114 protein-coding genes, 1 tRNA gene and 2 pseudogenes (1 of these 117 running past the window's edge) are annotated in these 113921 nt (G+C 60.1%); 28 read left to right on the top strand and 89 right to left on the bottom strand.

The genetic code is table 11. From position 1 onward, the window contains the following. The 10 genes from AACY42_RS19000 to AACY42_RS18955 all read right to left on the bottom strand — a co-directional run. Positions 1 to 725, bottom strand: partial view of a glycoside hydrolase family 68 protein gene (locus AACY42_RS19000; RefSeq protein WP_339481579.1) — the 5' portion only. The gene continues 550 nt to the left of window position 1, outside the view; 725 of the gene's 1275 nt are visible here — the first part of the coding sequence; its start codon is at positions 723 to 725; its stop codon lies off the left edge, out of view. Between the two features lie 600 nt (positions 726 to 1325). Continuing rightward, positions 1326 to 2447, bottom strand: a complete 1122-nt coding sequence (gene fic / locus AACY42_RS18995; protein ID WP_339481578.1) for a protein adenylyltransferase Fic — start codon at positions 2445 to 2447, stop codon at positions 1326 to 1328. 223 nt (positions 2448 to 2670) lie between these two features. Beyond that, the gene (locus tag AACY42_RS18990) at positions 2671 to 4083 is read right to left on the bottom strand and encodes an aldehyde dehydrogenase family protein (protein ID WP_339481576.1); all 1413 of its coding nucleotides are present in this window, start codon (positions 4081 to 4083) and stop codon (positions 2671 to 2673) included. Then, complete coding sequence (locus tag AACY42_RS18985; RefSeq protein WP_339481574.1) at positions 4080 to 5138, bottom strand: homoserine dehydrogenase; 1059 nt, start codon at positions 5136 to 5138, stop codon at positions 4080 to 4082. The genes AACY42_RS18990 and AACY42_RS18985 overlap by 4 nt, the downstream gene beginning before the upstream one ends. A gap of 737 nt (positions 5139 to 5875) precedes the next feature. Continuing rightward, positions 5876 to 6313 (bottom strand): Lrp/AsnC family transcriptional regulator, encoded by a 438-nt coding sequence (locus tag AACY42_RS18980; RefSeq protein ID WP_212798796.1) that lies wholly within the window; start codon positions 6311 to 6313, stop codon positions 5876 to 5878. 11 nt (positions 6314 to 6324) lie between these two features. Further along, positions 6325 to 7689 (bottom strand): threonine synthase, encoded by a 1365-nt coding sequence (gene thrC, locus AACY42_RS18975; RefSeq protein WP_339481573.1) that lies wholly within the window; start codon positions 7687 to 7689, stop codon positions 6325 to 6327. Between the two features lie 31 nt (positions 7690 to 7720). After that, complete coding sequence (locus AACY42_RS18970; RefSeq protein WP_339481571.1) at positions 7721 to 8605, bottom strand: LysR substrate-binding domain-containing protein; 885 nt, start codon at positions 8603 to 8605, stop codon at positions 7721 to 7723. A gap of 56 nt (positions 8606 to 8661) precedes the next feature. Continuing rightward, positions 8662 to 10092: an amino acid permease gene (locus tag AACY42_RS18965; RefSeq protein ID WP_339481569.1), complete on the bottom strand. Its 1431-nt coding sequence runs from the start codon at positions 10090 to 10092 to the stop codon at positions 8662 to 8664. Positions 10093 to 10226: 134 nt separating this feature from the next. Then, the gene (locus AACY42_RS18960; protein ID WP_339481567.1) at positions 10227 to 11480 is read right to left on the bottom strand and encodes a cystathionine gamma-synthase family protein; all 1254 of its coding nucleotides are present in this window, start codon (positions 11478 to 11480) and stop codon (positions 10227 to 10229) included. Positions 11481 to 11760: 280 nt separating this feature from the next. After that, positions 11761 to 12219 carry a GNAT family N-acetyltransferase gene (locus AACY42_RS18955; RefSeq protein ID WP_339481565.1) on the bottom strand — a complete coding sequence of 153 codons (459 nt, stop codon included), beginning with the start codon at positions 12217 to 12219 and terminating at the stop codon, positions 11761 to 11763. 344 nt (positions 12220 to 12563) lie between these two features. Here AACY42_RS18955 and AACY42_RS18950 point away from each other — a divergent pair, with 344 nt between their 5' ends. The 6 genes from AACY42_RS18950 (at position 12564) to AACY42_RS18925 (ending at position 18464) form a co-directional block, all read left to right on the top strand. Further along, a complete protein-coding gene (locus AACY42_RS18950; protein WP_339481563.1) occupies positions 12564 to 13187 on the top strand; it encodes a CDP-alcohol phosphatidyltransferase family protein in 624 nt (207 codons plus the stop codon). Positions 13188 to 13198: 11 nt separating this feature from the next. Further along, positions 13199 to 14956, top strand: a complete 1758-nt coding sequence (locus AACY42_RS18945; RefSeq protein ID WP_339481562.1) for a bifunctional alpha/beta hydrolase/class I SAM-dependent methyltransferase — start codon at positions 13199 to 13201, stop codon at positions 14954 to 14956. Beyond that, positions 14956 to 16299: a phosphatase PAP2/dual specificity phosphatase family protein gene (locus AACY42_RS18940; protein ID WP_339481561.1), complete on the top strand. Its 1344-nt coding sequence runs from the start codon at positions 14956 to 14958 to the stop codon at positions 16297 to 16299. Before AACY42_RS18945 ends, AACY42_RS18940 begins: the two co-directional genes overlap by 1 nt. Beyond that, positions 16289 to 16744, top strand: a complete 456-nt coding sequence (locus AACY42_RS18935; protein WP_339481560.1) for a hypothetical protein — start codon at positions 16289 to 16291, stop codon at positions 16742 to 16744. Before AACY42_RS18940 ends, AACY42_RS18935 begins: the two co-directional genes overlap by 11 nt. Before the next feature lie 165 nt (positions 16745 to 16909). Beyond that, positions 16910 to 17530, top strand: coding sequence for a lysophospholipid acyltransferase family protein (locus tag AACY42_RS18930; protein ID WP_339481559.1), 621 nt, complete (start codon positions 16910 to 16912; stop codon positions 17528 to 17530). A gap of 1 nt (position 17531) precedes the next feature. Continuing rightward, complete coding sequence (locus AACY42_RS18925) at positions 17532 to 18464, top strand: phosphatidate cytidylyltransferase (protein WP_339481557.1); 933 nt, start codon at positions 17532 to 17534, stop codon at positions 18462 to 18464. 138 nt (positions 18465 to 18602) lie between these two features. Here AACY42_RS18925 and AACY42_RS18920 read toward each other — a convergent pair whose 3' ends face one another. The 13 genes from AACY42_RS18920 to AACY42_RS18860 all read right to left on the bottom strand — a co-directional run bounded on the left by AACY42_RS18920 (position 18603) and on the right by AACY42_RS18860 (position 34735). Then, positions 18603 to 19760, bottom strand: a complete 1158-nt coding sequence (locus AACY42_RS18920; RefSeq protein WP_339481555.1) for a glutathionylspermidine synthase family protein — start codon at positions 19758 to 19760, stop codon at positions 18603 to 18605. A 12-nt stretch (positions 19761 to 19772) separates the two neighbouring features. Further along, the gene (locus tag AACY42_RS18915; protein ID WP_339481554.1) at positions 19773 to 20474 is read right to left on the bottom strand and encodes a DUF1190 domain-containing protein; all 702 of its coding nucleotides are present in this window, start codon (positions 20472 to 20474) and stop codon (positions 19773 to 19775) included. A 19-nt stretch (positions 20475 to 20493) separates the two neighbouring features. Continuing rightward, on the bottom strand, positions 20494 to 20922 hold the full coding sequence (locus tag AACY42_RS18910) for a DUF350 domain-containing protein (protein WP_339481552.1): 429 nt from the start codon (positions 20920 to 20922) through the stop codon (positions 20494 to 20496). A 15-nt stretch (positions 20923 to 20937) separates the two neighbouring features. Beyond that, positions 20938 to 21597, bottom strand: coding sequence for a DUF2491 family protein (locus AACY42_RS18905; protein WP_339481550.1), 660 nt, complete (start codon positions 21595 to 21597; stop codon positions 20938 to 20940). Beyond that, the gene (locus AACY42_RS18900; protein ID WP_339481549.1) at positions 21584 to 22618 is read right to left on the bottom strand and encodes an ion channel; all 1035 of its coding nucleotides are present in this window, start codon (positions 22616 to 22618) and stop codon (positions 21584 to 21586) included. The genes AACY42_RS18905 and AACY42_RS18900 overlap by 14 nt, the downstream gene beginning before the upstream one ends. 315 nt (positions 22619 to 22933) lie before the next feature. Then, the gene (locus AACY42_RS18895) at positions 22934 to 23632 is read right to left on the bottom strand and encodes a PspA/IM30 family protein (protein ID WP_339481548.1); all 699 of its coding nucleotides are present in this window, start codon (positions 23630 to 23632) and stop codon (positions 22934 to 22936) included. 22 nt (positions 23633 to 23654) lie between these two features. After that, complete coding sequence (locus tag AACY42_RS18890; protein WP_339481547.1) at positions 23655 to 24233, bottom strand: YjfI family protein; 579 nt, start codon at positions 24231 to 24233, stop codon at positions 23655 to 23657. Between the two features lie 345 nt (positions 24234 to 24578). Further along, positions 24579 to 25403, bottom strand: a complete 825-nt coding sequence (locus AACY42_RS18885; protein WP_339481545.1) for a YfaP family protein — start codon at positions 25401 to 25403, stop codon at positions 24579 to 24581. Between the two features lie 3 nt (positions 25404 to 25406). Further along, positions 25407 to 27026 carry a DUF2300 domain-containing protein gene (locus tag AACY42_RS18880; RefSeq protein WP_339481543.1) on the bottom strand — a complete coding sequence of 540 codons (1620 nt, stop codon included), beginning with the start codon at positions 27024 to 27026 and terminating at the stop codon, positions 25407 to 25409. A gap of 1 nt (position 27027) precedes the next feature. Further along, complete coding sequence (locus AACY42_RS18875) at positions 27028 to 31596, bottom strand: alpha-2-macroglobulin family protein (protein WP_339481591.1); 4569 nt, start codon at positions 31594 to 31596, stop codon at positions 27028 to 27030. Further along, complete coding sequence (locus tag AACY42_RS18870; RefSeq protein ID WP_445261537.1) at positions 31593 to 32252, bottom strand: DUF1175 domain-containing protein; 660 nt, start codon at positions 32250 to 32252, stop codon at positions 31593 to 31595. Before AACY42_RS18870 ends, AACY42_RS18875 begins: the two co-directional genes overlap by 4 nt. Then, entirely contained in the window at positions 32237 to 33946 is a 1710-nt protein-coding gene (locus AACY42_RS18865; RefSeq protein ID WP_339481542.1) for a DUF2138 domain-containing protein, read from the bottom strand. The genes AACY42_RS18870 and AACY42_RS18865 overlap by 16 nt, the downstream gene beginning before the upstream one ends. A gap of 30 nt (positions 33947 to 33976) precedes the next feature. Then, positions 33977 to 34735, bottom strand: coding sequence for a YfaP family protein (locus AACY42_RS18860; RefSeq protein WP_339481587.1), 759 nt, complete (start codon positions 34733 to 34735; stop codon positions 33977 to 33979). Positions 34736 to 35034: 299 nt separating this feature from the next. Here AACY42_RS18860 and AACY42_RS18855 point away from each other — a divergent pair, with 299 nt between their 5' ends. The 5 genes from AACY42_RS18855 (at position 35035) to AACY42_RS18835 (ending at position 41579) form a co-directional block, all read left to right on the top strand. Next, on the top strand, positions 35035 to 36171 hold the full coding sequence (locus AACY42_RS18855) for a Fic family protein (RefSeq protein WP_339481541.1): 1137 nt from the start codon (positions 35035 to 35037) through the stop codon (positions 36169 to 36171). Between the two features lie 248 nt (positions 36172 to 36419). Further along, positions 36420 to 36662, top strand: a complete 243-nt coding sequence (locus AACY42_RS18850) for an exodeoxyribonuclease VII small subunit (RefSeq protein WP_003185917.1) — start codon at positions 36420 to 36422, stop codon at positions 36660 to 36662. Next, on the top strand, positions 36659 to 37546 hold the full coding sequence (gene ispA, locus AACY42_RS18845; RefSeq protein ID WP_339481539.1) for a (2E,6E)-farnesyl diphosphate synthase: 888 nt from the start codon (positions 36659 to 36661) through the stop codon (positions 37544 to 37546). Before AACY42_RS18850 ends, ispA begins: the two co-directional genes overlap by 4 nt. Positions 37547 to 37661: 115 nt before the next feature. Next, positions 37662 to 39560: a 1-deoxy-D-xylulose-5-phosphate synthase gene (gene dxs / locus AACY42_RS18840; protein WP_339481537.1), complete on the top strand. Its 1899-nt coding sequence runs from the start codon at positions 37662 to 37664 to the stop codon at positions 39558 to 39560. Positions 39561 to 39698: 138 nt separating this feature from the next. Next, the gene (locus tag AACY42_RS18835) at positions 39699 to 41579 is read left to right on the top strand and encodes a TonB-dependent receptor domain-containing protein (protein ID WP_339481535.1); all 1881 of its coding nucleotides are present in this window, start codon (positions 39699 to 39701) and stop codon (positions 41577 to 41579) included. A 52-nt stretch (positions 41580 to 41631) separates the two neighbouring features. Here AACY42_RS18835 and AACY42_RS18830 read toward each other — a convergent pair whose 3' ends face one another. The 12 genes from AACY42_RS18830 to nrdR all read right to left on the bottom strand — a co-directional run bounded on the left by AACY42_RS18830 (position 41632) and on the right by nrdR (position 50521). Then, positions 41632 to 42417: a cobalamin-binding protein gene (locus tag AACY42_RS18830; RefSeq protein ID WP_445261538.1), complete on the bottom strand. Its 786-nt coding sequence runs from the start codon at positions 42415 to 42417 to the stop codon at positions 41632 to 41634. After that, positions 42417 to 42836, bottom strand: a complete 420-nt coding sequence (locus tag AACY42_RS18825; RefSeq protein WP_339481534.1) for an MFS transporter — start codon at positions 42834 to 42836, stop codon at positions 42417 to 42419. The genes AACY42_RS18830 and AACY42_RS18825 overlap by 1 nt, the downstream gene beginning before the upstream one ends. After that, positions 42833 to 43450, bottom strand: a complete 618-nt coding sequence (ribA, locus tag AACY42_RS18820; RefSeq protein WP_339481532.1) for a GTP cyclohydrolase II — start codon at positions 43448 to 43450, stop codon at positions 42833 to 42835. Before ribA ends, AACY42_RS18825 begins: the two co-directional genes overlap by 4 nt. A 109-nt stretch (positions 43451 to 43559) precedes the next feature. Continuing rightward, positions 43560 to 44318: a substrate-binding periplasmic protein gene (locus AACY42_RS18815; protein WP_339481530.1), complete on the bottom strand. Its 759-nt coding sequence runs from the start codon at positions 44316 to 44318 to the stop codon at positions 43560 to 43562. Between the two features lie 11 nt (positions 44319 to 44329). Then, the gene (locus AACY42_RS18810) at positions 44330 to 44833 is read right to left on the bottom strand and encodes a phosphatidylglycerophosphatase A family protein (protein ID WP_339481529.1); all 504 of its coding nucleotides are present in this window, start codon (positions 44831 to 44833) and stop codon (positions 44330 to 44332) included. Then, a complete protein-coding gene (gene thiL, locus AACY42_RS18805) occupies positions 44830 to 45795 on the bottom strand; it encodes a thiamine-phosphate kinase (RefSeq protein WP_339481528.1) in 966 nt (321 codons plus the stop codon). Before thiL ends, AACY42_RS18810 begins: the two co-directional genes overlap by 4 nt. 20 nt (positions 45796 to 45815) lie before the next feature. After that, a complete protein-coding gene (gene nusB, locus AACY42_RS18800; protein ID WP_003185935.1) occupies positions 45816 to 46316 on the bottom strand; it encodes a transcription antitermination factor NusB in 501 nt (166 codons plus the stop codon). Then, positions 46313 to 46789: a 6,7-dimethyl-8-ribityllumazine synthase gene (ribH, locus tag AACY42_RS18795; protein WP_003206025.1), complete on the bottom strand. Its 477-nt coding sequence runs from the start codon at positions 46787 to 46789 to the stop codon at positions 46313 to 46315. Before ribH ends, nusB begins: the two co-directional genes overlap by 4 nt. Positions 46790 to 47109: 320 nt before the next feature. Further along, a complete protein-coding gene (gene ribBA / locus AACY42_RS18790; protein WP_339481525.1) occupies positions 47110 to 48201 on the bottom strand; it encodes a bifunctional 3,4-dihydroxy-2-butanone-4-phosphate synthase/GTP cyclohydrolase II in 1092 nt (363 codons plus the stop codon). 16 nt (positions 48202 to 48217) lie between these two features. Further along, complete coding sequence (locus AACY42_RS18785) at positions 48218 to 48880, bottom strand: riboflavin synthase (protein WP_339481523.1); 663 nt, start codon at positions 48878 to 48880, stop codon at positions 48218 to 48220. 46 nt (positions 48881 to 48926) lie between these two features. Then, entirely contained in the window at positions 48927 to 50060 is a 1134-nt protein-coding gene (ribD, locus tag AACY42_RS18780) for a bifunctional diaminohydroxyphosphoribosylaminopyrimidine deaminase/5-amino-6-(5-phosphoribosylamino)uracil reductase RibD (RefSeq protein WP_339481521.1), read from the bottom strand. Then, entirely contained in the window at positions 50057 to 50521 is a 465-nt protein-coding gene (gene nrdR / locus AACY42_RS18775; RefSeq protein WP_013694316.1) for a transcriptional regulator NrdR, read from the bottom strand. Before nrdR ends, ribD begins: the two co-directional genes overlap by 4 nt. A 127-nt stretch (positions 50522 to 50648) precedes the next feature. Between nrdR and AACY42_RS18770 the strand changes: the two genes are divergently transcribed. The 3 genes from AACY42_RS18770 to trxA all read left to right on the top strand — a co-directional run bounded on the left by AACY42_RS18770 (position 50649) and on the right by trxA (position 52843). Continuing rightward, positions 50649 to 51113 (top strand): hypothetical protein, encoded by a 465-nt coding sequence (locus AACY42_RS18770; RefSeq protein ID WP_339481519.1) that lies wholly within the window; start codon positions 50649 to 50651, stop codon positions 51111 to 51113. Then, entirely contained in the window at positions 51110 to 51766 is a 657-nt protein-coding gene (locus tag AACY42_RS18765; RefSeq protein WP_339481518.1) for a class I SAM-dependent methyltransferase, read from the top strand. Before AACY42_RS18770 ends, AACY42_RS18765 begins: the two co-directional genes overlap by 4 nt. Before the next feature lie 204 nt (positions 51767 to 51970). Next, entirely contained in the window at positions 51971 to 52843 is an 873-nt protein-coding gene (gene trxA / locus AACY42_RS18760) for a thioredoxin (RefSeq protein ID WP_339481516.1), read from the top strand. 124 nt (positions 52844 to 52967) lie between these two features. Here trxA and AACY42_RS18755 read toward each other — a convergent pair whose 3' ends face one another. Further along, on the bottom strand, positions 52968 to 53318 hold the full coding sequence (locus tag AACY42_RS18755; protein WP_339481514.1) for a hypothetical protein: 351 nt from the start codon (positions 53316 to 53318) through the stop codon (positions 52968 to 52970). Between the two features lie 120 nt (positions 53319 to 53438). Between AACY42_RS18755 and AACY42_RS18750 the strand changes: the two genes are divergently transcribed. From AACY42_RS18750 to AACY42_RS18730, 5 genes are all read left to right on the top strand, one after another. Then, complete coding sequence (locus tag AACY42_RS18750) at positions 53439 to 54029, top strand: DUF2796 domain-containing protein (protein ID WP_339481512.1); 591 nt, start codon at positions 53439 to 53441, stop codon at positions 54027 to 54029. Positions 54030 to 54122: 93 nt separating this feature from the next. Further along, a complete protein-coding gene (locus AACY42_RS18745) occupies positions 54123 to 54833 on the top strand; it encodes an ABC transporter ATP-binding protein (protein ID WP_339481511.1) in 711 nt (236 codons plus the stop codon). 1 nt (position 54834) lies between these two features. After that, the gene (locus tag AACY42_RS18740) at positions 54835 to 56100 is read left to right on the top strand and encodes an ABC transporter permease (RefSeq protein WP_339481510.1); all 1266 of its coding nucleotides are present in this window, start codon (positions 54835 to 54837) and stop codon (positions 56098 to 56100) included. A gap of 11 nt (positions 56101 to 56111) precedes the next feature. After that, the gene (locus AACY42_RS18735; RefSeq protein ID WP_339481509.1) at positions 56112 to 56630 is read left to right on the top strand and encodes a DUF3299 domain-containing protein; all 519 of its coding nucleotides are present in this window, start codon (positions 56112 to 56114) and stop codon (positions 56628 to 56630) included. Positions 56631 to 56854: 224 nt separating this feature from the next. Then, the gene (locus AACY42_RS18730) at positions 56855 to 57553 is read left to right on the top strand and encodes an OmpW/AlkL family protein (protein WP_339481507.1); all 699 of its coding nucleotides are present in this window, start codon (positions 56855 to 56857) and stop codon (positions 57551 to 57553) included. 138 nt (positions 57554 to 57691) lie between these two features. Here AACY42_RS18730 and AACY42_RS18725 read toward each other — a convergent pair whose 3' ends face one another. Together AACY42_RS18725 and AACY42_RS18720 are read right to left on the bottom strand one after the other, a co-directional pair. Then, on the bottom strand, positions 57692 to 58621 hold the full coding sequence (locus AACY42_RS18725; protein WP_339481505.1) for an NAD-dependent epimerase/dehydratase family protein: 930 nt from the start codon (positions 58619 to 58621) through the stop codon (positions 57692 to 57694). After that, positions 58614 to 59498, bottom strand: a complete 885-nt coding sequence (locus tag AACY42_RS18720) for a sugar nucleotide-binding protein (RefSeq protein ID WP_339481503.1) — start codon at positions 59496 to 59498, stop codon at positions 58614 to 58616. The genes AACY42_RS18725 and AACY42_RS18720 overlap by 8 nt, the downstream gene beginning before the upstream one ends. A 285-nt stretch (positions 59499 to 59783) precedes the next feature. Between AACY42_RS18720 and AACY42_RS18715 the strand changes: the two genes are divergently transcribed. From AACY42_RS18715 to AACY42_RS18695, 5 genes are all read left to right on the top strand, one after another. Further along, complete coding sequence (locus AACY42_RS18715; RefSeq protein ID WP_339481502.1) at positions 59784 to 64106, top strand: DEAD/DEAH box helicase; 4323 nt, start codon at positions 59784 to 59786, stop codon at positions 64104 to 64106. A 274-nt stretch (positions 64107 to 64380) separates the two neighbouring features. After that, a complete protein-coding gene (locus AACY42_RS18710; protein ID WP_339481500.1) occupies positions 64381 to 65307 on the top strand; it encodes a DUF72 domain-containing protein in 927 nt (308 codons plus the stop codon). Continuing rightward, the gene (locus AACY42_RS18705) at positions 65304 to 66113 is read left to right on the top strand and encodes an endonuclease/exonuclease/phosphatase family protein (protein WP_339481499.1); all 810 of its coding nucleotides are present in this window, start codon (positions 65304 to 65306) and stop codon (positions 66111 to 66113) included. The genes AACY42_RS18710 and AACY42_RS18705 overlap by 4 nt, the downstream gene beginning before the upstream one ends. Continuing rightward, a complete protein-coding gene (gene clsB / locus AACY42_RS18700) occupies positions 66110 to 67408 on the top strand; it encodes a cardiolipin synthase ClsB (RefSeq protein ID WP_339481498.1) in 1299 nt (432 codons plus the stop codon). Before AACY42_RS18705 ends, clsB begins: the two co-directional genes overlap by 4 nt. Then, complete coding sequence (locus tag AACY42_RS18695) at positions 67395 to 68396, top strand: lysylphosphatidylglycerol synthase domain-containing protein (protein ID WP_339481497.1); 1002 nt, start codon at positions 67395 to 67397, stop codon at positions 68394 to 68396. Before clsB ends, AACY42_RS18695 begins: the two co-directional genes overlap by 14 nt. Positions 68397 to 68448: 52 nt before the next feature. On the opposite strand, the gene AACY42_RS18690 is transcribed toward AACY42_RS18695, so the two are convergent. The 3 genes from AACY42_RS18690 to AACY42_RS18680 form a co-directional block, all read right to left on the bottom strand. Continuing rightward, complete coding sequence (locus AACY42_RS18690) at positions 68449 to 69207, bottom strand: alpha/beta hydrolase family protein (protein ID WP_339481495.1); 759 nt, start codon at positions 69205 to 69207, stop codon at positions 68449 to 68451. After that, the gene (locus tag AACY42_RS18685; RefSeq protein WP_339481493.1) at positions 69197 to 70306 is read right to left on the bottom strand and encodes a DUF3182 family protein; all 1110 of its coding nucleotides are present in this window, start codon (positions 70304 to 70306) and stop codon (positions 69197 to 69199) included. The genes AACY42_RS18690 and AACY42_RS18685 overlap by 11 nt, the downstream gene beginning before the upstream one ends. A gap of 369 nt (positions 70307 to 70675) precedes the next feature. Continuing rightward, positions 70676 to 71671 carry a GlxA family transcriptional regulator gene (locus AACY42_RS18680; RefSeq protein WP_339481491.1) on the bottom strand — a complete coding sequence of 332 codons (996 nt, stop codon included), beginning with the start codon at positions 71669 to 71671 and terminating at the stop codon, positions 70676 to 70678. Positions 71672 to 71769: 98 nt separating this feature from the next. Between AACY42_RS18680 and AACY42_RS18675 the strand changes: the two genes are divergently transcribed. Then, positions 71770 to 72324 (top strand): cysteine hydrolase family protein, encoded by a 555-nt coding sequence (locus tag AACY42_RS18675; RefSeq protein ID WP_339481490.1) that lies wholly within the window; start codon positions 71770 to 71772, stop codon positions 72322 to 72324. Here AACY42_RS18675 and AACY42_RS18670 read toward each other — a convergent pair whose 3' ends face one another. Beyond that, a complete protein-coding gene (locus AACY42_RS18670) occupies positions 72325 to 72510 on the bottom strand; it encodes a hypothetical protein (RefSeq protein WP_339481488.1) in 186 nt (61 codons plus the stop codon). 870 nt (positions 72511 to 73380) lie between these two features. Between AACY42_RS18670 and AACY42_RS18665 the strand changes: the two genes are divergently transcribed. Next, a complete protein-coding gene (locus AACY42_RS18665) occupies positions 73381 to 74811 on the top strand; it encodes an alanine/glycine:cation symporter family protein (protein WP_339481486.1) in 1431 nt (476 codons plus the stop codon). A gap of 128 nt (positions 74812 to 74939) precedes the next feature. Here AACY42_RS18665 and AACY42_RS18660 read toward each other — a convergent pair. Then, positions 74940 to 75062 (bottom strand): annotated as a pseudogene (locus tag AACY42_RS18660) (helix-turn-helix domain-containing protein); the annotation flags it as partial. Between the two features lie 209 nt (positions 75063 to 75271). Here AACY42_RS18660 and AACY42_RS18655 point away from each other — a divergent pair. Next, the gene (locus AACY42_RS18655) at positions 75272 to 75481 is read left to right on the top strand and encodes a hypothetical protein (protein ID WP_339481485.1); all 210 of its coding nucleotides are present in this window, start codon (positions 75272 to 75274) and stop codon (positions 75479 to 75481) included. Positions 75482 to 76045: 564 nt separating this feature from the next. Here the strand turns inward: AACY42_RS18655 and AACY42_RS18650 are convergent. Together AACY42_RS18650 and AACY42_RS18645 are read right to left on the bottom strand one after the other, a co-directional pair. Continuing rightward, positions 76046 to 76567, bottom strand: coding sequence for a single-stranded DNA-binding protein (locus AACY42_RS18650; RefSeq protein WP_003206078.1), 522 nt, complete (start codon positions 76565 to 76567; stop codon positions 76046 to 76048). A 9-nt stretch (positions 76568 to 76576) separates the two neighbouring features. Continuing rightward, positions 76577 to 77974: an MFS transporter gene (locus AACY42_RS18645; protein ID WP_339481484.1), complete on the bottom strand. Its 1398-nt coding sequence runs from the start codon at positions 77972 to 77974 to the stop codon at positions 76577 to 76579. A 179-nt stretch (positions 77975 to 78153) separates the two neighbouring features. On the opposite strand from AACY42_RS18645, the gene uvrA reads away from it, so the two are divergent. Beyond that, positions 78154 to 80988, top strand: a complete 2835-nt coding sequence (uvrA, locus tag AACY42_RS18640; RefSeq protein ID WP_339481482.1) for an excinuclease ABC subunit UvrA — start codon at positions 78154 to 78156, stop codon at positions 80986 to 80988. A gap of 95 nt (positions 80989 to 81083) precedes the next feature. Here the strand turns inward: uvrA and bfr are convergent, their stop codons facing one another. The 44 genes and pseudogenes from bfr to AACY42_RS18420 all read right to left on the bottom strand — a co-directional run. Continuing rightward, positions 81084 to 81548, bottom strand: coding sequence for a bacterioferritin (bfr, locus tag AACY42_RS18635; RefSeq protein WP_014340470.1), 465 nt, complete (start codon positions 81546 to 81548; stop codon positions 81084 to 81086). 158 nt (positions 81549 to 81706) lie between these two features. Next, positions 81707 to 83155, bottom strand: coding sequence for a catalase (locus AACY42_RS18630; RefSeq protein WP_339481480.1), 1449 nt, complete (start codon positions 83153 to 83155; stop codon positions 81707 to 81709). 224 nt (positions 83156 to 83379) lie between these two features. Beyond that, positions 83380 to 83766 carry a 50S ribosomal protein L17 gene (gene rplQ, locus AACY42_RS18625; protein ID WP_003186009.1) on the bottom strand — a complete coding sequence of 129 codons (387 nt, stop codon included), beginning with the start codon at positions 83764 to 83766 and terminating at the stop codon, positions 83380 to 83382. A gap of 42 nt (positions 83767 to 83808) precedes the next feature. Beyond that, on the bottom strand, positions 83809 to 84810 hold the full coding sequence (locus AACY42_RS18620) for a DNA-directed RNA polymerase subunit alpha (protein WP_003186012.1): 1002 nt from the start codon (positions 84808 to 84810) through the stop codon (positions 83809 to 83811). 22 nt (positions 84811 to 84832) lie between these two features. Continuing rightward, positions 84833 to 85453, bottom strand: a complete 621-nt coding sequence (rpsD, locus tag AACY42_RS18615) for a 30S ribosomal protein S4 (protein WP_003176404.1) — start codon at positions 85451 to 85453, stop codon at positions 84833 to 84835. An 18-nt stretch (positions 85454 to 85471) separates the two neighbouring features. Further along, the gene (gene rpsK / locus AACY42_RS18610) at positions 85472 to 85861 is read right to left on the bottom strand and encodes a 30S ribosomal protein S11 (RefSeq protein WP_002555466.1); all 390 of its coding nucleotides are present in this window, start codon (positions 85859 to 85861) and stop codon (positions 85472 to 85474) included. Positions 85862 to 85891: 30 nt separating this feature from the next. After that, the gene (gene rpsM / locus AACY42_RS18605) at positions 85892 to 86248 is read right to left on the bottom strand and encodes a 30S ribosomal protein S13 (RefSeq protein WP_003186020.1); all 357 of its coding nucleotides are present in this window, start codon (positions 86246 to 86248) and stop codon (positions 85892 to 85894) included. Between the two features lie 130 nt (positions 86249 to 86378). Continuing rightward, positions 86379 to 86495, bottom strand: coding sequence for a 50S ribosomal protein L36 (rpmJ, locus tag AACY42_RS18600; protein WP_002555468.1), 117 nt, complete (start codon positions 86493 to 86495; stop codon positions 86379 to 86381). Positions 86496 to 86525: 30 nt separating this feature from the next. Next, positions 86526 to 87854 carry a preprotein translocase subunit SecY gene (gene secY, locus AACY42_RS18595; RefSeq protein ID WP_018612224.1) on the bottom strand — a complete coding sequence of 443 codons (1329 nt, stop codon included), beginning with the start codon at positions 87852 to 87854 and terminating at the stop codon, positions 86526 to 86528. Further along, complete coding sequence (gene rplO, locus AACY42_RS18590) at positions 87855 to 88292, bottom strand: 50S ribosomal protein L15 (RefSeq protein ID WP_003186032.1); 438 nt, start codon at positions 88290 to 88292, stop codon at positions 87855 to 87857. A gap of 3 nt (positions 88293 to 88295) precedes the next feature. Continuing rightward, complete coding sequence (gene rpmD, locus AACY42_RS18585; RefSeq protein WP_003186033.1) at positions 88296 to 88472, bottom strand: 50S ribosomal protein L30; 177 nt, start codon at positions 88470 to 88472, stop codon at positions 88296 to 88298. Positions 88473 to 88474: 2 nt separating this feature from the next. Next, positions 88475 to 88975: a 30S ribosomal protein S5 gene (gene rpsE, locus AACY42_RS18580; RefSeq protein WP_003186035.1), complete on the bottom strand. Its 501-nt coding sequence runs from the start codon at positions 88973 to 88975 to the stop codon at positions 88475 to 88477. 3 nt (positions 88976 to 88978) lie between these two features. Then, complete coding sequence (gene rplR, locus AACY42_RS18575; protein WP_003186037.1) at positions 88979 to 89329, bottom strand: 50S ribosomal protein L18; 351 nt, start codon at positions 89327 to 89329, stop codon at positions 88979 to 88981. Between the two features lie 10 nt (positions 89330 to 89339). Continuing rightward, positions 89340 to 89873: a 50S ribosomal protein L6 gene (gene rplF / locus AACY42_RS18570; RefSeq protein ID WP_003186039.1), complete on the bottom strand. Its 534-nt coding sequence runs from the start codon at positions 89871 to 89873 to the stop codon at positions 89340 to 89342. 12 nt (positions 89874 to 89885) lie between these two features. After that, positions 89886 to 90278, bottom strand: a complete 393-nt coding sequence (gene rpsH, locus AACY42_RS18565) for a 30S ribosomal protein S8 (protein WP_017848802.1) — start codon at positions 90276 to 90278, stop codon at positions 89886 to 89888. Between the two features lie 210 nt (positions 90279 to 90488). Beyond that, positions 90489 to 90794, bottom strand: a complete 306-nt coding sequence (gene rpsN, locus AACY42_RS18560; RefSeq protein ID WP_003186042.1) for a 30S ribosomal protein S14 — start codon at positions 90792 to 90794, stop codon at positions 90489 to 90491. A gap of 13 nt (positions 90795 to 90807) precedes the next feature. Then, the gene (gene rplE, locus AACY42_RS18555) at positions 90808 to 91347 is read right to left on the bottom strand and encodes a 50S ribosomal protein L5 (protein WP_003186044.1); all 540 of its coding nucleotides are present in this window, start codon (positions 91345 to 91347) and stop codon (positions 90808 to 90810) included. Positions 91348 to 91367: 20 nt separating this feature from the next. Next, positions 91368 to 91682 (bottom strand): 50S ribosomal protein L24, encoded by a 315-nt coding sequence (gene rplX, locus AACY42_RS18550; protein WP_003186046.1) that lies wholly within the window; start codon positions 91680 to 91682, stop codon positions 91368 to 91370. Positions 91683 to 91693: 11 nt separating this feature from the next. After that, entirely contained in the window at positions 91694 to 92062 is a 369-nt protein-coding gene (gene rplN / locus AACY42_RS18545) for a 50S ribosomal protein L14 (protein ID WP_002555479.1), read from the bottom strand. Positions 92063 to 92085: 23 nt separating this feature from the next. Then, a complete protein-coding gene (gene rpsQ / locus AACY42_RS18540) occupies positions 92086 to 92352 on the bottom strand; it encodes a 30S ribosomal protein S17 (RefSeq protein ID WP_003194644.1) in 267 nt (88 codons plus the stop codon). Between the two features lie 2 nt (positions 92353 to 92354). Next, positions 92355 to 92546, bottom strand: a complete 192-nt coding sequence (gene rpmC, locus AACY42_RS18535) for a 50S ribosomal protein L29 (protein WP_002555481.1) — start codon at positions 92544 to 92546, stop codon at positions 92355 to 92357. Continuing rightward, positions 92546 to 92959 carry a 50S ribosomal protein L16 gene (rplP, locus tag AACY42_RS18530; RefSeq protein ID WP_003186052.1) on the bottom strand — a complete coding sequence of 138 codons (414 nt, stop codon included), beginning with the start codon at positions 92957 to 92959 and terminating at the stop codon, positions 92546 to 92548. The genes rpmC and rplP overlap by 1 nt, the downstream gene beginning before the upstream one ends. Positions 92960 to 92971: 12 nt before the next feature. Continuing rightward, the gene (rpsC, locus tag AACY42_RS18525) at positions 92972 to 93658 is read right to left on the bottom strand and encodes a 30S ribosomal protein S3 (RefSeq protein WP_003176422.1); all 687 of its coding nucleotides are present in this window, start codon (positions 93656 to 93658) and stop codon (positions 92972 to 92974) included. 13 nt (positions 93659 to 93671) lie between these two features. Further along, complete coding sequence (gene rplV / locus AACY42_RS18520) at positions 93672 to 94004, bottom strand: 50S ribosomal protein L22 (RefSeq protein ID WP_003103908.1); 333 nt, start codon at positions 94002 to 94004, stop codon at positions 93672 to 93674. Between the two features lie 11 nt (positions 94005 to 94015). Next, the gene (gene rpsS / locus AACY42_RS18515; RefSeq protein ID WP_002555486.1) at positions 94016 to 94291 is read right to left on the bottom strand and encodes a 30S ribosomal protein S19; all 276 of its coding nucleotides are present in this window, start codon (positions 94289 to 94291) and stop codon (positions 94016 to 94018) included. 16 nt (positions 94292 to 94307) lie between these two features. Further along, on the bottom strand, positions 94308 to 95132 hold the full coding sequence (rplB, locus tag AACY42_RS18510) for a 50S ribosomal protein L2 (RefSeq protein WP_003186055.1): 825 nt from the start codon (positions 95130 to 95132) through the stop codon (positions 94308 to 94310). A gap of 14 nt (positions 95133 to 95146) precedes the next feature. Continuing rightward, entirely contained in the window at positions 95147 to 95446 is a 300-nt protein-coding gene (rplW, locus tag AACY42_RS18505) for a 50S ribosomal protein L23 (RefSeq protein WP_002555488.1), read from the bottom strand. Then, entirely contained in the window at positions 95443 to 96045 is a 603-nt protein-coding gene (gene rplD / locus AACY42_RS18500) for a 50S ribosomal protein L4 (RefSeq protein WP_003186057.1), read from the bottom strand. The genes rplW and rplD overlap by 4 nt, the downstream gene beginning before the upstream one ends. Positions 96046 to 96057: 12 nt before the next feature. Beyond that, a complete protein-coding gene (gene rplC, locus AACY42_RS18495; RefSeq protein ID WP_003186059.1) occupies positions 96058 to 96693 on the bottom strand; it encodes a 50S ribosomal protein L3 in 636 nt (211 codons plus the stop codon). 80 nt (positions 96694 to 96773) lie between these two features. Beyond that, complete coding sequence (gene rpsJ / locus AACY42_RS18490; RefSeq protein ID WP_003186070.1) at positions 96774 to 97085, bottom strand: 30S ribosomal protein S10; 312 nt, start codon at positions 97083 to 97085, stop codon at positions 96774 to 96776. Positions 97086 to 97241: 156 nt separating this feature from the next. After that, positions 97242 to 98435, bottom strand: coding sequence for an elongation factor Tu (tuf, locus tag AACY42_RS18485; RefSeq protein WP_339481469.1), 1194 nt, complete (start codon positions 98433 to 98435; stop codon positions 97242 to 97244). A 31-nt stretch (positions 98436 to 98466) separates the two neighbouring features. Then, positions 98467 to 100572 (bottom strand): elongation factor G, encoded by a 2106-nt coding sequence (gene fusA / locus AACY42_RS18480; protein ID WP_339481468.1) that lies wholly within the window; start codon positions 100570 to 100572, stop codon positions 98467 to 98469. Positions 100573 to 100602: 30 nt separating this feature from the next. Further along, entirely contained in the window at positions 100603 to 101073 is a 471-nt protein-coding gene (gene rpsG / locus AACY42_RS18475; RefSeq protein ID WP_003186074.1) for a 30S ribosomal protein S7, read from the bottom strand. 102 nt (positions 101074 to 101175) lie between these two features. Continuing rightward, positions 101176 to 101547 (bottom strand): 30S ribosomal protein S12, encoded by a 372-nt coding sequence (gene rpsL, locus AACY42_RS18470; protein ID WP_003186084.1) that lies wholly within the window; start codon positions 101545 to 101547, stop codon positions 101176 to 101178. 216 nt (positions 101548 to 101763) lie between these two features. Continuing rightward, positions 101764 to 105963, bottom strand: a complete 4200-nt coding sequence (gene rpoC / locus AACY42_RS18465; RefSeq protein WP_339481466.1) for a DNA-directed RNA polymerase subunit beta' — start codon at positions 105961 to 105963, stop codon at positions 101764 to 101766. A 64-nt stretch (positions 105964 to 106027) separates the two neighbouring features. Next, the gene (gene rpoB, locus AACY42_RS18460) at positions 106028 to 110101 is read right to left on the bottom strand and encodes a DNA-directed RNA polymerase subunit beta (RefSeq protein WP_013694338.1); all 4074 of its coding nucleotides are present in this window, start codon (positions 110099 to 110101) and stop codon (positions 106028 to 106030) included. A gap of 220 nt (positions 110102 to 110321) precedes the next feature. Next, positions 110322 to 110687, bottom strand: a complete 366-nt coding sequence (gene rplL / locus AACY42_RS18455) for a 50S ribosomal protein L7/L12 (protein WP_007970414.1) — start codon at positions 110685 to 110687, stop codon at positions 110322 to 110324. A 78-nt stretch (positions 110688 to 110765) separates the two neighbouring features. Then, a complete protein-coding gene (gene rplJ, locus AACY42_RS18450) occupies positions 110766 to 111266 on the bottom strand; it encodes a 50S ribosomal protein L10 (protein WP_003206099.1) in 501 nt (166 codons plus the stop codon). A 198-nt stretch (positions 111267 to 111464) separates the two neighbouring features. After that, complete coding sequence (gene rplA / locus AACY42_RS18445) at positions 111465 to 112160, bottom strand: 50S ribosomal protein L1 (protein WP_003186095.1); 696 nt, start codon at positions 112158 to 112160, stop codon at positions 111465 to 111467. Continuing rightward, entirely contained in the window at positions 112160 to 112591 is a 432-nt protein-coding gene (gene rplK / locus AACY42_RS18440; RefSeq protein ID WP_003176435.1) for a 50S ribosomal protein L11, read from the bottom strand. Before rplK ends, rplA begins: the two co-directional genes overlap by 1 nt. A 117-nt stretch (positions 112592 to 112708) precedes the next feature. Beyond that, positions 112709 to 113242: a transcription termination/antitermination protein NusG gene (gene nusG, locus AACY42_RS18435; RefSeq protein ID WP_003186097.1), complete on the bottom strand. Its 534-nt coding sequence runs from the start codon at positions 113240 to 113242 to the stop codon at positions 112709 to 112711. A gap of 9 nt (positions 113243 to 113251) precedes the next feature. After that, positions 113252 to 113620 carry a preprotein translocase subunit SecE gene (gene secE, locus AACY42_RS18430; protein ID WP_339481463.1) on the bottom strand — a complete coding sequence of 123 codons (369 nt, stop codon included), beginning with the start codon at positions 113618 to 113620 and terminating at the stop codon, positions 113252 to 113254. Between the two features lie 45 nt (positions 113621 to 113665). Next, positions 113666 to 113741: transfer RNA gene (locus AACY42_RS18425), tRNA-Trp, on the bottom strand. Positions 113742 to 113794: 53 nt separating this feature from the next. Beyond that, positions 113795 to 113921: pseudogene (locus AACY42_RS18420) on the bottom strand (hypothetical protein); the annotation flags it as partial.

Raw genomic sequence — 113921 nt, 5'->3', positions numbered from 1 at the left:
GCCTCGCCTACTTTGTGCGAGCCGCGCTCACCGGCCACGTTACCCTCGAACAGCATGTACAGCTTGCCATCATTCGGGTCGCGGAAAGGCCATGGGTCGCGGAAACCCCAGAACGCGTTTTGTGCTTCGGTCTGGTACATATTGCCGTCAGCCTCGAACAGCGGCTTGACCTTCTCGAAGCCGACCATGCTGACACCATGCTCAGTGGTCACCACCCGCCCGCGCACCTTGACGATGGTCGCGCCCGGGGTGACGGCGGTGTAATACAGGTCCACTTCACCTCGGTCGTTCAACAGGATCGGCGTACCGGCCCATTCGCGAGCGGTCGGCGAAACGCCTTCGGCCATCACACGGCCACCGAATTCCCAGTTCTTGCCGGTACGAGAATACCAGTAGTACATCTTTGCCCGCCCGTGACGATCGTTCCAATCGCGGAGGATGTCGTAGTTACCGTCCTCGTCGAGGTACTGCGGGTCGTTTGGATGACGATCGGCCGTCAGGGTGAAGATCACCGACCAGCCATCGACGGACGTCACGTTACCGTCCAAGTCGCGCAGGGGCATGGTGTCCCAGATAAACACGTCGTTGTTCAGTACCGGGAAGTCCGCGCTGACCAGCGGCTGAGTGGTGGTGGGGTCATCTGCCCGGACTTTCAACGCATCAGCGCGGGTCCAAAGGCTGGGTTGATGGGGGGTTACACCGAATTTTTCAGTGGTGGTTTTCATAAGGTAAGACCTCGTCCATGAATGGATTCAAATAAATGACGCTTTAGAAATACTGTATGTGCATACAGTGAAGCCACCTTATAGGGGGTTATGCATGCGGGTCAAGCATAAAAATGCATTTGTGCATAATTTGATATTTTCTCTGAGCTGATACGTTTCAGCCAGGAACGTTTGAAGAAGTTAGTTCATGGGGAGATTGACGACGTTGACTGCACGGTCGGCGCTTTGAACGTAGCTCGGTGGAAAGCGTGCGTAACTGGGCAATGGGTGGAAGCAGTGCATAGAGGGATTGGTCAACTGAGCCTGCGCGTTCTGCGCAAAGGCCAATGCAAAGTGGGGAGTCGAACAAAAAGCTTTGATTTGTCGCCGTCGGCGACATGAGAGAAAGCGGGTTGTCGTGAGCTATTCGTGAGGTGGTGAGTCGGCGGGATGGATGTTGACTGGTGTGCCGCTATCGCAGGCAAGCCTTGCTCCCACAGGGGGGATGCGAAGTGCCTGCTATGGCGGTGGGTCAGTTGCTTTGACGAGGAACTACCGACGCGGCCAAGGACGCATCAGCCGACCCACGTATTCAAACAAACCACCTTCGGCATGAGAAGGTCAGGCATAAGGCTTGAACTCATTATTATCCCGAGCCAACAACTGCATCAGTTTTGGGTGGATAAAGAGCTTTTCCTTGCCGACCTGCGTTTCTTGGAGAACGCCGATGTCGACGAGATCTTTGAGGTAGCGAGAGGCAGCCTGGCGCCCGGCAATTTGTTTCTCGACGAGGTTATGGATGCGGCAATACGGTTGTTCGAAGATCACATCCACCAATTCACGGGAATAGATTTTCGGCAGTTGCTCACGAACGAATTGGGTGGTGTGTTCGGACAGGCTGCGGATGGCGGCGATTTTGGCGCAGGTCCAGCGGGCGCTTTCTTCCACGGCGCTAAGCATGTAGAGCAGCCAGGGCTCCCATGCCTGGTCGCGCGTGACGTCGAGCAGGAGACGGTAGTAGTCGGCTCGGTGGGCAATGATGTAACGGCTGAGATAGAGGATCGGCAGATTCAGCAGCCCCTCCTGAATCAGGAACAGCGTATTAAGCACCCGCCCGGTACGGCCATTGCCATCGGTGAACGGGTGAATAGCCTCGAACTGGTAGTGCCCGACGGCCATACGCACCAGCGGGTCCAGATCCGTCTCGTTGTGCAGGAAGCGCTCCCAGTTAGCGAGCAAATCACGCAGATGATCTTCGCCGTCCGGTGGGGTGTAGATGATCTCGCCGGTACGGTCGTTGGCCAACTGGGTGCCCGGTACGCGTCGAATGTCCATGTTCACGCCCTTTAGCGTGCGGCAGATTTCGACTGCGGTGCCCGTGGATAAGGGTCGCTCGGCAAGCGACAGGAAGCCGTGGTGTAGGGCTTTGCGATAACGCAGCGCTTCCTTGGTCGCAGGATCGGCATGGCCGTCCCCCTCTTGGGCATGCTGAAAGAGCAAGTCCGTGGTGGTGACGATGCTTTCGATTTCGGAACTGTCCTTGGCTTCCAGCAAGGGGATGGTGTTGATCAGCACCGTTTGGTTGGGGATCAGTTCGGCGGCTTGCTTCAACTCAGCCAAGGCCGTGCGCGCCTCGATACAGCGCTTGAGTACTGCACGGGTTTCCAATTCGGTTGCCGGAGGCAGAGGCGGTAATTGGTTATAGGGCTTATCGGCTTGCCAGACGTGAGGGGCTGCAGTCATGGGAGCGATCCTGGTCCTTTGGATTAAAGGGCGAGGGCGTTCAGTCTGGCACCCTCTTGCGTCGTCAGTGTAAACACGAGGGGATAACGTGTCGCTGTTTTTCGATTTCTGCGACACGTTCCCTCCTCATGTCGCTGCCGGCGACATGAGAACAAAACGTGTCGTCAAAATGAATTTTTAGCGACATGACAGGTAACGCGACTCCTTCGGACTGACTCGCCCCTCACCCCAACGTGTTCAGACAAACCACCTTCGGCTGGGTCATTTCCTCATACGCGAACCGCACCCCTTCCCTGCCCAAACTCCCATACTTGGAACCGCCAAACGGCATCGCATCAAAACGGAAATCCGACGAATCATTGATCATCACGCCCCCCGCCTCGATCCGTCGTGCAGCGCTCATCGCGGTGTTGAGGTCGTTGGTGAAAATCCCAGCGTGTAGGGCGTATTCAGGTTCGTTAGCCAACGCGATGGCTTCATCGAACGTCTCGAACGGCTGCAATACCACCACCGGCGCAAACGCTTCGTTGCACCACAGTCGGCTGGAATGATCGACGTTTTCCAGGACGGTGGCGGCGTAGCAGGTGCCTTGGCGGCGGTGGCCGCAGAGTAAGGTGGCGCCTTGTTGCAGGGCTTCGTTGACGACCTGTTCGGCGTTTTGCGCGGCTTGTTGGGTGATCATCGGGCCGATGTCGGTGTTGGCGAGCAGTGGGTTGCCGACGACCAGGGCTTGGGCCTGGTTGACGAAGCGCTCACGGAACGCTGCGTAGATCGGTGCGTGGATGAGCAGGCGCTGGGTGCCGATGCAGTTTTGCCCGGCGGCCCAGAAGGCGCCGGAGACGCAGCTGTCGACGGCGGCGTCGAGGTTGCAGTCGCCCATGACGATGACGGGGGCGTTTCCGCCGAGGTCCATGGCGAGTTTTTTCAGGCCGGCGCTGCGGGCGATTTGTTCGCCAGTGACGAAGCCGCCGGTGAAGGAGATCATCCGCACGTCGCGGGCGGCGACCAGCGCTTTGCCCAGTTCCGCGCCGCCGGTGGCGACGGTGACCACGGTTTGTGGCAGGCCGGCGGCGACCAGGTACGAGACCAGTTTGAGCGCCGACAACGGCGCCAGCTCGGACGGTTTGAGGATCACCGCGTTGCCGCCGGCGATGGCGGGGCCGAGTTTGTGGGCGACCAGGTTCAGCGGGTCGTTGTAGGGGGTGATCGCGACGATCAAGCCCAGGGGTTCGCGGGTGAACCAGCCTTGGCGCGACTCGGCGCCTTCGTAGGCGTCAAACGGTACGATTTCGCCGGCGTTGCGTTTGGCTTCTTCGGCAGAGAGCTTGAGGGTGTTGACGCAGCGTTTGACTTCTTTTTCCGCCTGCTTGAGGGTCTTGCCGGCTTCGTCGACGATCAGTCGGGCGAAGGCTTTGGTGTCGCGTTCGATGTTCAGTGCCGCTTGTTCGAGGATGCTGGCGCGGCGATGACGTGGGAGTGCGGCGCAGGCTCGTGCGCCGCTGCGTCCGGTCTCGAGCAGTTGTGGGACTTCTGAGGCGCACACGTCGACGACGGTGCCGACGGTGCTGCCGTCAAACGGGTTGAGGACTTCGATGTGCGGTTCGACAACCGCCAGGGCCAGGCGCGATACGTTCACAGGTTGTGCTCCTGTTTGCGGGTTGCCGATTGGTGGATGTGGATGATGTCTGACAGCAGCGCGAAGGCGGTTTCGATGCGGCCTGCGCCCGGGCCGGCGACGGTGACGGCGCCGAGCAGTTCGCTGGTGAAGGACACGGCGTTGGTGGCGCCGCTGATGCTCGCCAGCGGGTGGTCGTTGCTCAGCAGGCGCGGTTCGACGCTGGCGCTGATGGAGCCGTCGACCTGGCGGGTGGCGGCGCCGATAAGTTTCCAGCGTGCGCCGTCGTGGCGGGCTTTTTCGATGTCATCGAGGCTGAGGGCGGCAATGCCGTTGCAGGTAACGTCGTTGACGGTGAGTTTGGCGTCCAGCAGTTCGTTGGCGAGGATGACTACCTTGAGGCGCACGTCAAAGCCTGCGATGTCTGCCGTTGGGTCGGCTTCGGCGTAGCCCAGGGTTTGGGCCTGGCTGACGGCTTCGGCGAATCCGAGGCCGCCCTCCATGCAGGTGAGGACGAAGTTGGAGGTGCCATTGAGAATGCCTTCGAAACCTGTGATCGAGCTGCCGGCCAGGGACTGTTTGGCGAGGCGAATGACGGGGGTGCCGCTCATGACCGAGCCTTCGTACTCGAAGGCGACGTTGTTGCGCTGGGCCAGGGCTTTGAGTTCGGCGCCGTGCAGGGCGATAGGGCCTTTGTTGGTGGTGACCACGTGTTTGCCGCGCTCCAACGCCCAGCGACAGAACGAGGTGGCGGGCTCGCCGTCCACCGGATTGGTGAAGGTGGCTTCGGCGATGATGTCGGCGCCGCAGTCTTTGATCACGGCTTCGTTGAGGGCGTCGACGGTGCCGCCGGGCAGTTGAGCCATGGCGCCTTTGACGGTGGGCAGTTTGGCTAGCAATGCGGCGTCGAGGCCGTGGCGGTCCATCACCGAACCGAGGAACAGGTCGGTGACGCCGACGATTTTCAGGGTGAAGCCGAGTTCGGATTTCCAGCGGTCGTTACGCTCGGCAATCAGTTGCGCCAATGCCCGGTTCACACCACCGAAGCCGACCAGTGCCAGTTTGTATTCAGTCATTTTTGTTATGTCCTTGATCCGGGTGATGAGGTTGTTGGGATCTAGGTTAGGGGGGCGGCGTGGGCAGTGAAATATGCCAATTTGCTCTATTTTTTGGGCGTTTTGACCAAGGGGCGGGCAAAGCGGTAGCGATGGAGAAAGATCGACTGACCGAGCACAGACCACTGTGGGAGCGAGCCTGCTCGCGATAGGGCCAGGTCAGGCACATCGACGGTGGCTGGTGTACCGCTATCGCGAGCAGGCTCGCTCCCACAGGTGTTTTTCAGTGTTTGGTTCATTGGTGTCAGGGCATGCACCTGCGCCGGCTCTTGTGGCGAGGGAGCTTGCTCCCGTTGGGCTGCACAGCCCCCCCAAATCATGCAGCGCGGTGGGTCAGGTTGGTTGAGGGTGACCAGGTTGGGGCTGCTGCGCAGCCCAGCGGGAGCAAGCTCCCTCGCCACAGGGTTTGTGGCGGCTGGGGCATTTGCGAACATCAGCAACAGTAAGCGTGCTTGTTCCACTGGCCGGGCACAAATCCCTGTGGGAGCGAGCCTGCTCGCGATAGGGCCAGGTCAGGCACATCGGCGGTGGCTGGTGTACCGCTGTCGCGAGCAGGCTCGCTCCCACAGGTGTTTTTCAGTGTTTGGTTCATTGGTGTCAGGGCATGCACCTGCGCCGGCTCTTGTGGCGAGGGAGCTTACTCCCTCGCCACACAAGCGCCCTCGCCACAGGGGCCACTGTTTGGACAGATTGCGTGCCTAGACCACCGACGACAACACAAACGACGTCACGGTGTTCTCCACCCCCGGCAACGCGGAGATTTCTTTCCACACCTTATGCACCCGCTCCGGGTTCGCCGCGCCGACCCGCAGCATCAGGTCAAACTCACCGCTCATCACATCGCACTGCTGCACTTCGGGCATGGCTTGCAGGGCCTGCAGTACCTCGGCACCACGCATGCGATCGTAGCGGTAGACGAAGATCACGGCGTTGATGTTCGACGATGCTTGCCCGCCCTCCCCGGTGCGCACCGTATACCCCTGGATCGCGCCGTCGCGTTCGAGGCGCTCGATGCGTTGGCGTACGGCGTTGCGCGAGAGGTTGACCTTGGCCGCCAGCTCGGCGTGGGCGGCGCGGGCGTTGAGGCGCAGTTCGGCGATGATACGTTCGTCGAGGGGGTCGAGAATTCGCTTCATGGGGCCTCCTGTTACAGGGCGCCGAGCAGTTGATGGAGGGCACCGAGGTCGTCCGGCTGGATGCGAAGAATCTGCGCCGGGCCATGCTCGGAAACCGGGCGTTGTTGCGCCGCAATGTGGATCCCCAACTCGCCGAGCAATACCGCCGATTTGGCCGGAGATATCTCGCCCAAGGTCACCATCGGCGCCACCAGGCTGCGCCGGTACAAGCGTGCCGCGAGCACGCCGGTGGCGGTGTGTGGGTCGATGACGTAACCGGTGTCGCGATACAGCGAAGTGATTTCCTCCAGCGTCTGCTCATCGCTGACCGCGTACGAGTCGATGATCATCCGCGCCTGCAACCAGAACTCGTTGGCGATGGTCATTTCGCCGTGGGTTTCAAAGGTGTGCATCAGTGCGCTCACGGCTTGATCGTCATGCCCGTAAAGCTCCCAGAGAAACCGTTCCAGGTTGGAAAAGATCGACAAATCCATGGCCGGCGACAGGGTCTTGCTGGCGCGCAACCGCGAGTAGTGGTTCTTCAAAAAGAACTGATGCAACGCGTCATTCTGGTTGGTGGCGACGATCATCTGCGTGATCGGCAAACCCATCTTCTGCGCGATGTAGCCGGCATAGACTTCGGCAAAACTCGCCGCCGGCACGCTGAAACCGATGGGCCGCTGACCGCCGCCCAACTGCAGCACGGCATGGAAATAAAACACCAACTGCGCCATGACGCTGACCCAGTTGCTGGAGTTGAAACTGATCGCCTCATGCTGTCGGAACAGTTGGGTGACCAAGGTCTGGCATTCATCAAAACTGCCATCGACGGCCACTTGATGGACCCGCGGATGCGCCGTCGCTTGCAGGTCTTGAAGCTGGTCTCGCGGTACGCCGGCCTGGGGATAAATCACCAGCACATCGGTCTCGTCGCAGTGCTTGAAGGCCTCGATGGCCGCCAGGCCGGTGTCGCCGTTGGTGACACCCATCACCACGGCGCGACGCCCGCGCTTACGCAGGAAGTACTGCACCAACCGCGCCTGCAACTGCGCGGCAAAATCCTTCGAGGAGCGGGTTGGCCCATGAAACAATTCCAGGACCCATTCGTTGCGATCCACCTGATGCAACGGCGCCAAAGAACGATGACTGAACTGGCTGCCGGCCTCCTTGAGCACCCGTTTGAAATCGGCCTCGGGGATCGCCTCGCCCACGAACGGACGCATTACCCGATAGGCCAGTTCGTCATAGGACAATGTCGACCAATTGGCGATGTCCTGGGGTTCGAATTGCGGCAGTTCAACCGGGACGAACAGCCCGCCGTCCTCGGCGATGGCCGACAGTACGACGCGTTCGAAATCGACCTGCACGGTTGAATTGCGGGTACTCACATAGCGCATGGTCAGCTCCGGATAGTCTTCTAAAAACGGCTCACTTGAAACGATGCGCCTGCTCCACCAGCCAGGTGGAAAACCGCGCCGCGTCCGGGTGCTGTTCGGCCCCGGAACTGCGCACCAGGTAAAACGATTCGCTGGCTTCGATGCGCTGGGCAAAGGGTTCGACCAGGCGCCCGTCGCCGAGCATGTCACTCACCATCGACGACCGCGCCAGGGCGATGCCCTGCCCCAGTTCGGCCATGCGCAAAGTGCAGACCAGCGTGTCGAATTGCATGCCGGTCGAGGAATCCACCGAGTCGGCACCGACCATTTTCAGCCAGTACCCCCAGCCCTCTTCGTAGCCCAACACGTGCAGCAATGGATGCTTGGCCACGTCCGCCGGCACTTTCAGCGTCGCCATCAAGGCGGGCGAGCACACCGGAAACAAGGTGTCCCAGGTCAGGCGCTGGGACACCAGGCCCGGCCATTGACCGTGGCCCCAGCGGATTTCCATGTCGTCTTCGCCGTCCAGTTCCTTGACCCAGATATTGCTGATGTAGCGGATGTCGACGTGCGGATGCGCCTGGCGAAAGCCCACCAGTTTTGGCGCCAGCCAGTGCACGAAAAACGCCAGGCTACCGCGCACCTTGATTGGCCGGCGCTTGTGCTGGCCAAAGATCTCGTTGGTGCCTACCGCCAGTCGCGTGATTGCGTCATGCACCACCGGCAGGTAGGCCTGGCCTTCCTCTGTCAGGCCCAGGCCGCGGGGTAAGCGCTTGAACAGCGCCACCCCCAGGTGGTTTTCCAATTGGCGGATCTGCTGGCTGACCGCGCCCTGGGTCAAAAACAATTCGTCGGCGGCGTGGGTGAAATTCAGGCAGCGGGCCGACACTTCGAACGCCCGCAGCCAGTTCAAGGGGGGCAGCGTTTTTTGTTTCATGATCTGGACCTCGTTGACCCCCGGCACCGAGCACGTTTGCCCGCCGTGTCGACGAGCTAGTACGCGTCGGACGGTTGTGCCACGAGGGCAACCGCCAAGCGTCGCTCGCGGCTTTTGCGGGTAATGTAATACACGAAGTAACACCAGGCGATGAACGGCAAGCCGAAGTACAGCGCCACTCGTTGTTCAGGGTCGAAGGCGATCCCGATGCACGCCAGGCTGCAGCACACCAGCGCCCCCAGCGGCACCCACGGATAACCGCGAACGCGGAACTTGAGTTTGCGAATGTCGCCGCCGTTGGCCACATAGTGACGGCGGAAGGCGATCTGGCTCGCGGCGATGCTCATCCACACCACCACCACGGCCAGGCCGGAAATCGACACCAGCGCCAGGTAGATGGTATCGGCGGCAAACACGCTGCTGAGCAACGAGGCGGCGCCGCCGGCCATGCTGACGATGATCGCGTTGAGCGGCGTGCCCATGCGGGTCAGGGCCGAAAACTGCTTGGGCAAGTGGCCTTGGTCGCTGAGGGTCCAGAGCATGCGCGAGGCGGCGTACAAGCCGGAGTTGGCCGCCGACAACAGGGCGGTGATGATCACGAAGTTCATGATGTCGGCGGAGTACGGAATGCCGATGTAGGTGAATACCGTGACGAAGGGGCTTTCGACCAGACCGGCCTGCTCGCGGGGCAACAGGGTCGCCAGGACAAAAATGGTCCCGACGAAAAACACTGCCAGACGCAGCACTGTAGTGCGAATGGCCCGTGGCACATTGCGTTGCGGGTCCTTGGTTTCGCCGGCGGCGATGCCGATCAGTTCAGTACCGGAGAACGCGAAGGACACCGCCAGCAGCGTCATCGCAATCGGCATGAAGCCAGTAGGAAACAGCCCCTCGCGGGTGAAGTTGCTCAAGCCGATGCTGTGGGCCTGATCAATGTTCAACAGGCCGAGAATCGCGCCACCGCCGATCAGCAGGAACACCACCACGGTCAGCACTTTGATCAACGACAGCCAGAACTCGGTCTCGGCGAACAAACGCACCGACACCACGTTGGTGAGGAACACCACGCCGGCGAACAGCGCGCTCCAGATCCACACCGGCGTGTCGGGAAACCATCGGGTCATGAGGATACCGGCGGCGGTGAATTCGGAACCGATGGCCACCGTCCACGTCAGCCAATACAACCAGGCCACGGTGTAGCCGGTGCCGGGCCCGAGAAAGCGCGTGGCGTAGGTGCTGAACGAACCGGTTTCGGGCATCTGCACCGCCAGCTCACCCAGGCACATCATCACCATGTAGACCATGAGTGCGCCAATGATGTAGGCGATCACCGCCCCCAACGGGCCAGCCTGGTTAACGGTGTAGCCGGAGGTCAGGAACAGCCCGGTACCGATCACGCCGCCCAAGGCCAGCATGACGATATGGCGCGTCTGCATTTCCTGCTTGAAGCCGGCCCGCGTACTCGTTTGTTGTTCTGTTATGGACATGGTTGTTCTCATGAAATGTCAGGGCGCGCATCTATGTCTACGCGAGTCAGACAGGCGCCGCTGAGCTTTTATTATTATTCCTATTCATGAACGCCCCATTCACAGCCTTGTTATGGGGTACCAACTTTCAAACTTCAGTTTGCGGTCTCGATGTGGACTTCATTGAGGTGCGGATTGAGGGTCTTTTTGACGAAGGCGAAAGCTTGTTTCAGATCATCCAATAGATCGTCCGTGTCTTCGATGCCGACCGAAACCCGGACCAAGCCTTCAGAGATACCCAGGGCCAGACGCTCTTCCAAGGTGTTCTCGACATGGCTGGTGGTGCGGGCCGGGCCGTAGATGGTTTCCACCGCGCCCAGGTTGCCCGCGCAATGGGCAAAGCGCAGGCGTGGCAGGAGCAGCTTGACCGTGTCCATGCCGCCGACCAGGACAAAACTGACGATGGCGCCGAAGCCGGACATCTGCGCGCAGGCCACGGCGTGGTTCGGGTGGCTGGGCAAGCCCGGGTAATTGACCGCCTCCACCAGCGGTTCGGTGCAGAGGAATTCGGCCAGGGCCCGGGCGCTGTGTTGCTGCTGGCGCATGCGCAGTGCCAGGGTTTTCATGCCACGGATGATCAGGTAGGCCGAGAACGGGTCGAGGCTCGCGCCGTTGATTTCCCGATAATGCCGCACCTGAGCCATCAAGGCTTCGCTGCCACACACCAGGCCACCGAGCACGTCGCCATGACCGCTGAGGAACTTGGTCGCGCTATGAATCACCACGTCCACCCCCAAGGCCAGCGGGCTCTGGTTCAGCGGTGTGGCGAAAGTGTTGTCCGCCACGACCACGGCGCCGACACGCTTGGCCGCTGCCACCAGGCGCGGGATGTCGAGGATTTTCAGGGTGGGGTTGGTGGGGGTTTCCAGGTACAGCACCTGGCAGCCCTTGGCGATTTCACGTTCGAGGTCGTCGTGATCGAAAGTCTCGCACAAGGTCACCGCCACGCCGGTGCGCGGCAGGAACTCTTCAAAGATCTTGTTGGTGCCGCCGTAACTGTCCTTGGTCGACACCACGCGATCGCCATGGGCCAGAAAGGTGTAGAGCACACTGCTGATCGCCGCCATGCCGCTGCTGAAGGCCACGGCGGACTCGGCCATTTCCAGCTCGCGGATCTTGGCTTCGAGGGTCTCGACGGTCGGGTTGCTCATGCGGCTGTAGATAAAGCCGGGGGCCTTGCCCAAGGCGACGTCGTACCAGACGTCGATGTCGTCGTAACCGTACGCGGCACTGGCCACGATAGGGGTTTGCGTGGCGTTGTAGGGGTGCCTGACTTGCTCCCCACCCCAAACCGCCCGGGTTCCCGCGCCGGCATTATCAAGCCCTGTGCTGTCAGGTTTATTGTTCATTTGAGGCTACTCACACTGAGGGGGTGGACGTTGAGCCATCCACCGGATCTGAGGGCCAATATAGGGAAAAGCCGCGCGCCCGAGAAACGATGTTATCGGTGCCAAAGGGGTGGTTTTTTTAATGGCTGGGGGTGAAGCCGCGACGTGTAAGTCACTGATGAACCTGTGGGAGCGAGCTTGCTCGCGATGGCGGTGGGTCAGTTGCCATTGAGGGTGACTGACACTCCCATCTTCCTAATGCCCGGCCAACGCTCTGCTATCGACGAAAGAAGGCGCCACCCTATAAACACCGTGCCATCAGCCACTGCTCTTTCCCCCAAGCCTCAAAACGCTCCAACACGTCCCAACCCAGCTTGGCGTAATAATCACGTTGGCTGTGGGTGTGCAGGAACAAGGTGATGATTCCAGCCTCTCGCGCATGACGGCAGATGCCTTCGATCAACTGCGCGGCAAGCCCTCTGCGTCGAGCCTCTGGGGTGATGAACACACACGCCAGCCATGGGCCCAGCTCTGGCCGGTCAGGCAGGTCGTGGCTGGCAAGTGAAGCGCCGCCGAGCAACTGGTCGTGTTCCATGGCAATCAGGCACTTCCAGCGGCCATCGTGCTGCCCCGCAGCGAATTCCTGCTGCCAACTGGCGAGGGATTGCTGAGCGAATTCATAACTGAATTCCCGATGGAGCCACTCGGCCATCTGGTCGCATTTATCCATGTGGTTAGTGAGCCAATCCATTTGCAGCATTTGAAACACTCCTTGTTTATTTGTCTGGGTGGCAAAGCTGAAGATCTATGTGTTTGCCGCATCGCCATCGCGAGCAGGCTCGCGCCCACAGAAGTTTCGTCGCTTGATCCTTTGATTGAAACCTCACCGACTGCTCTTATGGCATCACGATGTCTATTCGTTGAAACACAAAACCTATGGGGGCGAGCTTGCTCGCTCCACATTGGCTATTTCTTGTACAGGTCATTGATTTTATGATGCCTACCCGCGCGCATTCCCGAGAAATACCCGCCTGCAAGCCCTCAACCTATCGTAATCTCGCACCTGTATAAACCCAGCCCCGCAACCGGCCGAGATATCACCCGATGCCCTCTATCTACCAACTCAAGCCCGCCTTTCAAAACCTGCTGCGCCCCATGGTTCAACGTCTCTACAATAACGGTGTCACCGCCAACCAGGTCACGGTGCTCGCTGGCATCGTTTCGGTATTGGTCGGCGCGGTCATCGCCTGGTTTGCCAACCATCCGTGGATCTTCGTCCTGGTGCCGATCTGGATGTTCCTGCGCATGGCGTTGAATGCCGTGGACGGCATGTTGGCGCGGGAATTTGGTCAGCAATCGCATCTGGGTGCCTACCTTAATGAGCTATGCGATATCATCGCCGACGCTGCCCTGATCCTGCCTTTCGCGTTGTTTGCCGATACCAGTCTGTTGCTCGTGTTGTTGGTCACGCTGTTGGCGTTGTTCAGCGAATACGCCGGCGTGCTCGGGGCAATGGTGGGGGCCTCGCGGCGGTATGACGGGCCAATGGGCAAAAGTGATCGCGCCTTTGTGTTAGGCGTGTTGGCGACCGGTATTGCCCTGGGTTGGCTCGGGGCGGTCTGGGTAGATAGTGTGATGGCGGTGGTTGCCGCCCTGCTGGTTTATACCTTGGTCAATCGGGTCCGTCATGGCCTGGGCCAAGTGAAGGAAAACGCTCCCTCAGCATAAAGGAACTTGCAATGCGTGAAGCCCAGGAACTGACGTTCACTACCTTTGACGGCGTGGAGTTGTTCTACCGGCACTGGCCGGCTATCGACGCAGCGGCGGGTGAGCCCCGCCAGGCGGTGTTGTTGTTTCATCGTGGTCATGAACACTCCGGGCGCATTGCGCACCTGGTGGATGAACTGGACCTGCCCGGGTTCGACTTCTTTGCCTGGGACGCCCGCGGCCATGGCCAGTCGCCTGGCGAGCGGGGCGACAGCCCGAGCTTTGCCACCAGTGCGCGGGATGTGCAGACCTTCTGCGACCACATCGGCGCGGCGCATCAGATCGACGAAGCGAACATCGCCGTGGTCGCACAAAGCGTCGGCGCGGTGATCGCGTCCACCTGGGTCCACGACTACGCGCCGCGCATTCGCTCGCTGGTGCTGGCGTCGCCGGCGTTCAAGGTCAAGCTCTACGTGCCGTTCGCCCGTCCGGGCCTGGCGCTGATGCGCAAGTTGCGTGGCAATTTCTTCGTCAACAGCTACGTCAAGGCAAAATTCCTCAGCCATGACCCGGAACGGGTGGCGTCCTACGACAGCGATCCGTTGATCACCAAGGCCATTTCGGTGAACGTGCTGCTGGGCCTGTACGAAGCCGCCGACCGCGTGGTGGCCGACGCCCAGGCGATCCAGGTGCCGACGCAGTTGTTGATCTCCGGCTCGGACTTTGTCGTGCACCGCAAACCCCAGGAGCAGTTCTTCGAGCGCCTGGGCAGCCTGCACAAGGAGAAGCACATCCTGCCGGGGTTCTTCCACGACACCCTCGGCGAGAAAAACCGTGCGCCGGCCATTGCCAGTGCCCGCCGCTTCATCCTGCAGAACGTTGCCCGACCGCTGGACCGCCCTTCCCTGCTGGACGCCGACCGCCTGGGCGCGACCTGCGCCGAAGCCGAAACCCTGGCCACACCGCTGCCGCACAACTCGCTGCGCGACCTCTATTGGCGCATGACCCGCGCCAGCATGCGCTTTGGCAGCAAATTGTCGGCTGGGGTGAAGCTGGGCTTCGACACCGGGTTCGACTCCGGCAGTACCCTGGATTACGTCTACCGCAACCGCCCCACCGGCACCTCGGCGCTGGGCAGGATGATTGACCAGAACTACCTGAACTCCATCGGCTGGCGCGGCATTCGCCAGCGTAAGGTGCACGTCGAGGAGCTGCTGCGCCTGGCGATGGCCGAGTTGCGCGCGCAAGACCGCGAGGTGCGCATTGTCGACATCGCCGCCGGCCATGGCCGCTACATTCTCGAAGCGCTGCAAGGCGTCAGCCCGTTGCCCGAGTCGATCCTGCTGCGCGACTACAGCGACATCAACGTGCGCGACGGCAGTGCACTGATCGTGGAAAAAGGCTTGGGCGACATCGCCCGATTCGTCAAAGGTGATGCCTTCGACCGCGCGGATCTGGCGGCGCTGGAACCGAAACCAACCCTCGCCGTGGTGTCGGGCCTGTACGAGCTGTTTGCCGACAACCAACTGGTCGGCGGCTCCCTCGCCGGCCTGGCTGAAGCCGTGGAGCCTGGCGGTTTCCTGGTCTACACCGGCCAGCCGTGGCACCCGCAACTGGAACTGATCGCCCGCGCCCTCACCAGCCACCGTGCCGGTCAGGCCTGGGTGATGCGTCGACGCACCCAGGCGGAGATGGATCAATTGGTTGAGGCGGCGGGCTTTCGCAAAATCACCCTGCGGGTCGATGAATGGGGCATTTTCAGCGTTTCGCTGGCCCTGCGAGTGCACTAATGAGCGCCATCATCGCGCCGCCCCGCGAACCCGCACTGCTGAAACCGGCGGTGCTGTGGCTGCTATTGCTGGCGCCGCTGTTCTTCACCACTTACGGCTTCGCCACCTGGGTCACGTCCCAGCGTGACGACGTTGGCACGCTGGTGTTCGCCTGGGAACGCCACATGCCGTTCATGGCCTGGACCATCGTGCCTTACTGGTCGATTGATCTGCTGTACGGCCTGTCCTTACTGTTGCCCAGCAGCCGCAAAGAGCTCAAGCGCCACGCCTTGCGCCTGCTCACCGCCCAGGCGATTGCGGTCAGTTGCTTTTTGCTCTGGCCGTTGCGCTTTACCTTTCCCCGGCCGGAAATGGATGGGGTGTTCGGTTGGTTGTTCGAGGTGTTGGCGGGGTTCGACAAGCCGTTCAACCAGGCGCCGTCGCTGCATATCGCGTTGCTGGTGGTGCTGTGGGTCTGTTATCAGCGGCACCTGCAGGGTTTCTGGCGCTGGGCGATGCACGGTTGGTTCGCATTGATCGGCCTGTCGGTGCTGACCACTTATCAACATCACTTCATTGACCTGCCCACCGGTGCATTGGCCGGTTGGTTGTGTGTCTGGTTGTGGCCGCTGGACCGACCGAGTCCGCTGCTGAGGGCGCGTCTGGCGACGGATCCTGCCCGCCGACGATTGGCGCTGCGTTATGGCTTGGGCGCGGCGATGTTGTTCATCCCGGTGTTTGCCTTGGGCGGCACGTGGCTCTGGCTGATCTGGCCGGCGGTGGCGATGCTCATGGTGGCGCTCAATTACCTGATCTTCGGTGCCGACGGTTTCCAGAAGCGTGCCGATGGCCGCTTGAGTCCGGCGGCGCGTTGGTTGCTGGCCCCTTACCTGGCGGCGGCGTGGATCAATTCACGCGGCTGGACGCGCAAGCATCCGCAGCCGGACCAGGTAGCGGATAACGTCTGGCTGGGGCGCATCCCTACGCCGTTGGAGCTCAAGGACAGCGCGTTTACCGGGGTACTCGACCTCTGCGCGGAATTGTCCATGGACAGCACGGGCGTCGCCTATCGTTCATTGCCGGTGCTTGATCTGACAGCACCGACCGCCGAGCAATGCCTGAACGCGGCAGAGGCCATCGAGAACCTGCGCCAGCACGGGCCGGTGCTGGTCTGCTGCGCCCTGGGTTATTCGCGCAGCGCCACGGCGGTGGTTGCCTGGTTGCTGCACAGCGGCCGGGCAGCGAGCGTTGATGCGGCGATCGTGCAAATCCAGCGCGCTCGACCGCGTATCGTCTTGCACGCGGCGCACCGTCGGGCGCTGGAACAGTTATCCACAGCACAGGGGAATGTCCATGATCACTGATATGGAGCTTCACACCGTGGCGAGCCTGTTGCGCCGGGGTCATTCGTTGGATCAGTTGTCCACCGGGCTGACACTGCTGGCGGCGCTGCTGGGGTTGGGGCAGTGGCTGGTGGGCGTCATTGATCCGTGGTTGCTGCTGCTGAGCGTCGCACTGATCGTCCTCGGTGCGCTGGAAAAATACTGGGCGTTACGCGTGGCATTTGATGCCGATCTGTTTCAGCGCATGGCTGACAGTAGCCAATCCCTGGCCGAGCGCACCTACTCCCTGGACCAAGCCCTCACTTCGCTGGGCCTGCAACCGGCCGAACGTGCAGGCCGTCTCTGGACCGAACGCCGGCACGGCGCGTTGTTGCTGCTGCGTCGGCAATCGCGGTTGCTGGCCGTACAAGTTGTCTTGACGCTGGGCTTCATCCTGGCCAGTCCCTGGTTAGCTTCAGGTATGTAGGAGCTGGCGAAGCCTGCGATCTTTTGATCTTGATCTTTTGCTCTCGACTCAATGGGCTGTGGAAAGATCGCAGCCTCGCTTCGCTCGACAGCTCCTACAAGAGCCCAGCGGGAGCAAGCTCCCTCGCCACCGTCATGCTTATGTTTCTCAGGACAAGGAATCCTCATGTTCGAACCCGTGGTCGCCAACCTCATCACCTCCGCCGCTCGCATGGTCACGGGCGCTCGCAGCCTGTGGCTCGGCTGCGCGCCGACGCCGGTGCAGCGGATCTACTTCGCCAACCACAGCAGCCACGGTGACTTCGTGTTGCTCTGGGCCTCGCTGCCGCCGGCGCTGCGCAAGCTCACCCGCCCGGTCGCGGGGGCCGACTATTGGCAAACCAGCCCGGTGCGTCGCTACATCATCAACCGGGTGTTCAACGGCGTGCTGGTGGACCGCGAGCGCAAGGATCCATCCTACAGCCCATTGCAGCCGATGCTCGATGCACTGGAAAACGGCGATTCGCTGATCATTTTCCCGGAAGGCACGCGCAATCCGGAGGAAGGCCTGTTGCCCTTCAAGAGCGGGATCTATCACTTGATGAAAAAACACCCTGAGGTCGAGGTGATCCCGGTGTGGATCGCCAACCTCAACCGCGTCATGCCCAAAGGTCGAATGCTGCCTCTGCCGCTGTTATGCACCACCAGTTTCGGCGCGCCGCTGTGCATCGAAGAAGGTGAAAGCAAAGAGCAATTTCTCGAACGCAGCCGCGCCGCGCTGCTAGCACTGGCCCCGGAGCACGTCTGACATGGATCGATATACCCTGATGTTGTTTAGCGGGATCGGCGCGATTCTAGTGCTGGCTTCGTTGATCGGTTTCATTCTCAGGCTGCGGACCAAAGGCGCGCCGAACTCCGTCATCGACAACCTCAATGCGCGGATCAATGCCTGGTGGATCATGGTGCTGGTGATCGGCATCGCGTTCTGGCTCGGCAACGCGGCGGTGATCCTGTTGTTCTACGCGGTGTCGTTCTACGCCCTGCGGGAATTCCTGACCCTGACACCGACCCGTCGCAGTGATTACCCAGCCCTGGTGGCGGCGTTCTACCTGGCGCTGCCGCTGCAATACCTGTTGATCTACTACGACTGGTACGGGCTGTTTTCGATCTTTATCCCGGTGTATGTGTTCCTGCTGCTACCGATCCTGGCGTCCCTGGGCGGCGACAGTACGCACTTCCTGGAGCGCGCGTCCAAGGTCCAGTGGGGGCTGATGATCGCGGTATTCTGCATCTCCTTCGTCCCGGCCCTGCTGACACTGGACATCGCCGGTTTCGAAGGGCGCAACCTGTTGCTGATCGCGTACCTGGTGATCGTGGTGCAGCTCTCGGATGTGTTGCAGTACGTTTGCGGCAAGCTGTTCGGCAAACACAAGATCGCGCCGAACCTGTCGCCCTCCAAGACCGTGGAGGGGTTTGTCGGCGGCATTTTCCTGGCCTCGCTGATCGGTGGCGCGCTGTGGTGGATCACGCCGTTCAATCCCTGGCAGTCGTTCCTCATCGCCTTGCTGATCAACTTGCTGGGGTTTGCTGGCGGCATCGTCATGTCGGCGATCAAACGCGACCGCGGCGTCAAGGACTGGGGCCACATGATCGAAGGCCACGGCGGCATGCTCGACCGGTTGGACTCGGTGTGTTTCGCGGCGCCGATCTTCTTTCATTTGGTGCGGTACTGGTGGACCTGAGAAAGCCTGTGGCGAACACCTAAACTGTGGGAGCGAGCCTGCTCGCGATAGGGACATGTCAGTCAACATCCATGTTGGCTGATCTACCGCTATCGCGAGCAGGCTCGCTCCCACAGGGGTTTGGGTGTGGAGGGAGAATCAATCGAGGATCAGGTGCGGCAGAAACCGGCTTGAATCCTTGGTAATCAGGCTGTTGTCTTCCCGCACGCCAATGCCGGCAGCCTGGTCGCCGATGACCCAGGAACCGATCAGCGTGTAGCTGTCGTCGAACTTCGGCAGCGGCGCGAACTCCTGGAGGATGAACGGTGCGTCGGTGTACGGGCCGTCTTCCTTCACGATCAGGCCATCAGCGGTCTGCAGCTCGATGTTGGCGCCTTCGCGGGAAAAGAACGGCTTGCGCACCCAGCCCTTGGGCACCGCTTTGCTCGTGTCGGTATCCAGATGGGCCGCGAGCAGGTTCGGGTGGCCTTGGTTGAACGCCCACAACAGCGGCAGGATGCCCTTGTTCGAGATGATCGACTTCCAGGCCGGCTCGAAAAACTGCGTATCACACTCGGCAATCGCGGCGCCAAATGGCTCGTGGAAGATGAACTCCCAGGCATGCAGCTTGAACAGGTGAGGAATCCAGCGCTCCTCCAGGTCGACAAAACGCCCATCACTGTTGAGGCCGATGTCTTCGAGATCGATGTGCCGCGATTCAATGCCGACTTTTTCCGCAATCAAGCGCAAGTAGTCTGTGGTGCCCTTGTCTTCCACCGAGCCTTTCATCGAGGCGAAATAAAACGGCTCTTTGAGCTGCAACTGGGCAAAGGCCTGATGCAACTTGGTGTCGATGCTGTTGAACTGGTCGGCATGGGCCGGTAGCACACCACGCTCGATGCATTGCTCCAGCCAGCCCCACTGGAACGCCGCCGCCTCGTAGAGGCTGGTCGGCGTGTCGTAGTTGAGTTCCAACAGCTTGGCGGGGCCGCTGCCGTTGTAGGAGAAATCCATGCGCCCATACAGGTGCGGGTGGCCTTCGAGCCATGAAGTGCGCACCAGGTCAAAGAACGGCGCGGGAATGCTCAGGCGTTCCAGCAACTCTTCGCTCTGGACCACGCGGGCCACGAGGTCCATGCACATCTCATGGATCTCGGTGGTCGGGTCTTCCAGATCCTCCTCGATCTGCTTGAGGGTGAACTGGTAGTACGCGCTTTCGTCCCAATAGGGTTCGCCGTCGATGGTGTGGAACAGAAAGCCGAGCTGCTCGGCGGTCTGTTTCCAGTCATGCCGTTCTGCGCAATGGATCTTCTTCATGGCCCTCGTTCCTCAGCCGCCGAAGCTGCTCGAACCGCCCCAACCGCTGCGGGCGCTGGCCTTGCTGCCGAAACCACCGCGAGAGGTGGAGGACGAGACGGACATCGGCTTGCTGCTCTTGATGGAGTCGGTGTAGCTGCCGTACCGCGCCTGCTTGGACTTGGTAAAGGTCGAGCCCCTGGCAACCCGCTGGCTGAGCGTCGAGGAGCCATAGCCACCGCGATCGTCGCGGTAACGGTAGACCGGCTCCGAGTAATAGCTGTTGCGGTTGCCGCTCAACATATTGCCGATCAGCATGCCGGTCAGCAGGTTGCCGAAGCCTGAACCACCGACGTTCGCTTCCGAAGCCGGCAGTTGCGCCCGGGCGGCGTCGACCTGGGATTGCGTGACCTCGCCATCGGCGCTCAGCTCAAAACCGCCCAGCTTGGGGATGAACTGACCGGACGAGTCCTGCTGGCACCAATCGGGGACAAAGTCGGCATCGCAATCAGCCTGGCTGACGTACGTCGGCGCAACGCGACGATGCTCGGCCATGGCGGTCATGTAGGCGTCGGCGCAAATGTCCACCGGCAGTTTTTCATCGACACATTGCTGGACGGATTGGAAGTTGTACTTCTTCTGCAACTTGTAGGTTTTTTCCGTTGGCCCGCAGCCGGATATCGCCAGGGCGACCGACGCGGCCAGCGAAAGCTGAACGTACTTGCTTCGTTTCATCGGGTTCTCCGTGGCGCAATCAGTTCGAGGAAGGCGTCATGCACGCGGCGTTCAACATGCCGACGCTGATGGCCACGGCAGCGATGTAGATACCGGCGGCGATTTCACCGTTCTTGATGCGCGCGGAAGCGCCCTTGAGCACCAGGCTGGTCACCAGGAACGCCAACAACTGGACGACAGCGGCGATCACCGCCCAGACAACGAAGTCCAGCATGCTGATCGAGTAGGCAATCACGTTGCTGGCCGGGATGGCGAAACCGATGACAGCGCCGCCCAGGGCGATGGCCGCCGCCACGTTGCCCGAGCGAATCAGTTCGAACTCTTTGTGCGGCGTGACGCGGGTGTAGATGAACTGGAACAGCGCGAACAGCACGGCGGCGCCAAGAATGTACATGACAAAGCCAAGCACGGCGGCTTTGTTCAGGGAAATGGAGAGTGCTTCAAGCATGGACTTCTTCCTTATTCAAAAAGTGTTCAGGTCAGTGATGTACAGCGAAATGCCCAGCGAAGTGCTCAGGGCGACGGCGCCTTCTGCGTCCTCTTCGACGGAGAACAGCAGGAACTCCCGGCGATCCGTCAGACCGGTGTCGCGGGCGTACAGCATCGAACGGTGCTCGACGCTGTAGGACTCATCCGGATTGCTCACGCGCTCGCTCAACGCCACCAATTCTGTCTGGCCAGCCTCGGTGCCCCATTCGCGGGTGTACTCGACGCCGTTGTGGGTGTAGGTCGGCAGGCCGATCAGGCTTTCAGGGCCAGCCAGACGCCGCAATTGCGCTTCACTGTTGATCGTGACGTAGCTGAGGTAGTTGAACAGGATCACCGACTCGACCTGCCCGGCGATATCGCCGCTGGTGTGCACTTGCAGCCAGTAGTCTTCATCGTTCATGTAGCAGCGCGACAGCCAGTTCGACTGCCCGAGGTCGACGACGCCCAGGCTCCAGATCTGTTGGGAACCCGGGATGACCACGGCGCTGTTGCCGTCGAGCAACAACTTGAGCGTGGCGTCGAACATGATCTGCTTGCCGGAGGCCAGGCCCAGGGGCCCGGTGATGGGCGCGCCATGGCTGGCGGTGTTCGCGTTCGGGGCTTCAAGCCCCATCAACCGTTTAAACCACCCCATGGGAAATTTCCTTGAGACGCGCGGAGGCGATGTAGAAGAGTTCGCCGCCCACGACGCGCGTAGCGCCGGGCGGGTTGATCGACGGTTGTTGGGCACCTTTGGCGCGGTAGCCGATCAGCGTAGCGTTGTGCTGTTCTTTCATCCGTGCGTACAGGTCGCCGAACGTTGCTTCAAATGCCTCGGGCAGCTTCATCAGGTACTGGGTGGCGCCTTGACCGACGCAGAGTAATTCATTGATGACCACTGACGAGCCCGGGTCCTGGGAGGCGCGCACCAGCATTTCGATGGCCATGCTGGAGGTGCATTCCAGGCTGGGAGCGTAAGCGCTGGCCAGGGCGGCGATTTCGCTGTCATTGAAGTGCGCGACCACATGCCCGACCGGCCCCAATTGATTGACCGCCAGCACTGTGGCCAGGGTCAGGTCGTCGGAATGGGTTCGCACCAGCACACGCTCGGCGCCAGGCACGCCAGCACGCTGCAACAGCGCGACGGCGGACAGGCTGTCGCCCTTGATGAACGATGCCTTGCCGGGCATGGGGTTTTCTTCGAGATCGCAATCGCAGATGACGATCAGGTTGTCATTGGAGGTTTCGTCCTGCAGCAGCAACTCAATGACCCGTTCGCTGGGGGCGCCCTCCCAGCCAATGAGAACCGTGTGGCCGACCTTGCCGGTGAAATCGCCTTTGCCCTTCATGCCTTTTCTCCATACATCGATGACGCTGCTGGTGGTTTTGCCGATGACCGTCGTCAACAGGGCAATGCCCCCGAGCATGATCCAGGTCGCCACGAAAATTCGCCCAGCGGATGTCTGTGGCAACAGATCGCCATAGCCGACGGTGAGCGTGGTGGTGAGATAGAAGTAGATAAACGTGGCGGCGCTGATGAGGTGTTGCTCGCCCAGCAGCACCAGGCCGATCCAGGCCGTGGCCAGGTGCACGCCCAACGCGATGCTCAGGCCCGCCCAGCCGAACCGATGGAAAAAGGACGCCGCGTACGTGCGCAACAATAGGAAAATCGACATTTCGTCCCTGACTCTGTGGGGTTTGGTTCCTGGCGGGATCATCGCTCTGGCGCCCGAGGGCTCGAGCGTAGTGGCCGGATAGCATTAAACCTGTTGCGGGGTTTGGATAAAAGTACCTGTACCACAATTAAATCCGTGGCGTGTCGGACACGGGTGCTCCCGCTGGGTCGTAAGCGCTGTGTAGGAGTTGTCGAGCGCAGCGAGGCTGCGATCTTTCCCCAGACACTTGAATTTCAAGCGAAAGATCAAAAGATCGCAGGCTTCGCCAGCGCTTACACGTTCAGCGGGAGCACGGGTTCGGTGTGCGCGTACCGATCACTCAGCCGATTTTTTCTTCAGGCGCTCCAGGATCGAATTGGCGCTGCCTTCGTTCGACGTGATGCCGGCGTCGCGCAGTTTGCGCTCCAGGTCGGAGCCGGTCGAAGCCTCGGCCAGTTCGTCCTGGGCTTGCAGCTCAGCGGCACGTTGCTGTTGCTTGGCCTGCAGGCGGTTGAGCGTACCGACGGCGGTTTCCAGCTTGCCATTGGCGCCGCCGCTGGCGATCGAAGCACTGACCTGGGCCTTCTGCACGCTTTCACGGGCCTTGGCCATGTCCACTTGCTGACGCAGGCTTTTGATCCGGCTTTCGGCCTTGGTGATGTCTTTGCGCATGTTGTCCGCGTAACCGCCGAATTCGGTCGCGTGCTTCTGCTCGGCGTCCAGTTCGTTGGTCAGGGTCGAAATAGCTTCGGCCACTTCCAGTGCCAGGTCTTCGCGGTTGGCCTGGATCGCGGCCAGGGCCTTGGCTTCCAGGTCGTTGATCTTGGCGTTGTATTCGCCGACGCGATCAGTCGCCAGCTTGTGCTTGGCCATGATGGTGACCAGCTCACGCTTGGCGTTGGCCAGCGCGCTGTCGGCATCGCGAATTTCCTGGTCAAGGATACGCAGGGCCTGTTGGTCGACGATCGATTCGCCGACTTCGTTGGCACCGCCACGCAGTGCGGTGAACAACTTGCTCCAGATGGACTGAGTCATTGGATGGCTCCTATTCGGCGAATTAAATGAAAAAGCGTTCGAAGGCTTCGCTGGCGCGCTGGACGTTGTCGACGAGGGTTTTGACCTCGGTGACGACGTTGGTCAGGCTAGAGTCGGAGGCCAACGCACCGAACATGTTGTAGACGACCTGTCCGTTGGGCATGGTCTCGATGCCGATGGAAGACAGGGGGAACATCTCCCGGCTGCGCAGCACGGCGTCATTGAATGCCGCGACGTCGTTGATCGACTCGACGTCCACCAGGACGGTATCGACGATGATCTGGTCGCCCACCACTGCGATGTAGATCGGCAAGCCACCGAAGTCATTCATTTCCAGCTTGATGCTGGACTCGGAGCCTTGAACGAGAGAGAGAGTGATGTCGTTCGCGACCACTTCCAGGGCCTGAAGGGCGCTGTAGAGGCGATCGATGTTCCAGTTGTTACCTGCGCTCATGTAATCCTCCGACATGAATGAGCCAGCCAGAATCGGTTGGCGTAGCTGTTTCTCCATTTGCTTGAGCAGGCTTCGGTTTTCGGGAAGCACCCAAGTCTCGTGTTTCACATACCCGGCGGCACTCAGGCCCGCGCGCATCTGCTTCATGTAGAAGCTCGACGGTTTTTTCGCGGAGGGTTTGGCGCGCTCTCCCGTGCGGCTCGCTGAATCGGTCACAGACCCGTCTGGCGGATCTGATGGAGAGCTGGTTGGCATGGTACTGACCCCACTGTGAAAAACTCACGCGTGAGAAACACTACAGGTAACTTCTGGACCTCACAATAGCTCACGCGTGAGATTTTTTGTCACAAATACTCCCAAGAAACACACCGTAGGCGCTGTCGAGTGCAACGAGGCTGCGATTTTTCCCCAGACACTTGAGTCTCAAGCGAAAGATCAAAAGATCGCAGCCTGCGGCAGCGCCTACACAAGCCCAGCGGGAGCAAGGGTTGCTTACGGATAGCTGAAGCTTTTAACCAACGTCAGCTCGCCCACCGCCCTCATCGGCACGACGAAGGTTTCCATCTTCTCGTTCGGCGTGCCTTCTTCGGTGATCACGGTGACTTTCGCGGTGGTCAGCGCTTGCTGTGCCTGCTCGCCACCGCCCTCGCTGCCTTCTTCACTGCGATAACCGCCACCGTAGTAGTTCACGTACACCAGGTACTGGCCTTTGATCGGCGCGGGCATGGCGAAGATTTCCGGGCCGTAGCCGGTGGTGACGTCGACGTCGAGGGCGCCGCCGTTGGCGACTGCACGGTCGCCATACCAGATGTGGGCGCCATCGGGCGTGACCAAGTGCAAGTCCAGGTCCGTGCCGTCGCTGTCCCAGGTCAGCAACACCCGCAGCTTGGCCGGTGTGGCGCCGCCGCTGGTGTTGAGAAATTGTGTGCGGTGGCGCTGCTGGCCATCGGCACTGCGTACTTCAACGCTGTTGCTGCCGTTGGGGAACGAGAATGGCCGGTCGAAGCGACCTTCCTCATCCAGCTTGAGCGGCAGGCTGACACCGTTGACGATCAGTTGGCCTGGCGCGTTGCTGCCTTTGGGCGCACCTTTGATCTGTCCAGTAATGCGCGCGGTACTGGCTTGACCCGCAGGCGTGTTGACCGACGAAGCCGGGTAGTTGACGGTCTGGCTGAAACTTTCGCCTTCACCGCCCGGCGCACCGCTGCGCCAGCCGCCGATCGGCGTGTCGAGCTTGAGGGCGTCGGCGGCCACGGCCGGTGGCAACGCGGTCAGGGCGCAGAGCAACAGCAAGACCTGTGGATAACGGAGTGTCATGGTCTATTCCAGCAAGAGGTGACGGGCAAGCCCTTCGATATAGGTTTCGTCCTGGCCGTTGGGATGAGCTTCGAAGGCCAGGTGCAAATATTCATGCGTCAGGTCGAGACGATCCTGCAGCGACCGCACGCCGCGCACATAGATGCGCTGGCGCTCGCGGTCGACATAAGGCCGGCCAAAGGCAACGCGGCAGACGGCGAAAGTGCTGATTTCGTTGTAGCCCACTTCTCTTTCCAGCCGTTCACGCCAGCCCCGGCGCTGCTTCAGCAACCAGTTCTGGGCGGCGGGCAGCGCTTCGCAGGATGCCACCGGGTTGTCCCAGCGGCTGAGGCTGGCACGTGGGTAGGCATGCAGCAGGATGGCGTCGTAGCGTTGGCCGGCGTTGGCTTGTTCCACTGCTTGCGCCCAGGACAGTTTGTCCGGGCCAGACTGGTCGGAGTGGTAGGTGACATCGGCGCCGGCCAGGACCAGGTCGCTGGTCCAGGCGGCAATGGCGCGGGTTTGCGGTGTCGCCGGGCGTGGCGCGACACGCTGACGATGACTGCTGTCGTCGATGCTCAGGCAATCACCGCTGCGTTGGGCGTTCTGCAGCAAATAGGTGCGGATCGCCACAGCCAATGCCTTGGCCGCTTCGGCAGGCTCGGCCTTGGCTTCGCGCTGCAAGACCCGGGCGACGTATTCCTCCCGATCCAGGCGCGCCACCAGCTTGCCGGACATCAGGAACAGCTCGCCATCGCTGTGGATATCCAGTTGGTTGCCATTCGTGAACTCGACGCGGTAATCACCGCGCAGTTGACCCGGCGTGGCAGGCCGGTCATCGGTCATCACCCGTTGCAACGGATAACGGGCAAACAGGCCGACTTCCACGCAACGCCCGGTTTGCGCCGGCCAGCGAGACGGCAATGCCGTCGCCAAACCTTCGCCGTAGACCTTCAGGACCTGTTGGCTGGTACCGCGACCACCCGCCCACACCGGGGTGCCATCGGCTAACCAACCGGCGAAACCGCCCTGTCGGGAGGAAGGCCCCTGGTCACCCAGCCAGCTCCAGGTCTTGACCCGCAGGCGACTGCCCAACTCGCCGACCAGCCGCCCGTCCGCCGCGCTGAGCACTACATCCAGCAGCACCCGCCGGGCCTGGTCCTGGGCCGGCAGCGTGGCCAGGGCCTTGAGCAATTGCCCGACGGGCACTGGCGTCTGGGGTTGCAAGGCCGGCAGATCCAACAACCAGGCCGGCGCCTGACGGGCCTGCCAGTAATCGCGCCAGGTCGAGGCCGACAGCCCGAGCCGCTGCGGCTCGAAGTACAGGCCGCAGGACTTCACCAGTGCCTGGTCACGACCGATGCGCTGCCCGGCGTTGCAGCAATAGACTTCTTCCTTCGATTCGCCGCGGCACTCATAGACCGGCTCGCGAGCGTCGGTGTCCACCAGCCAGGCGTAGACAAACAGCTTCCACAGACTGCCCAGTGGCGCCTGCAAGGTGTCGGGCAGCGGCTGGCGATCCAGCACCCGGGTCTGGCTCACTTGCAGCAATTGACCGTCGAAGGCCAGGCGTAACGGCTCGTCCTGCGCTGTTGCCAGCGCAGGGATCAAGCACAACAGCCACCCAACCAGCCGCCAACGCATATCAGTTGACCGTGACCTGACCGAGCGCCGGTTTCTGTTCCCGCGCCTGATGTTGCGGCGCATAGACCTGGGTGAAACGCACCGGTGGCAAGGTGAACTGGCCCTTCTGGGAGAAGCGTACCAAGTGCCGCAGGCGCAGCTCGCCACTGAGGGCATCCACCGGCACCGCATAAGCCATCTGCCCCGGCTCGAAGCGTGCTTTTTCCAGGGAAGTCGGCTCGCTGCCGGCCTTGCCCTGCAACTGGATGCCCCAGGTGGTGCGTTCCACGTCGGCGCCTGGCGGCAGCGGCACTTCAAGCATGCCGTAGCGCAGCGGCGTCGGGGCCTTGCTGTTGATGATCACTTCATCCAGGTAAAGGCTGTCGCTGGACAATGGTTTGTTGCCCACGGCTTCGAGCTTGAAGGTGAAAGCCTCGTCACCCGGCACCAGACGCGACAGACGACGGGTGATGGACACGGCCATCGGCGCTACCGGCGGTTGCTGGCTCTGGAAACTCAGTGCCGCTTGCAATGGACGCTCCTGGGCGCCAGTCAGGGTCAACATCGTTGGAAGCTGCGCGCCCTGCCACTGCCAGTAGGTTTCACCGGTCGCGCCCTGCTTGGCTGCCCAGCCTTCGCCCGGCGCCAGGGCTACGGCCGGCGCCGCCTGTTCGATGCTGCGCTGCAACCAGGTCAAAGCCAGGGCCCGCTCCAGGGTGGACTGCTGCGGCAACACGCGCTCCAGCAATGCAGTGGCGCGAGCCTGATCAAAGCTCTGCAACGACAACACCAGGGCCTCGACGAACGGCTGCGAGCTGAGTTCCAGCTGCTGTTGCGCTGCATCGGCTTGAAGGCTGAAGGCCGCCGGCAACGGCACCTTGGCCTGTTTCGCCAGGGATGCGGTCAGGACACGGGCGCTGGCCAGGCCAAGGGCAGAATCCGGCGCATACATGACCAGGCTGTCTTCGCCGCTGTCCAGCACGCTCTCGGTGCTGCCTTCACTGGCTTTCGCCAGATCATCCATCAAACCGCTGAGCAAGGTGTTCACCGGCAACTGCATCTGCTTGGCGAACGACAGGATCAGCGCCCGTTGCAGCAGTGGCGTATCACCGGCCTGCTTGGCGTAGACCTCTAGCACCCGCTGCCAGTGCTCCGGCGGCAGGCTCAGGTCCAAGGCCTTGCTGGCGTGCCAGTCGGCGTAATAGGCATAGGCGGTGAGGAAGGCATCCGGCTCACCGTCCTGGCCCCACCAGGTGAAGCTCGCCGAGGGGCCGGCCATCTGCACCAAGCGCAAGCGGCTGTTTTGCATGATCAGCCGTAAGCGGTCGCGGATCTTCGGGTTCGATGCCAGGGTCGGATAGGCAATGCTCAACGGCAACAGACGACTGGCGGTCTGCTCGACGCCACCGTATGGGTAGCTCAGCAGGTCATCCAGGGCCGAACGAAACAACGCTTGCGGGCTGTCATCCAGACGCAAGCGAATATCGCTGGCGTCGGCCGGCAGGGTCAGCGGGGTGTCGCCGCTCGTCACATCAAGGCGCTGGTTCTGGGTGACTTGCCAGCCGTTGCCGCTGGCGTTCAAGCGCAGGGCCAGGGCGTCCTGGGTTTCGCCGTTCAATTGCAACTGCACGTTCAAGTCGCCGCTGCTCAGTTCCAAGGCCGGCAACGCCACGTAGTTGATGCCGTTTTTCAGGTCCACCACCATGCGCTGCTCAGCGCCGGCGTAGCGGATCAGCAGCTCGCTCTTCAGCGGTTTTTCAGACTGGCTGAAGGCGAACAGGCCCAGTTGCGGCTTGTCGCCCGTGCGGAAACGGGTCGGGCCGCTCCACTTCAGGTACAGCGGTTTTTCCGAGGCGATGAACTGCTTCTTCTGGCCCACCTGGCCGTCGTCGGCAATCGCCTTGGCCGTGATGCGCCAGCGGGTCAGGGAGTCCGGCATCTTGAAGGTGAAGCGGGCCTTGCCGCTGGCATCGCTGACCAGCTCCGGCTGCCAGGCAGCGGTGTCGACGTCTTCACGGCGCGGCCGTTCCAGCACCTTGACCCCGCGTTCACTACGATTGGCCTTGCCCGGCGCGCCAGGGCTGCCTGGCAGCGCCACGTCGTAGCTGATGAACGACAGGCTGGCACTGGTGCGCACGTTGTTGCGACGCGGGTGATAGAAGAACTGATCGATGGTCGGGGCCACTTCCGGTTGCAGGGCGTAGATCATTTCGTCCACCACGCTGACCGTCAGGTGCGCCGGGATCGCCTTGCCGGCGAACTGGGTGCTCAGGTCCACGGTCACCGTGTCGCCCGGGCGGTAGGTGGCTTTGTCGGTGACGACAGCAACATCGATCTGCGGTGTGATCACCTTGATGCCAGCGTTCTGGAAGCTGTACTGGCCGCCCTTGGTGTACAGCACCGAGAAGGTCAGGTTGGGCGCAAAGTTATCCTTCACGACAATGCGCGCGCGGTATTGGGTGTCGCTGAGCTTTTCCAGCTTCAGCCAGTCGCCGCCCTTGGACAGCAGCGCCGTGGCCTCGACTTTGTCCCGCTCAAGCGACAGCAGCGCATCGCTGACCGGCTCCGGGAAGGTGATCAGCGCCAGCGCTTCGTCACCGGTCTTGTATTCAGGCTTGTCGAAGACAATCTCGACAGTGCCCGGCACGGCCTTGATGCCTTCACCGGTCACCGCATGGGCGGCGGCGCCAATGGCCCGGCCGTGGTCGTCCTTGAGCGTCAGGTTGTAGGTGCCGGGACGCTCGAAGGTCAGGCTGAAGCCCTTGTCCTTGGCGGCCAGCTTGCCTTCTCCGGTGCTCTGGTCTTCCAGGCGCACCCAGGCGTAGCTGCCTGGCGTCACGGCTTTGGCTTGTTCGTTGCCGCCTTCATTGGCGTAGCTGAACGACACCTTCTGGCCGGCGGCGCTGAACCGTTGGGGAGCACTCAGGCGGAAATTCGCCGCGCCACGGTCGATGAGGATTTCCTTGGTGGTCTTGACCCGATACGCCGCGCCATCGCTGGCGAACACGGTGAGCGTGTAGCGGCTCGGCTTGTCGGCGGCAGGCAGGTCGAGGGTCGCGTTGCCCTTGGCATCGGTGGTCACTTCGCTGCTGGTCAGCTCGACCGGGAATTGCCCCAGGTATTGCAGCTCGTTATCGACCATCGACAGTTGCTGGGCGCGCAGACTTAGGCTCACCGTGGCATTCACCACAGGTTTGCCGTCCGGGTACAGCAGCACAAGGTTACCCTTGACCGGCTCGCCGGTGCGGTAATCCTGCTTGGCCAGGTTCAGGGCGATCTCGAAGTGCGGCTTGATGTATTCGGCGACACGGAAGGCGCTGCTGTAGAGCTGGTCCTTGTAGCTGAAGCGCAGTTCATAGCCGCCGGCCACGGCGTTTTCCGGCAATTGGAAACGGCCTTGGGTGCCGGCGTTGGAATCGAACTTCAGGGCCAGGGTTTGCAGTTCGGTGCCGGTGGCGTCCAGCACGCTGACATTGACGTCGGCGGCAGTCGGTTGCACCGAATCACGGGCATTCTTGAACTCACGACCGACGATTTTCAGCGAGACCCAATCCCCCGGCCGGTACAGCGGCCGGTCGGTGAACGCATAGAGCTTGGTGTCGTAGATTTCGCTGTCGTAGTAGAAGTTCTCCGAGACGAATACCCCGCCCTCCTCGTCTTCACCGATGACGAACGAACGCTCCGGGCTGACGTGCTTGAGACGCAGCAGGCCGTCTTCATCGGTGGCACCGCTGCTCATTACGCCCAGGCCGTCGGTCCACAGCACGTTGACCTTGGGCACCGAACGCCCTTCATGCTTGCGTGCCGCCCAGACCAGCAATTCATCGCCGGCAATCTTGCTCACGGCCACGGTGTTGGAGACGAAGACCATGGTCGTTGCGCGGTATTTGCCGATCAGCGCTTCCACCAGGTACAGGCCTGGCTTCAACTGGCCCAACGGCACATAGACGTTGCCCGGCGCGACGTTGACAAACTGACTGGACGAACCCGCCAGGTTGACCCCGGCCGGCGGCTGGATCGGCTTGGCCTGCCACAACGGGTAGCGGAACTGGCTGACCACCGGCAAACCGGGGATCAAGGAAAATTGCGCTGGAGCGTCGTACGGTGTTGGCGCGACCAGGGCATTGCCAATCTTCAGTTCCGGCACTTCTTCGGTGACCTGCTGGCGCGACTCGTAGGAGAACGCCCGCTGCATCACGCGACGGGATTTTCGATACCAGTTGTCCCACAGGTACGCGAGGGTGTTGGACAGGCCTTCGCCCTTGAACTGGCCATCGCTGACCACGCGGTGCAGGTTCTTCTGGCGCTTGAGGAAATCCAGCGGTTTGTCGATGCGATAGACGCGGATATCGGCGCCCCCGTAGGGCTCCATGCGGAACCGACGGTAGTCGCGGCCCGGCGCTTCGAGGCGGACCATGGCCTGTTCGTCGCTGGCAAAGCTGCTGTCGGCCAGCAGGAAGAAGCTTTCACCGGACACCGGCGTGTAGCCGCTGGGCTCCACCGTATCTTCGGCATTTACGACAGGTGCCAGCAACAAGGCAAACAGCAGGGGCAATTTTGAACACAAGCGCAGCATGCGGGCACCGGTCATTGGGAGAGAAAGTTGAGTCGATAGACGCCGATGAAGTTGGGGTTGGCTGCGTCGGGTATCCATCGGGTGTCCTTCCAGTTCATGAGTTGTTGCAGGCTTGCGGAGCGCATGCCGTTGTCGGTAGGGGTTGTGGTGCCGGTGTGATAGGCGATGTAGCGGCCCATCCAGATCATCAGGTGCTGGTCGTCACCCTGATCGAAGAACATCAGGTCGCCGGGGCGGGCCTGGGTGACATCCCGGCCCACCAGACGGCTATTGAACTGGATCAGCTTGATCGCGTTGACGTAGGGCCCGACCTTGCCGCCGCCCTGCTGCCACTGCTGGGCGAGGCGCCGTTGCGCATCGCTGAGCGGCAGTTCCGGCGGCAGGTAGCGATTGGACAGACCATTGCTGCGCAGCCATTTTTCATCGTGGACCTTCAGCGCTTCGTTGGCGGCAAAGCGCACCAGCCCGGCGCAGTCCTGCTGATACCAGCGCGGGCTCGGGCCTTTGCTCAGCTGTTCCTGGGCGATGCGCACGAACCAGGCGCGAAAGACCTTGGATTGCTGCACATCCAATGCCGGTGCCTCGCCGGCAAACGCAGGCCCGCCGAGCAGTAATGCCAGCAGCAGCATCAATGCGGGGTTGCGGATCAGTGCTGTCACAGCGCTTTCCATTCCAGCGGCAGCCACTGCCAGTGGCCGTCCGGCTCGCTGCCTTCAGGCAAGGTCAGGGCGTATTTGCCGTAGCCGCCAAGGGTGCGCAGTTTCGGGATCAGGTAGGTTTGCGCGGCGTTGTAGAACACCGGTTCCATGTCCTGGGGCAAGCTGTCGAGGGTTTCGCGCTGCATCAACTGCGCCATGGACTCCGGGCCGAAGTAGACCGGCATCAGCAGGTCCTTGGGCACCACGTCGGCCATGGGGGGGAAGCGTTTGTCGAGGGTACCGAGGGCCTTGTCCACCAGTTTGTCATCGAGGGAGAACAGCAAGGTCGAACCGTGGCGCGCCAGGCTCACCCGCAGGAACGCCTTGCCGGTAATCGCCTCGGGTTGCTCAGCGTCCTTGGCCAGGTAGGGGCCGAAATTGGAGCTGACCTGACGCAGCCACTGGTGCGTCGAGCCTGCTTGTTTCTCGACAACCGGGAATGCATGGTCGGCGACGTTGTTTTCATAGGCGCCGACCATCGAACCGAACAGGTTGCCCAGGTCGGCGTCGAGCTTGCCGTCGTCGTCATTCAGGCTCGCCACCAGCAGCGGGGTGTACAGGCGCGAATCGGCGTACCAGCACAGACCCGCGGCGCCGGCCACATGGTCGACCATGGCCTGGGCGGTTTTTTCGTCGGCACCCAGTTTTACCAGCAAGGGTTTGTGCTGCTCGGCGGCCAGGGGCAAGGCCACACAGGCACTGGCGCCCATGGGCATGGCTTGCCAGATCGGCTTGACGTCGAAGTCCGGCTGGTTTTCCTGTTCGTCCATCGCCAGGAAGCTGTGCCAGCCGTTGTCGTCCATGTCGAAACGCAAGCCGGCGAAGTTCGGGATGAAACGCTGGTAGCCCATGGCGAGCACGCTGGCGTTGACCGAGATGCGCTGCTTGACCTCTGGCGCCTTGGGCGGCAGGCCGAAGGCTTCGGGGAACAGTTTTTCACCGGCCAGCAGTGCTTCGAGGGCCTGGGTCGAGACCATGCCGGGTTCATCGGTAGGGCCATTGCCTGGGTCGTAGAGTTTGGTCGGGTTGGAGAGCACGACCAGCTTGTCGCCATGGGAGGCGAAGACCAGGGATTTACTGGCGTTATAACTGAGCTGGTAGAGCCCAACTTCATCGCCGCCAACCTTCAGGTCACCGAGCTTGCTCAACTGGGTGTCGTCCAAGGCGACTTTCGCCAACGGTTCCAGGACCTTGGCCAGACCACCGCGATCCATCACCAGCAGGAAATCCTTGAGGCGACCGTCCGCACCGCGCCACAGCGCGACATCGGCCGGCTGGTCGAAAAGTTCTTCGATCAGGCTGTCCTGCAGCTTGAGCTCGTGCTCGTAGATGATCCGGCGCAGGCTGCCGATCAGCCCGAGACGGTCAGCATGGGCCTCGTAATAGAAGACGAAGTCCTCGGTGAGCGTGGCCTTGAGGAATGGGACTGCCAACAGGTCCTTGGGCAACTGGCTCAGGGAGTGGGCCTCGAGCAAGCCGTCGGGACGGCTCACGCCGAGTTTTTCCAACGCCAACTCCATGGGCGGCGCCTTGGGCTTGTTCATGAACCAGCCCAACCCGGCGGCGACACCTGCGACCAGGCACAGCCCGATCAGTATCACCGGCCAGCGGCGTACAGGTTTGGCGACAGGTGTCGGCGTGGTCGAGGAAGCAGTGTTGTCGCTCATATTCACAAGGGCCTGTTCATCCGTGGAGCGTTAGTAGTTGAAAGTCTTTACCAGCAACAGATCGCCAATGGCGCGCAGGGGCACGACAAAGGTCTCGCGTTTTTCATCGACCGTGTTTTCGTTGAGCACCAGGTTGATCTGCGAGGTGATCACCTCGTTCTGGTTGCTGGCCTCATCGAAGTTGTAGCCGCCGCTGCCGTAGTTGCCCCAATAGTTCACGTAAACCAGGTAAGTGCCGTGCATCGGCGCGGTCATGGTGAACATTTCAGGGCCGGGGCCATCGACGCCATCCGGATCGAGACCGCCGCCGTTGCTCAGCGCCGGCTGGCCGAAGAACGCATGTTGGCCGTCGGGCGTGACGATATGCAGATCGAGTTCGGCTTTCGGATCGTCCCAGCCCAGCACCACGCGGATCTGCGCCGGGGTGCGCAGGTTGTTGGCTTCATAGAATTGCACGCGCTTGAGGGACTGGCCTTCAGAACTGCGTACCTCGACGCTGTTGGAGCCGGCGCCGAACGCATACGGCCGGGCGAAACGCCCCTCGTCGTCGGTATAGAGATTCAGTGGATTGCCGTTGACCGCCAGGCTGTGGGGCTGGCGAGCCGTGCCCATGGCCTTGAGCCGGCCCTCGATCATCGTACGGTTGCGCTGCACGCCCCGGTCGATGGGCGGTGTGGGATAGGCGACTTGCGGGTTTTCGGTGCGGTCGAGCAAGCCGCTATAACGCCAGCCGCCCACTGGCTCCGACATCTCGGCAGAAGGATGCGCCCACGCCAACGGCGCGGCCATTAGCACGATCAATAAAGAAAGAAAACGCACGTATGCCTCCTGCCATGCATGACGCAACCCGGCGCCAATCCTCAGCGCTGCTTGTCATTATTCGGGTTTCGTCTGAAGGCCCCGTCGCAAGGGGGCCGTAGATGGCGCGAAGAGTATCGATTTGACGGTTTTTTCACAATCGGGGAACGCGCGATTCTGTGTGGGAAATCACGTACTGAGGGGGGCGTGAGCCGAATAGAGGGCTTATTCGGCTCACAAAATGAGCCGAATAGCGCTATTATTCGGCTCATTCATCTTTGGACAGGCGCATGACACCCCATTGGATCTGGCAACAGCCCGACTGGCCCGACTTCCGCTGGCAAGCTGAAGCATTGGCACCCCTGCTACGCGAATGCGTGCAGACACAAGGTCAATTGCTCGGCATGACGGGCGCGGTCACGGCTTCGCTCAGTGCCCAGAACGAACTGGATGCCTTGCTGCAAAACATCGTGACCTCTTCGGCTATCGAAGGAGAACAATTGAATGTCGACTCGGTGCGCTCGTCCCTCGCTCGCCGCCTGGGCCTCGAGCACGTCGACGACACGCCGGTCAGCCAACGCAGCGAAGGCTTGGCGAACCTGTTGCTGGACGCGACCCGGCACTTCAACCAGCCCCTGACGGTCGAACGTTTGCTGGAATGGCACGAGTGGTTGTTTCCTGATCAAACAAGCGATCTTGCCTATCGACAGATCCGCGTAGGCGCGCTGCGCGGTGACGAACCGATGCTAGTGGTTTCGGGCAGGCTGGACCGACCTATCGTTCACTTCGAGGCGCCGCCTCGCCAGGGCCTTGAACAGCAATTGCAAACGTTCGTCGACTGGTTCGAAGCCAGTCGCCATCAGGCCAGCCTCGATCCGCTACTGCGTGCCGGCATTGCTCATTTCTGGTTTGTTACCCTGCATCCATTCGACGATGGCAATGGTCGCCTGACCCGCACCCTGACCGATTTGGCATTGGCCCAGGGTGAGGCTCAGGCGATCCGTTTCTACGCCATGTCCGTGAGCATCCTGGACGACCGCGCCGGTTATTACCGAATCCTGGAAAACAGCCAGAAAGCCACGCTGGATATCACCGGCTGGCTGACTTGGTTCCTGCAGACACTGTTGCGCAGCCTGCATAAAGCGATGACACAGATCGAAAGCGTGCTGGGCAAGACCCGATTCTGGCAGGCCCATCGCGCTTCGGCACTCACGCCTGAACAGTCCAAAGTGCTGAACCGGTTGCTCGATGGCGGCGAAAAAGGCTTCGGGCAGGGGATCAGCGCCGCTCAATATCAAGCCGTGGCCAAGGTCTCCAAGGCGACAGCAACGCGACACCTGGCGGAACTGCTGGAGAAAGGTTGCCTGGAGCGGATGCCCGGCGGCGGGCGCAGCACCCGTTACCGAATCAACTATCCCGCTGATTGAGATCATTTGTGGCGAGGGGATTTATCCCCGCTGGGTTGCGAAGCGACCCCAAAGCTGAGGACTCAATCCAGCTGACACTCCGAGGTGTCAGCTTTTAGGGCTGCTTCGCAACCCAGCGGGGATAAATCCCCTCGCCACAGGTTCCGACATCCTTGCTGATCGGGGTGACGCCCGGCGGTCCTGATTTGCCCGAACCCCCCATGTCTGCTAGTGTCGCGCCGGTTTAACAGTCAACCGGAATAGCCGCCATGGCCCGTAAAAAAGCTGCACTGGATTTCGAACAATCTCTGGCCGACCTGCAAACGCTGGTCGAACGCCTGGAGAACGGCGAACTGTCGCTGGAAGACTCGCTGACCGCCTTCGAGCAGGGTATCGGCTTGACTCGCGATTGCCAGGCGGCGCTGGCCCAGGCCGAGCAGAAAGTGCAATTGCTGCTCGAACGTGACGGTGAGCTGACCGAAGAGCCTTTCGACGCGGAACAGCCTGAATGATCGGCGCCTATCAGGCCAGCAGCCAGGCCCGGGTCAACGCTGCATTGGATAGCTTGTTCAGCGCCCCGAGCCCGGAACTGGCGCGCCTGTACGAAGCCATGCGCTACAGCGTGATGAACGGCGGCAAGCGTGTGCGGCCGCTGTTGGCCTACGCCGCGTGCGAAGCCTTGGGCGGCCGGGCCGAGCAGGCCAACGGCGCCGCCTGTGCGGTGGAACTGATCCATGCGTATTCGCTGGTGCACGACGATTTACCGGCCATGGACGACGACGACCTGCGTCGCGGCCAGCCCACCACCCACAAGCAATTCGACGAAGCCTGCGCGATCCTGGCCGGCGACGGCTTGCAGAGCCTGGCCTTCAGCGCCCTGCTGGACCCGGCCCTGAGCGATTGCCCGGCCCAGGTTCGCCTGGACATGGTCAGCGCCCTGGCGCTGGCGGCAGGCCCTGCCGGAATGGTCGGCGGCCAGGCCATCGATTTGGGCTCAGTGGGCCTGAAGCTGGACCAGAGCGCCCTGGAATACATGCACCGGCACAAGACCGGCGCCTTGATCGAGGCCAGCGTCCGGCTCGGTGCCCTGGCCAGCGGCCGCGCCACGCCCGCCCAGTTGCAAGCCTTGCAGACCTACGCCCGGGCTATCGGCCTGGCGTTCCAGGTGCAGGACGACATCCTCGACGTCGAAAGCGATACCCAGACCCTGGGCAAACGCCAGGGCGCCGACATCGCCCGCGACAAGCCGACCTACCCGGCCCTGCTCGGCCTCGACGCCGCCAAGGCCTATGCACTGGAGTTGCGCGACCAGGCCCTGGCCGCGCTGCGACCCTTTGACGCGGCGGCCGAACCGTTGCGCGACTTGGCGCGATATATCGTCGAACGACGCAACTGATACAAGCTCACCCCTTTCATAAGTGCGTATCGGCCAAGTTCCGGCCAACGCGTGGGCAGCTTGCGATCCATAAGGTAAACTGCCGCCTCTTTCTATACCTATAACGATTCGCCTGATGCCCACGACGTTTCAAGAGATTCCCCGCAAGCGCCCGACCACGCCCCTGCTGGACCGCGCCAACACGCCGGCCGGCCTGCGTCGCCTGGGTGAAGCCGAGCTGGAAACCCTGGCCGATGAGTTGCGCCTGGAGTTGCTCTACACGGTCGGCCAGACCGGTGGGCACTTCGGCGCGGGCCTGGGCGTCATCGAACTGACGATCGCGTTGCATTACGTGTTCGACACCCCGGACGACCGGCTGGTCTGGGACGTTGGGCACCAGGCCTACCCGCACAAGATCCTCACCGGCCGTCGCGAGCGCATGGGCACGCTGCGTCAGAAGGACGGTATCGCCGCCTTCCCGCGTCGCTCCGAGAGCGAATACGACACCTTTGGCGTCGGCCACTCCAGCACCTCCATCAGCGCCGCCCTGGGCATGGCGATTGCCGCCCGCCTGCAAAACAGCGAGCGCAAGGCCATTGCCGTGATCGGCGACGGCGCACTGACGGCGGGCATGGCCTTCGAGGCGCTGAACCACGCGCCGGAAGTCGACGCCAACATGCTGGTGATCCTCAACGACAACGACATGTCGATCTCGCGCAATGTCGGCGGGTTGTCCAACTACCTGGCAAAGATCCTCTCCAGCCGCACCTACGCCAGCATGCGCGAAGGCAGCAAGAAAGTGCTGTCGCGCCTGCCCGGGGCCTGGGAAATCGCCCGCCGCACCGAAGAATACGCCAAGGGCATGCTGGTCCCTGGCACGCTGTTCGAAGAACTGGGCTGGAACTACATCGGCCCGATCGACGGCCACGACCTGCCCACGCTGATCGCCACCCTGCGCAACATGCGCGATCTCAAGGGCCCGCAGTTCCTGCACGTGGTCACCAAAAAAGGCAAAGGCTTCGCCCCGGCGGAAGTCGACCCGATCGGCTACCACGCCATCACCAAGCTCGAACCCCTGGACGCTCCGGCGGCCGCACCGAAAAAGGCCGGTGGACCGAAGTACTCCGGCGTCTTCGGCCAATGGCTGTGCGACATGGCCGCCGCCGACCCACGCCTGGTGGGCATCACCCCGGCAATGAAGGAAGGCTCGGACCTGGTGGCCTTCAGCGAACGCTACCCGCAACGCTATTTCGACGTGGCAATTGCCGAGCAGCACGCTGTGACCCTCGCCGCCGGTATGGCCTGTGAAGGCGCCAAGCCGGTGGTGGCGATCTATTCGACGTTCTTGCAACGGGCCTACGACCAACTGATTCATGACGTGGCCGTACAGAACCTCGACGTGCTGTTCGCCATCGACCGCGCCGGCCTGGTGGGCGAAGACGGCCCGACCCACGCCGGCAGCTTCGACCTGTCTTTCCTGCGCTGCATCCCCGGCATGCTGGTGATGACCCCGAGTGATGAAAACGAGCTGCGCAAGATGCTCACCACCGGCCACCTGTTCAATGGCCCGGCAGCGGTGCGCTACCCGCGTGGTAGCGGCCCGAACGCGACGATCTCGACCGACCTCGAACCCATCGAGATCGGCAAGGGCGTGATCCGCCGCCAGGGCAAACAAACCGCCCTGCTGGTGTTCGGCGTGCAACTGGCCGAGGCCTTGAAAGTCGCCGATACCCTGGACGCCACCGTGGTGGACATGCGTTTCGTCAAACCCCTGGACGAAGCCTTGGTGCGCGAAATGGCCAACAGTCATGACCTGCTGGTGACCATTGAGGAAAACGCCATCATGGGCGGTGCCGGCGCGGCGGTCAGCGAATTCCTGGCGCGAGAGAGCATACTCAAGTCCGTGCTGCACCTGGGCTTGCCGGACCTCTACGTCGAACACGCCAAGCCGGCGCAGATGCTGGCCGAATGCGGGCTGGACGAAGTGGGGATCGAAGCGGCGGTGCGCCAGCGGTTGCAGCTGTTGGGGCTGTAAGTTCAGCCAACACAAGCCCCTGTGGGAGCTTGCTCGCGATAGCGGTAGATCCGTCAATATTCCATTGGCTGACACACTGCTATCGCGAGCAAGCTCGCCCACACCGGTTATGTGTGAATCAAGCATGATTGGACCCCCATGAAACTGCGCCTCGCCCTCGCCCTCTCCCTGCTACCCGCCCCCGACCTGCTGGCCGACACCTTCGAGCGCGACCAGGCCCTGAAGTTGCCCGACATCGTGATCAGCGCCAACCGCCAGATCGAGGCCCGCAACGACAGCAGCGCCGCCAATACCGTGTTCACCCGCGACGACATCGATCGCTTGCAGGCGGCCAGTGTCACTGACTTGCTCAGCCGCGTGCCAGGCGTGCAGGTGGCACCGCTGGGTGGGCGCGGCAGCCTGCCGGGGATTTACATTCGCGGCACTAAATCGGCCCAGAGCCTAGTGCTGGTGGACGGCCAGCGCATCGCCAGTGCCAGCTCCGGCGACAGCAACCTGCAGCGCCTGAACATCAACCAGATCGAGCGCGTGGAAGTACTGCGCGGTTCGCGCTCGGTGATCTACGGTGCCGATGCGGTGGGTGGCATCATTCAGATTTTCACCCGTCGCGGCAACGAGCAAGGCCTGCAACCGCGCCTGCATGTGGGTGTCGGCAGCCATCAGACCCGGGAACGCAGCCTGAGCCTGTCCGGCGGCGACGACCAGACCCGCTTCAACCTCGGCGCCAGCCTCGACGAAAGCGCCGCAAGCAATCGGACCCACGAGTCCTACGCCAGCGACCGCGACGACGATGCCAACCGCAACCAGTCTTTCAGCCTGAGCTTGAGCCATGCGGCCAGCGATGACCTGGAAGTCGGCCTGAACCTGCTGGATAACCGCGGCAAAAGCGAATACGACAACCCGTTCGGCCGCTTTGACCCGGCCACCTTCAAATCCTTGCCCCAGCAACCCTACAGCGAGTTTGCGGTGAGTAGCTTCAGCGCCTATGTGGACGGGCGAATAAACGAAGCCTGGAAGTCACGCCTGGAACTGGGCCACAGCGAGAACCGTGAAAAAACCTTCGACAAGCTCAGCGACGTCCGCGACGTGTTTAACACCTACCGCGATTCCGTGACCTGGCAGAACGACGTGACGCTGGACGAGCGCAACAGTCTGATCGTCGGTGGCGACGGGTATCAGGACCGGATCAACAGCAGTACGCCGTTCGACGAAGACAGCCGCTGGAATCGTGCCGCGTTCATCCAGCACCGCTTCCAGGCCGAAACGTTCTCCACCGAACTGGGCCTGCGTCGCGACCAGAATCAGCAGTTTGGCGGCCAGAACAGTTGGAGCGGCACCCTCACCCTGCCGATCAATCCGGACAACGACCTGTTGCTGACCTACAGCGAAAGCTTCCGCGCGCCGACCTTCAACGACCTGTACTACCCGGACTTCAGCAACCCCGACCTGAAACCCGAGACGGCAAAAAGCTACGAACTGCAATGGCGCAGCCAACTGAGCGAGAGCGCCCGCCTGGAGACCTCGCTGTACCGAACGGACCTGGAAGACGCGATCATCTTTGGCAGCAACTCACGCCCGCAGAACGTTGCCTCGGCGCGGATCAACGGTTTTGAGACGGCCTACCAGCAGGATGTGTTCGGCTGGCAGGGCAACCTGGGCCTGGCCATCATCGACCCACGCGACCGCGACAGCGGCCACACCCTGGCGCGCCGCGCCCGGCGGACCTTGAGCCTGGACCTGGACCGGCAATTCGACCGCTTGGGCCTGGGCGTCACCTGGCAAGCGGTGAGTGGCAGCTACGACGATGAAAACAATCGCAACCCCCTGGGCGGCTATGCCCTGCTCGGGTTGCGCGGCAATTGGGCGCTGACCCGGGAGGTTAAGCTGGAGATGAAGGTGGATAACCTGTTGGACAAGGCTTACAGCCGGGCACTGTATAGCCATGAGGGTCAGCAGTATGGGTATCGGGAAGAAGGTCGGGCGTGGTTGCTTGGGGTGACTTGGACGCCCTCTCTCTGATCCAGAATCTGTAGCGCCTGGACTGGCCTGCTCGCGAATCAGGCACCGCGGTCTACCGGTCTGGCGCAATCAACTCACACAACCGGGCCGTCGCCTCGACCATCTGCCCACTGGGCCGCTCCAACCCCTTGTCATTGACCAGCAACAATCGCCCCTGTGCCACCGGCCAGGTTTTCCAGGCGTCGAGTTGCGCCTGTTCCGTGGCGAGGATGACCTGCGGATTGCGTTGCAACACCGCTTCCACGCTCACCTGCGGAGCTGGCACGCTCAGGTCGGCAAAGACGTTGTAAGCCCCGCACACCGCCAGCGCATCACTGATGATCTGCCCGCCCCCGACGGTGTACAGCGGCCGGTCCCAGACTTGGTAGAACACCGGCAACGGCGGGTCCCGTCGATAGCGCTGGCGTAACGCCTCAAGTCGCACACGCAACTGCGCCGCCTGTTGGGCACCCCGTTCCGGACGGCCGAGCTGCATGGCAATGTTTTCAATTTGTGTGATGAGGTGGTCGAAGCTACGGGGCTCAGCGGCATAAATGGGGATGCCCAAGCCCTTGAGCTGCTCGCGCTGGGCCGGGCCGACACTGCCCGGCCAGAGCAGGAGCAGGTCGGGCTTGAGGCTGAGCAAGCGCTCCATGTCCAGTTGGCCGTAACGCCCTACGGAAGGCAGGTTTTTAAGGATTGGGGGACGATCACCGCCATCCAGCACGCCCACCAAGAGGTCGGCAGAGCCCAGTTCAACGACGATTTCCGACAACGACGGCGCGAGGCTGACAACCCGCGAAGCCGCCATCGTCGAGGCGCTGACGGCCAGCAGCAAGACCGCCAGCCAGCGGCTCATCAGCCGAGTTGGCGCGGGATGCGGTACAGGTAGAACAACACGGCGGTCGACAAAGCCAGCAGCATCAACGGCACCGCTTCCAGGCCCACGAACACCGCCAGGGCACCGACCCAGGCCGGTAGCCCAGCCACCAGGAAAGCGGCGCGGCGACGGGCCGCCAGATCGATCCAGGCCTGGGGTTCTTCGGGTGTATCGAGGGCTTTCTGAGTGGCGATCAGGGCCTGTTTATACGACCCGAAGAATCGCAGGCTGACAAACATCGACGCCACGCCGGCTATGAACAACGGCATCGCCAGCACCGGGAGAATCGCTTCGCCCTCGCCGAACACCGCATTGATCACAAACAGTGGCAGCAAGGCCAGGGCCAGGTATTTCCACCAACTGACGGACAGCCGCCGCCGGACTTGACCGCGCGTCACGCCCGGTCAACCTCGCCTTGGTGCTCGTTACCCATCATGTGGTCGAGCTTGCTGGCCTTGGTCGCCAGGTAGAGTTTGTTGTGGGGGTTGTGACCGGTGTGCAGCGGCACACGCTCGGCCACCACGATGCCCATGTCGGTCAATGCCTTGACCTTGCGCGGATTATTGGTCATCAGCCGCAGGGACTTGATACCCAGGTGTTCGAGCATCGGCAAGCAAATGCTGTAGTCACGCAGGTCGGCCGCAAAGCCCAGGCGTTCGTTGGCCTCTACGGTATCGGCGCCGCCATCTTGCAGTTCATAGGCGCGGATCTTGTTCAACAAGCCGATGCCACGTCCTTCCTGGCGCAGGTACAGCAACACACCACGGCCTTCACGGGCAATGGCCTGCAACGCGGCCTCGAGTTGCGAACCGCAATCGCAGCGTTGGCTGAACAGGGCATCGCCCGTCAGGCATTCGGAATGCAGGCGGCCCAGTACCGGCGTACCGTCGGCGAAATTACCCAGGCTCAGCACGACGTGCTCACGGCCGGTGGCTTCATCGAGAAAACCATGCATGGTGAATTGCGCAAAGGGCGTTGGCAGCTTGGAAGCGGCAACAAAAACGACAGGCACCGGTGTGCTCCTGATCTAGTACTGAAGTTTCGCAGAGGCAGGCATTGTAACAGCACGACCCGACAGACGCTTAGGCTCAATTAGCGCTAATGATCATCGATAAGTTTGATCAAGGCTTCGGTGGCTTGCCGTGCTCGTCGAAAGGATAGGGTTGCTTCCAGCGCTCGAAAATCGGTTTCAACGCGCCGCTCTTCACCAGTACTTCCATGCGCCGGTCGAACAGCGCACGCAACACACGCCCATTTTCGTTGTTGGCGAAGCCCAGGTACAGCGGCAAATTGATCAGCGGCGAAAGTTTGAATTGCTTGGGATCGTCGGCCTTGGCGAGCACATCCCGGATTTCCATCGACGCATCGATATAAAAATCGGCACGATCATGGGCCAGCATCGGCAAGATACCCACGGCGCGGTGAATTTCATTGAAACGCCGGATGTTGGGCAGGTAGTTGTTGTATTCGTACCCGCGCATCCACACCAGTCGATAGCTGCCAATCGTCGCCAGCGTCGGTGACGGCTTGGAGGCCAGCCCCAGGGCATAGATGTGATCGACATCGTAGTACCAATGCGGGTAAAGCAGCCCTTCGGTTTCATCGCGATAGGCGCCGACCTGTGCGTCCACCTCCCCACGTTGCACCAACCCGATCGAGCGGGTGTAGGGCACGCTGCGGATCTCCAGCTTGACGCCTTCAGGCTCGAATACCGCGCGCAAAATGTCCCAGCCCATGCCCTGGCCATCGGCCTGGGTGTAATCGACCCACTCTTCGCTGGCCGCACGGATCTTGTCAGGCAGCGGCGTTGACTCGCCCCCCCTTGCCCCCACACAGGCTCCTAAACACAGCAACAGCAGTAGTGCGCGGCTTACGCCCATGCCTGACTCCCTCAGGTGAAACACCACACCAATCCTTGCATTGTCAGCCAGGCGAAAACCCCGGCCAACACATCATCGAGCATGATACCGACACCGCCATGTACATGCCGGTCGATCCAGCGGATCGGCCAAGGCTTGAGGATATCGAAGAAACGGAACGCCAGAAAACCCACCAGCAACCAATACCAGCCTTCCGGTACCAGCCACAGGGTGATCCACATGCCGACCATTTCGTCCCAGACGATACCTTCATGATCGTGCACCCGAAGGTCGTCCGCCACTTTGCCACACAGCCAGAAGCCAAACAGCATGGTGATGCCCAGCATCAGCCAATAGCCCCAGTCCGGCAACATCTGCCACAACGGTATGAAGGGTAGCGCAACCAGCGAGCCCCAGGTGCCCGGGGCTTTAGGCAAAGTCCCCGAACCGAAGCCAAATGCCAGGAAATGCCAGGGATTGCGCCAGACCGAAGGTGGAACGAACTCTGCCGGAACCTGGTTGGGATGATCTGTCACGGTGTCTCCCGAAAATGTTGATAGCCCCGCACTGGCGGGGTGATGTTGTGCCCGACGCTGTCGACCAGCGTGACGCCTTGCCCGGCCAGTACGCTGCCGATCACGTGGATCGGCCAGCCTGCGACCTGCAACGCCGACAGTCGGCTCGGTGGCACGGCGAACAACAGCACGTAATCGTCACCGCCGCTCAGGGCGACCTGCGCCGCATCCGTCTCGCCAAGAAACGCTACCAGAGTGTTGGACAATGGCAGTCGGTCCCGTTCAACCTGCAAAGCCACCCCAGACGCCAGGGCGATGTGCCCGCAATCGGCCAGCAGGCCATCGGAAATATCCATCGCCGCGCTGGCCTTGCCCCGCAACGCCAAGCCCAGATCGATCTGCGGACGTGGCGACCAATAATGGGCCAGCAACGGTTCGGCAATCGCAGGTTCGGCGCTGCGCTGGCCGAGCACCAGCGGCAATGCGCCGGCGGCATTGCCCAGCTCACCGCCGACACACAGCAGGTCGCCGGGGCGTGCGCCGCCACGGGTCAGGGCCTGGCCGGAGGGCACGCGGCCGAACACGGCCATGGTCAGGCTCAGGGGGCCACGCGTGGTGTCCCCCCCCACCAGCGCCACGCCACAGGCCTGGGCCATCTGGTTCAAACCGCAGGCATAGGCTTGCAGCCAATCGGTGGTCACCGCCGGCAAGGTCAGGGCAAGGGTAAAGGCCAAAGGGTTGGCGCCCATAGCGGCCAGGTCACTGACCGCCACGGCCAGCGAGCGCTGGCCGAGCAGGAACGGGTCGCAAGGGTCTGGAAAATGCACACCGGCCACAAGCGTGTCGGTGGACACCGCCAGCTGTTCCCCGGGAGGAACGGCCAGCAAGGCGCAGTCGTCGCCGATCCCCAGCGCAACGCCCTCGCGGCCCTGCGCGCAAGGCGCGGCGGCGAAGTAGTTACGGATCAACTCAAACTCACCCATTAAGTGTCCTGTCTCACCAATCAGCGCTTGAACGCCTTCACTTCCGCTTCACGCAGACGCGGGGCGAGCTTGTCGAGCACACCGTTGACGAACTTGTGGCCATCGGTGGAACCGAAGACTTTCGCCAGCTCGATCCCTTCGTTGATCACTACGCGGTACGGCACGTCGACGCGCTTGAGCAGCTCCCAGGTGGACAGGCGCAGCACCGCCAGTTCAACCGGATCCAGCTCTTCGATGGTCAGGTCCAGGCAAGGCGTGAGTGCGGTGTCGATTTCAGTCTTGAACTGCGGGACCCCGTGCAGGATCTCGCGGAAGTAAGCACCGTCCACATCACTGAAATCGTTGTCGACCCGAAACTGTGCTTCGATCTCGTTCAGCGATTGCTTGGCCATGTGCCATTGGTACAGCGCCTGGGTCGCGAGCTGACGGGCTTCGCGGCGCTTGACGCTTTTCGACGGCTTGCCGGCATCCGCAGGCTTTGGATCGCGCGGGTTGAAACGATCGCTTTCGTCGCTAATCACTTGGCCTCCAACTGCGCCAGCAGGCTTACCATTTCCAGGGCGGACAGGGCAGCTTCGGCACCTTTGTTACCGGCCTTGGTGCCGGAACGTTCGATGGCTTGCTCGATGGAGTCAACGGTCAGTACGCCGAAAGCAACTGGCACGCCGAATTCCATGGACACTTGGGCCAGGCCCTTGGTGCATTCGCCGGCCACGTATTCGAAGTGCGGAGTACCGCCACGAATGACCGCGCCCAGGGCGATGATCGCCGCATATTCGCCCTTTTGAGCGACTTTTTGCGCAACCAGCGGAATTTCGAAGGCGCCAGGGGCACGGATGATGGTGATGTCGCTTTCGCTCACGCCATGGCGAACCAGGGCATCGACCGCACCGCCAACCAGGCTCTCGACCACGAAACTGTTGAAACGGCCTACTACCAGAGCGTAGCGGCCTTTGGGGGCGATGAAGGTACCTTCGATGGTCTTCAGGGTCATTCGTCAGATCTCTTAAAGAGCCAGAGCGCGTTCTATAACGCGCTCCTCAGTGATATTAGCCACGAATACAGGGCTGTGGATCCCGCCATCTCGTTCACTTGCACATCGTTGTGGCGAGGACACTTACTCCCGCCGAACCACGTCGTAGGGGCTGTCGAGTGCAACGAGGCTGCGATCTTTACCCAGACACTTGAATCTCAAGCGAAAGATCAAAATCAAAAAATCGCAGCCTTCGGCAGCTCCTACACCCGCCGGGAGCAAACTCCCTCACCACATAAAATCAGCAAGCCTTGAACAATAATGCCGAAATCTCCGGGCCATTATTCGGAGGGCACGTATTCTACAACTTCCAGATCGAAACCGGATATCGCATTAAATTTCATCGGTGCGCTCATCAGGCGCATTTTACGCACGCCCAAGTCACGAAGGATCTGCGAACCGGCACCGACAATGCTGTAGGTAGTCGGTTTTTTTACCGCCGCCTGGTCACTGGTTTCGCGGATGTGCGCCAACAGCACGTCGCCATCGAGTGGATGCCCGAGCAGCAGCACCACGCCGCTGCCCGCCTCGGCCACCGCAGCCATGGCGGCCCGCAGGCTCCAGCGGCCAGGTTGCTTGACCATCAGCAGGTCGCGCAGTGGGTCCATGTTGTGCACACGCACCAGGGTCGGTTCTTCGGCGCACACGGTGCCCAGGGTCAGCGCCATGTGCACGTCACCTTCCACCGAGTCGCGGTAGGTCACCAGGTTGAACTGGCCCAGTTCGCTGTCCAGTGGCTGCTCGGCAATCCGCTGAACGGTACGCTCGTGGATCATCCGGTAGTGGATCAGGTCGGCGATGGTGCCAATCTTGATGTTGTGTTCGGCGGCGAAGGCTTCCAGCTCCGCACGACGGGACATGGTGCCGTCGTCGTTCATCACTTCGCAGATCACGCCGCTGGCTTCGAAACCGGCCATGCGCGCCAGGTCGCATGCTGCTTCGGTGTGACCGGCACGGGCCAGGGTGCCACCGGCCTGGGCCATCAGCGGGAAGATGTGACCGGGGCTAACGATGTCTTCGGCCTTGGCGTCTTTCGCGGCGGCAGCCTGCACGGTGCGTGCACGATCAGCCGCAGAGATCCCGGTGGTCACGCCTTCGGCGGCCTCGATGGACACGGTGAACTTGGTGCCGAAACCCGAACCATTGCGCGGCGCCATCAGCGGCAGTTTCAGCAGCTCGCAGCGTTCGCGGGTCATCGGCATGCAGATCAGCCCACGGGCGTGCTTGGCCATGAAGTTGATGTGTTCGGCCTTGCAGCATTCGGCGGCCATGATCAGGTCGCCTTCGTTCTCGCGGTCTTCGTCATCCATGAGGATGACCATCTTGCCTTGGCGGATGTCTTCAACCAGTTCTTCGATGCTATTGAGCGCCACGCGGCACCCCCTTGGGTCAGGATTTTAGGTAGCCGTTGGCGGCCAGAAAACTTTCAGTGATGTTACCCGAGGCAGGCTCTGCGGCCTTTTCGCCCAACAGCAGGCGCTCCAGGTAACGGGCCAGCAAGTCGACTTCCAGGTTGACCCGGCGACCTGGCCGATACGCGGCCATGATGGTTTCGCTCAAGGTGTGGGGAATGATCGTCAGCAGGAATTCGGCGCCATCCACCGCGTTGACCGTCAGGCTGGTGCCGTCGACGGTGATCGAGCCTTTATGGGCGATGTACTTGGCCAATGCCTTCGGCGCACGGATGCGAAACTCCACGGCCCGGGCGTTATCAGTGCGCGAGACCACTTCGCCGACGCCGTCCACGTGGCCGCTGACCAGGTGCCCACCCAAGCGAGTGGTGGGGGTCAGGGCTTTTTCCAGGTTAACCGGGCTGCCGCTCTTGAGGTCGTTCATGGCCGTGCAGTCGAGGGTTTCGCGGCTGACGTCCGCCAGGAAGCCGTTGCCTGGCAATTCGACGGCCGTCAGGCACACGCCGTTTACCGCGATGCTGTCGCCCAACTTGACGTCGCTCAGGTCGAGCTTGCCGGTTTCGACGTAGACCCGCACATCGCCGCCCTTGGGGGTGAGTGCACGGATGCTGCCGATGGATTCGATGATGCCGGTAAACATGGAGTCCTCCTCGAGAACGGGCCACCGCTTGCGCGAAAGCCGGGAATTATACGCTCGCCTGCGCAACGGGAACGGCGATGACTCGCCAGTCATCGCCCACGGCGCGGATTTCGGTGATTTTCAGCTGCGGGGCGTCTTTCATCTGCGCCAGCGGCCAGTCCAACAGCGGCCGCGCCGAAGAACCGAGGAACTTGCCGGCGATGAAAATCTGGAACTCGTCGACCAGCCCTTGCCGGGCGAAAGCCCCCGCCAGGCGCGGACCGGCTTCCACCAGCACCTCGTTGACGCCACGGCCAGCCAGCTCCACCAGCAGGTGATGCAGATCGACCTGGCCGTCATCGCCCGCCACGATCATGCATTCAGGACCGTTGGCGTATTGTTCTTCCACCGCCATGCAGGTAGCGACCAACGCCGGGCCAGCCTTGAAAAACGCGGCATCCAGCGGCACTCGCAGGCGCCCGTCCACCAGCACCCGCAGCGGCGGACGGCTCATGGCCAACGCGGTCTGCTCGGCATCGAGCCCCAGTTCGTCGGCGCGCACGGTCAGCCGGGCGTTGTCCGCCAGCACCGTGTCGGCACCGGTCAGTACCACGCTGGCCTGGGCGCGCAGGCGTTGGACCGCCGCGCGTGCGGCGGCGCCGGTGATCCACTGGCTTTCGCCGCTTTCCATGGCGGTGCGACCATCGAGGCTCATGGCGAGCTTGACCCGCACGAACGGCAGGCCCTGCTCCATGCGCTTGAGAAAACCTTCATTGAGCTGGCGTGCTTCGCCCTCCAGCACGCCGCTTTCGGTGGCGATACCGGCCTGGGCCAGCCGTTGCAGGCCGCGCCCGGCGACTTCCGGGTTGGGGTCCTGCATCGCCGCCACCACCCGCGCCACACCGGCGTTGACCAGCGCATCGGCACAAGGCGGCGTACGCCCGTGATGGCTGCACGGTTCAAGGGTCACGTAGGCTGTGGCGCCGCGCGCCTGTTCGCCAGCGGCGCGCAGGGCATGGACTTCGGCATGGGGTTCACCGGCGCGGATGTGCCAGCCTTCGCCGACAATCTGCCCGTCACACACGATCACGCAACCGACCCGGGGATTGGGGTGAGTGGTGTAGTGACCGCGCCGCGCCAACTCCAGGGCACGGGCCATGTAGTGGGCGTCGAGGATGGCCTGCTGCGCCGAGGCGGTCATTCTTTCACCGGTTCGCGGGCCAGGCGGTCGATTTCTTCGCGGAACTCGTTCAGGTCCTGGAAGCGCCGGTACACCGAGGCGAAACGGATGTAGGCGACTTCATCGAGCTTCTGCAGCTCGGCCATCACCAGCTCACCGACCACCAGGGATTTGACCTCGCGCTCGCCGGTCGCCCGCAGCTTGTGCTTGATGTGCACCAGCGCCGCTTCCAGGCGCTCGACGCTCACCGGGCGTTTTTCCAGGGCGCGCTGCATGCCGGCGCGCAGTTTTTCTTCATCGAACGGCTGGCGGCTGCCGTCGGTTTTGATCAGGCGCGGCAACACCAGTTCAGCGGTCTCGAACGTCGTGAAACGTTCGCCGCAAGCCAGGCATTCGCGGCGGCGGCGGACTTGTTCGCCCTCGGCGACCAGTCGCGAGTCGATGACCTTGGTGTCGTTGGCACCGCAGAAGGGACAGTGCATGGTGGCAGGCAACAAAAAAAGGGAGGGCCATGGTAGCGCATCCCACTGGCAAGACAAGCCATAGGGTTTACGGTATATAGACGGGCCTACCGCCAGATCCATGGAATTCACCTTGCAGGAGCCACACATGCCGCTACGATCGCTCGTTTTGCTCAGTCTTTTCAGCCTGCTGATGGCGTGCAGCAGCGACGCACCCAAGCCCGCTGCCCCCGCACCGCCCCCCGCGCCGAAACAGGCCCAGGAAAAAGCCCGACAGGCGGTCGAGCTGGGGCCGCTGCCAGCGTATCAACGCGAATTGAGCGGCATCTTGCACGGCATCCCGGCCGGGGCCGAGGTCGAACTGGCGTTGCTGGTGATCGATGACAAGGGCCGTCCGCAGAAATTGCTCGCCAGCTCCAGCCTGATCGGCACCAACCAGGCCCTGCCCTTCCACGTGCGTTTCAACCCTGATGCCTTCCCGGTCGGCGCCCGCGTGGAGCTGCGTGGCCGCGCCAGCCAGTCGGGCCAGTTGATCCTGCACCTGCCGGAACGACGCATCAGCCAACCGACCACCCAGGCACTGGGCACCCTGCAATTCGTCAAAGCGCCATGAGTGCACCGCAAGACCTGCAACGGGCGTTGAGTGAGTTGCTGGGCGACGCGCGCCTGGTGGCCTGCCCGCTACCCGGCGTTGACTTGAAATTGTGGCTGATCGACGGCGACAACATGGACCGTGCCTTCAGCCCGGATGAAACCCGCCGCATTCTCCACGAGCCGCCCTATTGGAGCTTCTGTTGGGCCAGCGGTCTGGCGATGGCGCGCTATCTGGCCGAACAGCCGCAGCGGGTCGAGGGCAAGCGCATATTGGATTTTGGCGCCGGCTCCGGCGTGGCGGGCATCGCAGCGGTCAAGGCTGGGGCGCTGGAGGTGGTGGCCTGCGACCTGGACCCACTGGCGATTGCCGCGTGCCAGGCCAATGCCGTACTCAATGGCGTGGCGCTGGGTTATTCGACGGATTTCTTCGCCGAGGCTGATCGCTTCGACCTGATCCTGGTCGCCGACGTGCTCTACGACCGGGCCAACCTGCCGCTGCTCGATCAATTTCTCAGCCGTGGCCGTGAGGCGTTGGTGGCCGATTCCCGGGTGCGGGATTTCCAGCATCCGCTGTACCGACGCATCGAAATGCTCCAGGCCATGACCTTGCCGGACCTGGCCGAACCGGAGGAGTTTCGGCATGTGAGCCTGTACCACGCGCGGCGCGGCTAGGATAAAAGCTTCGCGAGCAAGCCCGCTCCCACAGTCGATCTCCTGTGGATACAAAATTCGTGTACACCGCCAATCCAATGTGGAAGCGGGCTTGTTCGCGAAGGTGTCCTACCAGACCGAACAAGACGAAAGACCTCCCCCGCTTTCAGCCTCCCCCCACCAAGCCGTATAGTTGCCCCATTCAAGCGCTCTACGAGATTGCCCATGACTCAGGAAACGCCCTACATCTTCGACGCCACCACGGCCGATTTCGACCAGTCGGTGATTGCCAACTCTTTCCACAAACCGGTGCTGGTGGATTTCTGGGCCGAGTGGTGTGCGCCGTGCAAGGCACTGATGCCGATGCTGCAAACCATTGCCGAGAGCTATCAGGGCGAACTGCTGCTGGCCAAGGTCAACTGCGACATCGAGCAGGACATTGTCGCCCGCTTCGGCATTCGCAGCCTGCCAACGGTGGTGTTGTTCAAGGACGGCCAACCCGTCGACGGCTTTGCCGGTGCCCAGCCGGAATCGGCCGTGCGCACAATGCTCGAGCCTCATGTGCAGATGCCGCCTCCGGCCGCGGCTGACCCATTCGAACAGGCCCAGGCGTTGTTCGATGACGGGCGTTTCGCCGACGCCGAAGCCGTGCTCACGGTATTGCTGGGTGAAGACAACACCAACGCCCGGACCCTGATCCTGTATGCCCGCTGCCTGACCGAGCGCGGTGAGCTGGACGAAGCGCAGACCGTGCTCGACGCGGTAAAAAGCGACGAGCACAAGGCCGCCCTCGCCGGCGCCAAGGCGCAGATCCAATTCCTCGGCCTGGCCAAGCACCTGCCGGACGCCGCCGATCTCAAGGCGCGCCTGGCGAAAGACCCGCAGGACGATGAAGCGGTGTACCAACTGGCGATCCAGCAACTGGCGCGCCAGCAGTACGAAGCGGCCCTCGATGCGCTGCTCAAACTGTTCGTGCGTAACCGCAGCTATAGCGAAGGCCTGCCCCACAAGACCTTGCTGCAAGTATTCGAACTGCTGGGCAACGACCATCCGCTGGTGACGACTTATCGTCGCAAGCTGTTCGCAGCGTTGTATTGATCGCCCTGTAGGAGCTGCCGAAGGCTGCGATCTTTTGATCTTTTGATCTTTTGATCTTTTGATCTTTCGCTCGAGACTCAAGCGTTAGGGGTAAAGATCGCAGCCTCGCTTCGCTCGTCAGCTCCTACGCGGTTTCGTGCCAGCTGTAGAGCGGTGTGTCGGTGCCGCTGATGACTTTTACATCCGGGCTATGGCGCAAGCGCACCAACAGGCGCTTGCCCGCCGAGGCGCTGCCGGTCAGGCCTTCGAGCTGTTCCAGCAAGTCCGGGCCGCTCAGTTGCCCGGCCTTGCGCAGCAACTCCTTGGCGATCTGCCACTGGGTATCGTCCGGGTTCACCGGCTTGGCCGACGGTGCCGCCACGTCCTCGGGCTTGGCCACTTGCAACTGCGCGCCGAGCTGCGCCCAGTCGCCCTCATCCATTTCGATCGACAAGTCCACCGGACAATCGCCGATGGTTCCGCGTATCCGCAACATCACCGTGCTCCTGAATATTTCATGTGCGCATGCTCCCATGGCCCTTGCGCGACGCCAAGCAGACGGTCAAACTCTCCGCACTTTCGTTATAAGATTACATAACCTTTTCGGAGACCCGTCATGCGTCGTCTGCTTCTCGCTTTGCCGTTCGCCCTGCTGCCATTGGCTGTCGCTCACGCGGCGGTCGAGCATGACCATGACCACGATCATGAGCACGCAAGCCTCGGCGCCCATGAACACGGTGTGGGTCGATTGAACGCCGCCTTGGACGGCCAGACCCTGGATTTGGAACTGGAAAGCCCGGCGATGAACCTGGTGGGCTTCGAACACGCCGCCACCAGCGATGCCGACAAGGCCAAGGTCGCCGCCGTACGCGCGCAGTTGGACAAGCCACTGGCGTTGTTCAACCTGCCGGCCGCCGCCAAATGCAGCGTGGCCCAACAGGAACTGGCAAGCCCGTTGTTCGGCGATGAACCAGACCACGAAGACCATGACGAAGATGCCGACGGCGACGAGCACCACGGCGAACACAGTGAGATCCATGCCCACTACCAATTCACCTGCGCTGCCCCGGGTGCACTGAAGAACCTGGACCTGGCGACCCTGTTCAAAACCTTCCCGGCCACCCAGAAAATTCAGGTACAACTGATCAGCCCGAGCGGCCAGCAAGGCGTGGAAGTGACGGCCAAGGCGCCAGCCCTGAAATTCTGATTCAGCGCAAAACCCAATGTGGGAGCAAGCCTGGTGGGAGCAAGCTCAGCTCCCACTGGTGTTCCACAGGTTCCACTACTTGAAGCGGCAAACATGACCCAAGCACTCATCGAATTGTCCAACCTGGGCTTCAGCTGGCCCGGGCATCCGCCATTGCTGGATATCCCGGCGTTTCGCCTGGAGGCCGGTGAGACGCTGTTTCTCAAGGGCCCGAGCGGCAGCGGCAAAACCACCTTGCTGGGGCTGCTGGGCGGTGTGCAGACACCGGATCGCGGCAGCATCCGCCTGCTCGGCCAGGAACTCACCGAACTGGGCGCCGGCAGTCGCGATCGGTTTCGCGTCGACCACACCGGCTATATCTTCCAGCAGTTCAACCTGCTGCCGTTTCTCTCGGTACGCGAAAACGTCGAACTGCCCTGTCACTTTTCCAAGCTACGTGCGCAACGGGCCATCCAGCGCCACGGCAGCGTCGATCAAGCCGCCGCCACGCTGCTGGCCCACCTGGGGCTGACCGATCCAAACCTGCTGGAGCGGCGCGCCGACTCGTTGTCCATCGGCCAGCAACAACGGGTCGCCGCCGCCCGGGCGCTGATCGGCCAACCGGAACTGGTCATCGCTGACGAGCCGACTTCAGCCCTGGACTACGACGCCCGGGAAAACTTCCTGCGGCTGTTGTTCGCCGAATGCCGCGAGGCCGGGTCGAGCCTGTTATTCGTCAGCCACGACCAGAGCCTGGCGCCGCTGTTCGACCGCAACCTGTCGCTGGCCAATCTCAATCGCGCCGCCACGCCACTCGAGGTTTGAGATGTATTTGTTCCGTCTAGCCATGGCCAGCCTGGCGAACCGTCGCTTCACGGCGATCCTCACCGCGTTTGCCATCGCCCTTTCTGTTTGTTTGTTGCTGGCAGTGGAGCGGGTACGTACCGAGGCGCGGGCCAGTTTCGCCAGCACCATCAGTGGCACCGACCTGATCGTCGGCGCCCGCTCCGGCTCCGTGAACCTGCTGTTGTATTCAGTGTTTCGTATCGGCAACGCCACCAACAACATCCGCTGGGACAGCTTCGAACATTTCGCCAGCAACCCGAAAGTGAAGTGGGCGATCCCCATGTCCCTTGGCGATTCCCACCGTGGCTATCGGGTGATGGGCACCACCGAGGCCTACTTCGAGCATTACCAGTACGGCCGCCAGCAACACCTGGAACTGGCCGCCGGCCGGGCTTTCGCCACCGATCCGTTCGAAGTGGTGCTGGGTGCCGAGGTGGCCGAGGCGCTGCACTACAAGCTCGGCGACAAGCTGGTGCTGGCCCACGGTGTGGCGGTGGTCAGCCTGGTCAAGCACGACGACAAGCCCTTCACCGTGGTCGGGATTCTCAAGCGCACCGGCACCCCGGTGGACCGCACGCTGCACATTAGCCTCGGCGGCATGGAGGCGATCCACATCGACTGGAAAAACGGCGTGCCGGCCCAGGGCAATGGCCGCATCAGCGCCGACCAGGCCCGCAACATGGACCTCACACCCCAGGCGATCACCGCGCTCATGCTCGGTCTTAACAGCAAGATTTCCACCTTTGCCTTGCAACGCGAGATCAACGAATTCCGCGGTGAGCCGTTGCTGGCTATCCTGCCGGGCGTGGCGCTGCAGGAATTGTGGAGCCTGATGGGCACGGCGGAAAAAGCCTTGTTCGTGATTTCGTTGTTCGTGGTGCTCACCGGGTTGATCGGCATGCTCACGGCGATCCTCACCAGTCTCAATGAGCGTCGCCGGGAAATGGCGATCCTGCGTTCGGTGGGCGCGCGGCCGTGGCACATCGCGACGCTGCTGGTGCTCGAAGCCTTCGCCCTGGCGCTGGCCGGGGTGACCGCTGGACTGGCCTTGCTGTACATCGGCATCGCCGCCGCCCAGGGTTACGTGCAGTCGGCCTATGGCTTGTATCTGCCGCTGAGCTGGCCGAGCGAATATGAATGGATGCTGCTGGCTGGCATCCTGCTCGCCGCCCTGCTGATGGGCAGTGTGCCGGCCTGGCGCGCCTATCGCCAATCGTTGGCCGACGGCCTGTCGATCCGTCTATGAGGACCTTGAAGATGCCCCGCGCCCTGCTTGCCCTGTTGATGATGGTCGCCCTGCCCCTGTGTGCGGCCGAGCCGAGGGACCTGGCCTGGTCAGAAATGATCCCGCCGGACGCGCCGCCGGAAGTGCCGAATATGACCCCGCTGCACGATTTGTCGAAGATGAGCGATGCCCTGGCCGCCGAGTCCAGTCCAGCCGCCAAGCAGGATCTGCCCAATGCCCCGGTGGTCAAGGCCCTCGATGGCCAGCAGATTCGTTTGCCGGGCTACATCGTGCCGTTGGAAGTCAGCGAGGAAGGTCGCACCACGGACTTTTTGCTGGTGCCGTATTTCGGCGCCTGCATCCACGTACCGCCACCGCCGTCCAACCAGATCGTGCATGTGAAAAGTGAAATTGGGGTCAAGCTCGACGAGTTGTATCAACCGTACTGGGTCGAAGGGCCGATGCAGGTCAAGCCGTCCACCAGTGATCTGGCCGATGCCGGGTATCAGATGGAGGCCGAGAAGATTTATGTGTATGAGTTGCCGGAGTAAGTCCGGTAGTGATGTGTGGTTTTTGAGGTCGCTATGGCGAGCAGGCTCGCTCCCACAGTTGGATCGTATTTCTTCTGAAGAAACTCGATCCCATGTGGGAGCGAGTTTGTTCGCGATGGCACCCTCAAATTTCACATCAGCGATTTTATTGAGCTGAGTCAAAAGACCGGGCCAGACGGCTTCGTATCATGGGACATTAAATTTTGATGCCCTCTGGAGCCCTCATGAACAAGTCCTTGCTCAGCGCTTCCCTCGTTGCCCTCGCGCTCACAGCCCCACTCGCCCAGGCCCACACGGCCGGCGATATTATCGTTCGCGCCGGTGCTATCACCGTCAACCCGGAAGCCGACAGCTCCAGCGTCAAGGTAGACCGTGGCCCTCTGGCCGGCGCCGACCTGGGCGGCAAGGCGACCATGAGCAGCGACACGCAGCTGGGCTTGAACTTCGCCTACATGATCACCAATAACCTGGGGATCGAACTGCTGGCGGCCTCGCCGTTCGAGCATGACGTAAAAATCAAAGGCACCGCCCTGGGCGCGGCCAACAATAAGCTCGGCACCCTCAAGCACCTGCCGCCAACCCTGAGCCTGGTCTACTACCCACTCGACGCCAAGTCGACGTTCCAGCCTTATGTCGGCGCGGGCATCAACTACACCTGGATCTACGACGAACACGTTGGCAGCGAAGCCAGTGCCAATGGCTTCAGCAATTTCCGCGCGAGCAACAGTTGGGGTATGGCATGGCAAGTGGGCGCTGACTACATGTTGACCGACAACGTCATGATCAACGGCCAGATTCGCTACATCGACATCGACACCACCGCGTATGTGGACAACAACGCCGTGGCCGGCGGCACACGGGCCAAGGTGAATGTCGATGTGGACCCATGGATCTACATGGTCGGGTTGGGCTACAAGTTCTGACCCACACTTGAGGGTAAGAAAAAACGGTGGGAGCGAGCCTGCTCGCGATAACGGTGGATCAGTCAGCAATATTGTTGACTGACACTGCGCTATCGCGAGCAGGCTCGCTCCCACATTTAGTTCATGGTTGCTGAGAACTCAGCGCCCCAACAACCGCGCCAGCCCCACGCTCATCGGTGTTTGCGGTGGAAAACTGAAGCGCTGCAACAGCCGATGGTTGTCGGCCCGCGAATGACGGATGTCGCCGGAGCGCGCCGGGCCGTAGCTGATCGGCGGCAGATCGCCCACCACGGCGGCCAGGGCCTGGAGCATCTGCTTGAGGGTCGTGGCCTGGTTCCAGCCGACGTTCACCGCGCCCACTTCCACCTCAGGCTTCTCGATGGCCTGCACCAGCAAATCCACCAGATCTTCGACGTAGACAAAATCCCGGGTCTGCTCGCCGTCGCCAAACACGGTGATCGGCAGGCCTTTCTGCGCCCGTTCGCTGAAGATGCTGATGACCCCGGAATACGGCGAGGACGGATCCTGGCGCGGGCCGTAGATGTTGAAGAAGCGGAACACCACCGGCTCCAGGTCATGCTGGCGACGATAGAAGTCAAAGTAGAACTCGCTGGCCAGCTTGTCCGAGGCATACGGCGTAAGCGGAGCCTTGGGGGTTTCTTCGTCGATGGACTCGCCTTCGCCGTTGTTGCCGTAGACCGCTGCGCTGGAGGCGAACAGCACCCGTTTCACACCGTTCTGGCGCATGGCTTCGCAGACATTCAGGGTGCCAATGAAATTGCTCTGGTGGGTGCGCACAGGGTCGTCCACCGAGGCTTGCACCGAGGCCACCGCCGCCAGGTGCGCCACGGCGCTACAACCGGCCATGGCCCGCGCCACCAGCGCGGGATCGGCGACGTCGCCTTCGATCAGTTCGAGCGCGGGGTTGTCCAGCGGCAGGTTGCTGCGTTTGCCGGTGGACAGGTCATCGAGGATGCGCACCGAATGTCCCTTGGCGAGCAAGGCGTCGGTCAGGTGCGAACCAATGAAACCCGCGCCGCCGGTGATTAAAACAGGGCCTTCAGCCATGGCGATAAAACCTATCCAGTAAGCTCGGGAGTGCCGCGCGCCAGGCGCGGGGCTTGATCCCGAAAGTGTGCAGAATTTTCTTGCAGGCCAGCACCGCGTGCTGCGGTTCTTCCGCGGCGTCCGGCCGTGCGGCATGGGCCTGGGCGGTGGGCGACTCGATGGCCAGCGGATGCAGGGCGCGGGCTTCGGTGAGGATCGCCTGGCCCAGCGCCAGCGGTGTAGTCGCCTCGTGGCCGGCGTAATGATAGGTGCCCCACAGCGGCGCGGCGCAATCGAGTTGCTTGAGCACCGAGATGATCACGCGCGCGGCATCGTCCACCGGCGTCGGGTTACCGCGGCGGTCGTCAGCCAGCAACAGCTCTTCGGGTTGTTCGGCCCGGGCCAGGAAACGCCCGAGAATGCCATCGCCGCTGTCGTCCAGCAGCCAGCCAAACCGCAGCAGCACGTGTTGCGGGCAGGTGGCGCGCACGCTTTGCTCGATCCGCCACAGCGCCTGGCCGCGCACGCCCAGGGGCACGGGCTCGTCCTTCTCGCTGTAGGCCGTGGCGCGGGAACCATCGAACACGCGATAGCTCGAGGGTTGCAGCAAAACGATGTTGTGATGCTGGCACAGCTCAGCCAGGCGCTCGACAGCGCGCTCCTGGCTGGCCAGGCGCTGCTCGCTGACGGCCTCGGCCTGGAACCAGTCGAAGTAGTACGCCAGGTTGATCAAGGCGTCCGGGCGGGTGTCGTCGAGCAGTTGCGTCAGGCTCGCGGCATCCCAACCGTCTTCGGGTGGGCGGGGGGCAAGAAAACCGATGTCTTCTTCTGCACCGAGGCGAATCAGCGCCTGCCCAAGGGCATTTCCGCCGCCCAGTAACATAAGGCGCATTCGCATAAAGTCAGCAGGCCCAGTCTATTGGCACAAAAATGAGGTCGACAACGCCCACAGGCGTTGCCGGAATCGTTGCATTTTGCGGGTTTAGTGCGCAACCGTCATCCGCAATGTGCAGATCCTGGGTTTTTGGCCGACTTCAAGGACCTCTTCGCGAGCAAGCCCGCTCCCATATTTGGAATGCATTCCCCTGTGGGAGCGGGCTTGCTCGCGAAGAGGTCCGAACAGGCAGTAGAGGTCCCGGACGGTACTTGCATCTTCCCCACCCCACCCGCCTAAACTGCCCCCATGAATCTGCCCCTTGCAGCCAACCACGCCATGGCCGGCTTTCACCCCGCCGTTCGCGCCTGGTTCAGCCAGACATTCCCGGCGGTCACGGCCGCCCAGGCCCAAGCGTGGCCGTTGATCGGCCAGCGTCGCTCGACCCTGGTGGCGGCGCCTACCGGCTCGGGCAAGACCCTGACGGCTTTTCTCGCCGTGCTCGATGACCTGGTGCATCGCGGCCTGGAACAGGGCGGCCTGCCGGACCAGACGCTGGTGGTGTATGTCTCTCCGCTCAAGGCCTTGAGCAACGATATCCAGATCAACCTGCAAAATCCGCTGGCCGGCATCACCGAACAGCTGCGACGGATGGACCTGCCGCCGCTGCACATCACCACCGCCGTGCGTACCGGCGACACACCGCAGAAAGAACGCTCGGCGATGCGCAAGACCGCGCCGCACATCCTGGTGACCACCCCCGAATCGCTCTACGTGCTGCTCGGCTCCGACTCCGGCCGACAGATGCTCGCCAGCACCCGCACGGTCATCGTCGACGAAATCCACGCCATCGCCGCCAGCAAGCGCGGTAGCCACCTGGCCTTGAGCCTGGAGCGCCTGCAAGCCCTGTGCGCCGAACCGCTGATGCGCATCGGCCTGTCCGCCACGCAAAAGCCCATCGAAGCGGTGTCACGTTTTCTCGTCGGCGAAGGACGCGGCTGTGAAATCGTCGACATCGGCCACGCCCGCCCCCGGGACCTGGACATCGAGGTGCCGCCAGTGCCGCTGTCGGCGGTGATGGCCAATGACGTGTGGGAACAGGTCTACAACCGCCTCGCCGAGCTGGCCCGGAAACATCGCACCACCCTGGTGTTCGTCAATACGCGGCGCCTGGCCGAACGCCTGAGCCGTCATCTGAGCGAGCGCCTGGGCAAGGACGCCGTGGCCGCTCACCACGGCAGCCTGGCGAAAGAGTTTCGCCTCGACGCCGAACAACGCCTGAAACGCGGCGAACTGCAGGTGCTGATCGCCACCGCGTCCCTGGAGCTGGGCATCGACATTGGCGATGTCGACCTGGTGTGCCAGATCGCCTCGCCCCGCTCGATCTCGGCATTCCTGCAACGGGTCGGCCGTTCCGGCCATCAGGTCGGTGGCACGCCCAAGGGACGCCTGTTCGCCACCACCCGCGACGACTTGATCGAATGTGCCGCCCTGCTCGACTGCGTACGCCGTGGCGAACTCGACATCCTGCACATCCCCAAGGCGCCGCTGGATGTACTGGCCCAGCAGATCGTCGCCGAAGTCAGTTGCCAGGAATGGTCGGAACAAGCGCTGCTGGCAACCTTGCGCCGCGCCGCGCCCTACGCGGAACTGGACGAAGGGCATTACCAGGCGCTGTTGCAGATGCTCGCCGAAGGCCTCAATGGCCGCCTGGGCGTGCGCAGCGCCTACCTGCACCGCGATGCCGTGACCCGGACCTTGCGCGGGCGTCGGGGCAGCAAGCTCACGGCGGTGACCAGCGGCGGCACCATTCCAGACAATGCCGACTACAGCGTGCTGCTCGAACCCCAAGGGCTGAACATCGGCAGCGTCAACGAAGACTTCGCGGTAGAGAGCATTGCTGGCGACGTGTTCCAGTTGGGCAATACGTCGTATCGCATCATTCGCGTCGAGACCGGCCGCGTGCGGGTCGAGGATGCCCAGGGGCAGCCGCCGACCATCCCGTTCTGGCTCGGTGAAGCGCCTGGGCGCAGCGCCGAACTGTCCCTGGCCGTGGCGCGCCTGCAAGCCCAGCTGGATCAACTGCTCGGCGCCACGCCGGGCAACCTGCAATCGGCCCTCGCTTGGCTCACCGGTACCCTGCAACTGAACCTGGCCAGCGCTGAACAACTGGTGGATTACCTGGCCCCGGCGCGCCAGGCCTTCGGCGCCCTGCCGTCCCAGGACACGTTGCTGATGGAGCGTTTTTTCGACGAGTCCGGCGGCACGCAACTGATCATCCACACGCCCTTCGGCAGCCGTATCAACCGCGCCTGGGGGCTGGCCTTGCGCAAGCGTTTCTGCCGCACTTTCAACTTCGAATTGCAGGCCGCCGCCAGTGAAGACGCCATCGTGCTCTCACTGTCCACCAGTCACAGCTTCGAACTGGACGAGGTCTGGCGCTACCTCAACAGCCACAGCGCCGAACAGATCCTGGTCCAGGCGGTGCTGGATGCACCGCTGTTCGGCGTGCGCTGGCGCTGGAACGCTGGCGTGGCCCTGGCCTTGCCGCGCTATGTCGGCGGACGCAAAGTCGCGCCGCAGATCCAGCGGATGAAAAGCGAGGACCTGATTGCCAGCGTGTTTCCGGACCAGATCGCCTGCCTGGAAAACCTGGCCGGCGAGCGTGAGATCCCCGACCACCCTTTGGTGGAACAGACCCTCGACGATTGCCTGCACGAAGCCATGGACAGCGAAGGCTGGCTGACGCTGTTGCGGCGCATGGAAGCGGGCAAGGTTCGCCTGATCAGCCGCGACCTGCCAGCACCCTCACCGCTGGCGGCCGAAATTCTCAGCGCCCGCCCCTACACCTTTCTCGACGATGCGCCGCTGGAAGAACGGCGGACCCAGGCCGTGATCAACCGGCGCTGGAGCGATCCACAGGCCACCGACGACCTGGGCGCACTGGACGCCGACGCCATCCAGTCGGTCCGCTGTGAGGCCTGGCCGACACCGGCCAATCTCGATGAGATGCATGAAGCCTTGATGAGCCTGGCCTGCATCGCCGACAGTGAAGCCGACACCCACGCGCCGTGGCTGGATTGGCTGCAGGCATTGGCCGCGAGTGGTCGCGCCAGCCACCTGCAGATCACTGCCGAGCGTGGTCTGTGGGTGCCGCTGGAGCGCCTGACCTGCCTGCAAGCCCTTTATCCACAAGCCCGCTGGCAACCGGCGCTGACCGCCCTGGCAGGTTTCGATGAAGCCTGGGGCGGTGACGAAGCGTTGGTGGAAGTGCTCCGCGCCCGACTCAGTGCCTTTGGTCCGTTACCGTTGAAGGCCATCGCCTACCCGCTGGGGCTGTCGACCCCGCAGGTCACCCAGGCCCTGGCGCAGCTTGAACAACAAGGCTATGTGCTGCGCGGACGGTTCACGCCGGGCACCAGGCAAGAGGAATGGTGCGAGCGGCATTTGCTGGCGCGGATCCATCGCTACACGGTCAAGCGCCTGCGCCGGGAAATCGAACCCGTGACGTTGCAGGATTTCATGCGGTTTCTGTTCGACTGGCAGCACCTGTCATCGTCGACCCAAGGCCGGGGCAATGCCGTGTTGCCATCGATCCTGGGCCAGTTCGAAGGCTTCCCGGCCGCTGCCTCTGCCTGGGACAGCGACCTGCTGCCGGCGCGGGTCAAGGACTATTCGCCCCGTTGGCTCGATGAGTTGTGCCGCAATGGCAAGTGGGTATGGACGCGCCTGAGCACGCGCCAGAAGCCTTCCGCCAGCGCCCTGCGCAGCACGCCGGTGGTGTTGCTGCCGCGCAGCCAGGTGACATTGTGGAGCAGCCTGGCCGGGCAAACGGCCCTTGATGAGTTGTCGCCCAAGGCGCAAAAAGTCCATCAGGCCCTCAGCGAACACGGCGCACTGTTTTTCGATGAACTGGTCCACGAAGCCCACCTGCTGCGCAGCGAACTGGAAATCGCCTTGCAGGAACTGGTGGGCGCCGGGTGGGTGAATGCCGACAGTTTCGCCGGCTTGCGCGCGCTGATCACCCCGGCCAGCAAACGCCAGGCCCGCAGCAGTCGGCGCGGGCGTGGAGCGTTTGTCGGTGGCATGGACGACGCCGGCCGCTGGGCCTTGTTGCGCCGCAGTCAAGCGGTGCCCGTGGAGGGCAACCGCCCCGCGCCCACCGCGCCGCAAACCCTGGAACACATCGCCATGACCCTGCTGCGCCGTTACGGCGTGGTGTTCTGGCGCTTGCTGGAGCGGGAGGCGGATTGGTTGCCGAGCTGGCGCGAGCTGCTGCGCACCTTTCATCGCCTGGAGGCGCGGGGCGAGATTCGTGGCGGGCGTTTTGTCAGTGGGCTGGCGGGCGAACAATTCGCCCTGCCCGAAGCCATCCCACTGCTGCGCGAGACCCGTCGGCGCCCCTCCGACGGCAGCCTGGTGGCGGTGTGCGGCGTCGACCCGCTGAACTTGGCCGGCACCTTGCTGCCGGGGCCGAAAGTGCCGGCATTGGCGACTAATCGACTGGTGTATCGCGATGGTTTGCCGGTGGCGGCGCAGATTGCTGGCAAGCAGCATCTTTGGGTGGCGTTGGATGATCAAGCGATGACTGAAGTGCGCAATAAGGTCATCCATAAAAATTGCGGCCAGTAGCTCACCAGATGCTTCGTTCCCCTCCTTCGGTTCCTTGATCAACCGCTTGGGCAACACCACCCGGCTGGCGAGGGAATTCAGGTGGGCGTAAGGCTCGCTCGCGATAGCGGCACCGCAGTCTTTCAGGCATCGAGGCGCCTGTTCGCGGGCAAGCCTTGCTCCCACACAACGGGCACGCCCCCCCACCGCTGGGCACCCCATCGAAACTTTCCGGACCGCGCAACAGTCATCACAAGACACAGGCAGTACGAGGTCATTGGCACGGGAGGGATACATGACGGCGATCCACATTGGTATTTCCGGCTGGCGCTACACACCTTGGCGGGGGGATTTCTACCCCAAGGGGCTGACTCAGAAACGGGAATTGCAATTCGCCTCGCGAGCGGTCAACAGCATCGAAATCAATGGATCGTTCTACGCCCTGCAACGCCCCGAACGGTATGCCCAGTGGTATGCCGAGACACCGCCCGGCTTCGTGTTCAGCGTCAAGGCCCCGCGTTTCATCACCCACATCAAGCGCCTGCGGGACATCCGCAAGCCGTTGGCCAACTTCTTTGCCTCCGGCGTGCTGGAACTCAAGGAAAAACTGGGGGCAATCCTCTGGCAGTTTCCGCCCAGTTTCGAATTCGACTCGGAACTGTTCGAGGTCTTCCTCAAGCAGCTGCCCCACGACACCGAAGGCGCCGCCGCCTTGGCCCACGAGCACGAGCCGCGCCTGGACGGCCACGCCAGCATCATGACTGACAAAAAGCGCCCACTGCGCCACGCCGTAGAAATCCGCCATGACAGTTTTATCGACCCGCACTTCGTCACGTTGCTCAAGCGCTACGACGTGGCCTTGGTGATCGCCGACACGGCCGGTAAGTGGCCCTACCGCGAAGACGTCACCAGCGATTTCGTCTACCTGCGCCTGCACGGTGCCGAGCAGCTGTACGCCAGCGGCTATACCGACGAAGCGTTGAAGCGCTGGGGCAGCCGGATCGAGGCCTGGAGCCACGGCAAGCAACCCGCCGACGCCCACCTGATCGACCCCGACAAGAAACCTCGGGCCCGCAAAAGCCGGGAAGTGTTCTGCTATTTCGACAACGACATCAAAGTCCGCGCGCCCTATGACGCGCGCCACTTGCTGGAACACTTCCATCTGGACAAGGACCTCGCCACCGCACCCGGCGAGCGCCCGGCCGAAGGGGTATTGCCATGAACCGCCCGGAAACCGGCGAAGCGACCCACGAGCCGACCCAGCCACAGCCCCAGGATTTCGACCAGGTCAGCCACTTCACCGTGCTGACGGTCAACACCCATAAGGGCTTCACCGCCCTGAACCGGCGCTTCATCCTGCCGGAACTGCGCGAAGCGGTGCGCAGCGTGTCCGCCGACGTGGTGTTCTTGCAGGAAGTCCACGGCACCCACGAACACCACCCCCAGCGCTACAGCAACTGGCCGAGCATGCCGCAATACGAGTTCCTCGCCGACAGCCTCTGGCCGCAGTTCGCCTACGGGCGCAACGCGGTGTACCCGGCGGGCGACCACGGCAACGCGCTGTTGTCGAAATTCCAGATCATCCGCCACGACAATCTGGACGTGTCCATCAGCGGCCACGAAAACCGCGGCATGCTCCACAGCGTGCTGCGCCTACCGGGCGATGGACCGCAAGTGCATGCCATTTGCGTGCATTTGGGGCTGCGCGAAGGTCATCGTGTCGCGCAACTCAAGCTGCTTTGCCAGCGCTTGAGCGAACTGCCGCCCGACGCGCCAGTGATCGTCGCTGGCGACTTCAACGACTGGCGCGGCAAGGCCAGTGAACTGCTCGAACCCAGTGGCCTGCGCGAAGTGTTCGCCGAACAGTGGGGCAAACCGGCCCGCAGCTTTCCGGCGCGACTGCCGGTCCTGCGTCTGGACCGCATCTACGTGCGCAACCTCAAGGCCCGTCATGCCAAAGTATTGAATGTACGCCCTTGGTCACACCTGTCCGACCACGCACCGCTGTCGGTGGAGATCCAATTATGAGCGCGACGATGAACAAGGCGACGGTTGAGCAGGTCGAGTCGCCACCCTCCGAGCGCAACCCGGCGCTGACGGATATCGAATACGGCTGGCACGGCAACAATCGCGTCAAGCTGCTGGAAAACGGCGAGGAGTATTTCCCCAGAGTCTTCGAGGCCATTCGTCGGGCCGAAACTGAAATCCTCCTGGAGACCTTCATCCTGTTCGAGGACAAGGTTGGCTATGAACTGCGGGATCTGTTGGTCGAAGCCGCCGAGCGTGGCGTGCGCATCACCGTCAGCCTCGATGGCTTCGGCTGCGGTGAGCTGACCACCGCTTTCCTGGCCTCGTTGAGCGACGCCGGGGTGCGCTTGCAGATATTCGACCCGGCGCCTCGGCACCTGGGGATCCGCACCAACTGGTTCCGCCGCCTGCACCGCAAAATCGTGGTGGTGGACGGGGTGATTGCGTTTATCGGCGGGATCAATTTTTCCGCCGATCACCTGGGCGATTTCGGCCCCGAGGCCAAGCAGGACTATTGCGTGGAGGTCAAAGGCCCGGCGGTGGTGGATATCCATCACTTCGCGCTGTTGCAAAGCGGCCGACCGGCCCGGGCCAAATACTGGTGGCAACGCCGCCGCAGCCGTCGCAACGAGCTGGCGTTCAGCGACCACGACGGCCAGGTGCGCCTGGTTTACCGGGATAACCACGAACATCAAACCGACATCGAAGAGGTCTACCTGCAAGTACTGCGCAGGGCCCAACGGCGGGTGGTGATCGCCAACGCCTATTTCTTCCCTGGCTACCGGTTGCTGCGCGAGATCCGCAATGCCGCGCGCCGTGGCGTGGAAGTACGACTGATCCTGCAGGGCCAGCCGGACATGATGATCGCCAAGCTCGCCGCCCGCATGCTCTACAGCTACCTGCTCAAGGCCGGCGTGGTGATCTACGAATATTGCGAGCGCCCCCTGCACGGCAAGGTCGCCCTGGTGGATGAGGACTGGAGCACCGTGGGTTCGAGCAACCTCGACCCGCTGAGCTTGTCCCTGAACCTGGAAGCCAATGTGCTGATCCGCGACCGGGCGTTCAACCGCGAGCTGTTCGAGCGCCTCGACTACCTGAGCCGCTACCATTGCGCCGCCATGCCCGAGGACCGCGCCCCCCGCGGCCTGTTGTGGCGCATGACCATCGGTTTCATGGTGTTCCACTTTTTGCGCCATTTCCCGGCCTGGGCCGGCTTGCTACCGGCCCATAAACCGCGTCTGAAACCCTTTTCGCCGCCGTCGGCGGTCCGGAGCGCCCCCCATGACCCCTTCTGAAGCGCACACCGCGCCGAGAGCTGCCCATGGGCCGGAACAGTCCAAGCCCAAATCCCGCTGGAGCCGCTGGAAAAGACCGCTGAGCCTGGCGTTTTTCCTGCTGTTGATCGTGCTGTTTACCGCCTTGGCCCGACGCATCGATTGGGCCGAAGTGTTCGCCACCCTGGCCGCTTTCAAGGTGCGCACCTTGGTCATCGCCGCCGCGCTGACCGTCACCAGCTTCATCACCTATGCCTGCTTCGACTTGATCGGCCGCACCTACATCCGCCAGAAATTGGGTTGGCGGCAGATCTTGCCGGTGGGGGTGATCAGTTACGCGTTCAACCTCAACCTCAGCGCCTGGGTCGGTGGCATCGCCATGCGCTATCGGCTGTATTCACGGCTGGGGGTCAGCACCGGGAATATTGCCAAGATTCTCGGCCTGAGCCTGGCCACCAACTGGTTCGGCTACATGACCCTGGCCGGGGTGGTGTTCAGCAGCGCCCTGGTGACCATGCCGCCGGGTTGGAAACTCAGCAGCGATGCGCTGCAAGGCGTCGGCGCGCTGTTGTTGCTGGTGAGCGCCGGTTACCTGGTGGCCTGCCGGTTTTCCAAGCGCCGGGCGTGGACGATTCGCGGCATGGAAATCAACCTGCCTTCGCTGCGCATGGCGGTGCTGCAACTGGCGCTGGGCGCGCTGAACTGGTCGTTGATGGCGGCGGTGATCTTCACGTTGCTGCCCGGCAAACTGGATTATCCGATGGTGCTCGGGGTGTTGCTGATCAGCAGCATTGCCGGGGTGATCACCCACATTCCGGCAGGGCTTGGGGTGCTGGAGGCGGTGTTCGTTGCGCTGCTGCAACATGAAGTGTCGCGGGGCAGCCTGCTGGCGGGTCTGATCGCCTACCGGGCGATCTACTTCATCCTGCCGTTGCTGATTACCGTGGTGATGTACCTGGTGATCGAGGCGAAGGCCAAGGCGTTGCGGGTCAAGCCTAGGCTCAAGTGATGGGTTGCCCGTAGCGGCTTATCGCGAGCCTGCTCGCGATGAGGCCCGCCATCTACCGCTCCTGAATAATGCTCAACCGCTCTCCCACCACCATTTCCGTGATCCAGCCCACCAGGATCGAGGTGTAGGCCTGCTGTGACACGGGGTCGCTCAAGGCATGGTCGGCGCCGTCGATGATCCGGTGAGTCAGTGAGTGGGTCTGCTGGCACGCCGCCCGGTAGCTCATGATGGTGGCATGAGGGACGTAGGCATCGGTCTCGGACTCCACCAGCAACACATCGCCGGTGAACTGCGAACATGCCTGCAAGGCGCGATTGGTGCTGGCATGCACCAGGGTGCCGCGGTAATCCAGCAGGTCGGTCTTGTCCAGATCGCGCTTGGGCGTGTGCCATTGCTCGTCGCGGTACAGCGCCGGCACCCGCAGGGCCAGCCAACGTACCGGGCGCAGCGACGTCAGGATCGAAGCCAGGTAGCCGCCATAACTGGTGCCCACCACGGCAATCGCCGAGGTATCCAAGGCTGGGTGCGCGAGCAGTCGGTCGTATGCCGCCAACAGGTCCCGCAGATTGTCCTCGCGGGTGACCCGCGCCAACGGAATCCCCGCCCCGCCGGTGTGTCCACGCAAGTCGAAGGTCAGGCACACGCAACCCAGGCCGGCGATGCCTTTGGCCCGTTCCAGGTCGCGCTCCTGACTGCCACCCCAACCGTGCACGAACAACACGCCAGGGACCTTCGACTTGGGACTCAGGAACGTCCCGTTCATGCGTTCATCGTCAATCTCGATCTGAATGGTTTCACTGCTAGCCGTCATAGGATTGAACCGTTACGTATTTGAGAAGGAAGTCGCCGTTGTGCGCCGCGCCGCGATAGACCTCCCTCGCGCCGGGCGGCAGCGGTTGTTCGGTGTAGGTCTCCACCGAGGACACCCGTACCGCGCTGGTTGCGGGCGCTTCGACGAACACCTGCAACGCCGCCAGTTCAGCGCTGCTGGCGCCGCCCATGCGCCACGACTGTTCCAACACGCCGCCACGCGGCTGGCCGGCGGCATCCAGGCCCTGGGCAATGTCGTAATTGCGCCGCGACGCAAAAAAACTCGGGTAGGCCTGGTTCGCGGCATCATCGAACACTTGCGCCAGCCGCACCGCCTCACGCACATCGTCGGGCAGTTCGAGCCTGAGCAACTCAATATAGCCGCCCTGCACCACCAGCAGGTCCGACCCGCCGTACACCTCCACCCCTTCGCTGTCGTGGGTCAGGTGTTGCACGCCGCAATAGCTCAAGACCTTGCCGTTGATGAAGCTCTGGCCGACGCTCTGGGTCTTGACCTCGTTGAGGTGCTGTTCCAGCACCACCCCATCGTGAAACAGCGCCTGGGCGTCAGGCCCGGCGACAATTTCATCGAACTGCGCCAGGCTCTTGATCAGCCGCTGGCCACGCCCGGCACAGGCATGGATCGGCTTGAGGCGAATCGGCCCGGTGTACAACAAGTGCTCGGCGGCGGGGCGCGCATCCTTGAGCGAAAAGACCGTCACGCCATCGAGCACCGCGCCTCGTGTGTGCTTGGCAAACAGGGGCGACCAGCCTTTGGGCGCCACGGCGTCCTTATTCAACAGACCATGGGTAATCGCCTTGGTGCAGATAAAATCATGCTCGACATACCCACCCCACACATCCTCCGGCCCCTGGACTCCCAGGCGCATCGCGGCTTCGGCGCCGATCAGGGTTTGCGTGGGCAACAGATAGAGATCATGACCGGCATGCCGCTGGGAGTCATGACTGTCGCCGTACTCCCATCCCAGGATCTGTGCCAGCCACTGGGCCAGCGCGCGATTGGTCTCGACCTCATGGCGCGGCGCTTGTGGATTGACCGAATAGGCCACTACCCGCTTGTTGCGATTGACTGGTGTCATGCGTTGCCCTTTTTCCTGCGCTCGATGGCTTTAGACAAGGGAAGCTGCAGAGATCAGGCCAACGGTGTCATCGCAAGGATGGGGTGGCCACGCGGGTGTATTGCGCGCAGTTGATAGCACCGGGCCTGTTTCATTCTGCACGACACACAATTGACGTCCCGCAAATTGCACGATGGCCAGCAGCAGACGCAACCCCATCCTGTGGCGAGGGAGTCCCCGCTAGGTGTAGGAGCCTGCGATCTTTTGATGTTGATCTTTCGCTCTGGATTCAATTGGTTGTGGAAAGGTCGCAGCCTCGTTGCACTCGACAGCTCCTACACAGCTCCACACAGCTCCTACAAGCGCAGCCCAGCGGGGCAAGCGGGTCAGTCAACCCTTGGGAGTACTCGGCGGGCTCACCCCAAACCGCGCCCGGTAATCACTCGGCACCAACCCGGTGATTTTCTTGAACGTCGCGCGAAAGGCGCTCGGGTCCTGGTAACCGACGGTCCAGGCAATGTGGTCGATGGTGCCATTGGTGAATTCCAGCATTTCCCGGGCCTTGCCAACCCGCAGGTGCTGGCAGTATTCGGTGGGCTTGAGCCCGGTGGCGGCGCGAAACCTGCGCAGGAAAGTACGTTCTTCCAGACCGGCGCGTTCGGCCATCGCACCGAGGGAAACCTCCACCGCGCCGCTGCTTTGCAACCAATGCTGGACCTTGAGAATCGCCGGGTCGCCATGGCCGAGGATGGGCGCAAAGTTACTGCCGCACTGGCTCGCGCTGTCGCTGTGCTCGATCACCAGAAATTGCGCCGTGCGCGTGGCGATGCTGGGGCCGAGCAGGCGGTCCACCAGGCGCAGCCCCAGTTCCGACCAGGCCATCAGCCCGGCGGTGGTGATCAGGTCACCGTCGTCGACGATGGGTTTGTCGGCGTTGAGCTTGATCTTCGGGTAACGCGCGGCAAAGGTCTTGGCCGAGGTCCAGTGGGTGGTGGCGCTGCGCCCGTCGAGCAGGCCGCTTTCGGCCAGCAGGATCGAGCCCACGCAAACCCCGCCCAGCACTGTGCCGTCGGCATGCTGCGCCCGCAGCCAATCCATCAGCGCCTGGGAGACCAAGCCTGCACTGAAACCGGCAAGGGACGGTGGAATCAACAACGCCACCAGCTTGCCCGCCGGGCCGGTTTCGCTGTCGAACACCCGCAGCGGAGCCTCGCCCTCCTCCGCCCGCCAGTGACTCACCCGCAGCGTTGGCAACTGCACGCTGGCATGCTCGGCCGCGATCCGCTGCGCCACGGCAAACAGATCGGTCAAGCCATGCACCGCCGCCAGTTGCGCGCCGGGGTAGATGAGCACCCCAAGCTCGGCGACTGCCCTTTGCTGCGTCATTGTCAGTTTTCCCTCGCTTATTGTCGTTGCGGCCAATCCTCGAAGCGGCGGCAAAAGCCAATACTGGCTTCACACCCAATCTGATCAAGGAAGCCCCCATGTCCAAACAAGCGCTCATCGTAGTCGATATCCAGAACGACTACTTCCCCCAAGGCAAATGGCCGTTGGTCGGCGCCCAAGCCGCTGCCGATAACGCCGCTCGCTTGATCGAAGCCTTTCGCCAGGCTGACGACAGCGTGGTGCATGTCCGCCACGAATTCACCTCCGACGACGCGCCATTCTTCACCCCTGGCTCCGAAGGCGCACAGTTGCACCCCAAGGTGCTCAACCGCGCCGATGAACCAGTGGTCCTCAAGCACTTCGTCAATTCGTTTCGCGAAACCGAACTGCAAGCCATCCTCGACCAGCACGGCATCGAACAACTGGTGGTGGTCGGCAGCATGAGCCACATGTGCGTTCACGGCGTGGTGCGGGCGGCAGCGGACCTGGGCTACGGCGTCACGGTGATCCATGATGCCTGCGCCACCCTCGACCTGGAATTCAACGGCGTCGTCGTGCCGGCAGCCCAGGTGCATGCGGCGTTCATGGCCGCGCTGGGTTTTGCCTACGCGAGTGTGGTGAGCACCGAGCAATTCCTGGCGGCCAATCGCTAACTACACGGCACCTCTAAAGAAACGCAAAAAAAACCGCGCTTCGTCGGCGAAGTGCGGTTTTGCCTCAAGCATCAAGGGTGTGCCCGGAAGCTCGTCGCCACGAATCCCATCTGCTGCGCTACGCAGCCACTGCCCCGCCACGTCGGTCAACCGCACATGAAGGGTGCTGCATTCGATGGCCTCCATGGCCGTCCTTGTGCGTAATAGGAAACGCCAATACCACTCAAGGCCTTGCCCTCGGTCTTCAGATCCCGGCCGATGCGAGCAAAGGACAAGGCCACGTGGTTGAGCCAGTCGGTTGGCGAGACGATGCAGGTGCTATTGGATCTGGATTTGTGAGCAAGACCTGGATCGTGCGGTGTCCTCGAGCCACGAACCTGGCCTGCGCTCAGAAATAAAAAGCCCCAAGGGCAGAGTGCGCTTGGGGCCTTTTTCAAACTATTGGCGGAGTAGACTCGTTACGCAACTCTATGCACAGCAGCTAACATTCATGGCTGGTGGGGTATTGCGGCTGATCAAGCAATGGCTTGAGGTAACCGTTATCGAACTTATTGACGGAAAACCTCGACGCACCAACGAAGCCAAGCTTACGCACCGTGGCAGCGCCCAAGGATCGGTAATCTCACCGCTGTCGAGAGAAAGGGGGAAAGGTGAAATGAGATACTTGTCTCGTGCTCCCAGCAGCCAGTGCTATTGGGCAGGAGATGCCTCGGAATCTCGGGGGCTGTCGCTATCCAACAATCCATGTGCAAGACACATGGTCGCGGTTGGCATGCACAGAACAGCCCCTGAGGCTGATTAAGCATCACTCTCAGGGCGCCGAAACTACCGCTCTGTAGTACAGTTGCCCCCGCCAGGGCCCGGCCACTGCCAGCGATAAGGGCCGGTGCTGCCCTCGAACAACTCGACGGTGCCGTACTGCGGGTGTTCGGATCGGGAACGGTCGGCGGCACCGAAACGTGCGAAGCCGATAAATCGGACGTCAAACCAGGCAGATACTGATCGCGGCGCTCTCAAGAGAGAGGCACCGCCGATAATAAGAAATAGGAGATACAGATGGAATTCCTGCAAACGCTGTTTGGGTATGTCGACAGCCTCACGTGGGGGTGGTCGCTTATTCCCATCCTCGTCGTCTTTGGCGTGTTCATCACAATTATGTCGGGTTTCGTCCAGTTCGAGTTCTTCGGCCGGATGTTCCGCGTGCTCTCAGGAAAGAACCAGAACAGCGACCCCAACAACCTCAGCGCGCGACAGGCGCTCCTCGTGTCCGTGGGCGGTCGCGTCGGCGGCGGGAACATTGCCGGCGTAGCGGTAGCCATTACGCTCGGTGGGCCTGGCGCGGTTTTCTGGATGTGGTGCATCGCGCTGGTTGGCATGGCGACGAGTCTCGTTGAATGCACGCTTGCTCAGGTTTATAAGAGCACCGACGGTGAACACTCCTTCCGTGGCGGCCCAGCCGACTATATCCGGCGTGGCCTCGGGTCGAACTACAACTGGCTGGCGATCGTCTATGCGGTCTGCTTGCTGTCGGCCTTCGGCCTTGGCTTCAACGCGTTCCAAGGCAACACTGTTGCGGGCGCGGTGCAGGATTCGTTCGGGATCAGCCGCTACGTGACCGGAGCGCTACTGGTCATCGTCACGGGATTTGTGATCTTTGGTGGCATCAAGCGTATCGCCAAGGCGGCCGATGTCGTGGTGCCGGTCATGGCGCTGGGTTACCTGGCCCTTGCCCTGATCGTCATCGCGATGAACCTCGGTGAGATTCCGGCGCTCTTCGTACACATCGTCTCGAGCGCCTTCGGCTACGAAGAAGCCATCGCCGGTGGTATGGGAGCCGCAATTGCGCAAGGCTTGCGGCGCGGGCTGTTCTCAAACGAGGCTGGGCTCGGTTCGGCACCGAACGTCGCAGCGACCGCACTGGTACACCACCCGGTCAGCCAGGGCATCACCCAATCGTTCTCGGTCTTCATCGACACGATCGTGATCTGCTCTTGCACCGCGTTCATCATTCTGCTGGGTGATGTCTATGTGGCCGGTGCAACAGGTATCGACGGTATCGTGCTGACACAGCAGTCGCTGGCCAGCCATTTTGGCGAATGGTCGCGCTACGCGCTGACACTGGCGATCCTGCTCTTCGCCTTTTCGTCTATCATCTACAACGTTTATCTGGGTGAGAACGCACTGGCGGCAATCACCAAGTCCAAACCAGCCCTGCTGGTGCTGCGCGTGCTGATCCTGGGCTTGATTTTCCTCGGCGCGGCCGCTCCAAACGCGACCGCGGTGTTCTTCTTCTCAGACCCAATGATGGGTATTCTGGCACTCGTGAACCTTATTGCGATTCTGATGCTTTTCCCTACGGCAATACGGGTGATCAACGACTTCCGTGCGCAGTTGAAAGCGGGCGTGGAAAGGCCGCTCTTCGATCCGGCGAAATTCCCCGACCTCGATATCGACCGCAAGGCATGGGATATAAATCGCTGGAAATGATCCGGGCTCGGTCGCGGCCTGAAGTTGGCTGCGTACACATCTGACGCAAGCTCATTCGGGCTTCGTCAAATCTGCGGGCACTGCCGCCATGGCCAACGTCATGGCGGCAGGTATTGCCCGACCGCATGCAGCCCTCGTTCCGTCGTGCTGAGATCAGTACGACTGCTGACAAATGAGAAATCCTCTTGAGTAAGCCCCCTCCTAGTCCTCAACCGCTTTAATGCAAGACTAAAGGCTTGCTTCAGCTCCATCTTGCGAACCTCGCAAAACAGAAGATAAAGCCTTCTAGACCACTGTAGAGCTACAATCTATATCTTATCAACTGGAAGGGTCAAAACCAGGAGCACCATGCAGTTGATGAAACTGGACTAAACTTTGTTCACTCCAAAACAAGCCCTGAAGTTAAAAATATTTTTACAGCAATCACCAAGCTAGAGCGTCAGTTATTTCCTGATGCTTTATGCGCAGCGCTGCTTTCAGAAAAAGAGCTTCTAGAAAAAAACTTACTATGGTCAACCGAAAATTAGATGATGTGCAATTTATGGCACTCGCAAAATCAGAAACTATAGATAACTTTGTTGAAAGTAAAAAAATCTGCGAAGCTTTGCTGTCATCAATAGAGGCGGATATGACATATATCGAGCAGTGGCAACAACTTTCTGCGTCTTAAAATTAATTCGCTCTGTACGCCCTGTTGCGATTTAAGTCCTACACGCTCATTAATGGCCCACCCCTCAGCCTCGTACCTATTTCTCGGGGGTGCAGGCCAATCCGAGGGATATTTTGTTGTGCATGCAGGAGTGTCCTTCAAATTGCCTTGGCCTAACGGGCGGGTTAGCTTTCAATCAGCGCCGACACTCTGTTGCCGCTGATGCAGAATTGACCCTGCTGGCGAAATTTCGCTGACCCAAGCTTCTACTTCGTAAAGCGTTAGCAGGTCTGACTTTGGGCTGAATACTTATGGGGCAACGCCAAGTCGACAGATGGGCCAACTCTGCATAAGCGATAACACAGAGGCATCCCTCCCTCATCGACTAGAACGATAAATCGCTCACCATTCGAGGATTTAATTCTCCGCGCTGACAGCTCCACGACAGACTCCTTTCTTTACGTTTTTACAGGGTATTAATTCTTAAGAACTTGCTCAAGATATTTTTTACGCCCATAAAAACGCGAAACCCCCGCATCGCGGGGGTCTCAGGCCTAAACTTTACAAAATAGTCTTAGGTAGGAATTAGAACGGAATATCGTCATCAAAGCTGTCGAAATCCGGAGCCGGCTGCGGAGCAGCCTGTTGTGGGGCCGGGCGTTCGCGTTGTGGCTGTGGCGCCGACTGCGGACGAGGCGCCTGCTGACGCGGGGCCGGAGCCGACTGCTGGTAGTTGTTGCCACCTTGTTGCTGGTCGCCTTGTGGACGGCCGCCCAGCAGTTGCATGGTGCCTTGCATGTCGACCACGATTTCGGTGGTGTAACGCTTGATACCGTCCTTTTCCCACTCGCGGGTCTGCAGCTTGCCCTCGATGTACACCTGCGAACCCTTGCGCAGGTATTCGCCGGCGATCTCAGCCACTTTGCCGAACATCGACACGCGGTGCCATTCGGTCTTCTCGACCTTCTGGCCGGTCTGCTTGTCGGTCCACTGTTCACTGGTCGCCAGACTCAGGTTGGTCACGGCGTTGCCGTTCGGCAGGTAACGAACTTCGGGATCCTGGCCGCAAGTACCGACCAATATGACTTTGTTAACCCCACGGGCCATAACGTTCTCCTAGGCTTCGCACGTGCTCGGGGCCGGGTTGTTCACCAGGCGCTCGAGCGTCGCACGATCCAATAATTCGGTGTCCAGTTTGATGTAAACGGCCGCTTCGTCGGCGACCACCACTGCATCGGTTACTCCAACGACGGCCTTCAGACGCTCAGTCAGGCCAGCCTCACGAATCGCCTCGGGCGATAAGGGCAAGCGCAGGCTCGTCACATAGGGAGGTTCGCGCATGGTAACAGCAAAGGCTAACCAAAGTGCAGCCAGCACGGCACAACCCAGGAACACAACCGACAAACCGCCATGCTGGAACAGCCAGCCGCCGAGGATCCCGCCCAACGCCGAACCCAGGAACTGACTGGTGGAATAAACCCCCATCGCCGTGCCCTTGCCGCCCGCCGGTGAAACCTTGCTGATCAGCGACGGCAGCGATGCTTCCAACAGATTGAACGCGGTGAAGAACACCACCGTGCCGATCACCAGGGCCCGCAAGCTGTCGCCGAACTGCCAGAAGAATAGCTCAGTGAGCATCAGCGTCATGACGGAGCCGAGCAAAACTCGTTTCATTTTGCGTCGTTTCTCGCCATAGATGATGAACGGAATCATGGCGAAGAACGAAATCAGCAGCGCCGTCAGGTAGACCCACCAGTGCTGCTCCTTGGGCAGGCCGGCCTTCTCGACCAGGGCCAGCGGCAAGGCTACGAAGCTGGACATCAGCATGGCGTGGAGCGCGAAAATGCCCAGGTCCAGGCGCAACAGATCCGGGTGCTTGAGCGTCGGGATCAATGCCTGGCGCGCCACGCCGGATTCACGGTGCTGCAGCGGGCCGGTGGCGTGCGGCACCATGAACGCCACGATCAGAATCCCCACCAGGGCCATGGCCCCAGTCGCCAGGAACAGGCCAGACAAGCCAAAGGCGCGGGTCACCAAGGGGCCGACCACCATGGCCACGGCGAACGACAGACCAATGGTCATGCCGATCATGGCCATGGCCTTGGTGCGATGTTGTTCGCGGGTCAAGTCCGACAGCAGCGCCATGACTGCCGCGGAAATAGCCCCGGCGCCCTGTAGGATGCGTCCGGCGATCACGCCCCAGATCGAGTCGGCATTTGCCGCCAGCACACTGCCAAGGGCGAAGACGATCAGCCCCAGATAGATGACCGGACGCCGGCCGATGCGGTCGGAAATGACCCCGAACGGGATCTGGAAGATCGCCTGGGTCAGGCCATAAGCGCCAATCGCCAGCCCGATGAGAGCCGGGGTCGCGCCAGCCAGGTCCATGCCATAGGTCGCCAGCACCGGCAACACCATGAACATGCCCAGCATACGGAAGGCGAACACCAGGGCCAGACCGCTTGCTGCGCGTGTCTCGCCACTACTCATGCGTTCGCTGTGGGGATCTTGCATGGAAAAACCTCATGTGAACCGGCGGCGATTCTACCAGTCCCATCGATTGAGAGGGTATATGGCGACCGTTTGCCGCGCAGTCTTCATGTATGGCTGCGATCGCACCTTCAATAGTGTGCATCCATCCAGTATTTGCCCGTATACTCCTACGTTTTCGACGCCCGCCGAGCGAGGCCACTTTGGACAAGATCCTGATTCGTGGGGCCCGTACCCACAACCTGAAGAACATCGACCTGACCCTGCCACGGGACAAGCTGATCGTCATCACCGGCCTGTCCGGATCCGGCAAATCATCCCTGGCCTTCGACACGTTGTACGCCGAAGGCCAGCGACGCTATGTCGAATCGCTGTCGGCCTACGCCCGGCAGTTCCTGTCGATGATGGAAAAACCCGACGTCGACACCATCGAAGGCCTGTCGCCGGCAATTTCCATCGAGCAGAAGTCGACCTCCCATAACCCCCGGTCGACGGTGGGCACCATCACCGAGATCTACGACTACCTGCGTTTGCTGTATGCGCGGGTCGGTATCCCCCGTTGCCCCGATCACGACATTCCCCTGGAAGCCCAGACCGTCAGCCAGATGGTCGACCTGGTGCTGACCCAGCCGGAAGGCAGCAAGCTGATGCTGCTGGCGCCCGTGATTCGCGAGCGCAAGGGCGAACACCTGATGGTTTTCGAAGAACTGCGCGCCCAGGGCTTCGTGCGGGCCCGGGTCAACGGCAAACTGTGCGAACTGGACGAATTGCCGAAGCTGGATAAACAGAAGAAGCATTCGATCGATGTGGTGGTCGACCGCTTCAAGGTCCGGGCCGATCTGCAACAGCGCCTGGCCGAGTCCTTCGAAACAGCGCTGAAGCTGGCCGACGGCATCGCCCTGGTGGCGCCGATGGACGACGAGCCCGGCGAGGAAATCATTTTTTCCGCGCGCTTTGCCTGCCCGATCTGCGGTCACGCCATCAGCGAGCTGGAACCCAAGCTGTTCTCCTTCAACAACCCGGCGGGCGCTTGCCCGACTTGCGACGGCCTGGGGGTCAAGCAGTTCTTCGACACCAAGCGGCTGGTCAATGGCGAGCTGACCCTGGCCGAAGGGGCGATTCGCGGCTGGGACAGGCGCAACGTCTATTACTTCCAGATGCTCGGTTCGCTGGCGGCCCATTACAAGTTCAGCCTGGACAAGCCATTCAACGAGTTGCCCGCCGACCAGCAGAAATTCATCCTGCAGGGCAGCGGCACGCAGAATGTCGACTTCAAATACCTCAACGACCGCGGCGATATCGTCAAGCGCTCCCACCCGTTCGAAGGCATCGTGCCGAACCTGGAACGACGCTACCGCGAGACCGAGTCGGCCAGCGTGCGCGAAGAACTGGCCAAGTTCCTCAGCACCCAGCCCTGCCCCGATTGCCGTGGTACCCGTCTGCGTCGCGAAGCGCGGCATGTGTGGGTCGGCGAGAAGACGCTGCCGGCGGTGACCAACCTGCCGATTGGCGACGCCACTGATTATTTCGGCGGTTTGAAGCTCACCGGTCGTCGTGGCGAAATCGCCGACAAGATCCTCAAGGAGATCCGTGAGCGCCTGCAGTTCCTGGTAAACGTCGGCCTGGATTACCTGACCCTCGATCGCAGCGCCGACACCCTGTCCGGCGGCGAAGCCCAGCGTATCCGCCTCGCCAGCCAGATCGGCGCCGGCCTGGTGGGGGTGATGTACATCCTCGACGAGCCGTCCATCGGCCTGCACCAACGGGATAACGACCGGCTGCTCGGAACCCTGAAGCACCTGCGGGACATCGGCAACACGGTCATCGTGGTCGAGCACGACGAGGACGCCATCCGCCTGGCCGACTACGTGGTCGACATCGGCCCGGGCGCAGGCGTGCATGGCGGGCATATCGTCGCCCAGGGCACCGCAGCCGAAGTCATGGCGCACCCTGACTCGCTGACGGGCAAATACCTGTCGGGTCGGGTCAAGATCAAGGTCCCGGCCAAACGTACGCCGCGCAACAAGAAGTTGTCGCTGACCCTCAAGGGTGCCCGCGGCAACAACTTGCGCAATGTCGACCTGGAAATCCCGATCGGCCTGCTGACCTGCGTGACCGGCGTGTCCGGCTCCGGCAAGTCGACGCTGATCAACAACACGCTGTTCCCCCTCAGCGCCACGGCACTGAACGGCGCCACCACCCTGGAAGCGTCTGCCCACGACAGCATCAAGGGCCTGGAGCATCTGGACAAGGTGGTCGACATCGACCAAAGCCCGATTGGCCGCACCCCGCGCTCAAACCCGGCGACCTATACCGGGTTGTTCACACCGATCCGCGAGCTGTTCGCCGGCGTGCCGGAGTCCCGTTCGCGCGGCTACGGCCCGGGGCGTTTCTCGTTCAACGTCAAGGGCGGGCGCTGCGAGGCCTGCCAGGGCGATGGTTTGATCAAAGTGGAAATGCACTTCCTGCCAGACATCTACGTGCCGTGCGATGTGTGCAAGAGCAAGCGCTACAACCGCGAAACCCTGGAGATCAAATACAAGGGCAAGAACATCCACGAAACCCTCGAGATGACCATCGAGGAGGCCCGGGTGTTCTTCGACGCGGTACCGGCCCTGGCGCGCAAGCTCCAGACGCTGATGGATGTCGGCCTGTCGTATATCAAGCTGGGGCAGTCGGCAACCACGCTGTCCGGCGGTGAAGCCCAGCGGGTCAAGTTGTCCCGCGAGCTGTCCAAGCGCGACACCGGCAAGACCCTGTATATCCTCGACGAGCCAACCACAGGCCTGCACTTCGCCGATATCCAGCAATTGCTCGACGTGCTGCACCGTCTTCGCGACCACGGCAATACCGTGGTGGTGATCGAACACAACCTGGACGTGATCAAGACGGCTGACTGGCTAGTGGACCTGGGGCCGGAAGGCGGCTCCAAGGGCGGCCAGATCATCGCCGTAGGAACACCGGAACAAGTGGCCGAGATGAAACAGTCCTACACCGGCCACTACCTCAAACCGCTGCTGGAACGTGATCGGGACTGATTTTAACCGAGCACGAAAAAGCCCCTGTCATCTCATCGATGGCAGGGGCTTTTTTGCGATTTCGAAAAGATCGCAGCCTTCGGCAGCGCCTACACTCAGAACTGCGATTGCAGGTAGTTTTCCAACCCGATCAGCTTGATCAGACCCAACTGCTTCTCCAGCCAGTAGGTGTGGTCTTCTTCGGTGTCGTTGAGCTGGATCCGCAGGATCTCGCGGGTCACGTAGTCGTTGTGCTGCTCACAGAGTTCGATGCCTTTGCACAGCGCAGCGCGAACTTTGTATTCCAGGCGCAGGTCGGCGGCGAGCATGTCGGGCACCGTGGTGCCAACGTCGAGGTCATCGGCACGCATGCGTGGCGTGCCTTCGAGCATCAGGATCCGGCGCATCAACGCATCGGCGTGCTGGGTCTCTTCTTCCATCTCATGGTTGATACGTTCGTAGAGCTCGGTAAAACCCCAGTCCTCGTACATCCGCGAATGGATGAAATATTGATCACGGGCTGCCAGTTCGCCTGTCAGCAACGTGTTGAGGTAATCGATTACGTCTGGGTGACCTTGCATCGCCCTACATCTCCACAAGCTTTTAAAGGTTGCAGTTTGAACCAAGCGGACCGCGAGGTCACGACCTCAACGGAACAAAATCGAAGAAAATCAGAGAAAACCAGGCTAAATAACGCAAAAACCGCCCTAATGAGGGCGGTTCTGCTTCTCGTTTAGACTTAGTTAAGCGCTACACCCAAGGCTTTTGCGATACCTTCTCCATAGGCCACATCGGCCTTGAAGAAATGTTGCAATTGACGGTCCACCACATCTGCCGACACGCCCCCCATTGCACCGGCGATGTTGCTGATCAATAGCGCCTTCTGCTCATCGCTCATCAAGCGGAACAGCGCACCGGCGTGGCTGTAGTAGTCGTTGTCTTCGCGGTGATCGTAACGGTCCGCCGCGTCGCTGAGGGCCAGTGCTGGTTCTGCGTAACGTGGGGCCTGCTTCGGCGCCTCCACGTAGCTGTTAGGCTCGTAGTTCGGTGCCGCCCCGCCATTGCTGCCAAACGCCATGGCACCGTCGCGCTGGTAGGTATTGACCGGACTGCGCGGCGCATTCACCGGTAATTGCTGGTGATTGGTGCCCACACGGTAGCGGTGCGCATCAGCGTAGGCGAAGACACGGCCCTGCAGCATGCGGTCCGGCGAGAGGCCAACCCCTGGCACCATGTTGCTAGGGCCAAACGCCGCTTGCTCGACTTCGGCAAAGTAATTCAGCGGATTACGGTTGAGCTCGAGCACACCGACTTCGATCAGCGGAAACTCTTTCTGCGACCAGGTCTTGGTCACGTCGAACGGGTTCTCGTAATGCGCTGCGGCCTGGGCCTCGCTCATGACCTGGATACAAACGCTCCATTTCGGGAAATCACCGTGCTCGATGGCGTTGAACAAGTCACGCTGGGCGTAATCCGGGTCGGTACCCGCCAGGCGTGCCGCTTCTGCCGGTGCGAGGTTCTTGATCCCTTGCTGGGTCTTGTAGTGCCACTTCACCCAGTGGCGATCACCCTGCGCGTTGATCAGGCTGTAGGTATGACTGCCGAAGCCATGCATGTGGCGGTAGCCATCCGGAATACCGCGATCAGAGAACAGAATGGTGACCTGATGCAGCGCCTCAGGTGAATGCGACCAGAAATCCCACATCGCTTGGGCGCTTTTCAGGTTGCTTTGCGGCAGACGTTTCTGGGTGTGGATGAAGTCTGGAAACTTCAATGGATCACGGATGAAGAATACCGGCGTGTTGTTGCCAACGATGTCCCAATTGCCTTCCTCGGTGTAGAACTTCAGGGCAAAGCCGCGCGGGTCGCGTTCAGTGTCGGCCGAACCACGCTCGCCACCCACGGTGGAAAACCGCAGGAAAGTGGGCGTCTGTTTACCAACCGATTCGAACAACTTGGCGCTGGTGTACTGAGTAATGTCCCGGGTAACGGTGAATGTGCCGTAGGCGCCCGAGCCTTTGGCGTGCACACGACGCTCTGGAATGTTTTCGCGGTTGAAGTGAGCAAGCTTCTCGATCAGGTGAAAGTCGTCGAGCAGCAGCGGGCCACGCGGGCCGGCGGAGCGAGAGTTCTGGTTATCGGCGACAGGAGCGCCGCTGGCGGTCGTAAGCGTTTTGGTCTGGCTCATGCTCAATCTTCCTAGGTCGGTCTTCGAACTGCCGGCTAATCGGCTGGAAAGGAGTATCGATCATATTAATGACAGTATCCAAATTCATTAAATCATGGACATCGATAGTCATTATCTAATGTTGAATACTTGCCGATGGCCAAGCCAGGCGAAACGGATTGCCTGCTATTCCTTCAGGCAACAAAAAACCGGGCACAAGGCCCGGTTTTTTGTATGTTGCCGACTTACTCAGCGGATACAGCTTCACCGCTGGTAGCACGATCAACCAACTCGACGTACGCCATAGGCGCGTTGTCGCCAGCGCGGAAACCGCACTTGAGGATGCGCAGGTAGCCACCCTCACGGGTAGCGTAACGCTTGCCCAGGTCGTTGAAGAGCTTACCAACGATAGCTTTCGAACGAGTACGGTCGAAAGCCAGACGGCGGTTAGCCAGGCTATCTGTCTTGGCCAAAGTGATCAGCGGCTCAGCAACGCGACGCAGTTCTTTGGCTTTCGGCAGTGTAGTTTTGATCAGCTCGTGCTCGAACAGCGACACCGCCATGTTTTGAAACATGGCCTTGCGGTGCGAGCTGGTGCGGCTCAGGTGACGACCACTTTTACGATGACGCATGGTTCATTCCTTACCAAACACAACGTTCGGTGATTACGACGATCAGGCAGTCGCCTTGTCGTCCTTCTTAAGACTTGCAGGCGGCCAGTTGTCGAGGCGCATGCCGAGGGACAGACCGCGGGAGGCCAGAACGTCCTTGATTTCAGTCAAGGATTTCTTACCAAGGTTCGGAGTCTTCAACAGCTCTACTTCGGTACGCTGAATCAGGTCGCCGATGTAGTAGATGTTTTCCGCCTTAAGGCAGTTAGCCGAACGTACAGTCAGTTCCAGATCGTCAACCGGGCGAAGCAGGATCGGATCGATCTCGTCTTCCTGCTCGACAACCACTGGCTCACTGTCACCTTTGAGGTCGACGAACGCAGCCAACTGCTGTTGCAGGATGGTTGCAGCACGGCGGATAGCCTCTTCAGGATCCAGGGTACCGTTGGTTTCCAGATCAATAACCAGCTTGTCCAGGTTGGTACGCTGTTCGACACGGGCGTTTTCCACCACGTATGCGATACGGCGAACTGGGCTGAACGAAGAGTCAAGCTGCAAGCGACCGATGCTGCGGCTTTCGTCTTCATCGCTCTGACGCGAGTCTGCCGGTTCATAACCACGACCACGAGCTACGGTGAGCTTCATGTTCAGGGCGCCGTTAGACGCCAGGTTAGCGATTACGTGATCGGGGTTAACGATCTCGACATCATGATCCAGCTGAATATCGGCAGCGGTAACCACCCCCGAACCCTTCTTCGACAAGGTCAGCGTAACTTCGTCACGACCGTGCAGCTTGATAGCCAGACCTTTAAGGTTCAACAGGATTTCAATTACGTCTTCCTGTACACCTTCGATGGCGCTGTACTCGTGGAGCACACCGTCAATCTCGGCCTCGACTACTGCACAGCCGGGCATTGAGGACAACAGGATGCGTCGCAGCGCGTTGCCCAGGGTGTGGCCGAAACCACGCTCGAGAGGCTCGAGCGTGATCTTGGCGCGGGTTGGACTGACAACCTGCACATCAATATGGCGGGGTGTCAGGAACTCATTTACCGAAATCTGCATGGATGCACCTATTTTCTAGCCCTTACTTGGAGTAGAGCTCGACAATCAGGCTTTCGTTGATGTCGGCGGACAGATCACTGCGAGCAGGAACGTTCTTGAAAACGCCCGACTTCTTCTCAGTGTCTACTTCTACCCATTCTACGCGGCCACGTTGGGCACACAGATCGAGAGCTTGGACAATGCGAAGTTGGTTCTTTGCTTTCTCGCGAACAGCAACCACGTCACCAGCACGAACCTGGTAGGACGGAACGTTTACGGTCTGACCGTTAACGCTGATCGACTTGTGCGATACCAGCTGACGGGATTCGGCACGAGTAGAACCGAAACCCATACGGTATACAACGTTGTCCAGACGGCATTCGAGCAGTTGCAACAGGTTTTCGCCGGTTGCGCCTTTCTTGCCAGCTGCTTCTTTGTAGTAGCCGCTGAATTGACGCTCGAGAACGCCGTAGATACGACGGACCTTCTGCTTTTCACGCAGTTGGGTGCCGTAGTCGGACTGGCGGCCGCGGCGTTGGCCGTGGATACCAGGTGCTGCTTCAATGTTGCACTTCGATTCGATCGCGCGCACGCCGCTCTTCAGAAAAAGATCGGTGCCTTCGCGACGAGCGAGTTTGCATTTTGGACCAATGTAACGAGCCATTCTTTACAATCTCCTGGATTACACGCGGCGCTTCTTCGGCGGACGGCACCCGTTGTGCGGGATTGGCGTCACGTCGGTGATGCTGGCGATCTTGTAGCCACAGCCGTTCAAAGCGCGGACTGCGGATTCACGACCTGGACCTGGACCCTTGACGTTGACGTCGAGGTTTTTCAGGCCGTATTCCAGCGCAGCTTGACCAGCACGCTCAGCAGCTACTTGAGCAGCGAACGGGGTGGACTTGCGGGAACCGCGGAAACCCGAACCACCGGAGGTAGCCCAGGAAAGAGCGTTACCTTGACGGTCGGTAATGGTCACGATGGTGTTGTTAAAAGAAGCATGGATGTGGGCGATGCCATCAACCACTGTCTTTTTAACTTTTTTACGAGGACGAGCAGCAGGTTTTGCCATGATTAAATTCCTGTCGATTCGCTGGGGCGATTACTTGCGGATCGGCTTACGCGGACCTTTACGGGTACGCGCGTTGGTCTTGGTACGCTGACCGCGTACTGGCAGACCACGACGATGACGCAGACCGCGATAGCAACCGAGGTCCATCAAGCGCTTGATTTTCATGTTGATTTCGCGACGCAGGTCACCTTCAGTGGTGAACTTCGCCACTTCGCCACGCAGCTGTTCAATCTGCTCGTCGCTCAGATCCTTGATCTTTGCCGCTGGGTTAACCCCAGTCACTGCACAAATTTTCTGTGCAGTAGTGCGACCAACACCATAGATGTAGGTCAGCGAGATAACAGTATGCTTGTTATCTGGAATGTTGACGCCTGCAATACGGGCCATTCAGTGGGACTCCAATTGACAGCTACCTACGCCCCGGAAGCCAAGAAATAGGGCGCGAGATAATATCGCTGTAATAACAAATAATCAACCCGGCAGCGCACTAGCTGCCGGGCTTAAAGCACAATCACACTCAGCCTTGGCGCTGTTTGTGACGTGGTTCCGCGCTGCAAATTACCCGAACAACACCTTCGCGGCGAATAATCTTGCAGTTACGGCACAGCTTTTTCACCGATGCACGAACTTTCATCACCAACTCCTCGAACCTTATGGACGCTACTCAGCGCAACATGCCGCTGCCGTAGCCCTTCAGGTTGGCTTTCTTCATCAGGGATTCGTACTGGTGCGAAACGAGGTGCGATTGCACTTGGGACATGAAGTCCATCACAACCACGACCACGATCAGCAACGAGGTCCCGCCAAGGTAGAACGGTACGTTTGCCGCAACCACCAGGAACTGGGGCAACAGACAGACGGCCGTCATGTAAAGAGCACCGAACAAGGTCAAACGAGTCAGAACGCCATCAATGTAGCGCGCCGACTGCTCACCTGGACGGATACCCGGAATAAAGGCACCGGACTTCTTCAGGTTTTCCGCTACGTCTTTCGGATTGAACATCAACGCCGTATAGAAGAAGCAGAAGAAAATAATCCCTGCACTAAACAGCAGAATATTCAACGGCTGACCAGGAGCGATCGACTGCGAGATGTCCTGCAACCAGCCCATACCTTCAGACTGGCCGAACCAGGCACCCAACGAAGCTGGGAACAGCAGGATGCTGCTCGCGAAAATAGCCGGAATAACACCGGCCATATTCACCTTCAACGGCAAGTGGCTGGTCTGCGCAGCAAACACCTTGCGGCCCTGCTGACGCTTGGCGTAGTGAACAGCAATACGCCGCTGACCACGCTCGATGAACACCACGAAACCGATAATCGCTACTGCCAACAGACCGATGGCAACCAGGGCAAAGATATTGATATCACCCTGACGCGCAGACTCGAAAGACTGCCCGATCGCTCTCGGAAGACCGGCGACGATACCTGCGAAGATCAACATCGAGATACCGTTGCCAACACCACGCTCAGTAATCTGCTCACCCAGCCACATCATGAACATCGCGCCCGCCACAAAAGTGGTTACCGCAACGAAATGGAAGCCAAAGTCACCAGTGAACGCTACGCCCTGCCCCGCCAGACCGATGGACATGCCAACAGCCTGGACGAGAGCAAGGACGACAGTGAGGTAGCGGGTGTACTGGCTGATCTTGCGACGGCCAGCTTCACCTTCCTTCTTCAACTGTTCCAGCTGCGGGCTGACGGCGCTCATCAATTGCATGATGATCGATGCCGAAATGTACGGCATGATCCCCAGCGCAAAGATGCTCATCCGCTCCAGCGCGCCGCCGGAAAACATGTTGAACAAGCTAAGAATGGTCCCCTCATTCTGTCGAAACAGGTCCGCGAGTCGGTCCGGGTTGATACCTGGAACCGGGATGTGTGCGCCTATTCGGTAGACGATAATCGCCAAGAACAGAAAACGCAGACGAGCCCAGAGTTCAGACATACCGCCTTTGCCGAGCGCAGAGAGAGCACCTTGCTTAGCCATTTATTCCTCGAACTTGCCGCCAGCTGCTTCGATAGCCGCACGCGCACCTTTGGTGGCGCCGATTCCCTTTCCGATGGTGACAGCACGAGCAACCTCGCCCGACAGCATGATTTTCACACGCTGAACGTTCTGGTTGATCACGTTGGCATCCTTCAGGGACTGCACGGTGACGATATCGCCATCCACTTTGGCCAGCTCGGACAGACGCACTTCTGCGCGATCCATGGCTTTCAGGGAAACGAAACCGAACTTCGGCAGGCGACGATGCAGCGGCTGTTGACCGCCTTCAAAGCCTGGAGCAATGGTGCCACCGGAGCGGGAGGTCTGACCTTTGTGGCCACGGCCACCGGTCTTACCCAAACCACTACCGATACCACGGCCCGGACGATGCTTTTCGCGACGGGAACCCGGCGCTGGACTCAGATCATTGAGTTTCATCGATTAACCCTCGACACGCAGCATGTAGTAAGCCTTGTTGATCATCCCGCGATTTTCGGGAGTATCCAGGACTTCTACAGTGTGACCGATGCGACGCAGCCCCAGACCCTTAACGCACAGTTTGTGGTTAGGGATGCGGCCGGTCATGCTTTTGATCAGCGTAACTTTTACGGTAGCCATGATCAGAAGATCTCCTTGACGCTTTTGCCACGCTTGGCGGCAATGGATTCAGGAGACTGCATTGCTTTCAAACCCTTGAAAGTGGCGTGAACCACGTTTACCGGGTTAGTCGAGCCGTAGCACTTGGCCAGAACGTTCTGAACGCCAGCAACTTCGAGGACAGCACGCATAGCGCCGCCAGCGATGATACCGGTACCTTCAGAAGCAGGCTGCATGTACACCTTCGAAGCGCCATGGGCAGACTTCATTGCGTACTGCAGAGTGGTGCCGTTCAGATCAACCTGGATCATGTTGCGGCGAGCAGCTTCCATTGCCTTCTGGATCGCAGCAGGCACTTCACGCGACTTGCCACGGCCGAAGCCAACACGGCCCTTACCATCACCCACTACGGTCAACGCAGTGAAAGTGAAGATACGGCCGCCTTTAACGGTTTTGGCTACGCGGTTAACTTGAACCAGCTTCTCGATGTAGCCTTCGTCGCGCTTTTGGTCGTTATTTGACATAACTTAGAACTCCAGCCCAGCTTCACGAGCAGCATCAGCCAGCGCCTTGACGCGGCCGTGGTACTTGAAGCCAGAGCGGTCGAAAGCCACCTGCGAGACGCCAGCGGCTTTTGCACGCGTAGCGACCAGCTGGCCAACCTTAGTGGCCGCGTCGATGTTGCCAGTGGCGCCATCACGCAGTTCTTTATCCAAAGTCGAGGCACTTGCCAGGACTTTGTTGCCGTCGGCCGAAATGACCTGGGCGTAGATGTGCTGCGACGAGCGGAACACGCAGAGACGCACGACTTCGAGTTCGTGCATTTTCAGGCGTGCTTTGCGAGCGCGACGCAGTCGAGTAACTTTTTTGTCGGTCATTTGCTATGCCCTACTTCTTCTTGGCTTCTTTACGACGGACGACTTCGTCCGCGTAGCGCACACCTTTGCCTTTGTACGGCTCTGGTGGACGGAAGTCGCGGATCTCGGCGGCCACTTGACCTACCAGCTGCTTGTCGATGCCCTTGATCAGGATATCGGTCTGGCTAGGAGTCTCAGCGGTGATGCCTTCCGGCAGTTCATAATCCACTGGATGCGAGAAGCCAAGAGCCAGGTTCAGCACTGTGCCTTTTGCTTGCGCTTTGTAACCAACACCGACCAGCTGGAGCTTGCGCTCGAAGCCTTGGCTTACGCCTTGGACCATGTTGTTTACCAACGCACGAGTGGTACCAGCCATTGCGCGAGTCTGCTGATCGCCATTGCGAGCAGCGAAACGCAGCTCACCAGCTTCTTCAACGATCTCAACGGACGAATGGATGTTCAGTTGCAGAGTGCCCTTGGCACCCTTCACCGAAAGCTGTTGGCCTGCGAATTTGACTTCGACACCGGCTGGCAGCTTAACGGGGTTCTTAGCGACGCGTGACATGCTTATCCCCCCTTAGAACACAGTGCAAAGAACTTCGCCGCCGACACCGGCAGCGCGCGCAGCACGATCCGTCATCACACCTTTGTTGGTGGAGACGATAGACACGCCCAGGCCGCCGCGAACTTTCGGCAGATCCTCGACGGACTTGTACTGACGCAGGCCTGGACGGCTAACGCGCTTCACTTCCTCGATGACCGGACGGCCTTCGAAGTACTTCAGCTCGATGGACAGCAGTGGCTTGATTTCGCTGCTGATCTGATAACCCGCAATGTAACCTTCGTCCTTCAGGACTTTGGCAACAGCTACCTTCAAAGTAGAAGATGGCATGCTTACGACGGACTTTTCAGCCATCTGGGCATTACGGATACGAGTTAGCATGTCCGCTAACGGGTCCTGCATACTCATGGGCTAGACGCTCCTAATACACAAAAAATTAGCCTTTCGGCTAGTACGTGTCGCCGAGCACATCCGTGCAACAAAAGCACGGGCTCAGGCGAGCCGGGTATTCTAGACACACCCCACAAATGAATCAAGCCCCAATAGGGGCTTGATTCATGTTCAAGGTCACCGACGGTCAGGATCTTGCGATCCCGAACGCCCCGACTTTGACAGTGCTTACCAGCTGGCTTTAACCAGACCTGGAACGTCACCACGCATTGCGGCTTGACGCAGCATGTTACGGCCAAGGCCGAACTTGCGGTACACGCCGTGCGGACGACCAGTCAGGCGGCAGCGGTTACGCATGCGCGAGGCGCTTGCATCACGTGGCTGCTTCTGCAGGGCAACTGTAGCTTCCCAACGCGCTTCTGGACTTGCGTTCAGATCAACGATGATAGCTTTCAGCGCTGCACGCTTGGTGGCGTACTTGGCAACGGTGAGCTGACGCTTCAGCTCACGGTTCTTCATGCTCTTCTTGGCCATTTTCCTACTCCAATCAGTTGCGGAACGGGAATTTGAAAGCGCGCAGCAGTGCGCGACCTTCGTCATCCGTCCGAGCAGTGGTGGTCAGGGTAATGTCCAGACCGCGGAGAGCGTCGATCTTGTCGTAATCGATTTCCGGGAAAATGATCTGCTCTTTAACGCCCATGCTGTAGTTACCACGACCATCGAAGGACTTGGCATTCAGGCCGCGGAAGTCGCGAACCCGAGGCAGGGAGATCGACAGCAGACGATCCAGGAACTCGTACATACGCTCACGGCGCAGGGTCACTTTGACGCCGATCGGCCAACCTTCACGGACTTTAAAGCCTGCGATGGATTTCCGAGCGTAAGTCACGACGACTTTCTGGCCGGTGATCTTTTCCAGGTCAGCAACAGCGTGCTCGATGACTTTTTTGTCGCCGATCGCTTCGCCCAGACCCATGTTCAGGGTGATTTTGGTAACGCGCGGAACTTCCATCACGTTCGAAAGCTTAAGTTCTTCCTTAAGTTTCGGTGCGATTTCCTTCCGGTAAATCTCTTTTAGTCGTGCCATGGTCTTCTACCTAGCAGTGTTCAAGCATCAACCGCTTTTTGGGTCGACTTGAAGACACGAATTTTCTTACCGTCTTCTACTTTGAAACCAACACGGTCAGCCTTGTTGGTTTCGCCGTTGAAGATGGCGACGTTGGAAGCGTGCAGTGGCGCTTCTTTCTCGACGATACCGCCCTGTACGCCCGACATCGGGTTAGGCTTGGTATGACGCTTGACCAGGTTCAGACCACCAACAACCAGACGGTTGTCAGCAAGAACCTTCAGCACCTTACCGCGCTTACCTTTGTCTTTGCCGGCGATCACGATGATCTCGTCGTCACGACGAATCTTTTGCATGTCGGATCTCCTTACAGCACTTCTGGGGCGAGCGAGACGATCTTCATGAACTTCTCAGTACGAAGCTCACGGGTCACTGGCCCAAAGATACGGGTGCCGATCGGCTCTTGCTTGTTGTTCAACAGAACAGCAGCGTTGCCATCAAAGCGGATGATGGAGCCGTCAGCACGACGGACGCCATGGCGAGTGCGGACTACGACAGCAGTCATCACTTGGCCTTTTTTCACCTTACCGCGAGGAATTGCTTCCTTGACGGTAACTTTGATGATGTCACCGATACCAGCGTAACGACGATGGGAGCCACCCAGCACCTTGATGCACATAACACGGCGAGCGCCGCTGTTATCGGCCACATCGAGCATGGATTGAGTCTGAATCATATAATTTCTCCGACCCCTAGCCCTTAGACTTCCACAGCGCGTTCGAGAACATCAACCAGCGCCCAAGACTTGGTCTTGGCCATCGGACGAGTTTCACGAATAGTGACTTTGTCGCCGATGTGGCACTGATTGGTTTCGTCGTGCGCGTGCAGCTTAGTCGAACGCTTAACGTATTTACCGTAGATCGGGTGCTTAACGCGACGCTCGATCAGAACGGTGATGGTTTTGTCCATCTTGTCGCTGACAACACGGCCAGTCAGCGTACGGACAGTTTTTTCGGCTTCAGCCATGATTACTTACCTGCCTGCTGGTTGAGCACAGTTTTCACGCGAGCGATGTCACGCTTAACTTGCGAGAGCAGATGAGACTGCCCCAACTGGCCAGTTGCTTTCTGCATACGCAGATTGAACTGGTCGCGCAGCAGGCCGAGCAGTTGCTCGTTCAGCTGCTGTGCTGATTTTTCACGAAGTTCATTCGCTTTCATCACATCACCGTCCGCTTAACAAAGGAGGTGGCGAGCGGCAGCTTTGCAGCAGCCAGGGCGAAAGCCTCACGCGCCAGCTCTTCAGAAACACCCTCGATTTCATACAGGACTTTGCCTGGCTGAATCTGGGCAACCCAGTACTCCACGTTACCCTTACCTTTACCCATCCGAACTTCGAGTGGCTTCTTGGTGACAGGCTTGTCCGGGAATACACGGATCCAGATCTTGCCGCCACGTTTTACGTGACGGGTCAAAGCACGACGCGCTGACTCGATCTGACGAGCGGTGAGACGACCACGAGCAACAGACTTCAGCGCGAACTCGCCGAAGCTGACTTTGCTACCGCGCAATGCCAGGCCACGGTTGTGACCGGTCATCTGCTTGCGGAACTTCGTACGCTTTGGTTGCAACATTTGGCGTACCCCTTACTTAGCAGCTTTTTTACGAGGCGCTGGTGCTTGTGGCTTCAGCTCTTCTTGGCGACCACCAATTACTTCGCCTTTGAAGATCCAAACCTTTACACCGATCACACCGTAGGTGGTGTGAGCTTCGTAGTTGGCATAGTCGATGTCGGCACGCAGGGTGTGCAGTGGCACACGACCTTCGCGATACCATTCAGTACGTGCAATTTCAGCACCGCCGAGACGACCGCTCACTTGGATTTTGATGCCTTTGGCACCAATGCGCATTGCGTTCTGTACAGCGCGCTTCATAGCGCGACGGAACATTACGCGACGCTCCAGCTGCTGAGCTACGCTCTGCGCAACCAGCATACCGTCGAGCTCCGGCTTGCGGATCTCTTCGATATTGATGTGCACAGGCACACCCATTTGCTTGGTCAGGTCCTGACGCAGTTTCTCAACATCTTCACCCTTCTTCCCGATAACGATACCTGGACGAGCGGTGTGGATGGTGATACGTGCAGTCTGTGCCGGACGATGGATATCGATACGGCTTACGGACGCGCTTTTTAGTTTGTCTTGGAGATACTCACGCACCTTCAGATCAGCGAACAAGTAGTCCGCATAAGTCCGACCGTCTGCGTACCAGACGGAGGTGTGCTCCTTGACGATTCCCAGGCGAATGCCAATGGGATGTACTTTCTGACCCATCTCTTCGACTCCGTTACTTGTCAGCAACCTTGACAGTGATATGGCAAGACCGCTTGACGATGCGATCAGCACGGCCTTTGGCACGCGGCATGATGCGCTTCAGCGAACGCCCTTCGTTGACGAAAACAGTGCTGACCTTCAGGTCATCAACGTCTGCGCCTTCGTTATGCTCGGCGTTGGCTACGGCCGACTCCAGCACTTTCTTCATGATCTCGGCGGCTTTCTTACTGCTGAAAGCCAACAGGTTGAGCGCTTCGCCCACCTTCTTCCCGCGGATCTGGTCGGCGACCAAGCGGGCTTTCTGGGCGGAGATTCGAGCGCCCGACAACTTAGCGGCTACTTCCATTTCCTTACCCCTTAACGCTTGGCTTTCTTGTCAGCCACGTGCCCACGGTATGTGCGGGTACCGGCGAACTCGCCCAGTTTGTGGCCGACCATGTCTTCGTTCACGAGAACTGGGACGTGTTGGCGACCGTTGTGTACTGCGATGGTCAAACCGACCATTTGTGGCAGGATCATCGAACGACGCGACCAGGTCTTAACTGGTTTGCGATCGTTCTTTTCCGCCGCCACTTCGATCTTCTTCAGTAGGTGAAGATCAATAAAAGGACCTTTTTTCAGAGAACGTGGCACTGTCGTATCCCTCTATTTACTTGCGACGACGGACGATCATTTTGTCGGTACGCTTATTACCACGAGTCTTCGCGCCCTTAGTCGGGAAGCCCCATGGCGATACCGGATGACGACCACCAGAGGTACGACCTTCACCACCACCATGTGGGTGGTCAACCGGGTTCATGGCAACACCACGAACGGTTGGGCGAACGCCACGCCAGCGCTTGGCACCAGCTTTACCCAACGAACGCAGGCTGTGCTCGGAGTTCGAGACTTCGCCCAGGGTCGCACGGCATTCAGCCAGTACTTTACGCATCTCACCAGAACGCAGACGCAGGGTCACGTAGACACCTTCACGAGCGATCAGCTGAGCCGAAGCACCAGCGGAACGAGCGATCTGCGCGCCTTTACCTGGCTTCAATTCGATGCCGTGTACGGTGCTACCAACTGGAATGTTACGCAGTTGCAGAGCGTTGCCCGGCTTGATCGGCGCCAAGGCACCTGCGATCAGCTGGTCACCAGCACTCACGCCTTTAGGGGCGATGATGTAGCGACGCTCGCCATCTGCGTACAGCAGCAGAGCGATGTGAGCAGTACGGTTTGGATCGTATTCGATACGCTCGACGGTGGCAGCGATGCCATCCTTGTCGTTGCGACGGAAGTCGACCAGACGATAATGCTGCTTATGACCACCACCGATGTGACGAGTGGTAATACGGCCATTGTTGTTACGACCACCAGACTTCGATTTTTTCTCGAGCAGCGGTGCGTGAGGAGCGCCTTTATGCAGCTCCTGGTTGACCACCTTGACCACAAAACGGCGGCCAGGGGAAGTCGGTTTGCATTTAACGATTGCCATGATGCACCCCTTCCTTACTCAGCACTGCTGCTGAAATCGAGATCTTGGCCTGGCTGAAGGGAGATAACTGCCTTCTTCCAGTCATTACGCTTGCCCAGACCGCGAGCAGTGCGCTTGCTTTTACCCAGAACGTTCAGGGTAGTCACGCGCTCTACTTTCACGCTGAACAGGCTTTCGACGGCCTTCTTGATTTCCAGCTTGGTTGCGTCGGTAGCAACCTTGAAAACGAACTGGCCTTTCTTGTCTGCCAGAACCGTAGCCTTCTCGGAAACGTGCGGGCCAAGCAGAACTTTAAATACGCGTTCCTGGTTCATCCCAGCAGCTCCTCGAATTTCTTCACGGCCGACACGGTGATCAACACCTTGTCGTATGCGATCAGACTGACCGGATCGGAACCCTGCACGTCACGAACGTCGACGTGTGGCAGGTTACGAGCAGCCAGGTACAGGTTCTGATCAACAGCATCAGACACGATCAGGACGTCAGTCAGGCCCATGCCGTTCAGCTTGTTCAGCAGATCTTTGGTTTTCGGTGCTTCAACAGCGAAGTCCTGAACCACGACCAGACGATCAGTACGCACCAGCTCAGCAAGGATGGAACGCATTGCTGCGCGATACATCTTCTTGTTCAGCTTCTGGGAGTGATCCTGAGGACGAGCCGCGAAAGTGGTACCGCCGCCACGCCAGATTGGGCTACGGATAGTACCGGCACGAGCACGGCCAGTACCTTTCTGACGCCATGGGCGCTTGCCGCCACCGGAAACGTCGGAACGGGTCTTTTGCTGCTTGCTACCTTGACGGCCGCCAGCCATGTAGGCCACGACTGCTTGGTGAACCAGCGTCTCGTTGAATTCGCCGCCAAATGTCAGTTCGGAAACTTCGATCGCTTGAGCGTCATTTACATTTAATTGCATGTCAGCTTCCCCTTAACCGCGAGCCTTGGCTGCTGGACGTACAACCAAGTTGCCGCCAGTAGCGCCAGGAACAGCACCCTTGACCAACAACAGATTGCGTTCAGCGTCCACGCGCACTACTTCGAGGGACTGCACGGTCACGCGCTCAGCGCCCATATGACCGGACATTTTTTTGCCCTTGAATACACGACCAGGAGTCTGGCACTGGCCGATAGAGCCTGGAACGCGGTGGGATACGGAGTTACCGTGGGTATTATCTTGCCCGCGGAAGTTCCAACGCTTGATCGTACCCTGGAAGCCTTTACCCTTGGACTGACCGGTCACATCAACCAGTTGGCCAGCGGCAAAAATTTCAGCGTTGATCAGATCGCCGGCCTGGTACTCGCCTTCTTCAAGGCGGAATTCCATTACGGTACGACCAGCGGCAACGTTCGCCTTGGCGAAGTGGCCAGCCTGAGCTGCTGTTACACGCGAAGCGCGACGCTCGCCGACAGTGACTTGCACTGCACGATAGCCATCGGTCTCTTCAGTTTTGAACTGGGTGACGCGATTCGGCTCGATCTCAATGACCGTGACCGGAATGGAGACACCTTCTTCGGTGAAAATACGGGTCATACCGCATTTACGACCGACTACACCAATAGTCATGTTGTAAACCTCATGAGTGTACGGGGCTTTCACCCGCTATGGCCGCCCATTTCAGAGCGTTACACGACTAAGACCGAGTCTTAGCCGAGGCTGATCTGCACTTCCACACCGGCCGCAAGATCAAGCTTCATAAGTGCATCAACGGTTTTATCCGTTGGCTGGACGATGTCCAGAACGCGCTTATGAGTACGGATCTCGTACTGGTCACGCGCGTCTTTGTTGACGTGCGGGGAGACCAGAACGGTGAACCGCTCTTTACGGGTAGGCAGTGGAATTGGACCACGCACTTGAGCACCAGTACGTTTCGCGGTTTCCACGATTTCCTGGGTGGATTGGTCGATCAGGCGATGATCAAAAGCCTTCAACCTGATACGGATTTGCTGATTTTGCATTGGATTTCAGACTCCGGCTGCTATTCCCACCGGGCGCAATACGCCCGTTAAAAGGAGGCGCAATTCTATAGACGCCCCCGATAGGTGTCAACCCAATAAAAAAGCCCCCGCTAAGCGGGGGCCCTTTCAACTCATCAAGCTGACTCTATAAGAGACTTACTCGATGACTTTGGCTACGACGCCAGCGCCGACGGTACGACCGCCTTCACGGATAGCGAAACGCAGACCGTCTTCCATCGCGATGGTCTTGATCAGGGTAACAGTCATCTGAATGTTGTCACCTGGCATTACCATTTCAACGCCTTCTGGCAGCTCGCAGTTACCAGTCACGTCAGTTGTACGGAAGTAGAACTGTGGACGGTAGCCTTTGAAGAACGGAGTATGACGACCACCTTCTTCCTTGCTCAGAACGTAAACTTCTGCAGTGAACTTGGTGTGCGGCTTGACGGTGCCTGGCTTGACCAGAACCTGGCCACGCTCAACGTCGTCACGCTTGGTGCCACGCAGCAGCACGCCGCAGTTCTCGCCAGCACGACCTTCGTCAAGCAGCTTGCGGAACATTTCAACGCCGGTGCAGGTAGTTTTCTGAGTGTCGCGCAGACCGACGATCTCAACTTCTTCCTGAATGCGGACGATGCCACGCTCAACACGACCAGTCACAACAGTACCGCGACCAGAGATCGAGAACACGTCTTCGATTGGCATCAGGAACGGCTTGTCGATAGCACGCTCTGGCTCTGGGATGTAGCTGTCCAGAGTTTCCACCAGCTTCTTGACAGCGGTGGTGCCCATTTCGTTGTCGTCTTGGCCGTTCAGAGCCATCAGAGCCGAACCGATGATGATTGGAGTGTCATCACCTGGGAAGTCGTAAGTGCTCAGCAGGTCGCGCACTTCCATCTCAACCAGTTCCAGCAGCTCAGCGTCATCAACCATGTCTGCCTTGTTCAGGAAGACAACGATGTACGGAACGCCCACCTGACGGGACAGCAGGATGTGCTCACGAGTTTGTGGCATCGGACCATCAGCAGCCGAACAAACCAGGATCGCGCCGTCCATCTGGGCAGCACCGGTGATCATGTTTTTTACGTAGTCGGCGTGACCCGGGCAGTCAACGTGTGCGTAGTGACGCACGGACGAATCGTATTCAACGTGAGCAGTGTTGATGGTGATACCGCGAGCTTTCTCTTCCGGGGCGCTATCGATCTTGTCGAAGTCAACCTTGGCCGAACCGAAAACTTCGGAGCAGACACGGGTCAGAGCAGCGGTCAGCGTGGTTTTACCGTGGTCAACGTGACCAATGGTGCCAACGTTGACGTGCGGTTTGTTCCGTTCAAATTTTTCTTTAGCCACGACAATTAACTCCTAGCTTAAAGGGGCTGAATCAGCCTTGTTTTTTGGTAACAGTCTCGACGATATGCGACGGAGCTGTATTGTATTTTTTGAATTCCATAGAGTAGCTTGCGCGACCCTGAGACATGGAACGAACGTCGGTCGCGTAACCGAACATTTCACCCAACGGAACCTCAGCACGAATCACCTTGCCGGAAACCGTATCTTCCATACCCAGAATCATGCCACGACGACGGTTAAGGTCGCCCATGACATCACCCATGTAGTCTTCAGGCGTAACGACCTCTACCGCCATGATCGGCTCAAGCAACTCACCACCGCCCTTCTGGGCCAATTGCTTGGTTGCCATGGAAGCAGCCACCTTAAACGCCATCTCGTTGGAGTCGACGTCATGGTAAGAACCATCGAACACAGTCGCCTTCAGGCCGATCAGCGGATAGCCGGCGACAACGCCGTTCTTCATCTGCTCTTCGATACCCTTCTGGATCGCCGGGATGTATTCCTTAGGAACCACACCACCTACAACTTCGTTCACGAATTGCAGACCTTCCTGACCTTCGTCAGCCGGTGCAAAACGGATCCAGCAATGACCGAACTGGCCACGACCACCGGATTGGCGAACGAACTTACCTTCGATTTCACAGTTCTTCGTGATGCGCTCACGATAGGAAACCTGAGGCTTACCGATGTTGGCTTCGACGTTGAACTCACGGCGCATCCGGTCAACCAGGATGTCCAGGTGCAACTCGCCCATGCCCGAGATGATCGTCTGACCAGTCTCTTCATCAGTCTTGACGCGGAAAGACGGGTCTTCCTGAGCAAGTTTGCCCAGAGCGATACCCATTTTTTCCTGGTCGTCCTTGGTCTTAGGCTCAACGGCAACCGAAATAACCGGCTCCGGGAAGTCCATGCGAACCAGGATGATTGGCTTGTCGCCACTGCACAAAGTTTCACCCGTGGTGACGTCCTTCATGCCGATCAAGGCCGCGATGTCGCCAGCGCGCACTTCCTTGATCTCTTCGCGGGCGTTTGCGTGCATTTGCACCATACGGCCTACGCGCTCTTTCTTGCCTTTTACAGAGTTGATCACGCCGTCGCCGGAGTTCAACACGCCCGAGTAAACACGGACAAATGTCAAGGTACCCACGAATGGGTCGGTAGCGATCTTGAACGCCAAGGCCGAGAACGGCTCGTTGTCGTCTGCATGACGCTCCAGCTCGACAGTCTCGTCATCCGGGTCGGTACCCTTGATGGAAGGAATGTCGGTCGGCGCAGGCAGGAAGTCGATAACGGCGTCGAGAACCAGGGGAACACCCTTGTTCTTGAAGGAAGAACCGCAAACAGCCAGAACGATTTCGCCAGCGATAGTACGCTGACGCAGAGCGGCCTTGATTTCCTCGTTGGTGAGCTCTTCACCCTCGAGGTATTTGTTCATCAGCTCTTCGCTGGCTTCGGCCGCAGCCTCAACCATGTTGCTGCGCCATTGCTCGGCTTCTTCCAGCAATTCAGCAGGAATGTCCTTGCGAACAGGAACCATGCCTTTGTCAGCATCGCTCCAGTAGACCGCTTGCATGTTGATCAGATCGATCTGACCCTGGAAGTTGTCTTCGGCACCGATAGCCAGCTGGATAGGCACTGGAGTGTGACCCAGACGCTGCTTGATCTGACCGATCACGCGCAGGAAGTTGGCACCAGCACGGTCCATCTTGTTCACATAAACAAGACGCGGAACGCCGTATTTGTTGGCTTGACGCCATACGGTTTCCGACTGAGGCTCAACACCCGAGGTGCCGCAGAATACAACCACAGCGCCGTCGAGTACGCGCAGGGAACGCTCAACTTCAATAGTGAAGTCAACGTGGCCCGGGGTATCGATGACGTTGAAGCGGTGCTCGTCCTTGTACTGCTTCTCGGAACCCTTCCAGAAAGCGGTAATGGCAGCAGAAGTAATGGTAATACCACGCTCCTGCTCCTGCACCATCCAGTCGGTGGTCGCGGCGCCATCATGCACCTCGCCCATCTTGTGACTTTTGCCGGTGTAAAAAAGGACGCGCTCGGTGGTGGTGGTTTTACCAGCATCCACGTGAGCAACGATACCGATGTTACGGTAGCGATTAATCGGTGTAGTACGAGCCATAAAGCCCTCGCAAATTGAGTGACGCTAAAATTAGAAGCGGTAGTGCGAGAAAGCCTTGTTGGCTTCAGCCATACGGTGCACGTCTTCACGCTTCTTAACTGCAGCACCTTTACCTTCAGCAGCGTCCAACAGTTCGCCAGCCAAACGCAGGGCCATGGACTTCTCACCGCGCTTGCGGGCGAAGTCTACCAACCAGCGCATTGCCAGGGCGTTACGACGGGACGGACGAACTTCGACCGGAACCTGGTAAGTAGCACCGCCTACACGGCGCGACTTCACTTCGACCAGCGGAGCGATGGCGTCGAGAGCTTTCTCGAAGATTTCCAGGGGATCGCTGTTCTTGCGTTCCTTAACTTTGTCCAGTGCGCCATAAACGATACGCTCGGCAACGGCTTTCTTGCCGCTTTCCATTACGTGGTTCATGAACTTGGCGAGAATCTGGCTTCCGTATTTCGGATCGTCCAGAATCTCACGTTTGGCTGCTACGCGACGTCTTGGCATTGATAAGCCCTCAAACGGTCTTCAGGTTAGCCCGGGACAGCAGATGCGTGCCCGACCTTACTCTTATCGACTCAATAAAATTAAAAACTGCAAAACGGCCGATTATTTCGGACGCTTGGTACCGTACTTCGAACGACCCTGGTTACGACCTTTAACACCGGAAGTATCCAAAGAGCCGCGAACGGTGTGGTAACGAACACCTGGCAAGTCTTTTACACGACCGCCGCGGATCAGCACCACGCTGTGTTCTTGCAGGTTGTGGCCTTCACCGCCGATGTACGAGGAAACCTCGAAACCGTTGGTCAGACGCACACGGCATACTTTACGCAGTGCCGAGTTAGGTTTTTTCGGCGTGGTGGTATACACACGGGTGCATACGCCACGACGTTGCGGGCAGTTCTGCAGCGCAGGCACGTCGGATTTCTCGACGATACGCTTACGCGGCTGACGTACCAGCTGGTTGATAGTTGCCATCTACTAGCTCCACTGTTGTCTTGCGACGCTATTGTCTTACAAGAAAAGCAAAATGGCAGGAACGAATTCCCGCCAAATTTAGGGGATCAAGAGTCTAAAGAGGATCTTGCCCCCAGTCAAGGCAAGGCCCCGACCTCCCCGCCCGCCGGATCTCGACGATTTGTCTCGATCCGCCGAACGGGGCGACCAGGGCCTGGCACTCAATTACTGCAGAACTCAGTTACCACTCGAGTTCAGTGCTTCGGTCAGTGCAGCTTCCACTTCACTGGCGCTTACGCGCAACGGCTTGTCAGCATCACGGCGACGCTTGCGCTCGCTGTGATAGGCCAAGCCGGTACCGGCCGGGATCAGACGACCCACGACCACGTTTTCTTTCAGGCCGCGCAGGTAATCGCGCTTGCCGGTTACCGCCGCTTCGGTCAGTACGCGAGTGGTTTCCTGGAAGGAAGCCGCCGAGATGAACGATTCGGTGGACAACGACGCCTTGGTGATACCCAGCAGCACGCGAGTGAACTTGGAGACAAACTTGTCTTCAGTCGACAGGCGCTCGTTTTCCACCAGTACGTGAGTCAGTTCCATCTGGTCGCCCTTGATGAAACTCGAGTCGCCGGATTCAGCGATCTCGACCTTACGCAGCATCTGACGCAGGATGGTCTCGATGTGCTTGTCGTTGATCTTCACGCCTTGCAGACGATAAACGTCCTGGATCTCGTTCACGATGTACTTGGCCAGCGCACTCACACCCAGCAGACGCAGGATGTCGTGTGGATCGCTCGGACCGTCCGAGATAACTTCGCCGCGGTTTACCTGTTCGCCTTCGAAGACGTTCAGGTGACGCCACTTCGGAATCAGCTCTTCGTACGGATCGCTACCGTCGTTCGGTGTAATGACCAGGCGACGCTTGCCCTTGGTCTCTTTACCGAACGCGATGGTGCCGCTGACTTCAGCCAGAATCGAGGCTTCTTTCGGACGACGGGCTTCGAACAAGTCGGCAACACGCGGCAGACCACCGGTGATGTCGCGGGTTTTCGAAGTTTCCTGCGGGATACGGGCGATAACATCACCGATCGCGATCCGCGCACCGTCCGCAACACCGACCAAGGCGTTGGCTGGCAGGAAGTACTGAGCGATTACGTCAGTGCCTGGCAGCAACAGATCCTTGCCGTTGTCGTCGACCATCTTCACAGCAGGACGGATGTCCTTGCCGGCAGCTGGACGATCTTTTGCATCGAGTACTTCAATGTTGGTCATACCGGTCAATTCGTCGGTCTGACGCTTGATCGTGATGCCTTCTTCCATGCCCACGTAGGTCACGGTACCCTTCATTTCGGTAACGATCGGGTGAGTGTGCGGGTCCCACTTGGCCACGATGGCGCCAGCGTCGACCTTGTCACCTTCCTTGACCGAAATCACAGCACCGTACGGCAGCTTGTAGCGTTCACGCTCACGACCGAAGTCATCAGCGATGGCCAGCTCACCGGAGCGGGATACAGCAACCAGGTGACCATCCACGCGCTCAACGTGCTTCAGGTTGTGCAGACGGACGGTACCGCCATTCTTCACCTGAACGCTGTCGGCTGCGGAGGTCCGGCTTGCCGCACCACCAATGTGGAACGTACGCATCGTCAGCTGGGTACCCGGCTCACCGATGGACTGGGCAGCGATAACGCCGACCGCTTCACCGATGTTCACCTGGTGACCACGTGCCAGGTCGCGACCGTAGCACTTAGCGCAGATACCGTAGCGAGTTTCGCAGCTGATCGGCGAACGTACGATCACTTCGTCGATGCTGTTGAGCTCGATGAACTCGACCCACTTCTCGTCAACCAGGGTGCCCGCAGGAACGATCACGTCCTCGGTACCCGGCTTGAATACGTCACGGGCGATGACACGACCCAATACGCGCTCACCCAACGGCTCTACAACGTCACCGCCTTCGATGTGCGGAGTCATTACCAGGCCATGCTCGGTGCCGCAATCGATCTCGGTCACGACCAGATCCTGGGCAACGTCTACCAGACGGCGAGTCAGGTAACCGGAGTTCGCCGTTTTCAACGCGGTATCCGCAAGACCCTTACGAGCACCGTGAGTGGAGATGAAGTACTGAAGTACGCTCAAACCTTCACGGAAGTTCGCGGTAATCGGGGTCTCGATGATGGAACCGTCCGGCTTGGCCATCAGGCCACGCATACCGGCGAGCTGACGGATCTGCGCAGCAGAACCCCGTGCGCCCGAGTCGGCCATCATGTACATCGAGTTGAACGACTCCTGGTCGACTTCGTTGCCGTGACGGTCGATGACTTTCTCTTTCGAGAGGTTAGCCATCATCGCCTTGGATACTTCGTCGTTCGCCTTGGACCAGAGGTCGATCACCTTGTTGTACTTCTCGCCCTGGGTTACCAGGCCGGAGGCGTACTGACTTTCGATCTCTTTCACTTCTTCGGTAGCAGCACCGATGATGCGGGCTTTTTCATCCGGGATAACGAAGTCGTTAACACCGATGGAAACACCGGAAATGGTCGAATAGGCAAAACCGGTGTACATCAACTGGTCAGCGAAGATCACGGTCTCTTTCAGACCAACCACGCGGTAGCACTGGTTGATCAGCTTGGAGATCGCCTTTTTCTTCATTGGCAGGTTGACGACGTCGTAGGACAGGCCTTTTGGCACAACCTGGAACAACAGCGCGCGGCCGACAGTGGTGTCGACGATACGAGTGTTGGTCACGCTGCCGCCGTCACGATCGTTCACGGTTTCGTTGATCCGCACCTTGACCTTGGCGTGCAGTGCGGCTTCGCCGGCACGGAACACACGGTCAACTTCCTGCAGATCCGCGAACACACGACCTTCGCCCTTGGCGTTGATCGCTTCACGCGTCATGTAGTACAGACCCAATACAACGTCCTGCGACGGAACGATGATTGGCTCACCGTTAGCTGGCGACAGGATGTTGTTGGTCGACATCATCAACGCACGCGCTTCCAACTGGGCTTCCAGTGTCAGCGGTACGTGCACGGCCATCTGGTCGCCGTCGAAGTCGGCGTTGTACGCAGCACAGACCAACGGGTGCAGCTGGATAGCCTTACCTTCGATCAGTACTGGTTCAAACGCCTGGATACCCAGACGGTGGAGGGTCGGCGCACGGTTGAGCAGGACCGGGTGTTCGCGAATGACTTCAGCGAGAACGTCCCAGACCTCTGGCAGTTCGCGCTCGACCATTTTTTTGGCCGCTTTGATGGTGGTCGCAAGACCACGCATTTCCAGCTTGCCGAAAATGAACGGTTTGAACAGCTCCAGGGCCATTTTCTTTGGCAGACCGCACTGATGCAGACGCAGGGTCGGGCCTACGGTAATGACCGAACGACCGGAGTAGTCAACACGCTTACCGAGCAAGTTCTGACGGAAACGACCCTGCTTACCCTTGATCATGTCAGCCAGGGATTTCAGAGGACGCTTGTTGGAACCGGTGATAGCGCGACCACGACGACCGTTGTCGAGCAGTGCGTCGACCGCTTCCTGCAACATACGCTTTTCGTTGCGCACAATGATGTCCGGAGCGGACAGATCGAGCAGACGCTTCAAGCGGTTGTTACGGTTGATCACTCGACGATACAGATCGTTGAGGTCGGACGTCGCGAAACGACCGCCATCGAGCGGAACCAGTGGACGCAAGTCTGGCGGCAGAACCGGCAGAACAGTCAGTACCATCCACTCTGGCAGGTTGCCGGAACCCTGGAAGGCTTCCATCAACTTCAGACGCTTGGACAGCTTCTTGATTTTGGTTTCGGAGTTGGTTTGCGGAATTTCTTCGCGCAGACGGCCAATCTCGTGCTCCAGGTCGATAGCGTGCAGCAGTTCGCGGACAGCTTCGGCACCCATGCGGGCATCAAAATCGTCGCCGAACTCTTCCAGCGCTTCGAAGTACTGCTCGTCGTTGAGCAGCTGACCTTTTTCAAGGGTGGTCATGCCTGGATCGATAACGACATAGCTCTCGAAGTAGAGAACACGTTCGATATCACGCAGGGTCATGTCCATCAGCAGGCCGATACGGGACGGCAGCGATTTCAGGAACCAGATGTGGGCAACTGGCGAGGCCAGCTCGATGTGCGCCATGCGCTCACGACGAACTTTTGCCAGCGCGACTTCAACGCCGCACTTCTCGCAGATCACGCCACGGTGCTTCAAGCGCTTGTACTTACCGCACAGGCACTCGTAATCCTTGACCGGGCCAAAGATCTTGGCGCAGAACAGGCCGTCACGCTCAGGTTTGAACGTACGGTAGTTGATGGTTTCCGGCTTTTTAACTTCACCGAACGACCACGAACGGATCATCTCAGGCGAGGCCAATCCAATGCGGATGGCGTCGAACTCTTCGACTTGACCCTGGTTTTTCAGCAAATTCAGTAGGTCTTTCAAGGCCTTTCCTCCTGGCGGAGCAGAGAGCGGGCAAAACAGCCCCGCTCTCGATTCGCGTCACGTGTTATTCGGTTTCCAGATCGATATCGATGCCGAGGGAACGAATTTCCTTGATCAACACGTTGAAAGACTCGGGCATGCCCGGCTCCATACGGTGATCGCCGTCCACGATGTTTTTGTACATCTTGGTCCGGCCGTTCACATCGTCCGACTTCACTGTGAGCATTTCTTGCAGAGTGTATGCAGCACCGTACGCTTCCAGTGCCCAGACCTCCATCTCCCCGAAACGCTGACCACCGAACTGCGCCTTACCACCCAGCGGCTGCTGGGTAACCAGGCTGTAAGAACCGGTAGAACGAGCGTGCATCTTGTCGTCTACCAAGTGGTTCAGCTTCAGCATGTACATGTAGCCAACGGTAACCGGGCGCTCGAACTTGTTGCCGGTACGGCCGTCGAACAGCTGCATCTGGCCGCTTTCTGGCAGGTCTGCCAGTTTCAGCATGGCCTTGATTTCGCTTTCCTTGGCACCGTCGAACACCGGAGTAGCCATTGGAACGCCGCCGCGCAGGTTCTTCGCCAGATCCAGGATTTCCTGGTCGGAGAAGGTGTCCAGCTCTTCGTTGCGACCGCCGATCTCGTTGTAGATCTCGTGCAGGAACTTACGCAGGTCAGCGACCTTGCGCTGCTCTTCGATCATGCGGTTGATCTTCTCGCCCAAGCCTTTGGCCGCAAGGCCCAGGTGGGTTTCAAGGATCTGCCCAACGTTCATACGCGAAGGTACGCCCAACGGGTTGAGGACCACATCGACCGGGGTGCCATTGGCATCGTGCGGCATGTCTTCAACCGGCATGATCACGGAGACCACACCTTTGTTACCGTGACGACCGGCCATCTTGTCGCCCGGCTGGATGCGGCGACGGATTGCCAGGTAAACCTTGACGATTTTCAGCACGCCTGGAGCCAGGTCATCGCCCTGCTGCAGTTTGCGCTTCTTGTCTTCGAACTTGTCATCCAGCAGACGGCGGCGATCAACGATATAGGCCTGGGCCTTCTCGAGCTGCTCGTTCAGAGCATCTTCAGCCATGCGCAGTTTGAACCACTGGCCATGCTCAAGACCGTCGAGAACTTCGTCGGTGATTTCCTGACCTTTCTTCAGGCCGGCGCCGCCTTCGGCTTTGTGGCCGACCAGAGCGGAGCGCAGACGCTCGAAAGTTGCGCCTTCGACGATACGGAACTCTTCGTTCAGGTCCTTGCGGATCTCGTCGAGTTGAGTCTTCTCGATCGACAGTGCACGAGCATCACGCTCAACGCCGTCGCGAGTGAAGACCTGTACGTCGATGACGGTACCCTTGGTGCCGGTAGGCACGCGCAGGGAGGTGTCTTTAACGTCGCTGGCTTTTTCACCGAAGATGGCACGCAGCAGTTTTTCTTCCGGAGTCAGCTGGGTCTCGCCTTTCGGAGTGACCTTGCCCACCAGGATGTCGCCTGCACCTACTTCAGCACCTACGTAAACGATACCGGCTTCGTCCAGTTTGTTCAGTGCAGCTTCACCCACGTTAGGGATGTCCGCAGTGATTTCCTCTGGGCCAAGCTTGGTGTCACGGGCCACACAGGTCAGTTCCTGGATGTGGATCGTGGTGAAGCGGTCTTCCTGAACCACACGCTCGGACAGGCAGATGGAGTCTTCGAAGTTGAAGCCGTTCCATGCCATGAACGCGATGCGCATGTTCTGACCCAGCGCCAGTTCACCCATATCGGTGGACGGACCGTCGGCCATGATGTCGCTGCGCTGAACCCGATCACCCTTGCTCACCAGCGGACGCTGGTTGATGCAGGTGTTCTGGTTGGAGCGGGTGTATTTGGTCAGGTTGTAAATGTCGACACCGGCTTCGCCAGTTTCAACTTCGTCATCGGCAACACGAACCACGATACGGCTTGCGTCAACAGAGTCGATCACACCACCACGACGAGCCACGACGCAAACGCCGGAGTCACGGGCAACGTTACGCTCCATGCCGGTACCTACCAGCGGCTTGTCGGCACGCAGGGTTGGTACAGCTTGACGCTGCATGTTCGAACCCATCAACGCACGGTTGGCGTCGTCGTGCTCGAGGAACGGGATCAGCGACGCTGCAACCGAAACTACCTGCTTGGGCGATACGTCCATCAAGGTGACGTCTTCCGGCGCCTTGACGGTGAACTCGTTCAAGTGACGAACAGCTACCAGCTCGTCGACCAGGACCTTCTTGTCGTTCATCGTGGCCGAAGCCTGGGCGATCACGTGATCAGCTTCTTCGATGGCGGACAGGAACACGATCTCGTCGGTAACCAAGGCGTCTTTCACCACGCGGTACGGGCTCTCGAGGAAGCCGTATTGGTTGGTACGCGCATAGGCAGCCAGGGAGTTGATCAGACCGATGTTCGGACCTTCCGGCGTTTCGATCGGGCATACACGACCGTAGTGAGTCGGGTGTACGTCACGAACTTCGAAGCCTGCACGTTCACGGGTCAGACCGCCCGGGCCGAGTGCGGAGACACGACGCTTGTGCGTGATCTCGGACAGCGGGTTGTTCTGGTCCATGAACTGGGACAGCTGGCTCGAACCGAAGAACTCCTTCACCGCCGCAGCCACAGGCTTGGCATTGATCAGGTCTTGCGGCATCAGGCCTTCGCTTTCAGCCATCGACAGGCGTTCCTTGACCGCACGCTCTACGCGCACCAGGCCAACACGGAACTGGTTCTCGGCCATTTCGCCGACACAGCGAACACGACGGTTACCCAGGTGGTCGATGTCATCGACGATGCCCTTGCCGTTACGGATGTCGACCAGGGTCTTGAGGACGGCAACGATGTCGTCCTTGTTCAGTACACCCGAACCTTCGATTTCGGTACGACCGATACGACGGTTGAACTTCATCCGACCGACCGCAGACAGGTCATAGCGCTCAGGGCTGAAGAACAGGTTGTTGAACAGGGTCTCGGCGGCATCCTTGGTTGGCGGCTCGCCAGGACGCATCATGCGATAGATTTCGACCAGGGCTTCCAACTGGTTGCCGGTGGAGTCGATCTTCAGCGTGTCGGAGATGAACGGACCGCAGTCGATGTCGTTGGTGTACAGCGTCTCGATGCGAACGACCTGGGCCTTGGCGATTTTTGCCAGGATCTCGGTGTTCAACTCGGTGTTGCACTCTGCCAGGATTTCGCCGGTGGCCGGATGCACGATGACCTTGGCCGTGGTGCGACCCAGGACGTAGTCCAGAGGCACCTGCAGCTCTTTGATCCCGGCTTTCTCCAGCTGGTTGATGTGGCGAGCAGTGATACGACGACCCTGCTCGACAATAACCTTGCCTTTGTCATCCTGGATGTCGAGGACAGCGATTTCACCGCGCAGGCGCTGAGGCACCAGTTCCAGGCTGAGGTTTTCACCCTGCACATGGAAGACGTTGGTGGTGTAGAACGCGTCCAGCACTTCTTCGGTGGTATAGCCGAGCGCACGCAGCAGTACCGATGCAGGCAGCTTGCGACGACGGTCGATACGCACGAATACGCAGTCTTTCGGGTCGAACTCGAAGTCCAACCACGAACCGCGGTAAGGAATGATGCGCGCGGAGTAAAGCAGTTTGCCGGAGCTGTGCGTCTTGCCACGGTCGTGGTCGAAGAACACGCCCGGAGAACGGTGCAGCTGGGAAACGATTACACGCTCGGTACCATTGATTACGAAGGTACCGTTCTCAGTCATCAGGGGGATTTCACCCATGTAGACTTCTTGCTCTTTGATGTCCTTGATCGCTTTGTTCGACGATTCTTTGTCGAAAATGATCAGGCGCACTTTTACCCGCAAAGGTACGGCGTAAGTAACACCGCGCAATACGCATTCTTTGACATCAAATGCCGGTTCGCCCAGGCGATAACCGACGTACTCCAGCGCAGCATTGCCGGAGTAGCTGATGATCGGGAAAACGGATTTGAAGGCCGCATGCAGGCCCACGTCGCGGAACTGATCTTTAGTCGCTCCCGCTTGCAAGAATTCACGATACGAATCCAGCTGGATGGCCAGGAGGTACGGCACATCCATGACGTCCGGCAACTTGCTAAAGTCCTTGCGGATACGTTTTTTCTCAGTATATGAGTAAGCCATCAGCGTTCCCCAGCTTGGTCACCTGCTTGTTTGGCCCCTCCCGACGGGAGCAGCCAGAAAATCGTGCAAACCCCATGGTTTGCGCCACCACATCGGGTGGTTACAGCTCGCTATCGGCACCGACCCAGTCGGCTGCCAATAACGGAAAAAGGCCGGTGGCAAGAGCCACCAGCCATCAGCCTGTCGCTTAACGCTCGGGCTGGAGACGCAAAGTCGATGCTTACTTCAGCTCGACTTTAGCGCCTGCTTCTTCCAGAGCGGCCTTGGCTTTGTCAGCTGCATCTTTGGCAACAGCTTCCAGAACCATGGCAGGAGCGCCGTCAACTACAGCCTTGGCTTCTTTCAGGCCCAGACCGGTCAGTTCACGTACTGCCTTGATCACGTTTACTTTCTTCTCGCCAGCTTCGGTCAGCATGACGTTGAACTCGGTTTGCTCTTCAGCAACGGCAGCAGCAACAGCTGGACCAGCGGAAGCAGCAGCAGCGGTAACACCGAATTTTTCTTCGAAAGCTTTGATCAGCTCAACAACTTCCATTACGGACATGTTGCCAACGGCTTCGAGGATATCGTTTTGAGAGATAGACATGACTCTAAATTCCTGGATTGGGGGACGGCCTACGCGACCATCGAAATAAACAAAAAACGCGAAAAGGAGTGTCGAGCCTTAGGCTGCGGCAGCTTCTTTCTGGTCGCGCAGTGCCGCCAGAGTACGAGCCAATTTGCTGGTTGCGCCTTGAATCACGCTCATCAGCTGAGAAATTGCTTCGTCACGGGTCGGCAGAGTTGCCAGTACGTCGATCTGGTTAGCTGCGAGGAACTTGCCCTCGAACGCAGCTGCCTTAATCTCGAACTTGTCCTGACCTTTGGCGAACTCCTTGAACAAACGGGCAGCAGCGCCAGGATGTTGGGTGGAGAACGCGATCAAGGTCGGGCCGGTGAACACGTCGTTGAGGACACTGTATTCAGTGTCAGCAACAGCGCGCTTGAGCAGGGTGTTACGTACAACACGTACGTAAACGCCAGCTTCACGAGCCTCTTTACGGAGTCCGGTCATAGCGCCTACTGTTACGCCACGGGCATCAGCCACGACAGCGGACAGAGCAGCTTTGGCAGCCTCGTTGACTTCAGCGACGATGGCCTTCTTGTCTTCGAGTTTAATTGCCACGGGTTTAACTCCTGCTTGTTACCGTTTCATCCGGTCGAAACCGAATGTCGTTTTGGTGTCTGATTCGGTAAGGAACCGGGAGCACCATCTGCGTAGGCTTGTGGTTTAAGACTTGCGTCGCCTACGGTCTTGGACAGCCCCCGCCAGGCAGGGACCCCAATTTTTTGGTTGGCGCAATTACTTGCGCCAACCTGAGTCTTACGCGTCGAGCGAGCTCTGATCGATGACCAGGCCTGGCCCCATAGTGGTGCTCAGGGTAACGCGCTTGACGTAGATACCTTTCGAAGAAGCTGGCTTGATACGCTTCAGATCAGCGATCAGGGCTTCAACGTTTTCCTTCAGCTTGACGGCGTCGAAGCCGATCTTGCCAACGGAAGTGTGGATGATGCCGTTTTTGTCGGTGCGATAACGAACCTGACCAGCCTTGGCGTTTTTAACCGCGGTGGCTACGTCTGGCGTTACGGTGCCGACTTTAGGGTTAGGCATCAGACCACGTGGACCAAGGATCTGACCCAGCTGACCTACAACGCGCATGGCATCCGGGGATGCGATCACTACGTCATAGTTCAGGTCGCCGCCCTTCATTTCAGCAGCCAGATCGTCCATGCCTACGCGATCAGCGCCAGCGGCCAGAGCAGCTTCAGCCGCTGGGCCCTGGGTGAAGACAGCTACACGAACGGTCTTGCCAGTGCCGTGCGGCAGCACGGTAGCGCTACGAACGACCTGGTCGGATTTACGCGGGTCAACGCCCAGGTTTACAGCAACGTCGAACGACTCGCTGAACTTGACAGTCGACAGCTCAGCCAGCAGAGCGGCGGCGTCTACAAAGTTGTAGGCCTTGCCTGCTTCGATTTTGCCGGCGATAGCCTTTTGACGCTTGGTCAGCTTAGCCATTACACACCCTCCACGTTAAGGCCCATGCTACGAGCAGAACCGGCGATAGTACGCACGGCTGCATCCATATCAGCTGCAGTCAGATCCGCGTTTTTGGTTTTCGCGATTTCTTCCAGCTGAGCACGGGTAACGGTGCCAACCTTAACGGTGTTTGGACGAGCGGAACCGCTGGTCAAACCTGCAGCCTTCTTCAGCAGAACCGAAGCTGGGGTGCTTTTTGTTTCAAAAGTGAAGCTACGGTCGCTGTAGACAGTGATGATCACTGGAGTCGGCAGACCTGGCTCAAGACCCTGAGTACGGGCGTTGAAGGCCTTGCAGAACTCCATGATGTTCACGCCGTGCTGACCCAGGGCAGGACCAACAGGTGGGCTTGGGTTAGCCTGAGCGGCCTTCACTTGCAGCTTGATGTAAGCGGTAATTTTTTTGGCCATGAGGCACTCCAATTACGGGTTCGAACGCCTCGAAAGGCTCCCCGGTTACTTGCGCGTTTATCCCAGTGACGACAAAACCCCACAGCCTTGGGCTGCGGGGTTGGGATGCCTGTTCAATCAGACCTTTTCGACCTGACTGAACTCTAGCTCTACCGGAGTAGAGCGACCGAAAATGAGCACTGCCACTTGGATCCGGCTCTTTTCGTAGTTAACCTCTTCAACCGTGCCATTGAAATCAGCGAATGGACCGTCGGTGACGCGTACAACCTCACCTGGCTCAAACAATGTCTTCGGCTTCGGCTTGTCGCTACCATCAGCGACGCGACGCAGAATCGCTTCTGCCTCTTTATCCGTGATCGGCGCAGGCTTGTCGGCGGTACCGCCAATGAAGCCCATCACCCGAGGGGTATCCTTGACCAAGTGCCAAGTCCCTTCATTCATATCCATCTGTACCAGCACATAGCCTGGAAAGAACTTACGCTCACTTTTGCGCTTCTGGCCATTACGCATCTCAACCACTTCTTCAGTGGGGACCAGAATCTCGCCAAAGCCATCTTCCATGCCAGCCAGCTTTACGCGCTCTACCAGCGAGCGCATAACATGCTTCTCATAACCCGAGTAAGCATGCACAACGTACCAACGCTTAGCCACGGGACACCCTTAGCCAACAATCAAGGAAACAAGCCAGCCGAGCAGGGAATCAAGCCCCCACAACAGCAACGCCATTACCAGAACAACAGCCACAACGATCAACGTGGTCTGCGTGGTTTCTTGGCGAGTCGGCCATACGACTTTACGAATCTCAGTGCGAGCTTCCTTAGCGAGTACAAAGAAAGACTTGCCCTTGGCCGTCTGCAGGCCTACAAAGGCAGCAGCAGCGGCAATGGCAAGCAATGCAAGTACACGGTACAGGATCGGCGAAGCAGAATAATACTGATTGCCAACAACGCCAACAACCACCAAAGCGACTACCACTAGCCACTTGAGCAGATCGAAGCGAGAGCCTTGAGCTTCAGCTTTAGGAGTCATCTATGAAGATCCTGTGAAAAGAAAGCCAGACACACTGAGTGAATCTGGCAGGTCAGGAGGGAATCGAACCCCCAACCTACGGTTTTGGAGACCGTCGCTCTGCCAATTGAGCTACTGACCTAAAACAAAATCAGGCCGACCATTATGCCGGCCCGAAAAAGACATTACAACTGTTTACTCGATGACTTTGGCTACGACGCCAGCGCCGACGGTACGACCGCCTTCACGGATAGCGAAACGCAGACCGTCTTCCATCGCGATGGTCTTGATCAGGGTAACAGTCATCTGAATGTTGTCACCT

It is taken from the genome of Pseudomonas sp. RL_5y_Pfl2_73 (assembly GCF_963970515.1).
In the GTDB taxonomy this organism is placed as follows: Bacteria; Pseudomonadota; Gammaproteobacteria; order Pseudomonadales; family Pseudomonadaceae; genus Aquipseudomonas.
Note: the sequence above shows the minus strand (reverse complement) of the source record. Positions and strands in the feature narration are given on the sequence as shown.

Bases quoted from the DNA above. Each gene is read 5' to 3' on its own strand.
- fic (WP_339481578.1), bottom strand. From the start codon at position 2,447: ATGACTGCAGCCCCTCACGTCTGGCAAGCCGATAAGCCCTATAACCAA.
- AACY42_RS18985 (WP_339481574.1), bottom strand. From the start codon at position 5,138: ATGACTGAATACAAACTGGCACTGGTCGGCTTCGGTGGTGTGAACCGG.
- AACY42_RS18980 (WP_212798796.1), bottom strand. From the start codon at position 6,313: ATGAAGCGAATTCTCGACCCCCTCGACGAACGTATCATCGCCGAACTG.
- thrC (WP_339481573.1), bottom strand. From the start codon at position 7,689: ATGCGCTATGTGAGTACCCGCAATTCAACCGTGCAGGTCGATTTCGAA.
- AACY42_RS18970 (WP_339481571.1), bottom strand. From the start codon at position 8,605: ATGAAACAAAAAACGCTGCCCCCCTTGAACTGGCTGCGGGCGTTCGAA.
- AACY42_RS18965 (WP_339481569.1), bottom strand. From the start codon at position 10,092: ATGTCCATAACAGAACAACAAACGAGTACGCGGGCCGGCTTCAAGCAG.
- AACY42_RS18960 (WP_339481567.1), bottom strand. From the start codon at position 11,480: ATGAACAATAAACCTGACAGCACAGGGCTTGATAATGCCGGCGCGGGA.
- AACY42_RS18955 (WP_339481565.1), bottom strand. From the start codon at position 12,219: ATGCTGCAAATGGATTGGCTCACTAACCACATGGATAAATGCGACCAG.
- AACY42_RS18950 (WP_339481563.1), top strand. From the start codon at position 12,564: ATGCCCTCTATCTACCAACTCAAGCCCGCCTTTCAAAACCTGCTGCGC.
- AACY42_RS18945 (WP_339481562.1), top strand. From the start codon at position 13,199: ATGCGTGAAGCCCAGGAACTGACGTTCACTACCTTTGACGGCGTGGAG.
- AACY42_RS18940 (WP_339481561.1), top strand. From the start codon at position 14,956: ATGAGCGCCATCATCGCGCCGCCCCGCGAACCCGCACTGCTGAAACCG.
- AACY42_RS18935 (WP_339481560.1), top strand. From the start codon at position 16,289: ATGATCACTGATATGGAGCTTCACACCGTGGCGAGCCTGTTGCGCCGG.
- AACY42_RS18930 (WP_339481559.1), top strand. From the start codon at position 16,910: ATGTTCGAACCCGTGGTCGCCAACCTCATCACCTCCGCCGCTCGCATG.
- AACY42_RS18925 (WP_339481557.1), top strand. From the start codon at position 17,532: ATGGATCGATATACCCTGATGTTGTTTAGCGGGATCGGCGCGATTCTA.
- AACY42_RS18920 (WP_339481555.1), bottom strand. From the start codon at position 19,760: ATGAAGAAGATCCATTGCGCAGAACGGCATGACTGGAAACAGACCGCC.
- AACY42_RS18915 (WP_339481554.1), bottom strand. From the start codon at position 20,474: ATGAAACGAAGCAAGTACGTTCAGCTTTCGCTGGCCGCGTCGGTCGCC.
- AACY42_RS18910 (WP_339481552.1), bottom strand. From the start codon at position 20,922: ATGCTTGAAGCACTCTCCATTTCCCTGAACAAAGCCGCCGTGCTTGGC.
- AACY42_RS18905 (WP_339481550.1), bottom strand. From the start codon at position 21,597: ATGGGGTGGTTTAAACGGTTGATGGGGCTTGAAGCCCCGAACGCGAAC.
- AACY42_RS18900 (WP_339481549.1), bottom strand. From the start codon at position 22,618: ATGTCGATTTTCCTATTGTTGCGCACGTACGCGGCGTCCTTTTTCCAT.
- AACY42_RS18895 (WP_339481548.1), bottom strand. From the start codon at position 23,632: ATGACTCAGTCCATCTGGAGCAAGTTGTTCACCGCACTGCGTGGCGGT.
- AACY42_RS18890 (WP_339481547.1), bottom strand. From the start codon at position 24,233: ATGAAGCAGATGCGCGCGGGCCTGAGTGCCGCCGGGTATGTGAAACAC.
- AACY42_RS18885 (WP_339481545.1), bottom strand. From the start codon at position 25,403: ATGACACTCCGTTATCCACAGGTCTTGCTGTTGCTCTGCGCCCTGACC.
- AACY42_RS18880 (WP_339481543.1), bottom strand. From the start codon at position 27,026: ATGCGTTGGCGGCTGGTTGGGTGGCTGTTGTGCTTGATCCCTGCGCTG.
- AACY42_RS18875 (WP_339481591.1), bottom strand. From the start codon at position 31,596: ATGACCGGTGCCCGCATGCTGCGCTTGTGTTCAAAATTGCCCCTGCTG.
- AACY42_RS18870 (WP_445261537.1), bottom strand. From the start codon at position 32,252: ATGGAAAGCGCTGTGACAGCACTGATCCGCAACCCCGCATTGATGCTG.
- AACY42_RS18865 (WP_339481542.1), bottom strand. From the start codon at position 33,946: ATGAGCGACAACACTGCTTCCTCGACCACGCCGACACCTGTCGCCAAA.
- AACY42_RS18860 (WP_339481587.1), bottom strand. From the start codon at position 34,735: ATGGCCGCGCCGTTGGCGTGGGCGCATCCTTCTGCCGAGATGTCGGAG.
- AACY42_RS18855 (WP_339481541.1), top strand. From the start codon at position 35,035: ATGACACCCCATTGGATCTGGCAACAGCCCGACTGGCCCGACTTCCGC.
- AACY42_RS18850 (WP_003185917.1), top strand. From the start codon at position 36,420: ATGGCCCGTAAAAAAGCTGCACTGGATTTCGAACAATCTCTGGCCGAC.
- ispA (WP_339481539.1), top strand. From the start codon at position 36,659: ATGATCGGCGCCTATCAGGCCAGCAGCCAGGCCCGGGTCAACGCTGCA.
- dxs (WP_339481537.1), top strand. From the start codon at position 37,662: ATGCCCACGACGTTTCAAGAGATTCCCCGCAAGCGCCCGACCACGCCC.
- AACY42_RS18835 (WP_339481535.1), top strand. From the start codon at position 39,699: ATGAAACTGCGCCTCGCCCTCGCCCTCTCCCTGCTACCCGCCCCCGAC.
- AACY42_RS18830 (WP_445261538.1), bottom strand. From the start codon at position 42,417: ATGAGCCGCTGGCTGGCGGTCTTGCTGCTGGCCGTCAGCGCCTCGACG.
- AACY42_RS18815 (WP_339481530.1), bottom strand. From the start codon at position 44,318: ATGGGCGTAAGCCGCGCACTACTGCTGTTGCTGTGTTTAGGAGCCTGT.
- thiL (WP_339481528.1), bottom strand. From the start codon at position 45,795: ATGGGTGAGTTTGAGTTGATCCGTAACTACTTCGCCGCCGCGCCTTGC.
- ribH (WP_003206025.1), bottom strand. From the start codon at position 46,789: ATGACCCTGAAGACCATCGAAGGTACCTTCATCGCCCCCAAAGGCCGC.
- AACY42_RS18785 (WP_339481523.1), bottom strand. From the start codon at position 48,880: ATGTTTACCGGCATCATCGAATCCATCGGCAGCATCCGTGCACTCACC.
- ribD (WP_339481521.1), bottom strand. From the start codon at position 50,060: ATGACCGCCTCGGCGCAGCAGGCCATCCTCGACGCCCACTACATGGCC.
- nrdR (WP_013694316.1), bottom strand. From the start codon at position 50,521: ATGCACTGTCCCTTCTGCGGTGCCAACGACACCAAGGTCATCGACTCG.
- AACY42_RS18770 (WP_339481519.1), top strand. From the start codon at position 50,649: ATGCCGCTACGATCGCTCGTTTTGCTCAGTCTTTTCAGCCTGCTGATG.
- AACY42_RS18765 (WP_339481518.1), top strand. From the start codon at position 51,110: ATGAGTGCACCGCAAGACCTGCAACGGGCGTTGAGTGAGTTGCTGGGC.
- trxA (WP_339481516.1), top strand. From the start codon at position 51,971: ATGACTCAGGAAACGCCCTACATCTTCGACGCCACCACGGCCGATTTC.
- AACY42_RS18755 (WP_339481514.1), bottom strand. From the start codon at position 53,318: ATGTTGCGGATACGCGGAACCATCGGCGATTGTCCGGTGGACTTGTCG.
- AACY42_RS18750 (WP_339481512.1), top strand. From the start codon at position 53,439: ATGCGTCGTCTGCTTCTCGCTTTGCCGTTCGCCCTGCTGCCATTGGCT.
- AACY42_RS18745 (WP_339481511.1), top strand. From the start codon at position 54,123: ATGACCCAAGCACTCATCGAATTGTCCAACCTGGGCTTCAGCTGGCCC.
- AACY42_RS18740 (WP_339481510.1), top strand. From the start codon at position 54,835: ATGTATTTGTTCCGTCTAGCCATGGCCAGCCTGGCGAACCGTCGCTTC.
- AACY42_RS18735 (WP_339481509.1), top strand. From the start codon at position 56,112: ATGCCCCGCGCCCTGCTTGCCCTGTTGATGATGGTCGCCCTGCCCCTG.
- AACY42_RS18730 (WP_339481507.1), top strand. From the start codon at position 56,855: ATGAACAAGTCCTTGCTCAGCGCTTCCCTCGTTGCCCTCGCGCTCACA.
- AACY42_RS18725 (WP_339481505.1), bottom strand. From the start codon at position 58,621: ATGGCTGAAGGCCCTGTTTTAATCACCGGCGGCGCGGGTTTCATTGGT.
- AACY42_RS18720 (WP_339481503.1), bottom strand. From the start codon at position 59,498: ATGCGAATGCGCCTTATGTTACTGGGCGGCGGAAATGCCCTTGGGCAG.
- AACY42_RS18715 (WP_339481502.1), top strand. From the start codon at position 59,784: ATGAATCTGCCCCTTGCAGCCAACCACGCCATGGCCGGCTTTCACCCC.
- AACY42_RS18710 (WP_339481500.1), top strand. From the start codon at position 64,381: ATGACGGCGATCCACATTGGTATTTCCGGCTGGCGCTACACACCTTGG.
- AACY42_RS18705 (WP_339481499.1), top strand. From the start codon at position 65,304: ATGAACCGCCCGGAAACCGGCGAAGCGACCCACGAGCCGACCCAGCCA.
- clsB (WP_339481498.1), top strand. From the start codon at position 66,110: ATGAGCGCGACGATGAACAAGGCGACGGTTGAGCAGGTCGAGTCGCCA.
- AACY42_RS18695 (WP_339481497.1), top strand. From the start codon at position 67,395: ATGACCCCTTCTGAAGCGCACACCGCGCCGAGAGCTGCCCATGGGCCG.
- AACY42_RS18690 (WP_339481495.1), bottom strand. From the start codon at position 69,207: ATGACGGCTAGCAGTGAAACCATTCAGATCGAGATTGACGATGAACGC.
- AACY42_RS18685 (WP_339481493.1), bottom strand. From the start codon at position 70,306: ATGACACCAGTCAATCGCAACAAGCGGGTAGTGGCCTATTCGGTCAAT.
- AACY42_RS18680 (WP_339481491.1), bottom strand. From the start codon at position 71,671: ATGACGCAGCAAAGGGCAGTCGCCGAGCTTGGGGTGCTCATCTACCCC.
- AACY42_RS18675 (WP_339481490.1), top strand. From the start codon at position 71,770: ATGTCCAAACAAGCGCTCATCGTAGTCGATATCCAGAACGACTACTTC.
- AACY42_RS18670 (WP_339481488.1), bottom strand. From the start codon at position 72,510: ATGGAGGCCATCGAATGCAGCACCCTTCATGTGCGGTTGACCGACGTG.
- AACY42_RS18665 (WP_339481486.1), top strand. From the start codon at position 73,381: ATGGAATTCCTGCAAACGCTGTTTGGGTATGTCGACAGCCTCACGTGG.
- AACY42_RS18655 (WP_339481485.1), top strand. From the start codon at position 75,272: ATGCGCAGCGCTGCTTTCAGAAAAAGAGCTTCTAGAAAAAAACTTACT.
- AACY42_RS18650 (WP_003206078.1), bottom strand. From the start codon at position 76,567: ATGGCCCGTGGGGTTAACAAAGTCATATTGGTCGGTACTTGCGGCCAG.
- AACY42_RS18645 (WP_339481484.1), bottom strand. From the start codon at position 77,974: ATGCAAGATCCCCACAGCGAACGCATGAGTAGTGGCGAGACACGCGCA.
- bfr (WP_014340470.1), bottom strand. From the start codon at position 81,548: ATGCAAGGTCACCCAGACGTAATCGATTACCTCAACACGTTGCTGACA.
- AACY42_RS18630 (WP_339481480.1), bottom strand. From the start codon at position 83,155: ATGAGCCAGACCAAAACGCTTACGACCGCCAGCGGCGCTCCTGTCGCC.
- rplQ (WP_003186009.1), bottom strand. From the start codon at position 83,766: ATGCGTCATCGTAAAAGTGGTCGTCACCTGAGCCGCACCAGCTCGCAC.
- AACY42_RS18620 (WP_003186012.1), bottom strand. From the start codon at position 84,810: ATGCAGATTTCGGTAAATGAGTTCCTGACACCCCGCCATATTGATGTG.
- rpsD (WP_003176404.1), bottom strand. From the start codon at position 85,453: ATGGCTCGTTACATTGGTCCAAAATGCAAACTCGCTCGTCGCGAAGGC.
- rpsK (WP_002555466.1), bottom strand. From the start codon at position 85,861: ATGGCAAAACCTGCTGCTCGTCCTCGTAAAAAAGTTAAAAAGACAGTG.
- rpsM (WP_003186020.1), bottom strand. From the start codon at position 86,248: ATGGCCCGTATTGCAGGCGTCAACATTCCAGATAACAAGCATACTGTT.
- rpmJ (WP_002555468.1), bottom strand. From the start codon at position 86,495: ATGAAAGTTCGTGCATCGGTGAAAAAGCTGTGCCGTAACTGCAAGATT.
- secY (WP_018612224.1), bottom strand. From the start codon at position 87,854: ATGGCTAAGCAAGGTGCTCTCTCTGCGCTCGGCAAAGGCGGTATGTCT.
- rplO (WP_003186032.1), bottom strand. From the start codon at position 88,292: ATGAAACTCAATGATCTGAGTCCAGCGCCGGGTTCCCGTCGCGAAAAG.
- rpmD (WP_003186033.1), bottom strand. From the start codon at position 88,472: ATGGCTACCGTAAAAGTTACGCTGATCAAAAGCATGACCGGCCGCATC.
- rpsE (WP_003186035.1), bottom strand. From the start codon at position 88,975: ATGTCAAATAACGACCAAAAGCGCGACGAAGGCTACATCGAGAAGCTG.
- rplR (WP_003186037.1), bottom strand. From the start codon at position 89,329: ATGACCGACAAAAAAGTTACTCGACTGCGTCGCGCTCGCAAAGCACGC.
- rplF (WP_003186039.1), bottom strand. From the start codon at position 89,873: ATGTCACGCGTCGCTAAGAACCCCGTTAAGCTGCCAGCCGGTGTCGAA.
- rpsH (WP_017848802.1), bottom strand. From the start codon at position 90,278: ATGAGTATGCAGGACCCGTTAGCGGACATGCTAACTCGTATCCGTAAT.
- rpsN (WP_003186042.1), bottom strand. From the start codon at position 90,794: ATGGCCAAGAAGAGCATGAAGAACCGTGAGCTGAAGCGTCAGCTCACC.
- rplE (WP_003186044.1), bottom strand. From the start codon at position 91,347: ATGGCACGACTAAAAGAGATTTACCGGAAGGAAATCGCACCGAAACTT.
- rplX (WP_003186046.1), bottom strand. From the start codon at position 91,682: ATGCAAAAGATTCGTCGTGACGACGAGATCATCGTGATCGCCGGCAAA.
- rplN (WP_002555479.1), bottom strand. From the start codon at position 92,062: ATGATTCAGACTCAATCCATGCTCGATGTGGCCGATAACAGCGGCGCT.
- rpsQ (WP_003194644.1), bottom strand. From the start codon at position 92,352: ATGGCTGAAGCCGAAAAAACTGTCCGTACGCTGACTGGCCGTGTTGTC.
- rpmC (WP_002555481.1), bottom strand. From the start codon at position 92,546: ATGAAAGCGAATGAACTTCGTGAAAAATCAGCACAGCAGCTGAACGAG.
- rplP (WP_003186052.1), bottom strand. From the start codon at position 92,959: ATGTTGCAACCAAAGCGTACGAAGTTCCGCAAGCAGATGACCGGTCAC.
- rpsC (WP_003176422.1), bottom strand. From the start codon at position 93,658: ATGGGTCAGAAAGTACATCCCATTGGCATTCGCCTGGGAATCGTCAAG.
- rplV (WP_003103908.1), bottom strand. From the start codon at position 94,004: ATGGAAGTAGCCGCTAAGTTGTCGGGCGCTCGAATCTCCGCCCAGAAA.
- rplB (WP_003186055.1), bottom strand. From the start codon at position 95,132: ATGGCAATCGTTAAATGCAAACCGACTTCCCCTGGCCGCCGTTTTGTG.
- rplW (WP_002555488.1), bottom strand. From the start codon at position 95,446: ATGAACCAGGAACGCGTATTTAAAGTTCTGCTTGGCCCGCACGTTTCC.
- rplD (WP_003186057.1), bottom strand. From the start codon at position 96,045: ATGCAATTAAATGTAAATGACGCTCAAGCGATCGAAGTTTCCGAACTG.
- rplC (WP_003186059.1), bottom strand. From the start codon at position 96,693: ATGACTATTGGTGTAGTCGGTCGTAAATGCGGTATGACCCGTATTTTC.
- rpsJ (WP_003186070.1), bottom strand. From the start codon at position 97,085: ATGCAAAATCAGCAAATCCGTATCAGGTTGAAGGCTTTTGATCATCGC.
- fusA (WP_339481468.1), bottom strand. From the start codon at position 100,572: ATGGCTCGTACTACACCGATTAATCGCTACCGTAACATCGGTATCGTT.
- rpsG (WP_003186074.1), bottom strand. From the start codon at position 101,073: ATGCCAAGACGTCGCGTAGCAGCCAAACGTGAGATTCTGGACGATCCG.
- rpsL (WP_003186084.1), bottom strand. From the start codon at position 101,547: ATGGCAACTATCAACCAGCTGGTACGTCAGCCGCGTAAGCGTATCGTC.
- rpoB (WP_013694338.1), bottom strand. From the start codon at position 110,101: ATGGCTTACTCATATACTGAGAAAAAACGTATCCGCAAGGACTTTAGC.
- rplL (WP_007970414.1), bottom strand. From the start codon at position 110,687: ATGTCTATCTCTCAAAACGATATCCTCGAAGCCGTTGGCAACATGTCC.
- rplA (WP_003186095.1), bottom strand. From the start codon at position 112,160: ATGGCTAAGCTGACCAAGCGTCAAAAGGCTATCGCCGGCAAAATCGAA.
- rplK (WP_003176435.1), bottom strand. From the start codon at position 112,591: ATGGCCAAAAAAATTACCGCTTACATCAAGCTGCAAGTGAAGGCCGCT.
- secE (WP_339481463.1), bottom strand. From the start codon at position 113,620: ATGACTCCTAAAGCTGAAGCTCAAGGCTCTCGCTTCGATCTGCTCAAG.